General features: G+C 47.4%; 119 protein-coding genes and 6 pseudogenes (2 of these 125 only partly in view). 93 read left to right on the forward strand and 32 right to left on the reverse strand.

Annotated elements, in window-relative coordinates:
- The 16 genes from ON05_RS33960 to ON05_RS34035 form a co-directional block, all read left to right on the forward strand.
- On the forward strand, positions 1-653 hold the 3' portion of the coding sequence (locus ON05_RS33960; RefSeq protein WP_010468346.1) for a hypothetical protein. It extends 466 nt beyond the left edge of the window; only the last 653 of its 1119 coding nucleotides appear in the window; its start codon lies beyond the left edge, outside the window; it ends in the stop codon at positions 651-653.
- Entirely contained in the window at positions 646-1044 is a 399-nt protein-coding gene (locus tag ON05_RS33965) for a hypothetical protein (RefSeq protein ID WP_010468344.1), read from the forward strand. Before ON05_RS33960 ends, ON05_RS33965 begins: the two co-directional genes overlap by 8 nt.
- A gap of 145 nt (positions 1045-1189) precedes the next feature.
- Entirely contained in the window at positions 1190-1825 is a 636-nt protein-coding gene (locus tag ON05_RS33970; RefSeq protein WP_010468342.1) for a hypothetical protein, read from the forward strand.
- A 23-nt stretch (positions 1826-1848) separates the two neighbouring features.
- A complete protein-coding gene (locus tag ON05_RS33975; RefSeq protein ID WP_010468340.1) occupies positions 1849-2169 on the forward strand; it encodes a hypothetical protein in 321 nt (106 codons plus the stop codon).
- 62 nt (positions 2170-2231) lie between these two features.
- Positions 2232-2747 (forward strand): YlqD family protein, encoded by a 516-nt coding sequence (locus ON05_RS33980; protein ID WP_010468338.1) that lies wholly within the window; start codon positions 2232-2234, stop codon positions 2745-2747.
- 116 nt (positions 2748-2863) lie between these two features.
- Positions 2864-3289 (forward strand): hypothetical protein, encoded by a 426-nt coding sequence (locus ON05_RS33985; protein WP_010468336.1) that lies wholly within the window; start codon positions 2864-2866, stop codon positions 3287-3289.
- A 10-nt stretch (positions 3290-3299) separates the two neighbouring features.
- Positions 3300-3656: a hypothetical protein gene (locus ON05_RS33990; RefSeq protein WP_236618811.1), complete on the forward strand. Its 357-nt coding sequence runs from the start codon at positions 3300-3302 to the stop codon at positions 3654-3656.
- 92 nt (positions 3657-3748) lie between these two features.
- Positions 3749-4108: a hypothetical protein gene (locus ON05_RS33995; protein ID WP_010468332.1), complete on the forward strand. Its 360-nt coding sequence runs from the start codon at positions 3749-3751 to the stop codon at positions 4106-4108.
- A gap of 121 nt (positions 4109-4229) precedes the next feature.
- Entirely contained in the window at positions 4230-4412 is a 183-nt protein-coding gene (locus ON05_RS34000; RefSeq protein WP_010468330.1) for a hypothetical protein, read from the forward strand.
- A gap of 29 nt (positions 4413-4441) precedes the next feature.
- Entirely contained in the window at positions 4442-4819 is a 378-nt protein-coding gene (locus tag ON05_RS34005; protein WP_010468328.1) for a hypothetical protein, read from the forward strand.
- Between the two features lie 131 nt (positions 4820-4950).
- Entirely contained in the window at positions 4951-5466 is a 516-nt protein-coding gene (locus ON05_RS34010) for a hypothetical protein (protein ID WP_262562606.1), read from the forward strand.
- A gap of 165 nt (positions 5467-5631) precedes the next feature.
- Positions 5632-5850: a hypothetical protein gene (locus ON05_RS34015; protein WP_010468324.1), complete on the forward strand. Its 219-nt coding sequence runs from the start codon at positions 5632-5634 to the stop codon at positions 5848-5850.
- A gap of 2 nt (positions 5851-5852) precedes the next feature.
- Complete coding sequence (locus tag ON05_RS34020; RefSeq protein ID WP_029314939.1) at positions 5853-7043, forward strand: hypothetical protein; 1191 nt, start codon at positions 5853-5855, stop codon at positions 7041-7043.
- Between the two features lie 134 nt (positions 7044-7177).
- Positions 7178-9547 (forward strand): hypothetical protein, encoded by a 2370-nt coding sequence (locus tag ON05_RS34025; RefSeq protein WP_010468322.1) that lies wholly within the window; start codon positions 7178-7180, stop codon positions 9545-9547.
- Positions 9537-10166 (forward strand): pentapeptide repeat-containing protein, encoded by a 630-nt coding sequence (locus ON05_RS34030; protein ID WP_262562607.1) that lies wholly within the window; start codon positions 9537-9539, stop codon positions 10164-10166. The genes ON05_RS34025 and ON05_RS34030 overlap by 11 nt, the downstream gene beginning before the upstream one ends.
- 41 nt (positions 10167-10207) lie before the next feature.
- A complete protein-coding gene (locus ON05_RS34035; RefSeq protein ID WP_010481986.1) occupies positions 10208-10567 on the forward strand; it encodes a hypothetical protein in 360 nt (119 codons plus the stop codon).
- A gap of 268 nt (positions 10568-10835) precedes the next feature.
- Here the strand turns inward: ON05_RS34035 and ON05_RS34040 are convergent, their stop codons facing one another.
- Both ON05_RS34040 and ON05_RS34045 read right to left on the reverse strand, forming a co-directional pair.
- Positions 10836-11228 (reverse strand): AbrB family transcriptional regulator, encoded by a 393-nt coding sequence (locus tag ON05_RS34040; RefSeq protein WP_010481985.1) that lies wholly within the window; start codon positions 11226-11228, stop codon positions 10836-10838.
- A gap of 585 nt (positions 11229-11813) precedes the next feature.
- Positions 11814-11969: a hypothetical protein gene (locus ON05_RS34045; protein ID WP_175307312.1), complete on the reverse strand. Its 156-nt coding sequence runs from the start codon at positions 11967-11969 to the stop codon at positions 11814-11816.
- A gap of 270 nt (positions 11970-12239) precedes the next feature.
- On the opposite strand from ON05_RS34045, the gene ON05_RS34050 reads away from it, so the two are divergent.
- Positions 12240-12539 carry a hypothetical protein gene (locus ON05_RS34050; protein ID WP_029315875.1) on the forward strand — a complete coding sequence of 100 codons (300 nt, stop codon included), beginning with the start codon at positions 12240-12242 and terminating at the stop codon, positions 12537-12539.
- Positions 12523-12915, forward strand: a complete 393-nt coding sequence (locus tag ON05_RS34055; protein ID WP_236619201.1) for a VOC family protein — start codon at positions 12523-12525, stop codon at positions 12913-12915. Before ON05_RS34050 ends, ON05_RS34055 begins: the two co-directional genes overlap by 17 nt.
- A gap of 15 nt (positions 12916-12930) precedes the next feature.
- On the opposite strand, the gene ON05_RS34060 is transcribed toward ON05_RS34055, so the two are convergent.
- Complete coding sequence (locus ON05_RS34060; protein ID WP_262562608.1) at positions 12931-13239, reverse strand: helix-turn-helix transcriptional regulator; 309 nt, start codon at positions 13237-13239, stop codon at positions 12931-12933.
- 328 nt (positions 13240-13567) lie between these two features.
- On the opposite strand from ON05_RS34060, the gene ON05_RS34065 reads away from it, so the two are divergent.
- From ON05_RS34065 to ON05_RS34090, 6 genes are all read left to right on the forward strand, one after another.
- The gene (locus tag ON05_RS34065) at positions 13568-13861 is read left to right on the forward strand and encodes a hypothetical protein (RefSeq protein ID WP_010481974.1); all 294 of its coding nucleotides are present in this window, start codon (positions 13568-13570) and stop codon (positions 13859-13861) included.
- A gap of 64 nt (positions 13862-13925) precedes the next feature.
- Positions 13926-14270, forward strand: coding sequence for a DUF3768 domain-containing protein (locus tag ON05_RS34070; protein WP_010481972.1), 345 nt, complete (start codon positions 13926-13928; stop codon positions 14268-14270).
- Positions 14271-14355: 85 nt separating this feature from the next.
- The gene (locus ON05_RS34075; RefSeq protein WP_010481971.1) at positions 14356-14580 is read left to right on the forward strand and encodes a hypothetical protein; all 225 of its coding nucleotides are present in this window, start codon (positions 14356-14358) and stop codon (positions 14578-14580) included.
- Positions 14581-14814: 234 nt separating this feature from the next.
- Positions 14815-14970 carry a hypothetical protein gene (locus ON05_RS34080; protein ID WP_010481970.1) on the forward strand — a complete coding sequence of 52 codons (156 nt, stop codon included), beginning with the start codon at positions 14815-14817 and terminating at the stop codon, positions 14968-14970.
- Between the two features lie 42 nt (positions 14971-15012).
- Entirely contained in the window at positions 15013-15354 is a 342-nt protein-coding gene (locus ON05_RS34085; RefSeq protein WP_010481968.1) for a hypothetical protein, read from the forward strand.
- Positions 15355-15460: 106 nt separating this feature from the next.
- On the forward strand, positions 15461-15637 hold the full coding sequence (locus tag ON05_RS34090; RefSeq protein ID WP_262562655.1) for a hypothetical protein: 177 nt from the start codon (positions 15461-15463) through the stop codon (positions 15635-15637).
- A gap of 82 nt (positions 15638-15719) precedes the next feature.
- Here the strand turns inward: ON05_RS34090 and ON05_RS34095 are convergent, their stop codons facing one another.
- Positions 15720-16046 (reverse strand): hypothetical protein, encoded by a 327-nt coding sequence (locus ON05_RS34095; RefSeq protein ID WP_010481964.1) that lies wholly within the window; start codon positions 16044-16046, stop codon positions 15720-15722.
- A gap of 347 nt (positions 16047-16393) precedes the next feature.
- On the opposite strand from ON05_RS34095, the gene ON05_RS34100 reads away from it, so the two are divergent.
- Positions 16394-16633, forward strand: coding sequence for a hypothetical protein (locus ON05_RS34100; RefSeq protein WP_010481963.1), 240 nt, complete (start codon positions 16394-16396; stop codon positions 16631-16633).
- 157 nt (positions 16634-16790) lie between these two features.
- Here ON05_RS34100 and ON05_RS34105 read toward each other — a convergent pair.
- A pseudogene (locus ON05_RS34105) lies at positions 16791-17330 on the reverse strand (IS5 family transposase); the annotation flags it as partial.
- Between the two features lie 79 nt (positions 17331-17409).
- Here ON05_RS34105 and ON05_RS34110 point away from each other — a divergent pair.
- Together ON05_RS34110 and ON05_RS34115 are read left to right on the forward strand one after the other, a co-directional pair.
- Positions 17410-17916, forward strand: a complete 507-nt coding sequence (locus ON05_RS34110) for a transposase (protein ID WP_262561927.1) — start codon at positions 17410-17412, stop codon at positions 17914-17916.
- A 46-nt stretch (positions 17917-17962) separates the two neighbouring features.
- Positions 17963-18691 carry a transposase gene (locus tag ON05_RS34115; protein ID WP_262562609.1) on the forward strand — a complete coding sequence of 243 codons (729 nt, stop codon included), beginning with the start codon at positions 17963-17965 and terminating at the stop codon, positions 18689-18691.
- Positions 18692-18705: 14 nt separating this feature from the next.
- On the opposite strand, the pseudogene ON05_RS34120 reads toward ON05_RS34115, so the two are convergent.
- A pseudogene (locus ON05_RS34120) lies at positions 18706-19101 on the reverse strand (transposase); the annotation flags it as partial.
- Positions 19102-19162: 61 nt separating this feature from the next.
- Here ON05_RS34120 and ON05_RS34125 point away from each other — a divergent pair.
- From ON05_RS34125 to ON05_RS34180, 11 genes and pseudogenes are all read left to right on the forward strand, one after another.
- Positions 19163-19525 (forward strand): hypothetical protein, encoded by a 363-nt coding sequence (locus ON05_RS34125; RefSeq protein WP_010482665.1) that lies wholly within the window; start codon positions 19163-19165, stop codon positions 19523-19525.
- On the forward strand, positions 19522-19746 hold the full coding sequence (locus ON05_RS34130) for a hypothetical protein (RefSeq protein ID WP_010481903.1): 225 nt from the start codon (positions 19522-19524) through the stop codon (positions 19744-19746). Before ON05_RS34125 ends, ON05_RS34130 begins: the two co-directional genes overlap by 4 nt.
- Positions 19747-20412: 666 nt before the next feature.
- Positions 20413-20697 carry a hypothetical protein gene (locus tag ON05_RS34135; RefSeq protein ID WP_139026212.1) on the forward strand — a complete coding sequence of 95 codons (285 nt, stop codon included), beginning with the start codon at positions 20413-20415 and terminating at the stop codon, positions 20695-20697.
- A gap of 95 nt (positions 20698-20792) precedes the next feature.
- Positions 20793-21080 (forward strand): hypothetical protein, encoded by a 288-nt coding sequence (locus ON05_RS34140; protein WP_010481900.1) that lies wholly within the window; start codon positions 20793-20795, stop codon positions 21078-21080.
- A gap of 42 nt (positions 21081-21122) precedes the next feature.
- The gene (locus ON05_RS34145; protein ID WP_175307309.1) at positions 21123-21338 is read left to right on the forward strand and encodes a hypothetical protein; all 216 of its coding nucleotides are present in this window, start codon (positions 21123-21125) and stop codon (positions 21336-21338) included.
- Between the two features lie 11 nt (positions 21339-21349).
- On the forward strand, positions 21350-22183 hold the full coding sequence (locus ON05_RS38900) for a DNA cytosine methyltransferase (protein WP_010481898.1): 834 nt from the start codon (positions 21350-21352) through the stop codon (positions 22181-22183).
- Positions 22184-22191: 8 nt separating this feature from the next.
- A complete protein-coding gene (locus ON05_RS34155) occupies positions 22192-22722 on the forward strand; it encodes a hypothetical protein (RefSeq protein ID WP_010481896.1) in 531 nt (176 codons plus the stop codon).
- A 233-nt stretch (positions 22723-22955) separates the two neighbouring features.
- Positions 22956-23582 (forward strand): MT-A70 family methyltransferase, encoded by a 627-nt coding sequence (locus tag ON05_RS34160; protein ID WP_010481894.1) that lies wholly within the window; start codon positions 22956-22958, stop codon positions 23580-23582.
- Positions 23583-23631: 49 nt separating this feature from the next.
- Positions 23632-24507 (forward strand): annotated as a pseudogene (locus tag ON05_RS34165) (DUF5131 family protein).
- 15 nt (positions 24508-24522) lie between these two features.
- Positions 24523-24927 (forward strand): hypothetical protein, encoded by a 405-nt coding sequence (locus ON05_RS34175; protein ID WP_010481889.1) that lies wholly within the window; start codon positions 24523-24525, stop codon positions 24925-24927.
- A gap of 152 nt (positions 24928-25079) precedes the next feature.
- Complete coding sequence (locus ON05_RS34180; RefSeq protein ID WP_039782328.1) at positions 25080-25565, forward strand: hypothetical protein; 486 nt, start codon at positions 25080-25082, stop codon at positions 25563-25565.
- 25 nt (positions 25566-25590) lie between these two features.
- Here the strand turns inward: ON05_RS34180 and ON05_RS34185 are convergent, their stop codons facing one another.
- A complete protein-coding gene (locus tag ON05_RS34185) occupies positions 25591-26379 on the reverse strand; it encodes a PD-(D/E)XK nuclease family protein (RefSeq protein WP_010481884.1) in 789 nt (262 codons plus the stop codon).
- A 387-nt stretch (positions 26380-26766) separates the two neighbouring features.
- On the opposite strand from ON05_RS34185, the gene ON05_RS34190 reads away from it, so the two are divergent.
- The 4 genes from ON05_RS34190 to ON05_RS34205 all read left to right on the forward strand — a co-directional run bounded on the left by ON05_RS34190 (position 26767) and on the right by ON05_RS34205 (position 30069).
- Complete coding sequence (locus tag ON05_RS34190; protein WP_010474366.1) at positions 26767-27396, forward strand: Crp/Fnr family transcriptional regulator; 630 nt, start codon at positions 26767-26769, stop codon at positions 27394-27396.
- Between the two features lie 318 nt (positions 27397-27714).
- Complete coding sequence (locus ON05_RS34195; RefSeq protein WP_262562610.1) at positions 27715-28371, forward strand: hypothetical protein; 657 nt, start codon at positions 27715-27717, stop codon at positions 28369-28371.
- A gap of 173 nt (positions 28372-28544) precedes the next feature.
- Positions 28545-28949, forward strand: coding sequence for a hypothetical protein (locus ON05_RS34200; RefSeq protein WP_010478890.1), 405 nt, complete (start codon positions 28545-28547; stop codon positions 28947-28949).
- A gap of 604 nt (positions 28950-29553) precedes the next feature.
- The gene (locus ON05_RS34205) at positions 29554-30069 is read left to right on the forward strand and encodes an N-acetyltransferase (RefSeq protein WP_085945243.1); all 516 of its coding nucleotides are present in this window, start codon (positions 29554-29556) and stop codon (positions 30067-30069) included.
- 255 nt (positions 30070-30324) lie between these two features.
- Here the strand turns inward: ON05_RS34205 and ON05_RS34210 are convergent, their stop codons facing one another.
- The 4 genes from ON05_RS34210 to ON05_RS34225 all read right to left on the reverse strand — a co-directional run bounded on the left by ON05_RS34210 (position 30325) and on the right by ON05_RS34225 (position 36697).
- Complete coding sequence (locus ON05_RS34210; RefSeq protein WP_010478893.1) at positions 30325-31299, reverse strand: ParB/RepB/Spo0J family partition protein; 975 nt, start codon at positions 31297-31299, stop codon at positions 30325-30327.
- On the reverse strand, positions 31292-32065 hold the full coding sequence (locus ON05_RS34215; protein WP_010478895.1) for a ParA family protein: 774 nt from the start codon (positions 32063-32065) through the stop codon (positions 31292-31294). Before ON05_RS34215 ends, ON05_RS34210 begins: the two co-directional genes overlap by 8 nt.
- Before the next feature lie 165 nt (positions 32066-32230).
- Positions 32231-32362: a hypothetical protein gene (locus tag ON05_RS34220; RefSeq protein ID WP_262562611.1), complete on the reverse strand. Its 132-nt coding sequence runs from the start codon at positions 32360-32362 to the stop codon at positions 32231-32233.
- A gap of 114 nt (positions 32363-32476) precedes the next feature.
- The gene (locus ON05_RS34225) at positions 32477-36697 is read right to left on the reverse strand and encodes a DEAD/DEAH box helicase (RefSeq protein WP_010478897.1); all 4221 of its coding nucleotides are present in this window, start codon (positions 36695-36697) and stop codon (positions 32477-32479) included.
- 615 nt (positions 36698-37312) lie between these two features.
- Here ON05_RS34225 and ON05_RS34230 point away from each other — a divergent pair.
- Together ON05_RS34230 and ON05_RS34235 are read left to right on the forward strand one after the other, a co-directional pair.
- Positions 37313-39577: an FdhF/YdeP family oxidoreductase gene (locus ON05_RS34230; RefSeq protein WP_139026072.1), complete on the forward strand. Its 2265-nt coding sequence runs from the start codon at positions 37313-37315 to the stop codon at positions 39575-39577.
- An 11-nt stretch (positions 39578-39588) separates the two neighbouring features.
- Entirely contained in the window at positions 39589-40068 is a 480-nt protein-coding gene (locus tag ON05_RS34235; protein WP_010478900.1) for a mechanosensitive ion channel domain-containing protein, read from the forward strand.
- Here the strand turns inward: ON05_RS34235 and ON05_RS34240 are convergent.
- A pseudogene (locus ON05_RS34240) lies at positions 40036-40470 on the reverse strand (IS6 family transposase); the annotation flags it as partial. The gene ON05_RS34235 and the pseudogene ON05_RS34240 sit on opposite strands and share 33 nt — an antisense overlap.
- Before the next feature lie 777 nt (positions 40471-41247).
- Here ON05_RS34240 and psbU point away from each other — a divergent pair.
- From psbU to ON05_RS34270, 6 genes are all read left to right on the forward strand, one after another.
- Complete coding sequence (gene psbU, locus ON05_RS34245; RefSeq protein WP_010478903.1) at positions 41248-41670, forward strand: photosystem II complex extrinsic protein PsbU; 423 nt, start codon at positions 41248-41250, stop codon at positions 41668-41670.
- 146 nt (positions 41671-41816) lie between these two features.
- The gene (locus ON05_RS34250; RefSeq protein WP_010478904.1) at positions 41817-42911 is read left to right on the forward strand and encodes a rod shape-determining protein; all 1095 of its coding nucleotides are present in this window, start codon (positions 41817-41819) and stop codon (positions 42909-42911) included.
- 265 nt (positions 42912-43176) lie between these two features.
- The gene (locus ON05_RS34255) at positions 43177-44196 is read left to right on the forward strand and encodes a dihydroorotate dehydrogenase-like protein (protein WP_010478906.1); all 1020 of its coding nucleotides are present in this window, start codon (positions 43177-43179) and stop codon (positions 44194-44196) included.
- A gap of 126 nt (positions 44197-44322) precedes the next feature.
- A complete protein-coding gene (locus ON05_RS34260; RefSeq protein ID WP_010478910.1) occupies positions 44323-45480 on the forward strand; it encodes an ATP-dependent 6-phosphofructokinase in 1158 nt (385 codons plus the stop codon).
- Positions 45477-46583, forward strand: coding sequence for a hydrogenase formation protein HypD (gene hypD, locus ON05_RS34265; protein ID WP_010478912.1), 1107 nt, complete (start codon positions 45477-45479; stop codon positions 46581-46583). The genes ON05_RS34260 and hypD overlap by 4 nt, the downstream gene beginning before the upstream one ends.
- 179 nt (positions 46584-46762) lie before the next feature.
- Positions 46763-46951 carry a hypothetical protein gene (locus ON05_RS34270; protein ID WP_175307276.1) on the forward strand — a complete coding sequence of 63 codons (189 nt, stop codon included), beginning with the start codon at positions 46763-46765 and terminating at the stop codon, positions 46949-46951.
- Positions 46952-47186: 235 nt separating this feature from the next.
- Here ON05_RS34270 and ON05_RS34275 read toward each other — a convergent pair whose 3' ends face one another.
- On the reverse strand, positions 47187-47672 hold the full coding sequence (locus ON05_RS34275) for an Hsp20/alpha crystallin family protein (protein ID WP_010478916.1): 486 nt from the start codon (positions 47670-47672) through the stop codon (positions 47187-47189).
- A 194-nt stretch (positions 47673-47866) separates the two neighbouring features.
- On the opposite strand from ON05_RS34275, the gene ON05_RS34280 reads away from it, so the two are divergent.
- From ON05_RS34280 to ppsA, 8 genes are all read left to right on the forward strand, one after another.
- Positions 47867-48877, forward strand: coding sequence for a zinc-dependent alcohol dehydrogenase family protein (locus tag ON05_RS34280; protein ID WP_010478919.1), 1011 nt, complete (start codon positions 47867-47869; stop codon positions 48875-48877).
- Positions 48878-49101: 224 nt separating this feature from the next.
- The gene (locus ON05_RS34285; protein ID WP_085945244.1) at positions 49102-49818 is read left to right on the forward strand and encodes an ABC transporter ATP-binding protein; all 717 of its coding nucleotides are present in this window, start codon (positions 49102-49104) and stop codon (positions 49816-49818) included.
- Positions 49812-52175, forward strand: coding sequence for an ABC transporter permease (locus ON05_RS34290; protein ID WP_010478923.1), 2364 nt, complete (start codon positions 49812-49814; stop codon positions 52173-52175). The genes ON05_RS34285 and ON05_RS34290 overlap by 7 nt, the downstream gene beginning before the upstream one ends.
- 13 nt (positions 52176-52188) lie before the next feature.
- Positions 52189-53679, forward strand: coding sequence for an efflux RND transporter periplasmic adaptor subunit (locus ON05_RS34295; RefSeq protein WP_010478924.1), 1491 nt, complete (start codon positions 52189-52191; stop codon positions 53677-53679).
- A 106-nt stretch (positions 53680-53785) separates the two neighbouring features.
- Positions 53786-54175: a hypothetical protein gene (locus ON05_RS34300; RefSeq protein ID WP_010478926.1), complete on the forward strand. Its 390-nt coding sequence runs from the start codon at positions 53786-53788 to the stop codon at positions 54173-54175.
- Positions 54176-54200: 25 nt separating this feature from the next.
- Positions 54201-54641 carry a hypothetical protein gene (locus ON05_RS34305; protein WP_010478928.1) on the forward strand — a complete coding sequence of 147 codons (441 nt, stop codon included), beginning with the start codon at positions 54201-54203 and terminating at the stop codon, positions 54639-54641.
- A 29-nt stretch (positions 54642-54670) separates the two neighbouring features.
- Positions 54671-55759 carry a hydrogenase expression/formation protein HypE gene (hypE, locus tag ON05_RS34310; protein WP_010478930.1) on the forward strand — a complete coding sequence of 363 codons (1089 nt, stop codon included), beginning with the start codon at positions 54671-54673 and terminating at the stop codon, positions 55757-55759.
- 193 nt (positions 55760-55952) lie between these two features.
- Positions 55953-58466: a phosphoenolpyruvate synthase gene (ppsA, locus tag ON05_RS34315; protein ID WP_262562612.1), complete on the forward strand. Its 2514-nt coding sequence runs from the start codon at positions 55953-55955 to the stop codon at positions 58464-58466.
- Between the two features lie 66 nt (positions 58467-58532).
- Here the strand turns inward: ppsA and ON05_RS34320 are convergent.
- A pseudogene (locus ON05_RS34320) lies at positions 58533-60023 on the reverse strand (ISKra4 family transposase).
- 289 nt (positions 60024-60312) lie between these two features.
- Between ON05_RS34320 and atpD the strand changes: the two are divergent.
- The 10 genes from atpD to ON05_RS34370 all read left to right on the forward strand — a co-directional run bounded on the left by atpD (position 60313) and on the right by ON05_RS34370 (position 68473).
- Positions 60313-61761, forward strand: a complete 1449-nt coding sequence (gene atpD, locus ON05_RS34325) for a F0F1 ATP synthase subunit beta (RefSeq protein ID WP_010476600.1) — start codon at positions 60313-60315, stop codon at positions 61759-61761.
- The gene (locus ON05_RS34330) at positions 61751-62146 is read left to right on the forward strand and encodes a F0F1 ATP synthase subunit epsilon (RefSeq protein WP_010476598.1); all 396 of its coding nucleotides are present in this window, start codon (positions 61751-61753) and stop codon (positions 62144-62146) included. The genes atpD and ON05_RS34330 overlap by 11 nt, the downstream gene beginning before the upstream one ends.
- Before the next feature lie 14 nt (positions 62147-62160).
- On the forward strand, positions 62161-62475 hold the full coding sequence (locus ON05_RS34335; protein ID WP_262562613.1) for an AtpZ/AtpI family protein: 315 nt from the start codon (positions 62161-62163) through the stop codon (positions 62473-62475).
- Positions 62468-63697, forward strand: coding sequence for a cation:proton antiporter (locus ON05_RS34340; RefSeq protein WP_010476594.1), 1230 nt, complete (start codon positions 62468-62470; stop codon positions 63695-63697). Before ON05_RS34335 ends, ON05_RS34340 begins: the two co-directional genes overlap by 8 nt.
- Positions 63694-64029 carry an ATP synthase subunit I gene (locus ON05_RS34345; protein WP_010476593.1) on the forward strand — a complete coding sequence of 112 codons (336 nt, stop codon included), beginning with the start codon at positions 63694-63696 and terminating at the stop codon, positions 64027-64029. The genes ON05_RS34340 and ON05_RS34345 overlap by 4 nt, the downstream gene beginning before the upstream one ends.
- Positions 64030-64176: 147 nt before the next feature.
- Positions 64177-64881, forward strand: a complete 705-nt coding sequence (locus ON05_RS34350; protein WP_010476591.1) for a F0F1 ATP synthase subunit A — start codon at positions 64177-64179, stop codon at positions 64879-64881.
- Positions 64874-65161, forward strand: a complete 288-nt coding sequence (locus ON05_RS34355; protein ID WP_010476590.1) for a F0F1 ATP synthase subunit C — start codon at positions 64874-64876, stop codon at positions 65159-65161. The genes ON05_RS34350 and ON05_RS34355 overlap by 8 nt, the downstream gene beginning before the upstream one ends.
- 2 nt (positions 65162-65163) lie before the next feature.
- Positions 65164-65955: a F0F1 ATP synthase subunit B gene (locus ON05_RS34360; protein WP_010476589.1), complete on the forward strand. Its 792-nt coding sequence runs from the start codon at positions 65164-65166 to the stop codon at positions 65953-65955.
- Positions 65956-65958: 3 nt separating this feature from the next.
- The gene (locus ON05_RS34365) at positions 65959-67500 is read left to right on the forward strand and encodes an alternate F1F0 ATPase, F1 subunit alpha (RefSeq protein WP_010476588.1); all 1542 of its coding nucleotides are present in this window, start codon (positions 65959-65961) and stop codon (positions 67498-67500) included.
- A gap of 46 nt (positions 67501-67546) precedes the next feature.
- On the forward strand, positions 67547-68473 hold the full coding sequence (locus ON05_RS34370; RefSeq protein ID WP_010476587.1) for a F0F1 ATP synthase subunit gamma: 927 nt from the start codon (positions 67547-67549) through the stop codon (positions 68471-68473).
- On the opposite strand, the gene ON05_RS34375 is transcribed toward ON05_RS34370, so the two are convergent.
- The 3 genes and pseudogenes from ON05_RS34375 to ON05_RS34390 all read right to left on the reverse strand — a co-directional run bounded on the left by ON05_RS34375 (position 68470) and on the right by ON05_RS34390 (position 71125).
- The gene (locus ON05_RS34375) at positions 68470-69039 is read right to left on the reverse strand and encodes a DUF3122 domain-containing protein (protein WP_010476586.1); all 570 of its coding nucleotides are present in this window, start codon (positions 69037-69039) and stop codon (positions 68470-68472) included. The two genes, ON05_RS34370 and ON05_RS34375, sit on opposite strands and share 4 nt — an antisense overlap.
- Positions 69040-69267: 228 nt before the next feature.
- Positions 69268-70514: pseudogene (locus tag ON05_RS38905) on the reverse strand (ISAzo13 family transposase).
- A 164-nt stretch (positions 70515-70678) separates the two neighbouring features.
- Positions 70679-71125: a DUF4278 domain-containing protein gene (locus ON05_RS34390; RefSeq protein WP_010476581.1), complete on the reverse strand. Its 447-nt coding sequence runs from the start codon at positions 71123-71125 to the stop codon at positions 70679-70681.
- Positions 71126-71385: 260 nt separating this feature from the next.
- On the opposite strand from ON05_RS34390, the gene ON05_RS34395 reads away from it, so the two are divergent.
- Complete coding sequence (locus ON05_RS34395) at positions 71386-73764, forward strand: response regulator (RefSeq protein WP_029315399.1); 2379 nt, start codon at positions 71386-71388, stop codon at positions 73762-73764.
- A 172-nt stretch (positions 73765-73936) separates the two neighbouring features.
- Positions 73937-74848 (forward strand): polysaccharide deacetylase family protein, encoded by a 912-nt coding sequence (locus ON05_RS34400; protein ID WP_029315398.1) that lies wholly within the window; start codon positions 73937-73939, stop codon positions 74846-74848.
- Between the two features lie 78 nt (positions 74849-74926).
- Here ON05_RS34400 and ON05_RS34405 read toward each other — a convergent pair whose 3' ends face one another.
- Complete coding sequence (locus tag ON05_RS34405; RefSeq protein ID WP_010476578.1) at positions 74927-75445, reverse strand: universal stress protein; 519 nt, start codon at positions 75443-75445, stop codon at positions 74927-74929.
- Positions 75446-75823: 378 nt separating this feature from the next.
- On the opposite strand from ON05_RS34405, the gene ON05_RS34410 reads away from it, so the two are divergent.
- From ON05_RS34410 to ON05_RS34465, 12 genes are all read left to right on the forward strand, one after another.
- On the forward strand, positions 75824-76696 hold the full coding sequence (locus ON05_RS34410) for a nitroreductase family protein (protein WP_010476577.1): 873 nt from the start codon (positions 75824-75826) through the stop codon (positions 76694-76696).
- 261 nt (positions 76697-76957) lie between these two features.
- Positions 76958-78031: a universal stress protein gene (locus ON05_RS34415; RefSeq protein ID WP_010476575.1), complete on the forward strand. Its 1074-nt coding sequence runs from the start codon at positions 76958-76960 to the stop codon at positions 78029-78031.
- A gap of 47 nt (positions 78032-78078) precedes the next feature.
- A complete protein-coding gene (gene hoxE, locus ON05_RS34420) occupies positions 78079-78612 on the forward strand; it encodes a bidirectional hydrogenase complex protein HoxE (protein WP_010476573.1) in 534 nt (177 codons plus the stop codon).
- A complete protein-coding gene (gene nuoF / locus ON05_RS34425; protein ID WP_010476571.1) occupies positions 78613-80268 on the forward strand; it encodes an NADH-quinone oxidoreductase subunit NuoF in 1656 nt (551 codons plus the stop codon).
- Between the two features lie 130 nt (positions 80269-80398).
- Positions 80399-81358 (forward strand): amino acid ABC transporter substrate-binding protein, encoded by a 960-nt coding sequence (locus tag ON05_RS34430; RefSeq protein ID WP_010476569.1) that lies wholly within the window; start codon positions 80399-80401, stop codon positions 81356-81358.
- Between the two features lie 298 nt (positions 81359-81656).
- Positions 81657-81848: a hypothetical protein gene (locus tag ON05_RS34435; protein WP_010476568.1), complete on the forward strand. Its 192-nt coding sequence runs from the start codon at positions 81657-81659 to the stop codon at positions 81846-81848.
- Between the two features lie 40 nt (positions 81849-81888).
- Positions 81889-82608, forward strand: a complete 720-nt coding sequence (gene hoxU, locus ON05_RS34440) for a bidirectional hydrogenase complex protein HoxU (RefSeq protein ID WP_010476567.1) — start codon at positions 81889-81891, stop codon at positions 82606-82608.
- A 120-nt stretch (positions 82609-82728) separates the two neighbouring features.
- Positions 82729-83274: an oxidoreductase gene (locus ON05_RS34445; RefSeq protein ID WP_010476566.1), complete on the forward strand. Its 546-nt coding sequence runs from the start codon at positions 82729-82731 to the stop codon at positions 83272-83274.
- Between the two features lie 73 nt (positions 83275-83347).
- Complete coding sequence (locus ON05_RS34450) at positions 83348-83893, forward strand: CBS domain-containing protein (RefSeq protein ID WP_010476565.1); 546 nt, start codon at positions 83348-83350, stop codon at positions 83891-83893.
- Between the two features lie 46 nt (positions 83894-83939).
- Positions 83940-85367, forward strand: a complete 1428-nt coding sequence (locus tag ON05_RS34455; protein WP_236619052.1) for a polymer-forming cytoskeletal protein — start codon at positions 83940-83942, stop codon at positions 85365-85367.
- Positions 85368-85407: 40 nt separating this feature from the next.
- A complete protein-coding gene (locus ON05_RS34460) occupies positions 85408-86034 on the forward strand; it encodes a CP12 domain-containing protein (protein ID WP_012167699.1) in 627 nt (208 codons plus the stop codon).
- Between the two features lie 37 nt (positions 86035-86071).
- Entirely contained in the window at positions 86072-87556 is a 1485-nt protein-coding gene (locus ON05_RS34465; protein ID WP_010476561.1) for a Ni/Fe hydrogenase subunit alpha, read from the forward strand.
- 33 nt (positions 87557-87589) lie between these two features.
- Here ON05_RS34465 and ON05_RS34470 read toward each other — a convergent pair whose 3' ends face one another.
- The 8 genes from ON05_RS34470 to ON05_RS34505 all read right to left on the reverse strand — a co-directional run bounded on the left by ON05_RS34470 (position 87590) and on the right by ON05_RS34505 (position 93791).
- Positions 87590-87826, reverse strand: coding sequence for a HypC/HybG/HupF family hydrogenase formation chaperone (locus ON05_RS34470; protein WP_010476559.1), 237 nt, complete (start codon positions 87824-87826; stop codon positions 87590-87592).
- Positions 87817-90294 carry a carbamoyltransferase HypF gene (gene hypF, locus ON05_RS34475; protein WP_010476558.1) on the reverse strand — a complete coding sequence of 826 codons (2478 nt, stop codon included), beginning with the start codon at positions 90292-90294 and terminating at the stop codon, positions 87817-87819. Before hypF ends, ON05_RS34470 begins: the two co-directional genes overlap by 10 nt.
- Positions 90295-90345: 51 nt before the next feature.
- A complete protein-coding gene (locus ON05_RS34480) occupies positions 90346-90828 on the reverse strand; it encodes an adenosine-specific kinase (RefSeq protein WP_010476557.1) in 483 nt (160 codons plus the stop codon).
- Positions 90829-90859: 31 nt separating this feature from the next.
- A complete protein-coding gene (locus ON05_RS34485) occupies positions 90860-91528 on the reverse strand; it encodes a DUF1614 domain-containing protein (RefSeq protein WP_029315396.1) in 669 nt (222 codons plus the stop codon).
- A gap of 29 nt (positions 91529-91557) precedes the next feature.
- Positions 91558-92049 (reverse strand): host attachment protein, encoded by a 492-nt coding sequence (locus tag ON05_RS34490; RefSeq protein ID WP_010476555.1) that lies wholly within the window; start codon positions 92047-92049, stop codon positions 91558-91560.
- 75 nt (positions 92050-92124) lie between these two features.
- A complete protein-coding gene (hypB, locus tag ON05_RS34495) occupies positions 92125-92925 on the reverse strand; it encodes a hydrogenase nickel incorporation protein HypB (protein ID WP_010476554.1) in 801 nt (266 codons plus the stop codon).
- Between the two features lies 1 nt (position 92926).
- Complete coding sequence (hypA, locus tag ON05_RS34500) at positions 92927-93268, reverse strand: hydrogenase maturation nickel metallochaperone HypA (RefSeq protein WP_010476553.1); 342 nt, start codon at positions 93266-93268, stop codon at positions 92927-92929.
- A complete protein-coding gene (locus ON05_RS34505) occupies positions 93261-93791 on the reverse strand; it encodes a hydrogenase maturation protease (protein ID WP_010476551.1) in 531 nt (176 codons plus the stop codon). The genes hypA and ON05_RS34505 overlap by 8 nt, the downstream gene beginning before the upstream one ends.
- Positions 93792-94054: 263 nt before the next feature.
- Here ON05_RS34505 and ON05_RS34510 point away from each other — a divergent pair, with 263 nt between their 5' ends.
- Positions 94055-94630: a hypothetical protein gene (locus ON05_RS34510; protein WP_010476550.1), complete on the forward strand. Its 576-nt coding sequence runs from the start codon at positions 94055-94057 to the stop codon at positions 94628-94630.
- 62 nt (positions 94631-94692) lie between these two features.
- The gene (locus ON05_RS34515; protein ID WP_262562614.1) at positions 94693-95580 is read left to right on the forward strand and encodes a geranylgeranylglycerol-phosphate geranylgeranyltransferase; all 888 of its coding nucleotides are present in this window, start codon (positions 94693-94695) and stop codon (positions 95578-95580) included.
- Between the two features lie 12 nt (positions 95581-95592).
- On the opposite strand, the gene ON05_RS34520 is transcribed toward ON05_RS34515, so the two are convergent.
- Both ON05_RS34520 and ON05_RS34525 read right to left on the reverse strand, forming a co-directional pair.
- Positions 95593-96612, reverse strand: a complete 1020-nt coding sequence (locus ON05_RS34520) for an AIR synthase family protein (RefSeq protein ID WP_010476548.1) — start codon at positions 96610-96612, stop codon at positions 95593-95595.
- Positions 96613-96639: 27 nt separating this feature from the next.
- Positions 96640-101277 carry a PAS domain-containing protein gene (locus ON05_RS34525; RefSeq protein ID WP_236619050.1) on the reverse strand — a complete coding sequence of 1546 codons (4638 nt, stop codon included), beginning with the start codon at positions 101275-101277 and terminating at the stop codon, positions 96640-96642.
- A gap of 477 nt (positions 101278-101754) precedes the next feature.
- Between ON05_RS34525 and ON05_RS34530 the strand changes: the two genes are divergently transcribed.
- Positions 101755-104382, forward strand: coding sequence for a glycogen/starch/alpha-glucan phosphorylase (locus ON05_RS34530; protein ID WP_010476546.1), 2628 nt, complete (start codon positions 101755-101757; stop codon positions 104380-104382).
- A gap of 5 nt (positions 104383-104387) precedes the next feature.
- Here ON05_RS34530 and ON05_RS34535 read toward each other — a convergent pair whose 3' ends face one another.
- From ON05_RS34535 to ON05_RS34550, 4 genes are all read right to left on the reverse strand, one after another.
- The gene (locus ON05_RS34535; protein ID WP_010476545.1) at positions 104388-105287 is read right to left on the reverse strand and encodes a sigma-70 family RNA polymerase sigma factor; all 900 of its coding nucleotides are present in this window, start codon (positions 105285-105287) and stop codon (positions 104388-104390) included.
- 76 nt (positions 105288-105363) lie between these two features.
- Entirely contained in the window at positions 105364-105522 is a 159-nt protein-coding gene (locus ON05_RS34540; protein ID WP_010476543.1) for a hypothetical protein, read from the reverse strand.
- Positions 105523-105848: 326 nt separating this feature from the next.
- Positions 105849-106676, reverse strand: coding sequence for a DUF6544 family protein (locus ON05_RS34545; RefSeq protein ID WP_236619049.1), 828 nt, complete (start codon positions 106674-106676; stop codon positions 105849-105851).
- Positions 106677-106740: 64 nt separating this feature from the next.
- Positions 106741-107826 carry a medium chain dehydrogenase/reductase family protein gene (locus ON05_RS34550; RefSeq protein WP_010476540.1) on the reverse strand — a complete coding sequence of 362 codons (1086 nt, stop codon included), beginning with the start codon at positions 107824-107826 and terminating at the stop codon, positions 106741-106743.
- 403 nt (positions 107827-108229) lie between these two features.
- On the opposite strand from ON05_RS34550, the gene ON05_RS34555 reads away from it, so the two are divergent.
- The 8 genes from ON05_RS34555 to ON05_RS34590 form a co-directional block, all read left to right on the forward strand.
- A complete protein-coding gene (locus ON05_RS34555; RefSeq protein ID WP_010476539.1) occupies positions 108230-108994 on the forward strand; it encodes a PRC-barrel domain-containing protein in 765 nt (254 codons plus the stop codon).
- A 91-nt stretch (positions 108995-109085) separates the two neighbouring features.
- Complete coding sequence (gene groES, locus ON05_RS34560; RefSeq protein ID WP_010476538.1) at positions 109086-109397, forward strand: co-chaperone GroES; 312 nt, start codon at positions 109086-109088, stop codon at positions 109395-109397.
- Between the two features lie 28 nt (positions 109398-109425).
- Positions 109426-111036, forward strand: coding sequence for a chaperonin GroEL (gene groL, locus ON05_RS34565; RefSeq protein WP_010476537.1), 1611 nt, complete (start codon positions 109426-109428; stop codon positions 111034-111036).
- Between the two features lie 198 nt (positions 111037-111234).
- A complete protein-coding gene (locus tag ON05_RS34570) occupies positions 111235-111561 on the forward strand; it encodes a DUF1830 domain-containing protein (protein ID WP_236619048.1) in 327 nt (108 codons plus the stop codon).
- Between the two features lie 74 nt (positions 111562-111635).
- Complete coding sequence (locus tag ON05_RS34575; RefSeq protein WP_010476533.1) at positions 111636-111893, forward strand: DUF1816 domain-containing protein; 258 nt, start codon at positions 111636-111638, stop codon at positions 111891-111893.
- Between the two features lie 30 nt (positions 111894-111923).
- Positions 111924-113195: an MgtC/SapB family protein gene (locus ON05_RS34580; RefSeq protein WP_010476531.1), complete on the forward strand. Its 1272-nt coding sequence runs from the start codon at positions 111924-111926 to the stop codon at positions 113193-113195.
- A gap of 1251 nt (positions 113196-114446) precedes the next feature.
- Positions 114447-114701, forward strand: a complete 255-nt coding sequence (locus ON05_RS34585; RefSeq protein ID WP_010476529.1) for a hypothetical protein — start codon at positions 114447-114449, stop codon at positions 114699-114701.
- A 303-nt stretch (positions 114702-115004) separates the two neighbouring features.
- Positions 115005-115343 carry the 5' portion of a universal stress protein gene (locus tag ON05_RS34590; protein ID WP_012167677.1) on the forward strand. The gene runs 213 nt beyond the window's last position, so 339 of the gene's 552 nt are visible here — the first part of the coding sequence; its start codon is at positions 115005-115007; the stop codon falls past the right edge of the window.

The following is a 115343-nucleotide window of genomic DNA, read 5'->3' on the forward strand; positions in this document are numbered from 1 at the left end:
ATGTCTTGCCAGAGAGTGCGGGAATCGTCTCGTATGCCAAGGTCTACCCCTCGATTATTCTGATGTTTGGTCACAAGGACTTCACTTTGACGAAGGTCAAGGATGAGCATAGTGGCTTGGGCTATATCCAGACCTGGGCTGGACGAGGCTCATTGATGATTCAGCACCATATGAACTGGACACCATCGAATGAGCTGACGGGTGCCAAGCTGATTTTTTCCCAGGGGGTTGGTCAGAAAGGACTTGAGAAGACATTGGGTGAGAAAGCTGGCCCCATCGTGGCTTCCTTACGCCAAGCGAGGGATCTGTACTGGGTGAATCTCCAGCATCAATTGAGTAGTGACATTGATGTGGTGCAAGCCAAGCGCATCTATGTTGCAGGCGGGGGCGCGCCCGCCTGGTCTAAGCAGCTCAAGGAATTCTTTAGTGGCAAGATGGATTCCCTTGGCCCTGTGATTCGCACCATTGGTCAGGAATTCCCAGAATGGTCAAAGTCTCCGATGACCTACCGCCTGACGGATGCGTATCTGGTATGGCGTCAGAGTGCGGATCGTCCTGAAACGTTGCAAGCTCCCCCCACTCGTAAAAATTCCAAGACAACCAAGATTACTAAGTCAGCCAAGAGTGCAAAGGTGGAGGTGAGCAATGTCTAGAGTCATTTTCAGGATTGATACTCGTTGGCAGCTCACTTCTGAGCGAGGGGCGATCATCAATGCCGTTCGCAATCACTACGGACCCGGACCCAGTTTTACCCGGCTATGCCTAGGCATTATGTTTTCTGTGCTGAAGGTGTTGTCAGTCGCCATCCAAACTCGTAACCGAGCTGCGATTCAAGGGGCCATTGAAGTTTCTAGGGTCCAGGTTGAAGGCTATTACCAGATGGCTTTGGGGCTAGCTGAAGCTGAGGTGCCCCTGCCCGTCATGGTTGAACCAACACTGAGTATCCCTGGTGGCACATTACCAGCGGAAGCCGATGACCTTGATGACACACCCCCTTGGGATGAGTCGCAAGCGGAATTCGAGGAGTTCGTTATGGACGACTGACCGCAAAAAAATGAGGGGGCATATTCATATGTCCTCTCACCACCGATATCAAAACCCACGGTGGCATATTCATATGTCCCTTCTTTACTGCCATCAAAATCCACGGTGGCATATTCCATCAGCACAACATTTGGAGAATTAAACAATGACGAATGCAACTGACCTAACCCAAACACTGGGCATTGAGCAAAATGACCTCGACAAGCTACTACGGGCCTGCGGGATGAGCGAGGACTGCTATGACTTGGAGACCTTGCAGGGTGTCCTCCAACTCAAGGCCGAAAACATCGCTGACACCTACACTCATGGCTGGTGCATCTACACCGCTGACACCCATCAAGTTGACCTGAAACCCATCCACAAGGCCATCACTGCGGAGGGAATTGAGACGGGCGATGACCTGTACCACCCACTGTTTACCCTGGTCTGTGAGCGGGTCTCTGAGGAGAGCATAGACCCCGTTGATGCGGTCAAAGCTGAATTGCAGGGCACCGAAGAACCCGAGGAAGAAGTGACTATTGATGATGTGGAGGAAGTCGATGAGGGCATGAAGTTAGCTTTAAAAGCTGACTCACTGCGAACCTGCCGCCGAGTCGTCAAGAACGCTCGAAAGACTTCAGAGCGGGTTGTCCAAGCCGCGCATAAGTACCACATGCAGCAACTGAGTCGTGACTTGAAGAAAATGTTTGCCGAAGAATGGGCGAAGGAGGAAGCCCAAGAAGCCCTTGAGGGCGAAACGGTGCCGGGAAAGTGTTTAGAGGCAGAGGTCCGGGAAGTTTAGAGCGTCAAATCTTGTTGGAGCTGATGAACTCCCAGTACCAAGTCTGGGCGATGCAGTCGAAAGAGGCCCTCGCTGTCCGAGAGCGGGCAATGCTCCTCGCGGACCAGGAAGCCTTGCGTGAGGATGCCAAAAAGCGAAGGGAGCATGACTACCGCATGGCCGTGCTTGGCGATTTCAGCTATTGGGGTTGGCTGGTGGTGCTCGTCGCCCTTATCGCTGGGTTTGGGGGCTGGTGGCTGCGGGGGACCATCGCCCCATCATCGGCAAATAACAAGAGTGGCATATTACCCGTCACTACTCAGCCAAATTCGGAAGGTGGCACATTACCCGTCACCGCCAACTAGCAAATTAACGGTGGCATATTAATCCGTCACCTTCAAAACCATCAAATTAAGGAGCAATCATTATGCTTATTCAAGACCGTCCAGCCCAGCCCAAACCAGAACTTTGGGTTGAGTCTCCATCAAATAATCAGCTCTTACTCAATCGCCCGGTCCTCATCAAATCCATCGTCACCCCACTCTGGAAAGACGAAGCGCGTCAACAGCTCCAGTCCCAATCTGACCAATTAGATGAACAACTCACCCAACTGGATACCCAAGTCCAACAAATGGTCGGAGAGCTGAGTCAGCACACCATCCAAGTCATCGGAGCCGATAACAGCACGGTTACCGAAACCCAAAACCAGATCCAAGGTATCCAGGCCCAGGCCAATGAACGCAAAAACGAACTGCTCCAGCAAAAGAACCAAGTCTTGCGGCAACTGGAGCAAGTCGAAACCTTGGAGCTGGGCCAGGAAGTTGATCAAGGCCAGGTCGATAACTTCTTTTATGCCAAAGTAGGCGACCATTTGGTCCGCAAGATGCAAGTCGAGGTTGTCCTCCGTGATGGGGTCATTGAAGAAATTCGGGGCGAATTGTAATTCCAACCCGCCTGTTTTGAGGGAGGGGGCATATTACTTGCCCTTTCCCGACCCATCAATAGGGGTGGTGGCATATTCATCCGTCACCCACTCCACCAAAACTCAGGAGAAGACATATGTTAACTGAATTGCGTACAGGGACTGTCCCAAGACAACCCACGATTTTGGAAGAGTTAGGTTCCACGCTCAAGTTTGTTCTCGGTGCGATATCCGTGAGCTGTGCTGTGTTTGGCTTGCTCACGATTTCGCCTTATTTGATTGATGCTAAATGTTCTCAGCTAGGGTATACGCCCGTTACCCTAGCTCAGTGCTTGCCAGAGTCTGAAGTCAAATCCACGATTTGGGAGGCAAGAATCTCCACGCCAATGGGAAATGTCTATTTTGCTAAAGGCGAACCCATTGCCCAGGAAATTCCGCTGCTTTTTTCTTTGTGGATTTTATCTTTTCCGACTGTGGTAGCCGCCCACACTTTGGGACGTTTAGTTTTCATGAAGCTGGCATTATCTGCCGCTCAATCGCATGAATCACGAGAAAGCAAGTGAGGTAGAACCCATGACTAACATAGCTCCCATAGATAAGCCACTGAAAAAGGAAGTACTCTCGACCATTATTTCAGCCTTGCCAGTTATTGCCCTGCGCCTCGGTCTGGTGGGTTGGGGCTGCTGGCTCATGGCTGATGGTTTGGTCGGGCCAGATCCAATGACGGGTCATTTGCGACTTGAAGCGCTCCCTTTTCGCCCTGTTGTAGAAATATCCAAGTCAATCATCCATAACCCCGTTGCCAATGATTTCCTCCACTACGGTTCGCTGGTGTGCATCGTTGGTGGAGCGGGTGTCATTGGCCTCAGACGTGTCGCTTTCCTTTGGGACGCCTACAGAGGTAAGGACGGGAAAGACGACGGGGGGTGATACCGAAAACGCGATGACCGAAGGTCGGTCTTCGACCATCGCGTGACCAATACCAACGACAATTACCCAAATTTACTCATGAGGTGATACCCATGAAAGTTATCCGTACCGTCCAAGCAGGCGTCATCAACATCGGCTATTCAGTCGGCAAAGATTTGGTTGATGTGTACGAAGGGCTTCTGTATCGTCGATGTTCGGTGCTGGCGCTGTGCAAAAAGCTTTGTGTCGTGCTGTTCACTCAGCTCTTGATTCAGATGTTGGCGAGTGTTGCCATTTCTATTCTTTATCTAAGCTGGCACGCCTTGAGTGTCATCTCTAGCTCCATTCCGCTAGAGGTCTTCTATGCCAGGACTGAAACAGCACCCGATTTTCTGGGGCATCTCCTTGTCCTTTATATGCTCGTCTTTGATGTGTCGGCAATCTTGGTCTATCAGCAGCTTAGACCAGAGTAATTGGCGCAGTATCACATCCGCGATGGCCGAAGGCCGCTCTCCGAGCATCGCAAAACAATACCAACGACAATTACCCCCCTGCAGCCCGCTCATATCACACCTAATAAAAGGATTTCGCATCATGCCCAAGCCCCACAACCCATACCCCACCTCTCCTTTGCCCTGGTGCGACCCACCAAACCAGGAAGCGATGACCCAGGCAATTCTTGAAAACACCACCACTCAACTCCAGTTCTACCCATACCGCCCCGCCGAAGATTCAGACGGATGTGCTGAGGACAAAACAACTGAAGGATTCCGCTGATCAACTTATGAACAATTGAGGATATTCCCATGAAACTTTCCCTACCGTCCAAACAAACTCTCTGTGCCTTGGCCCGAGGTATCGTTGTCGGCTCCATCGGCGTGTCACTGGGGTTTTATCTGGTGATGATGCACCCCATCCCCAGAGCGGCCCGCCTCTTGTCCACGCATTTCTATCATCAGTATGAGAAAGCCAATATTGTCCTGCCTGAGATAACTGAGGATAGCAGTACCAAAGAGAAGCTGGAATATATGAAGCAGATGCATGAATGGTCAGGGCTGAAGACCAATATTATTGTTGCTGTTCTCGCAGAGGAACAGATTTACTGGAGTCTCGCATCTGGCCTGATTGCTTTTGCGCTGTGGTTCCCCGTGACCTGGTTGGGAAGGAAGTTTGAGACTCGATAGTTGTCCACCAATCCCTACCCCAGAACTTAGACCATAGGAGAAAAATCATGGATTGTGCTGCTACGCGAACCCCCGAGGAGAGGGAATTCCTGCGTCTGAAAAGTTTTGATATGGCCTTTGGCTACATCCAGATGGCCCGCCGCCGACCCCGCCCGGAGGAGATTGCTAATATGGCGCTTGCCGATTGGGGCCAGGGCAATATCTTCAATGGCGTCGTGGATCAACTGGGCCTCATCTGGGAGGACGTTGACGGCAAGATTATCTATCGTAAGAATCCCCAGCGAGAGGTGGAAAAAGAGGAAGCCCTTGGCCGCTATCGATGCGCCTCGAAGGAGCCACCTTTCAAACAGTATCCAGACCTTCTGGATATGTCGCTTGATACCCTGCTCAATGAACTGGAGAGTTGGCACAAGATCGGCGGGTTTGATGAGCGGTATGACGAAGACAGAGTAGAAGCCTTGGTCTGGATGCTGTGTTATCGCATTGCTTCAGTCATGGCAGAAGACCATTGCATCCTGCTTGAGATGGCGGCATACGCGATTGGCTATCAGCATAAGACCCACCCCACGGCCATCCCTGAATGGAAGGATTGGGGCATGGCGATGTGTGATCGGGTTCTGGGGTCAATCTATACGAAACCTGAGTAAGTTCCCAGATTTTCAGCTTCCAGATGGAATCTATGTTGCCTGGATGCCACCATCCAATACCACCTCTCAGACTTCACCCCCAACCACAATAAAACGACCTCCAGTTCTTCCAGCCCAAGAGGTCGCAAATAAATCCTTTCATTTAATTATAACGAGGTCACCCCAATGGAACGAACCTATTTTTTCGGCTTCATCGAGCAAGCCTGGATCGACCACCAGACTGACTACGGTCAGCACCCAGACCCATGCACAGGACTCCCATCAGACCAGATCCTAGACCGGGTTTCGTCCTGGCTGTCAGCGTTCAATCCACTGATACCCCCTGAGCCTCAGGTAGCTGAGAGCATCCGGGTGGGTATTGTCCAGAGATTTTACGGGTGGTAGTTATGGCTAAATCAACGTGGACAATTACGGTTGATCCAGAAACTAGGATTGACCCCAATCGCTGGTTTGATCTGAAGCCTTGCCATTCTGACGAGGAAGTTGAAAGCGTTCGCCAGAGCTTAGATGAACAAGCTGAGCATCCTGACTACTGCGACCCTGAAGGCGATTCAGTCATTATGGAGCTTTTGGCTGATGAATACTGGCGTCGTCGCATTCGCCCGGTCTATTTGCAGCAAGGGGAGCTGGGCTATTGCTCACTAGCTATCAGAGTAGAGCTACGACTAGGTGAATTTGGTGTGATCCATTGCGGCTCAAATATCTTCCAACACGAGTATATTCCCCAAGCCTTGCAATTTATTGATGCACTTGAAGGCCAGGATCTGGAGTACAGCGAATATTGGATGGCAATTGCTGAGCATTCTCAGCTACTACCGCCATCTCCAATGCTTGAAGACTTCTATCAGTATGTTCTGAAGCGATGCCAGCTAGCCATCGAGGATTATCACGAACTCCTTAGCTTCTTTGTCACGGATCGAAGTGGATACCTAGAGATTGTCCACGGGCGGAAGCCTAGGAGCCTTGAGGGCAAGCATGTCTATGCTCGATTTGAAGCTTCTGAATTTCCCGGTGACTGTAAGCGCTGCATCAAGCCACAGAAGGAAGGGTTTGAAACACCTGAAGAAGAGCAGCGAGGGATTGAGGACTATGCTCGTCAGGTTGCACGTCATCTATTTGATGGTTTTCAAGATATCCGGCGTCGTAGGGCTGATCGGGGTATGCATTCCCAGAGTGTTCAACCCCTCGCTGAACGCCAATCTACTGCTCCCGATCAGCCTGCTCAACCCCAGCAGAGAGTCGAGGAGCCCATTTTCGACCAGTTAGCGCAAATCATCGCTGCCTTTGGGAGTCCGATGGAAGATGCTGAGGGCGGCACCCTATATGACGATGGTCGCTACCTCTTTATGAAGGGCGAGTACGAGATCAATGTTGCTCGATGCGCCGATCATGATCTCCTGAATCACATCTATCGCAATGCAAGATTTTTCAGTCATCAGGACATCCGGGGTGTTGGACACAATTATTTCTTCGACCACACTACCGTTGAGGATCGGGCTTATTTCACTCGCTTAGCTGAATCCATTGCAGACAGGTCACAGAAAGATGCTGAGCCTGAGTTGAATCCTGCTGTTTAGTTTTTTGGTTTCTCTCTGGAATTTGTATTGCCTAGTTATTTCAATTTCCTTATGGAAACTGAAATAACTAACTAGATTCTCCACTCGATACCCATCACTTGCACTGAAAACACCCACCTAATGAGGTGAATCCCATGACTACTGCAACCGTCCTACAGCCGATACCCTTCAATACTGACAGGTCAATCATCTTCAATGTTGACCTTGAAGAAATCGACCTAGATCCATCCTTCCCTTATACGGGCTTCTTGTCCGTCACCCAACATTGGCATCATCCGCTTGAAGTGGAGCTATGGCCGCAACCTGAAGGGATGAGTGAACCTGAGCTTTTGTCTCAAGGCTTTTACCAGACCAGCGCTGTATTGAGTGGCGCAAGGCTCTATGTCCATCACACTCAAGTTGCTGAGTTTGTCGAAGCTCAAGACCTGTTTGACCACTCCCACCCTAACCCAGAGGCTAAGACCGTACACTACACAGCTCCCTTTGAGTTGCGGATATTGACGCCAGAGATATTCTTGTCATTTTTTGGCAACGAGAAGCCCAAGCCATCCAGCTCCAAGGCAATCCACCCGCTTCTGGTAGAGCCATCCAAGCAAATCCTAGAGAGAGTCGAAAGACTGGATCATTTGCGCGAGTCTGGTTTTCTCACCGAAGTCTTCAGACCTCACGAAGTTCTGAGGGTCTCTCTTTCCCACCTCGACCATACGCAGTTGCCGTGCTGCCTGGAGGGCGAGGCCAAGTCTCCGTCAAGAATTCTTATCTTTGGCAGTGAGCCATTTTTTCAGCTCAATGGCATCGAGACAACGATGGATATCCCGTGCCTATGGAATATCGTCAAAGGCTTACAGATGTGCTTTTGGGATTTTGACTACTTTGAATCATTTGGCAGCTTGGATGTCATCTATCTGCTTTGTCGATATTTCAATTGCACCCCGTTGTCTGGCCTTGCCAGTGGTTTTGATGCCCAGTTGGATTTGATGGATAACTGGGAATGGTCTAATCTGCCGGGTGCCGAATGGGATGTTTGTGCTTCCCTGATACCTGAAGAGGTGCGGGACGAAGTTGAGCGCATCTCGCAGGGTTGGAAGATTCGAGAGAAAGGGATTGAACAGGAAGTCAGCCTAGAAGTCGCTCCTGTAAGCGAGTCGGGTGAGGTGCAGCGATATTTGTACCTATCTGCTCAAGGCTGGGAAGAGCTGCATTCACCACACCCACTTGACTTGGAGGATTTACAGTTGCTGGTGGGTGTTCGGGGTCATCGGACGACTATCGAGTACTTGACTGATCGCATTTCAATGTCAGGTTTAGAAGTTGAGATTTTAATGGACGCCGAGGCCCGCACCAAAGGTCTAGAGCCTTATTGTCTGGACCCAAAAACCTTTGAAGCCTTGCCGGGGAATATTCTCATTGTCACTAGAGACGAAGGGCGTATAACTGGCTTTCCTAAAGAACGCATTGAGTGGTGCTTATCAGAGGTTTGCACCAGAGGGGATCTGCCTTATTACGGCACTCGAAAGACCACTAATTATTGCCGGGAAGAGGTTCTAGCAGCTTTCCAGGGTAGACCTCAATCGCGGCTCTCCCCGTCATCCGTCCAGGTTTACCACATCACACACAGATATCGGTATGACAAGCCATTGGATGCTTGCGTCAAGAGCGACCGCCCCCTGAAAGAACTGAAGGAAACCCTCTATTACTTGATTGAAATCGCGGCCATCATGCTTGAAGAGGATTTGTGCGGCCCACTTAAGTATGATGATTTATCCAGTGAATCTATCTGTTTTTTATTGCAGGAATACTATGATTTTGAGCTGTGCCCCTACCAAGATGGTGCAGTTGAGATAGACCTGTACTATCTCTGGGAGTTTGACGAGGATGTGCAACGGACCGATCCTGAAGGGGAACTGGAGTTGCATGAAAAGTATGGTCGATCTGGAGTGATTGATTGCATTGGGATGTTCATGAGGAATGAACTTGAATGTGATGGTAGTGGAAAAGTGGTTACAGAAAACCCGCCTGCTCTACCTCGTCGAAGTGATCAAGACACCCATGAGGTTGAATCCTATTTTCAGCGGTCTTGCACCAAGCTAGCTAGATGTTCTAGCAAGGCTGACAAAAAGATAATTTACCCCAAGCTGACCAATGCCACCCTCTACAGCATCCTGACCCCAGAGAACTTTTATCGATACCTCAAGGCACACGACCCTGACGAGTGCGCTGGCCTGTCGCAGTTTCTGCCGTCTCATCCCATCTCCTGTTTCCTCTCTGAGGCAATTAGAGACAGCTACGGGCAAGAGGGGAGTGTCGTCCTGTCCAAGCACTGGATCGGGTTTGATGAATTTCCACCCCTCATGCGCCGCTACACGATTTTGCTAATGCCTTGGGTCAAGCGGTTTAACAAACTCATTAATGCATTTAGTGGGGGCGAAGATGCTGAAGTGCCCGCTTACTATTGCCTCGAATCTCTAGCGATTGCGATAGGAGGTCCGCACCATGCAAACTAATCACACCAGCACCAGCACCCACCAGCTCCCACAGATAGACAAGGTACTGCTCCCCCACGAGGCCGCAGTGTTCCTGGGGCTGACCGAAGACAGCCTGATGAATGCAACCCTGCAAGGTAATTGCCCTGGTGCCTGCATCGATGGTCACTGGCGATTCAGCCAGCGAGGGCTAAGTAAGTACCTATTACAGCAGAAAAATCACGGGACGGGGATGCCGTGGCTAGATGAACATTACGGTCCTTATTGGCTGGATGACACTGTTGAAAGTAAGGCTAAGAAAATCATTGAGCGGTATCAGGCCGGGGAGCGATATTTCCCTTTGCTAGAAATTGAGGGTGGCAACTTCTCAGGGCTGGATCTGACGGGTATCGACTTTTGGGAGTCGAATCTGAAGGGGTCCAGCTTCAAGGGAGTAAATCTCAAGAATGCCATCTTTGTGGGCTGCAATTTAGAGTCAACCAGCTTTGCCGGGGCAGATCTGACGGATGCCGATTTCCGGTCTGCCTCGGTTAGGGGCAGCGACTTCAGGGGTGCAAACCTCAATCGCACGATATTCAGAGTTAGGAGTTGGCGAGGGGTGAACCTGGACGGAGCGCAGATCAGCCTTGCGAAGTTCTGAGGTGCAGAGAACCCACAACATCGAAACAAGGAAGAATCATCATGAACAGGCAAGAATTGATCCGTGAGCAATGGGAGTTTGACGGAGAGATAGGTAGTCTTGTTAACCAACCCAAGATCACCGCTCCTATTCCCCCATACTCCAGCCCCGAGATTCCAGACAATGCAATATTTTGGGCGGTTGAAATTGGCCTCAAATGCTGCAATAACCCAAAAACGAAATGGCTTTATTGCTGGACTCTCCCAGATGTCCATATTTTTGATCTGCTCGACGATATTGAGACTCAGACCATTAACGACAACGAAGAGATCAGGGAGTATATTTACCTCTCTCCAGAGGTGATCGAAGAAAACAAGGCTAAGTTGGCTATTGATGAGAAGGGCTGGCTTTTACCTGAATGATTCTGCGGACGAGAAAGCGCCTAAATCTCTACCTTAAACCAACCCATCCCTCCATCCACACTCCGCACAGTCCCAGTGAACTCGTGTCGGTGTTGCCTCCCTGATGGGCCTCTCACAGTTGGGTTTATTGGGGAATCTGGGGGATATCATTAGGTCTGAATATCACAGGTTGGAAATAACCCCCTCTGTTATTGCTATGTAGTGAGGTTACAAAAGTTTTTACGACTCCCTTGTAGAAGACCATACAGGGAGTCATTTGTATCAACGATTAATCCTCTTCAGCCATGAGTTTTAAATGAATATGCTTACGCCCCAATGCAATTTCAAGCTCATCTCCCGGTTGCAGTTCCATTTTCTTGGTGTAGGGACTTCCGATCATTAGATTGCCATTGGAATGTACGCTGGTACGAAAAGTGAGGTGACGTCCTCCCATCTTCTTGTTGCTCTTGCCATTTGCATCTAGGTCCATTCCTTCTGCGTCTAAGACGGCATTGAGGAAGGCCATGACGTTGATGCGTTCAGTGCCATCTTTAGCGACTTTAGAGTAGCCACAAGCTTTGGCTTTTTCTTCCCGAGTCAAATCGTTTAGGGTTTTCACTTTAGTCAATAGAGCTTGACCTGTTAAAGGCTTACTTTGTTTTTTAGTTTTCTTCGGCATCATTAAACCTCACTGCTTACTATTCCCTCAGATTGATTGTCAATTCCATAGATACTTTGTCCACACTAAGCTTAAGGTGTCGTGAAGGTGAGAACTGGCATGAAAAAATCAAGCAGTTCGCATGAAATGGTTGGATTAGAACAGATATCTCTTCTAAGAAAGAAACTAGCGATTATCCTTAGGTTTCATCATTATGAAGTTCTCCATAAACTTCCACTAGAAATTGCCACTAGAGCGATGACAAAAGCATGGGATGCTCCAATGTACCCGGAGAGAGTAGCGCTATATTGTAGCGAGGTTCCAACGACCATCATCCCCTCCCCCGAAGCGAGATTACAAGCCCATTTGAGAAAGTAAATACTTCTTGGAAGACTAGCGAGTATTGTCCTCTCTTCGAGATGAGGATGGCGTGACCAACTACCCAAATGTAAGCCTTGCGTCCTGCCAAGGTGAGGGGCATCATCAAAACAAACTGACAGTGTTATGGGTATCTGTCAGTTTGTTTTAGCGTTAGCATTGCGAATTGACAAGCCATACTATCCCAGTCTAACGAATTCCCCCAGTGCCTTGGACGCCCCTCTCAAGCCCTTACCTGGGAACATCTTGAGCCTGGGCTGTCATGGGGTGAGACTTTGGGGTGTCTGGGGTTTTTGCTGTTGTTGAGGTGATGGTTTGGTATTGTGGTTTGCGATCGCAATCTTGAGACCAAGACAACCTTCTGGCCTGGTCCTTGTTTGCTTGCATACTGATATCGAGTAGAAAAGCGTAGAATCCAGATGAAATAAAGGGCTGTTGACAAATCAGGCAATAAAAGCCCTTTCAGTTGACAAAAAAGGCTGTCAACCATAGTGATTTTGTCAACTATGACAGATCTGGCATCTGAGTTGGTTGCGTTCTTATCCTTGATACCAGGCTATGCTCCAGCCTCCTAACCTCGCTCCTTTCACTCTCAGACCGAGTGAGTGCATCGGTGGAAACACTTGAAACCCTTTTGTAGACTGAATTGCCATTTTTGTGGTTTTAGACTTCTATGCCCAAATACCGGAATTCTGGGGATTGATTACGACGAATCATCTTTGCGATCGCGCAAACGATACCACCACACCCAAGCTCTCTCGCACCTCCACCACCCGAATCACCATCAGGAGAACTGCGGGCCTACTGAAGCGCCAGAGGAGAACCCCAGAGTTTTCTAGGACAAGTCCGAGGGATGGGCTGGGGTTGTTGTTTGAGTTGAGTGATACGGGTTGTGGTGTCCTAGTATTCCATAAGTCGGAGTTGGTGACAGCAGTTATAGGTGAGAAGCTTGTTTGAGTATGTTGCTGAAGTCATGTATTTTGTCTCTGATCGTCATGCGGCAGCAGAATGGTATTCATGCTTGTTTGATATCGAGATTACCTGGTTGGAGAATTTGGAACACTTTTTTATAAGAGTTGGCGATCAAGAAGTATGGTTTCATCAATCAGATAGCAAAGTGCCATCAGGGGCAGCGGGACATGTTACCTATTGGCAGGTTACAGATTTTGATGTGGTACTTGAAAGAGCAATTCACTTGGGGGCAAAACTCTATCGAGGTCCATTGGATCGACAGGATGGGAATTATATGTGCCAAGTGATGGATCCTGACGGGAACTTGATTGGTCTAATTGGTCCAAGGTATGAAGACAATGGGGCCGGTGCAAGTATTTAGCGTCAGATCAGTTAATCAGACAATCTTATCTTGAGTTGATTTTGGTGATTCAGGGTCAGGGGTGTATTCGATTAAATCTCCTGGTGTAATTAACTCTTCTTCTTGGCGTAATTGATTGAGAGCATGGCAAAGCTTGTTTAATGTTTCTTCCGATAGCCTTGGCATACTTCTTTTACGAAGGTTGGAAACGGCAGTAGAACTGACCTTCATTGTTTCAGCCAGCTCTTTAGGACGAATACCGTGCCTAGCCATAATTTCGTTTAAACGCCACCGAATCAAAGTTTGAGCCACAGAACTGCCTGTCATGACTCTACAGCAAGTCATAGTCTTCATGATCTTTGGGCTTGAGGTTTAACAATCTAAGCTTAGCATAAATTTTTTTAATCTAGACCTTGATAATGTAAGCAAGAGATGCAATAATTTAAGTGTGAGTTAAAAACTCATTTCAACTAAATAAGTGAGTTCTACGAAGTGCTGGTTACACTGCTGAATGCCGCAGAGACAAAACCGAGGTAACGCTGGATTACGGTCTGATGCCCTCGGTGGATGAATTACACAATTTGAAAATTTTCCCTGAAAAGAGCCGCTGCCTTTCCCACCAAGAAAACTCAGCGGCTCTCCTTCTGCAAACCAATTACCAGAGGTAATACAGATGATTACTACATTAGCGCAACTTGAGAAACAGGTAGATGAGCAGATTACCGATCCTCTCTACCCTGAAGTGACCCTAGTCTGTGGTCAGGTCGAACATTGGCCCGGAGTCCGTGACGGTGGTGAACTTGAGGAAATCTATTTCATTGTCAAAAACCGAGTCGGTTCATTAGGTGATCGGCTCAGAGCTTGGGTGCTGTCCGAGTACGGTCCTAGCTCCAGGCTCGCAGACTGGCGAACGGTGCCAACATCCCGCCAGCTAAGAGCTGAGGCTGAATACGAAGACGAATTCTAACCCACCCACTACAGGGGCACCTCTTGCCCCTGCCCCGTCTCAGGTAAGTTCAGAGGACAATCTTATGACCACTACAGAAGCAACCCAAGCCCCCACTATCGCCCAACTCAATGACCGCTTTCGTCAAGGTGACCATACCCTAGGCCAGGTCTTCACCACTCAGCTTGTCCAGGCTCTCTCGTCAGTCGATCAACAGGAACTCTTTCGACTGGTCCGCACGTTCGATGACTTCACCCCAGAAAATGACCCTTATGGAGAGCATGACTTTGGCAGTGTGGAGTTTCAAGACGAAAAGTACTTTTTCAAGATTGATTATTACGACAAATCCTTGAAATACGGGTCAGAAGCTCCCCGTGATCCCAAGGTCACCACTAGGGTTCTGACGCTGATGCATTCAAGCGAATATTAGCCTCGCATTCCTCCGCACCCTGGCTTACGGGGTGAAGTGCTTTTCGTTTCTGATTGATACAATGATATTAACCAAGGAGCTTGCAATGACAGCATCTGAACCTGATCGACTTGACCGCATAGAAAGTACTCTAGAGACTGTTCTAGAGACAATTCAAAAGCTTGATGCAGATCTTCGCTCCACTAATGAGCAAGTCAAGAAATGGGATGGTCGGCTCTGGGGTCTGACCCTAGCCCTGATCAGCACTGCTTGGGCTGGCATCATTGGTGCAACCGCTGTGGTGATTACCCGTTCCTTGACTGGTAGCTAACCCTTATATCCCTCATCTCTTTATTTCAATATCTGCTGAGGACCCCGGCTGCTCCTGTCCGGGGTTTTTCCTGCTGAAATATTGGCGGGATATGTCCAAGCCTTGCAACCCAGTCAACACCCCCTCCCTCCCAAACCTTTCTCTTTCTTCTCTTTCTTTCCTCTTCTCCCCACGCCAACAGGCCCCTTGGTATCCCCGTCAAGGGCCTTCTTTAGGATTTCCGGAGGTATCCTTATGAAAATCCACGCTGCCAAAATCGAGGTCTGGAATGGCCGCTCCTTCCAGTTGATTGATTTCCAACAGGCCCAAACCCAGGAAAGCCTGGGGTCGGTCATCAGGGAGTACGTGGCTGCGATGGGGTTGCGGCTGGTGTATTGGAGTAAGGTTTGAGGCTGAGGTTGAGATACAGCGGATATTCCAGGAGAATTCTGTATGGATGTTTTAATCCTAGAAATACTCTCCATTCATCTCAAGGTTGGCGATGTCTTAGAGTTAGCTTTGATTGACAAGAAGTTCGCAACGGAGCAAATGATCGAAATCCCTATTGCTTGCAAGCTGGTAAAAAAGGATGCAATCGTTGTTCACTTCTACCACCATGAATTGGACTTAGACTTCAATACGGTAGACATACACTCCAAAAATGACCATCGGTATCTGACCATTCATAGTCTGAAGATTGTTGATCCTGAGAAAGGATATCTAGTCATTAATGAAGAGGGTGGAGCTGTTCGCTATCAAGTGGCATGGAAGAAAATATCGACTACTTACGAATAGAGTGAGCATCATATCCTTTCCCACCCCTCCTCCCCCAAACCTTCTCTTTTATTTCTTATCTTTTTTAATGCAGCCCCCTGGTATCCCCCACCAAGGGGCCCTTTTCATGATGCCCAGAGGCAATCCCATAAAGATGTACGTCGCCAAAATCGAAGTCTGGAATGGCCGCTCTTTCCAGTTGATTGATTTCCAGCAAGCCCAAACCCAGGAAAGCCTTGGGACGGTCATCAGAGAGTACGTTGCTGCGATGGGGTTGAGGTTGGTTTATTGGTGTAGGGTTTGAAGCGGAGATTATTAATGAGGCCGAGATTGCTACTCACCTGTCTTCAATCATCCGTAATCTGCAAAATGTTTTATACCGGGTGCTAAGTCATTTTCAAAAGAATGCCGAGAGCTTCTTCAAAAGAATGTCGAGCGTGAACATCATATTCACTCAATCGCTGCCCGAGTTCGTAGCAAGAACAGGTAGTCATTGCAAAGACTCTGCCATTTGCTGTTGTCTTGAAGCATTGCAGCGAATCGGTCACAAATCTTTGACCATTGACAAAATTAGGATGATTATTGATAACCCCAGAGATGACAACTGTGTTGCCAATTTTTAATTCAATCCAATCATCTAGCTTGAGTATTTGACCACCTTGCTGTGTCTGTAGGCTTTTGGGTTGATGAGATAAGCCTGTGACATCTTCCATGGTTTCGTTTACCCCGGATTGATACACACTTTTACTCTAGCTAGAGCAATAGAAGTTCGTCTTGCGTAATCTCACGGTATTTTCCTAAAGGGAAAAAAGAAACATTTCTCATCTGTCAAAAGCTTATTTCCAGCATCTGAGACCATCCTTGCTCAGGTCCGATAGTCTTCTGTTCCTGGAGACCACCCGATTCTGGCGGATGCGATCACTGGCGGTTCATTTGCAATCGCATCCACCTACAAGCTAGCTCAAATCATTTCCCTTACTTCACACCTATTAATTGATTTCACACCTATTAATTCCCCTGGCTGATTCGCTGGGGGTTTCGCATATCTGGAGAAAAACCTATGACCACTACTACCCTACCGACTTTGCCTCCTGTACCAGCTCCCCATCCAGAGAATGCCTGGTGTCAATTATCGATTGATCAAGCAATTGCATTTGCCAGTGCTGGACAACTGGACCCGGCAATCTTGATCTGGGGGTTCTCTCCCCAAGTGTTATCGGTGATTCCTCCTGATCTGCTGGCTGCTGCCAATGAGAGCTTGCCAGGGCTGATGGACGTATTAGAAGGAGCAGAGCAATGACACAAATACTAACTGCTAAGGTCAAATTTCCCGCTAAAGAATGGGATACCCAGCATGGGCCAAGACTCAATGCAAAAATCACACTCCCTGATGGAGAAGATAGGCTTTGTTGCATGAATCGCGTAAAGGCTAGATGAATTGCCTCTGCTCGTTATTCTTAAGCTTCAACCCAAACAGTCTCGGGTTTGGCGATCTGAATCATTCGATTGAGTGCCGCACACTGCAGGAGTAACTCAGTGGCTTGATTATCAAAGTTACGGGAACGTACCTGACCCCCAAAGATAGTTTTGAAGCGAAACATCGTCGTTTCAGCTAGAGACCGCCGGTGATAGCGGGCTTGTTTTTTCCACCTCTTTCGTCCCTGTGTTCGGATGGCTCTGAGATTTTGATCTCGTGGATGGGGTGGAGCATTGCAGTTTCCATGTTGCCAAATTTTGGCATTCTTCCTTGGGGGAATTGCAGCTGTGGCATTGCGCTCAATGAGGACATCATAGCAATGACTTTGGTCATAGGCTCCATCCGCAGAGACCTGTTCAATCTCATCGTCGATGCCTTCAAGGAGATCTTCAAACACTTCACCATCCTGAACGTCATTGGTTGTCACGACACCCGTGAGAATTTCTCCAGTGGACTCATCAACACTCAAGTGAAGTTTACGCCACGTCCGACGTTTGCTCACACCATGTTGCCTGGTTTTCCGTTAGTGTCCTGATTTATTCGCCATGGGCTGAGATAGCTGAAATGCTTTGATAATAGAGAATTCAGAGCACTCCTTTATGAACATTGCCCAACGCGAGCAGCAGATTATCCGCATCCAATCTCAAAGTTCCTATGCTTCTATTAACGAAGCCCTAGAATCAACCCTTCGTCTTGAAGCTAACCGAGTCACCCAGATTGCAGTAGAGTCAGCTCTAGACGAAGAAGTTCAAGCTTATCTATCAGAGATTCAAGGGGATCGACCTCGACGTTCAGGCTACTATCAACGGATCCTTGATACCCAGTACGGCAGGATTACTCAGCTGTCCGTTCCCAAACTACGGAAAGGGAATGCAGGCCGAGAGTGGCAGATTTTAGAGCGTTACCAACGAGCCCTTGGCAGCCTGCTAGAGTTTTGCCTAGGCCTGTATGTCATGGGCTTATCGCTTCGAGATCTGCAAGAAGCTCTCTATGAGATCCTGGGTGCAGTCTTATCCGTGAATGCCATTAACCGGATTACACTTAAAGCCCAGAAGCAGATGCTCCAAAGTCGTCAGACTCGTCTTGAGAAAACCCCTTTTATTTGATTGTTGATGGGGTTTGGGCGAGTGTTCAATGTGCGTCTGAAGACTTTTGGAAGACCAAGCTGGGCATATTCGGAAACTACGCCGTGCGGAAGACAGAGTCATCTTAGTGGCCATGGCGATATGGCCAAATGGGACACAAACTGTTCTCCATTATGAAATTGCTGTCCAAGAATCTGAGGCAGCTTGGCTACTGTTCTTTGAGCACCTACGGCAACGAGGATTGCAAACCCATTTGGTGAAGCTGATTGTGAGTGATGGCACCACTGGGCTACCTAAGGTAATTCGCGCTCTGTTTCCCCTCGCGCAACATCAACGGTGCATTACCCATAAGGTTCGAGCGATGCTCCGGCATTTGGGCTATGAGCAATTGCCACACCTGGATGCTCAAGGACAAGAACTGTCCCACTCTGAAGCCAAGAAGCTGCGGTATTCACAAATTAAACACGATGCCTATGCTATCTATAAAGCGCCAGACTGGGAAGAAGCTATTGTTGCGTTGCTCGTGTTTGCACAGAAATGGACAGACCTTGAACCCGATGCGGTCAGAACCTTTACCAAAGATTTTGCCCTGACCTTGAGTTTCTATGATTATGATGAGTCCATTCATTCGCTGATTCGTACTTCCAATGCGCTAGAACGGTTGTTCCGAGAATTCCGAACCAAAGCTGATGAGATTGGTGCTTTCCCCAATGAGGAGAGCTGTTTAGCGATTTTCTTCCTCGTCTCACGCAGAGATCATGCCAAGCATGATCGTCTCAATAACCATGGCGAATAAATCGGGACACTAACGGTTTTCCACTCTCCTTCACCATAGACTTTGACCCCTGTGCTATCGATAACGACGTGAATGGCACCTTGCTTAGGTATAACGGGCAATGAAATCGATAGCTGACCTTTGCGTCGAGAGACGGTGCTGTGGTCACAAACGGGAAGCTCAATTCCCATCAACTCAAACAATGAATTTAGAAATCCTTCGGTTTGACGCCCTGCTAACCCATAGATACATTTGACGGTCTCGAAGGTGGAGATTGCTGTATCGCTATAGGTCAGAGAGGCCCCCCGCTTTTGACTCGGTGTGGTTTCTAGCCAATGAACGATAGCTGATTGTTCGAGCCAGAAGGTTATACTTCCCCGCTGTTTGAGACCAGCGTTATACTCGGACCAGTTGCGGATTCGGTAACTCATGGGCTAGCGGTTTTTGGTGGTACATAAACTCTAGCCCACGCCTGATCCGCAACACCTATTCATGCAACAACGCCGAGAAGATATAAAGATTTGGGGTAATCCCGATGATGCAGCCTTGAAAGCTCTCCGCAAAGGTCAACCTGTTCAGGTCGCTAAGGATGCCAAAGGCAAGTACAGCCTGGTCGAGCAAGCCCCGGCTCCAGGTCAGTCCCCAGTGGTCGAGGCACCTCCTCTGGATACTGGGGAGTTGGAAGGAGAAGTGAAAAGTGCGATCGCAAGTTACATCACGAGTCGGGCTGATCTTTATGCGTTCTGTTTCAAACAGGCATCCAGAGCGCTAGGGGAGTCTGGAGTGAGTGAAGAAACGCTCAAATGTGCGGCTAGCACCTTGTTCATCTCTGCTCAGAAAAAGTTTGGAATATGAATCCGACCATCGACTGGCAAGCACTGAAAACCCTGACGGAATATTGCCGGGAGGATATCAAGGGCTTCTGCGAGGATGAGGGATTCTCGGTTTACCCTGGTCGCCTTCATCCTTTCCAAGCTCTGTTTCTCCGCAATCTCCTGTTGTGCAACTGGTCGGTACGCGAGGGGTATTTTGCTTATTACTGGCAGGCTCAGCAAGCTTTCGAATCTACCGGATGATGTCAGTGATTGCCAGTTGGCGAAATCTTGGATGGCCTGGTGTGAGGGGAGCTTGAAATAAAAAACAGCTTCGGTAAGGAGAAGCTGTCGAGATCCACTTTTTTGGTGAAGCGATGGAATTATCTATTCTCACCCTTCTATTAGTGAGGATGCCCCAATTGAAGCAAAGGATGACAAATTGGCATGGGAAAGGGCGACCTGGAGTATATTAGATCGCCCTCAAATGATTGCTGTTCATACAATCCCCAAGAAATCTAACATAGCCTGAAGTCTTCAAGCATCTTCAATAAAAAAAGGTAGCTAATCCAGAAAGCTACCTTTAGATAACTGATGAAATATAGTGCCCTTAGTATTCCCACTCTGAAAGCATTCCCGACATCCCAAGTCATAGAGCTACTGAGATATTTCTTGAAAAAAGGCGACTCTCATGCCTGAAAACCGCCTTTGACTATGAAATTCAGATGTTTCTCTCTCAAGGAACAACATAGCATGGTGCGCTCCCCTGGCCTGCCACGGCGATGTCATTAAGTCTTTTCTGGAGTGGAAGCACGAAGAAGCTTGCAGCTAGGGCTGTCTTGAATCAATTGAATTAATAAAGAGGCGATTCCAGCTAGTAAGAATCGCCTCAGTCGAAGTTAGAAATTTTCTATCTAGGAGAAATCTATCATGTTTACCCGTAATGTGCGGCGACTCTATCAGCCGTCCGTTAAACGATGCTGCGATTGTCACGAGTATAAAGTGGCGATTGCCTACCAAATCATTCCCTTGCATCGTACTGGTGGCAACCACATCTGGTGGCTATGCCGGGACTGTGGGGCATCACGAGGAATCCTTCCCACCCCAGAGTTGACTAGGAGATTGCAGCGACTGGAAGAAAAGGAACGCTCCGAGCAACGAGCAAAAGTTGTAACCCTTACCCCTCGCACTGCCGCTCTCTCCTCAAGGGCGTAAGACGTGGTTGTCTAGGCCGATGTCAGCCCAAGACTCACTTTGGAACAACTATCGAAGCTCTCAAAAAATCGCATCACTCAAACAGGAGATAAATCATGCCATGCCTTGAACCATTGACACCCATGATCGAGGTTCATGAGTTGAGGGAAGTGGGCCGTGATTGGATCGGTGGCTTGCAAGGATGCTATGCCCTCGGTCATTTTGATCCAGTTTCGTTTGCTCAGACCGTCAATCCCGATTGTCCTGCTGAAGCTCATCAGGTTCGCCATGAGTACTGGATGGAGTACTTCCTAGAACCAGACGGAGATTGCATCTGCTTTAGGAAGTGCAATGCAGATATTGAGGGTGCATTTGCCGTTACCTATCTCGAAATTGAAGGGTAACCACAACCCAAATTAGCTAATTGAATATTGGAGGAAAATCCCATGCGCGATTTAGTGTACTCGCCTCAGCATCATCTGGTGTACTTCCTCGGAACACTCAGGAGACAAAACGGCACCCGTCTCAAGGTGTTCTCAACAGTCTCCAGACAACACGTTCTGATGATATCCAAGGACAAATCCGGGAAGTGGAGTAAGAACTTCACCACAGTCAAAATCACGGATTTACGTCCTGCTGTCCGACTCAAATTGTGCTGTTAGGGGGTGAGGATATGAATGATTTGTTTATTCAAAACGGGGATGGCCTCTACCTCCCCCAGCAATCCACCTATCATCAACGACAGTCTGGGCTATTGCTCCCCAAACGTGACTATGACACTCCAATTACCATTGACCTATTTTGTGGCTGTGGCGGTTTCAGTCTGGGGATGATCGAGGGTGGCTTTCAAGTGGTGGCCGCAGTTGAAAAGGATGCCAATGCAGCACTAACTTATCTTGCCAATCTGGGGGCTTATCCCTTGGATATGAATTTTGTGGCAGACAAAGATGAGGCCAAATTCACGAAGCTACTTGAGCAAATCATGCAGGTTGATAAGGACGGTGGTATTGCTCAATGTTTCCTATCGGGCCAGCATCGGCCCCCAGAGCGTACCGGTGTGGAGCATTTTTGGCTGGGTGACATTCGGCAGCTTTCAGGAAAGCAAATCCTAGATGCCATTGGCGTGGAAGTTGGTGAAGTCGATTGTGTCTTTGGTGGCCCACCTTGCCAAGGCTTTTCAATCGCAGGTAAGCGACAGGTCCTCGATCCACGCAATAGCCTGATCTTTGAATTCGCCCGCATGATTTTGGAGATTCGACCCAAGACCTTTGTGATGGAGAACGTACCAGGAATTCTCAGTATGGTGACTCCTGAAGGCGTCCCGGTGATAGATGCCTTTTGCCGGGTCATCGCGGATGGGGGATTCTCAACCTACGATGCTCTTCGTAAATCCTTGCATCAGCAAGCAGAAGCATTTGGGGGTATTCATCAAACGAGTCCAGCGAAAAAGCCCAAAAGAAAGAATCCCGAATCAGATCCTCAACCACAATTGTCGTTATTTGAGTGAGGTTGATCATGATTGCTGTCCAAACAGCCCTACCTCTTAAACTTCCGCAAACTGGCCAAGCCAAGACGACTGAACAACGCCAGTCCTTTGAACGGATTCTCGTTGATCTTCGCCAGGAAGCAGCGGAGATACTTGCAATTGCAAATCAGATATTCCAGCAATCCTGGCAGCGTTTACAGGAAGTGCCCACACCACAAATGGGATCTGCGGTGAAGGCATACCACCGGGCAAAAGGTATCGTCATTCCCCAAACCATTCACTCTGGCCCAACCTCCAGCAAACCCAGTCGCCCCTATCAACCTTGGCCCCTGGAGCGGAAGCACCGAGAACGCATTCGACGAATGCGGGTACGGGCACAGAAAAAATACTCCATCTTCAGTTTGCAATTTGATTTCATCCAATCCGAGCTTGTGAGATTACCTCATTATTTCGGTGTTTGTCCGCTTCCTGGTGAAGTGAGTTGCACCTTGAATCTCCAAGATTTACTGCCGAATTCTGCAATTGAGCGAGAAAAACAGCTTCGAGCGCAAGAGGGGTAAACCAGTTCTGGTTAGCCCTCAGCACAGAATACTCAACGCCCATCCTCTTTGCCTGGAATTCCTATCAGATTCACATTTTTAAGACCACAAATCATTTCAGTTTCTAGCTGGAATTTGAAAATTTAGGAGGCAATTATGGATGCCTACACCCTTGTCTGGTGGCTGCTCTGGCAGTCTCTCTATTTCGGAATGTTCCTATACTTCTTCCTCAGTGATGCCTTGAGGAGTCATCCATGAAAACTAAGTACGCACCAACCGATAAGCGTGGTCAGCAGAAGCTTGCCATCACGCTCAATCTTATTCCGAATACCCCACCCCTCCCCGTGGGTGCATTCTCCCTGATTGTGGTTGATCCGCCTTGGAGCTACCATCTCCGGGAATCCGACAAAACCCACCGTGGACGGTGCCCTTATCCCTCGATGACGGATGAGGAGATTGTAGCGATGCCTGTAAGTTCGATTGCGGCTCCTGATTCTTATCTGCTGTTGTGGACAACAAACAACCATCTACCATTAGCCTTCAAAGTCATGGAGTCCTGGGGATTTGAGTACAAAGCCATACATACGTGGGTTAAGACGACATTGGACAGGTCCAAGATTCGTTACGGCGTAGGACATTACGGTCGAAATGCAACTGAACACGTTCTCATAGGCCGCAAAGGCAAGGCTAAAACCTTTACGGCTCTTGGATTGACTAATATTCCCACCGCATTCCAGGCTCCCCTTGGTCAGCACTCTCAAAAGCCTGAAGAGTTTTACCAGATGGCGGATCGGCTAGGTGATGCCTTGGGCGGTCAGCGGATTGAGTTGTTCTCTCGGTGTCCTCGTCCGGGTTGGGAGAGCTGGGGAGCGGAGGCATAGGGATGACAGGGATGAAGCAAGCCTGATAAAAATTTTTGGAGAAACAGAGATGACTACTATCGAATGGACCGATCACACTATCAACTGCTTAGTGGGTTGCACAAAGGTTAGAGCCAAAGGTGCAAAAAGCAGCGGTTGTGAACATTGCTATGCGGCCAGGGCTTCCAAGTCAGGACGACTGCAACAGTTCCCCCAGTACCATGGTGTTGTCGATGAGAAGGGCAACTGGACAGGTCAGGTGAATTTTGTCCCAGAGCAGTTGGAGAAACTGTTCAAGTTCCGCAAGCCGACCAAGGTATTTATGCCATCGATGTCAGACCCGTTTCACTCAGCCGTAAAAGACGAGTGGCTGGATCAGATTTTTGCTGCAATCGCACTCAATCCCAAGGTCACAATTCAGATGCTGACCAAGCGGCCAAAACGAATGCGGGACTATCTCAGGAGTGCCAAAAACAGAATCCGCATTGCCGCTGTCGATAAGGGTCGATCCGCCAATATCAACCACAAGGTATTAGCCGACCTTGAATCGTGTCAGTGGGATTGGCCGCTCCCCAATCTCTGGTTAGGTGTATCAGTTGAGAACCAAAAAGCAGCAGACGAGCGGATTCCTTTGCTCGGGCAAACGCCAGCCGCTATCCGTTTTTTGAGTTGTGAGCCGTTGTTGGAAGCAGTAAACCTCAATCTAACAGAATCACCCCTGAGCTAGTGCATCACCGGAGGTGAGTCTGGCCCTGGCGCTCGGCCTTGTGATGTGGCTTGGATTCGCTCAATCCGAGACCAGTGCAAATCAGCAGATGTCCCAGTGTTCATCAAGCAGCTTGGCAGCAAGCCTGTAGGAGTTCCCAAGCTCCGTTCTGCGAAGGGTGGGGATGCCGAAGAATGGCCGGGGGATCTTCGAGTGCGGGAGTTTCCTGAGTTCGGTTGATGTAGGTGACAGTGGATGAAGAGAGAATACATTCAAGGTTGGCGAGTTGGCATTACGGAGCATCCTGGCAGGCAAGAGCTGGAGATTCAGGGGCCAGGGGAGCTGCATATTGTGATTCGGAAGTTCAAACCTTCTAACTTTTACCAAGAGAACTACATCGGCTATATGGAAGATGGGGGTTTTGATGAAGTCTTGATCTGCACCTATATATGTCCAGGAGGAACCAGTCTCTATCAAGAAGATGCCTGGCAGCAAAATAGTGATATCAACCTTGAAATTTTTTATCTGAGTGAACCCCCACATGCCTACTTGTACATTGGCTGTGCCCACTGGTTTATTCCGGTGGCGTTTACAGAGAAACTTTTCAGCGTATTCCAGACAGGCGAGGTCAATGCTTGTCCAGGTTGGACAGCGGGTTAGCAAAGTTCTTCACTTGCCTCTATCTGGCGTCTTATGAGAAATGATTCAGCATCTGCGCTCCCTCAATGCTCAAATCCAAAACATTGTTCAAAATAGAAGAAAGGATATCAATTCAGGCTAATGTATCTTCCCAAGATTTAGAGGAGAGAGCCATGAGCGAGTATGGCGATTTTAATAATCATATTCCTACACCCCAGCTTGACCCTCTGCGTGTGGGAGAAGTCATGGGTTCGGATGCATTCTCCGTGGGAGATTGGGCGTTACTCAGGACTTGGGAGAATAAGCCTGTTAAGGTGACGAGTCTTCATCAAGACCTTATTTTCGTAGATCGAGGGAGAGGAGAGAGTCTTGAGGGAACCCTCGCAAATCATTATCCATCAGAGCTGGGCTACCCCTTGGATCATCGGTTTTGGAGTCTACATCAGAAGAAAAGTTATCTACGATGTCATTTTGACCGTAGGCTTCTCAAACGATGGGAGAAAACTTCTAAAGTCTTCGATCACATATCTGATGTCCTCAAAGCTTTCCTTGTAGGAGCAATGGTTAGTATATTTGCTCTGATGATTTTTGGGTTTTGGTCGTATAACAAGATTTCCGGTCGGCTCAATAATGTATTCAATAATTCATCAAGCCAATAATTCCAAACTTAAATGCAGTTAGAATTTAAATCCCCAACACTAATTGAACCTGCCGCGCTTCCTTCGTCCCCTCTGGCAATGGCTCTGGCTTCATGGACTTCGCAGGACAGTACTTCTGATACCCACAGTGGTTGCAGTGTTTACCAGCTTCCGGTTTCCACTCATCATCTGCTCTGAGCTTTACCGCGATATCCCCGATCAACTCTCGTACCTGCTGGTGATGGTCAGGCGTCACATCAAATGAAACTTTCTGACCTTGCCGTAGATAAATCAGACTCAGCGTTTCCAGTGCCTCTGGGTAGATCTGCTCCAGAATCAAAAAGTACAGTCCTAGCTGTAGATCTATTCCATCAGATGGGCCAATAGTCTTGCTCGTTTTGTAGTCAATCAGCTCCAGACCCTTATCGGTATAGTCTAAGCGGTCATAACGACCTGTGATGGAAAACTCAATATTGTTCACCTGGAAGCTGGCCTTGATCTTCCCCTCGACGCCAAGCGGCTTGCGGATCTGAGGAAGTGGGGCAACATATTTCTCGTAATAGATCTGCAATGCCATCCACCCCTCATGAACCTGGGTGGGTTTCAGCTCTCCAGTATGTGCCTGCCAGCAAACGGCGAACCAGTCGAGGGAAGGGAGGGGGTAATCGTAGTTCCAGTCTTTGTAGATATCTGCGAGGGTTTTGTGAAGGGCAATACCAAAGGCAGGCGATCCAAAAGCAGAGGGTGAAGAGAGTCCCCGCTCATATCTGAAGTTGTAGGCTTTGGGGCACTGCTGGTAGGTGATGAGTTTAGTGGCTGAGAGGGGATAAGCCATCTGGGGCACCTGGAAAGGCTAGCTTCATCATAGATCGAGCCTTATTCCGCCTCGACAATAACGTAATCAGAGTATCGATATTTTTGTCCCAGTCTTGGCCTGTAATGTATGACTGGGTGGTTGAAAATAAGTAAATCTCAATGAATTTAGTTGAAGATCATATTGATAATTTTCTCAACTGTGAATATGAAATGAAAACCTGACAACTTTACGACAGAATTGCTAGCATACGTAAAATATGAATTTCAGCGGATATAGTTTGACGTTGAATTGATATTAGGATGACTCTGCAGGGATTAGTTGTAACTCTATTGAGAATGACTCTTAACTCAGGTTTAACCCCAACATTGAGATTTGAGTGTAAAGGCTACATCAGAGGACTCACCCATGCCACCAACCCAGATTTTACCTACTTTATCCCCCAACAATGGGTCTCAGTTACTCGAAGAGGTCTATCAGGGACGCCAAACCTACGAATTTAAGCGGGGTATCACGATTCCGTTGCATTCCCAAGAACTTTGGGTGGTTTGCCGGGGAATCCTTCAACTACGGACTTTCGATAGTGAGGGGAATGAGGCGATCCTGGGATTGGCTTATCCAGAGATGCCCTTTGGTTTGCCCTTCACCCAGATTGACCCTTATGAAGTGATTGCGTTATCTGATGTAGTGCTGATGCGGATCACTCAGATAGAACTGGAGCGATCGTCTGTACTGGCACAAGGAATTCTGTCTCAACTCAATCGGCGTTTACAGCAGGCAGAAGACTTGCTAGCCTTGGTTCATCTCCATCCTGTGAGCGCTCGCTGTCGGGAGTTGCTGTTGTTGCTTAGCAAAGAAATAGGGGAACAGACCCCAGAAGGTATTCGAATTAGGGTTCGATTAACTCATCAACAAATTGCAGATCTGGCGGGGGTCACTCGTGTGACGGCCACTCGCGTTCTTGGTGAACTGCGAAAGGAAGGATGGCTATCTATCGACAGAACTCGTCATTTAGTTGTCCACAGCTCTAGGTTTTAGAATCCTCACCACCTGCACACTAATCATTAGCTCTGCCTAGTATCCTCCCTCCACCGATCAGAAACTCTAATCCCCCAATCCTTGTAGCACCAAGCTATCCACGCTACCCTAGTCACTAGGCAGTGGGACAGTCCCACCCAAAGTTTTTTCACCAAATCCACCTCACCACGACTCTCCATCGAGTCTGATTTTTGCTGAGGGTATATTCCCCAAGAGGCAAAGACCTCCCTTTGCATTTTCTCAATATCCACATGGCCGACTCGGTTGCACATGCCAGTCGTGCTTTATCCACTATTCATTAATTCAAAGGACACCGCTATGAAATTGATAACAAGCGTCAAAATCCAGCAAGCCGAGCACACCGAAGTCATCGACACCGCCGCTACCCAAGTGGGCCTGGCCGCAAACAAAGCCTTCCTGTTCGTCATCCGAAAGGAAATCCAAGGATGGAAAAACTTCACTGCCCTCTGCTCCTGGGGCCTGTCCAAAGTGAGCCAGAAGCATGGCCCCATCTTTGAGGAGGTCAAGGAACGAACTGTGGCGGTCTATCGCAAAGGGTGTCAGCAAGAGACGGTATTAGTCCAAGCGCTCATCAAACCCAGCTCACGGATCGGATTGATGCCCCACTGGAAGCTGCACGATAAAGCTATCGACTGGTTCAAGGTCCAGACCCAGGCATTCCTGGCCGACAGCCCGGTCGAGGATACTTCTGAGGTCGAGGCTGAGGATCTGGCTCCTGACATTTCGGAAGACCTGGAGGAGATTGCAAACGTGGCTGAGGTGGGGGAATCCATGACCATCTTGGATGAGTCCCCTGTCCTTGATCCGCCTGTTGATCCTGACCCACTGGATGATGAGTTGGCCGTTCCTCAAGACCCGACTCCTGTTGAGGCTAGTGGTAGTGGGAAGCGTCGGACTGGAACCAAGAGGGTGACCCTAGCTGATGTGATGAAGCAAGAAGCTGCCAAATCCTAGGCAGACCATAGACCTGGCCTCTGAGGGGACTTGGGGGCTGGGTGGTTTTGATAGGATGACAGTGGCTTAAGATTGGGTGGTGATTGAGCTAAATCGAACAAGCAAGCAGTGACCTTATGAGTATTTCAGCGTACTTTGTAAGGCTGTTAGATGATTCTGCGTGAGGTGAGTCCATGATCAGCATCCCATCCTTAACTCAGACTCAATTGGCACTTCTGAGAGCAGCCAAAAAGTATTCTGGGAAAACCGTGCGGCTTTGCTATGAAACCCCGATCACCAATCCCAGAAAGCCTCCGATAAAGCATCCTCCATTCATCCAGAAACTCGTTGATTTCGGCTTGATAGAAGTTGAATCAAGGCAAGTTCTCAGCGGCCCCTCGCTCCTTGAGAAAGATAGCTGGAATGAATACTGTGCAGATTTGGAGTTACCGTCAATTCGGGCTTGGGAATTATGGCGTGAGGAATTCATTGCCAAGCAAAAAGAGGCTCCCCATATCCTTATTCCTGGGGAGAGTTTTGAGGAATTTAGCGATGTCTGGATACAAGAAATCAATTTTCATGCAACTCAATCGCCTTAGTGGAACATTCATAAGTAGACCTCTTGCAATATTCGTTTCATGATGTGCTACTTACGCAAAAAATGTCGTGATCTGACTCGAATTTTAAGTCTTCTACCATATCGTTAGTTGAATTATGCAAGAGGTTTAGTAAAGGCAGGTAGCGGTGCAAATGCCTGGTTTTGTGAAGGTAACCTTGCCGATCTGGGGTACGCTACACTCTTACTCTTTCCGGGGTGCCTACCCTCGCATCATCTCAGGCTAATCCTCGATCCAACACCAGCCCCGGAACATGGCCTAGCGACAAGCGGTTTTCTATCCTTACCATCCACACCGACAGTCCCGCATAGCTATTTTCAAAAGCTTACAAGACTTTCTGCGAACCTAACCTTCAGCAAAAACTGGGCAACTCAAACCTGGCATTGCACCAGATTAGTCTGAATAAGTTGTTTTGCATCAGATCCGTCGGGCGCAAAGCCTTCTTCTTTTACGATGCGATTTCAAGGCTGATCTCGGACCGGGCATGAAATAAACTATCGAATAGTAATTGCTCAGGTGTGGGGTAGACGCCTCTGTTGGGTAGCCAACCGCTTAGTGATAAGAATTCTGTCCTGTATTTGAAGCAATGATGGTGTCCATCGAGCCTATTACTCCAGCATCAACAGTAACTTTTCGGGAAGTGAGGCTGTCTGCATTACGAGAGTCCCCCTCAGCTTTTGGGTCAACGTATGCTGAAGAATTGAAGCTGTCAGATGTTGAATGGCAGCAGCGCGCAGAACGATGCTCTGGTGACAATTCTGTTGGCTACCTAGCGATTGATAGTGGTCAGCCATGTGGCATTGTGGCCTGTTTCCTTCATCCAGAGGATTTGACATCAGCTCACTTAGCTTCAATGTGGGTTACCCCGAATTATCGTAGCAAAGGTGTGGGGCAACTTCTTGTTCGCACTGTTTTTAAGTGGATAGAAGCCCATCATGTCATAACATTGATCCTAACGGTGACTTCGAGCAACGATAGAGCTATTCGCTTTTATGAGCGCCTTGGGTTTGTGAAGACTGGAAATATCGAGCCATACCCAAATGACCCCGCGCTCTTTGAATACGAGATGGTCCGCTTCTTCAAGGATATCCAGGAGTGTTGAAATCGTTACTACCATCTCCCTTGAGCAGATAGCTCTGATAACAGTAGAACGAGGGATAGCTGTCTGGGATCGGGCCTTTACTATCGATGCATAGGATTTGCCCGCTAGGAACTCAGCCGCGAATAAGTCTGCAAGTTGGGCTTGCTGCGACATCGGGTTTAGTTAAGAGAACTACTTTTTGATGCGATGTGACGATTTAAACAGGTATGACGGGTAAGAGCAAGCGATTATAGAAATCTTGAAGAATGAGTGCTTTTACTCACACTCTGAAATAAGGGATTCAAGTTGATTAGTTAGTGATTCAACTTTTTTGCGAATCTTTTTGTCCTTTAATAATTTTGGACTTGTAGCTCTTTTTAATACAGCTCTAGCTCGATCGCGCAGAATAATTTCTTCGCTACTATTTGTCTTGCTTGAGACAGTAGTAATGAGACTCTGAAGTTGTTTAACAGTAAGCTCTTCTGCAACAACACGTTTTAGTAATTCTTCTCGAATGTCTTCGTCTTTAACTCTAGCTATGCGGATTGCTTTCGTATATGAGACTTTTCCTGATTCAAGAAATGTAACTACATCAGTAGGTAGATTGATGAGTTGCAGTTTGTTAGCAACGAAAGACTTCCAGTTTAGTCCCATCTCTTCAAAGACAGAAAGAATAAATCTTTTTTGCTCATCGTTGATAATAACGTTATTATCGCTACGACGGTTTTCTGCGTTAAAGAGTGAAGTCAAGATCTGAGCAACTTCGTCGTTACTCATTTGAAGGCCAGTTGATAGAAGTTGGATGATTCCACGAGTACGTTCAAAAGGATTAATGTCTGACCGTGCTTCATTCTCGATAATTGCTATTTTTAGTGCAATGAGATCATCAACTTCATCAACTTTTGCTGGCACCATCCGATGGCCTAACTCTTCAGCGGCAAGTCTACGTTGCGAACCTGCAATTAGCTCAAAATACTTACCTTTGCCAGGTATCGGTCTTAATAATAGCGGCTCTCTAATACCAACAGATTGAATCGTAGCCTTGATTTGTTCGATTTTCTCTCGATCGTAATAAAGCCTAAGCTGAAATTCAGGGAGAATAATTTTATCAAGCTTTATTTCCACAATTGGAGACTTACTCCAAGCAGGCTGGCCTTTGGAATTAAGAAGATCATCGTTAAGTACAAAGCTCTCTAAAGCAGCTTCAGTATCTTTTCCCTTCCTGAGAGTAAGCGAACGACGGCTAGCCATTAATGATCCTCGTGATTTCTTCAAAAAGTTCACAATACTCGTTTCGAGCCATTTCTATAGGAGTGAAGTTTTTGGTTTTCTTTTTTAACTTTCTCTTTCTGCGATTTTCTTCTAGGCGTTGTACTTCTCTAATCGCTGTAGTTCTCTGGCCTGGAGTATCCATTATGCATGTTCTTTGATGGATGACTGTATCAAGAGGGAACACATGCTTCCTGGTATTTTCATCTTTGTCTGCCGCTTCAAGAGCTTCCCGTAATAAGATGGTGCCTTCCTCAGCACGATTAAAGAATAGAACGGCTTTAGGTAAGCCCCCTCTAATGTCTTGTGCAACTTCGACCATTTCAATAGTTTCATCGTTGCTATCCAGATCTAGTTGTGAGGTTTGACATGGAATGACAACAATATCGCAACGGCTCAAAATTGCTCTGGATACATCTTCCATACTTCCAGGAGCATCTACGATGACATAATCAAATTGTTCTTTTACGTTTGGCAGCTCTCTCAGAAGCGTTCTTGCTTCACCCATGACTGTATATTCTATTTCTGGACTGATTGCTGAGAGCCATTTTGAACTGCTTCTTTGGGCATCTGCATCTATAAATCCTACAGAGCCAAATTGCTCAAACCAATCACGAGCATGTGTGGCTGTGGTGGTTTTGCCAACTCCACCTTTCTGGCTGAGAAAAGCAATAATTACGGGTTTAGTGGGGGGTATAAACTTCTTTTTCTTAGTGCTCAATTGCTTATCTCTTGTAGCTGTGATCATTAATATGCCTCTAAATGAGCCAAAAATATTCACAAAACCTGAAAGGATAATAACGTTATTATCAGATTTGTCAAGATGTGAGATGTATTATGAAAATGTCAGAGATGTTCAAGTATACGAGAGTTCTATCTCTCACTTCTCCGAAAGTTCCACGGCATAACTGGATCACTCTGGCTCTAAATATTGAGCTTTTTCTTTCAACAATGCCTTCACCGTGCGAACAGTATTAATCGCTGCTCCAGTCCGCTCACCTGCTTTGAATAAGGACAAAACTTCGTTCAATGTCTGCGAGTCCATTCCTATTCGATCATTTTTGTTGAGCAACTCGTTTAGTGTCAATTTAATATCCACCCTAAACCAGTTATATGTAGATAGTGAACTGGTTGTTCATATTTGCCTAGGATCTTATGATCAGTTTTGCTTCATGAGCCTTAGCAGTTCATCAGTGCTTACCTTGCCACTCATGTCGGCCCCTTCTAAGAGACTATCTGCCAAGTCTCGCTTTTGGTTGTGCAGTTCAACAATTTTTTCTTCAATCGTACCCTTTGCTACAAGTCGATAAATTGTAACGGGACGCTGTTGACCAATCCGATGAGCCCGATCTGAAGCTTGGTCTTCCACGGCAGGGTTCCACCAAGGATCCATATGAATGACATAGTCTGCAGCCGTAAGATTTAACCCAGTGCCTCCTGCTTTAAGGCTAATCAAGAAAATCTCACCCTCTCCGGCTTGGAAAGCATCCACTCGTTTATGTCGGTCTTTCGCTGGGGTACTGCCGTCTAGATATTGATATGGGACTTGTTGTTCATCTAAGAAACGGCGAATTATTTCGAGATGATCTACAAACTGGCTAAAGACTAGTGCCTTATGATTGTTATCGAGCAATTCATTGAGTACCTCTGCAAAGAGCTGCAACTTAGCACTAGGTAAATCCGTCTCTGGAAGGACCAAGCGAGGATTACAACAAGCCCTTCTCAAGCGCATCAATTCAGCAAGAACCTGGATATGTTTCGGACCATCAGCAGCGTCACTCTCGTTGAGTTTAGCCAATGCGTCCTGTCGTAAAGCCTCATAAAAGGCAAACTCTTCTGGGCTTAAATCGACTTGTAGAACAATTTCAGTTCGAGAGGGCAATTCCTCTAAGACTTGGCTTTTCGTTCGCCTAAGAATGAATGGCTGGATTAACTTCTTCAAGTAATTCCGAGCAGCTTTATCTTGGTACCGTTCAATCGGTATGGCAAAACGTTGATTAAAGCTATCTAAAGATCCCAACAATCCAGGATTGATGAAACGAAACAGGTTCCATAATTCACCCAAATGATTTTCAATCGGGGTGCCCGTCGTAATAATCTTCAATTCACCCTGGAGTTTCATAGCGGCTTGAGATCGTTTCGTTGAAAAATTCTTAATCGCTTGGGCCTCATCTAGAACAATTGTTTGCCACCTCACCTGAGCTAACATCTCAGCCACTTCCGCTTGCTGCAAGAGCCCGTAGCTACAAATAAGCATGTCAAAGGGCTTGAGATGCTCTAATAACTGTTGCCGATTACTATTGTCAAATTGCAGTGGTGTGAGAGTGGGAGCATATCTTTTGGCCTCCTTGTTCCAATTCATGCCAACAGAGGTGGGAGCCACAATCAGAGTTGGACCATGAGGGGCACGGGTAAGAATCACAGCGAGTGCCTGCAGAGTTTTTCCAAGACCCATGTCGTCTGCAAGACAAGCTCCAACTCCCCAATGGGAAAGTTTAGCCAACCAGCGAAATCCTTCAATTTGATAGTCTCGCAATTGGACTTGCAATGTTGAAGGAATCTCAGGTTCAAAATTTTTTAACTGTTGTAGCCTTTGTTTTTGGTCACGCCAGTGTTTATCCGCTTGCAGGTCTCCTACATCTTCAACCAGATCCTCTAGGGCTACTGAGGCTAGAGGGTGAAACCTTAAACCCTTCCCATGCACTTCAGACAAAGCCTGCAATTCCGCCAGCCGTTTGCGAAAAGACTGGGTTAGGGCCAGAAACTGACCTTCTCCCAGTTTGATAAACCGCCCAGAGGTCTCATCGAGCAAAGCCAATAGCTTTTGCAGGTCTAGGACAAGACTGTTATCAACATTCACCTCACCTTGGATCGCAAACCAATCCTTTTGTTGCTGGATCTTCAATCTAAAATGCTCTAAGTCTGCTCGATGTGATATCCGAAATTTTTCACCTTCGGGCCATTCCACGATGATTTGGTCAGAGATGGATTGTAGATCGTAGAGGAGTTCTAAACAGTCTTCTGGCTCCGTGATAAGCCACTCCCCATGTTCATCTCCATATTGGTTCAGGGTGGGGCATGAATTGATGGTCTTCTGTGCCAACTGATCCTCTTTCTCTAAATCACGATTGGTTTGCAACCGCCTACCTTCAATTTCAGCAATCACCGTGCTGCCCCCAGATCCAGGTGGGAAATAAGAACCACAGTTCCCAAAAGGCCGAACCCTAATCATGGCTTTGAGTCCATCTCCTGCAGGTAGAAGATGAATATGGGGGATCGAATGGGCAGCCACTAGCTCAGTGTTTTCAGTACCACCACCGATATCCGATTGAACTGTAACAAGTCCAGATATTGAGCTGATAGCTGAAAGAACTTGCTCTTTAGCCGTCTTGGGTACATTGAGGCAATTGTACGTCCCCAGGATCTTGGCAATGCGACGGTGACTTTCATTGATTTCAATCACTTTCAGGCGGGTGGGGGTTTCCTGTATGACTAGAATGTCTTTCGCTCTGGGTATTTGAGGATGTAGTTCTAAAGTGAGCTTTCCCTGATCTCGTTCTTTGACCAATAGTTCCGGTTCACCTTTAAGGATATCGATGCGGGTGGAGGGTAGACCCGCCCAAAAAACTGCGGGGTGACCCACCAAATGAGTTATGGCTTGTTCCTTGAATTGATATTCCGTTTTATGGTAGCCAAAATAGTAACTCACTTCGTCTTCAATCTCAGCACAAGTTTTCAAGTCTTGGGTTGTGAGATAGCCCAGGGTTTTAGGTTGATTGAACAGACGGCTCAGGGCAATCTTGCGCCCCTTGCTCCATCCTCCCTTGGCATTTCGTTTCTGTTCTTTGGGTTCGAGTGTGACATTCCCCGATTCGATAGACACAAACCAAGCCAGCCGAGAAATGGCTCCTGTTTTGTCAGTTAACAGGAATTCGGAATTTAACTGTTCTAAGGCTTTTAAACTGAGCTGCCAATCCTCCTGGGCAGTGATTAAGCTAGCTAGTGGAAACTGAGGTAACGGTAGGTCAGGCAACTTTGGTTTAGAAGCAGGTTGTTCAGAAGTCAGTTGTTCGATTAAAGCTTTTGTTTCAGAAGCCAGCCAACCATATCCAGAGCTATTTGCTTGATGACAATATGGATCAAGGACTTTGACTAGGGTTGTTTTTACTGGGCTTGGATCAACCCAATGGACACATAACGCACTGATCAGGGTTTGTAAGCTTTGACCAGATTGGTAGGGCAGCACAGAGGTATTGATTACTGAGTTTTGGTAGGATAAGTCACCTTGTTGAACCAATAGGACTTTTTTGAGCAGGGAATAAATCTCAGAGAGCCAATGGTCTTCGGATTCATGAATCAAGTTGATATAGCTCATCGCTGAACTAAGTGATGCCCTGGATCCTTCATGGAGGAGTGTTAATACATAGAAAATGCCGCTGATGGACTCAAAATAAACTTTGCGTTTGCTAGTGAGTTTCCTTAGTGCTTTTAATGCCTCCTCATAAGCAGCCATCGCGGCATCAAAATTACCCTCCAAACAGGCCAACCATCCTTGGATAGCCAGTGCATCATGTTTATAGTCTGCTGGGATATCAACGAGACAGGCTTTAGCTTCTTCAAGCCGTCCTCTTAATATCAGTTGTTCGGCTAGGACAATACTGAGATAGTTTCCACCCACGTCCTCACAAATTTCAATGAGAACCTCTAACTTGTCTTCAGCAGGGAACAGCAGGAGGGAATCGGTGAGTAACCCATTAACCAGAAATAGATCAGCTAGTTCCATGGGAATGGTCCAAAACCAGTACTGATCAAAGGGATTATTACAAACGAGGTCAAGAACCTCATCTAACGCAATCTTGTCACTCCTGTAGCCGTAGGCATAGTAATCTTGGCAATACTCAGCAATGGCTTCAAAATCTTTCTGATAAAAGCCCATGCGAAAAGCACGGATAAATTCCTGGTAATCATTAAAGCCCCGTCCTTTACCATTCCATCCTGGCTTAAATGGAATAATGGATTCTACCGCTTCAACCATTGCCTTGAACTTACCTTTGGTCACGGCATCTCTGGTGGCAATCTCAATGATTAAGGGGTGAACTCGGAGCTTATTATTCTCCATCAATAGAACTTCTAAGTTGAGGAGATTTTCCATGTAAGGCCGGATGGTTGAGCTGGTCAGCTTTTTTTGCTTTGGGCTAAGGGTTCCTATCTTTGCCAAGCAAGATAACAAAGCCGTGCGGCTTGTGGCTGTGAAAATAACTGAAACAGCTTGAATAATTTCTCGTTCTAGATCAGAAAGCTGTTCATACTTTTTGACTAGGCTGGCTCTAACGGCGGATAGATCTTCCTGGATCAAGGGGGGATTCGTGGATAAGGTCACGTCGGCAAAGGAGTGGCTAGTATCTTAACCAGTTTAGACTGGGTCTCCATTACTCATTGATCTGGAACAACTTATTTAAGTTGTCTTCACCGAATCCATTGACTCCCTCCCTGGCATCAAGGTGAGAGGATAGAGAAATTTGGCTTAGTGTTCGTCAACGGCTGTTTCCATACCCATAGAAACATGCACCGAAAAATATTCACCAAATCAGTCAGTAGCTACAGCACTGGTTCCCTCAAACCAATGCAGGAGTAAGGAAACATGGCAAAATTTACATGTGGTATTAGGCTTACAAGCTAATATTTCAGGTTATTTTAGATAAAAACCCGAAATCACTAGACTGATACTCATGCACTTCGGTTATGAGATACTGCATGGATAGTGAGGAGTTTTAATATCAGTAGGTTCTGATTGTGCAACTTAGCTGGTAGAGATTTTAACCCAACCAGTTGAATTGATTAAGAAGGAAAGACAAATCCAACTGTCGTCTCAGTAAACCTTGGGAATCTCAAGGAGCAGCAGAATATGGCAGAGCGAAAAATGTCCGGCAGTCAAAGCTTCAAAACCTCAGAGAGAGTAACTGAGCTAAATACCTCCTCAACCCAAATTCCGAAAATGGGCGGTGGGATGCCCCTCGTCAGGTATTGGGTTGATAAGATGGCATCCCCCAAGGGTGTTCAAATTTGGAAAAAACTGATGCACAAGAGTGCATGTCTATCTTGTGCCTGGGGCACAGGTGGGCAAAAAGGCGCTTTCATGAACGAGCTTGAGGAGCCCTTACAACGATGTGTGAAAAGCTTGGAGGCCATCGCCTCGGAACTCCAACCGGGGGTGAAACCCCACTTCTTTGAAGAATACCCTCTATACCATCTGCAGACACTCACCTCAATGGAGTGTGACCGCTTGGGTCGGCTGAGTTTTCCAGTGATTTATCGAGCCGGAAAGTCACACTTTGAACCTATCTCATGGGATGAGATTTATCAGATCGCTGAGACAGCCTTTAGACAACCACCGCATCGGGTTGCGTCCTATAGCTCTGGTCGCTCCTCTAATGAAGCTGCCTATCTGTTGCAATTAATGATCCGAGCATTAGGGTCAAATAACCTCGCGGACTGCTCTGACTTATGCCATGCCCCTTCATCCGTCAGCCTAAGCACTGTCTTTGGGACAGGTACCTCCCTGGTGAGTTTGGAGAGTTTGCAGCAAGCTGATGGCATTGTTTTAGTGGGGTCTAATGCTCCTGCAAACCATCCCCGGTTAATGAATGAGTTGATCAAGCTAAATGAGCGCGGGGGGACCGTGATTGTAATCAATCCCCTACGAGAAGTGGGTTTAATGAAATTTGGCTCTCCCGCCTTTCCGCTATCATCTCTCGTCCAAGGGTCAAAGATTTCCTCCTTATTCCTACAGCCCATTCCTGGTAGTGATTTAGCGCTATTCATGGGCATTCAGAAAGTACTTCTAGAGCGAGAATGGATTCAATTCGACTTTCTCCAGTCTCATACAGATAATTGGCAAGAAGTTGTTGAGCGAGTCAAGGCAACGGATTGGGCTACCCTGACCAACATCTGTGGCATTTCCAAAGAAGAAATGGAAACAGCTACTGAGATGATCCATCAGTGTGATCGCGTCGTCTTTGCCTGGGCTATGGGCGTCACCCAACATACCAACAGTGTTGATACCATTTTCAGTATTGCCAACACCGCTTTGATGACGGGGAATGTGGGCAAGTTAGGGGCTGGATTGATGCCCATTCGTGGTCATTCCAATGTCCAGGGGTTTGGGTCGATGGGTGTGACCGTTCGTTTGAAAACGGAAATTCGGGAAGCCTTAGAGAAACTATTGGAGCGTTCTCTCAAACGAGAACCCGGCTATGATGCCCGCGCTCTGATTGAAGCTGCAGCAGTAGGCCAAGTGGATACCCTGCTGTGTTTAGGTGGAAATCTATATGCCGCGAACCCTGATTTAGTTCAAGCCAAACGGGCCTTGAGCCAAATTGATACCATTATCTATTTGGCCACTAAGCCCAATCTGGGTCATTTTCACGGTCTTGCCGCCAAGAATACCCTAATTATTCCGGTCTATGCCCGATTTGAGAATCCTCACAAAACCACCACCGAATCAGGAAATAACTTCGTCAGACTCAACGATGAAGGTAGGACACATCTAAAGAATGCTGACCTCACTTCAGAAGTCGAATTTTTAACAGAGCTGGCTCATCGGTTGCATGGCAGCTCTCCCGTGGATTGGCGAAGGCTACAAGAGACCCGCTATGTTCGGCAACTGATCGCCCAAACCATTCCCGGATACGAAAAAATAGGTGAGATTGATCAGACCCAAGAAGAATTCACCATTTCAGGACGTATTTTCCTAGAACCCAAATTTCCCACTCGAACTGGCAAGGCTCAAATGCAGGTAACGCCTTTACCAACCTTGTCACTACCAACCAGGCAAGAGTTTGGAATAGCACATAACACACCATCGATTGTTGTGGCCTTGATGACTGGACGTAGCTATTCTCAACACAATACGGTGGTCTACAAAGAGGGTGATCGATACAGAGGCGTCCCGCATCGTTACTGTATTTTAATGAATCTCTTAGATGTGCAGCAACGGGGTTGGGTAGAACATCAACGAGTTAACGTGCGCGGAGATGCGGGCCAGCTAAACAATATTGAAATTATCATCGGTGATGTTCGGGAAGGGGCAGCATTGATGTTTTATCCTGAAGCCAACCTCCTTATGAAAGCAAGTATTGAGCCACGCTCGGGTACGCCTGCTTATAAAAGAGTACCAGTTGTAGTTTTTTCTGAAATGAGTTCCGGTTATTCCGATGATCCCCTAGCATCACAGGAGCACTCTGATGGATCTTCTGATTGATATCTAGACGTATGAAAAAAATTACAGAATTTCTTGAACCCCTCCAGCAAGTGCTGGCTAATCCCGTAATCGCCAGTATCTTGGAGGTCGTTCTAGGTGTCATTGTCATTGCAATAGTTTTCCGCATCGCCAGTGCTTCATTACCGCGTTATGTTCGAGACTCAGATCGGCGCTATCGGATTCGTAAATCATTCAATTTCATCAGCTATATTTTGATGTTATTGTTTGCCGCGAGTGTGCTGAGTGATAGCCTAGGCCAACTCACGGTAATCTTAGGGGTCACGGGTGCGGGGATTGCCTTTGCTCTCCAAGAAGTAATTGCGAGTCTTGTGGGTTGGGCAGCGATTTCATTGGGCCAATTCTATAAGCCAGGGGACCGGGTTCAGCTTGGCGGTATCGTCGGTGACGTGATTGACATCAGCATTCTACGAACGACGCTAATGGAATGCGGAGTCTGGTTCTCCTTCAGGGATACGTTCTTCTTCCTTTAACCGCTCAACAGCAGGGGGATACGCTGGATTTTTATCCACATTGATCACCCGAGGTTCATGGGTATGAACCGCATTGAGTGCTTTGGCCAGAAAGCGCTTTGCAGCCTTTGCATCCCGCTTTGCTGTGAGTAAAAAGTCGAGCGTGTAGCCATCAGAATCAACCGCTCAATTAAGGTATCGCCACTTTTTGCGGATTTTGATGTAAAATTCATCGACTCTCCAGGAGCCATTGGTAGGCTTGAGATGTCTGCGACAGCACTTGTCCAGCTCAGGGGAATATTTGAGAACCCACCGATTGATGCTGCTGTGATCAACCTCTAATCCTCGCTCAAACATCATCTCTTCTAAATCTCGATAGCTGAGGGGAAAACGGCAATACAAGCGGACATTAAGCAGGATGATCTCAGATTGGGATTGGTATTGACGCTATTTAAATTGGTCAGCAGTTTTCATCGATAGGAGAGAAAAGAAGTACAGCCTACTAGATTACGATTGGTTCTCAGCTCAGACTCTATTTTTGCGACACAACTGCTTGATGAGTGTCTTAATGCGCTTTCGTAGTGCTATATCGCAATATCCTTTGTTTTCGAATAAAGAAGTGAGGTGTTCTCACCAAACTTCCAAAAAGTGAAAAAGAAAAAGTGAATAGGTCAATCATTAAACACTTTTCTTGAGAACTTAGTTTTACTTGAAACGTAAATTAACTATCCTGCTTAAGCCTCCGGTTTAACCGGAGGACTCGTAAGGTTTAACCTTTACCGCGGTCATAGCCTCATCCAAAAATTTGGGTGTTGCAAACCCAACAAGCTTTAGCCTTACAGTACGACTTCAGTGTGACAGCAGCGTGTTATGGAGATGTGCTGCCGTCAATATCAAAAGTGAGAGTTTATGACCAGTGATTAAAATCCCCTTTAAGGGGTTCTTCCAACCCTCCGGTTTTACCGGAGGTGTTTGACTATCCACTTTTTCAAGTAAAGAATATTTTTCTGAATAATCATTTACTTATACCTCCTCATAAAGTTCTCACAATATTTCCACACTATTAAGTAGCAAGTCAAAGAAGTTCGAGCATGAAGGCTCTTCACAGATTCCCTCAAGCTTAGAGGACTAATAAAACATACAAAACTGTATTCGCTAAATATCTGCTATCTCTATACATCAGATAAAGGAGCAAGGATTATGAAGCACTTTCGTAAACAGTTGTTAGTTTTTGGTCTAGTGATACTGACATGTATGGGAATGACATTTAGTTTTCAAGTACCTGTTTACGCAGGAGAAATATTAGAACAGCCGATTAATTCTGTTCAAGTCTCAGACCCACAGTCAATACCAAGCAAAGAATCCTGTATACCCATTGGTGAAAAAATTGATTTAAACAACGCAAACGCATTAGCCTTTAAGGATTGCCCAGGCTATTATCCAACGCTTGCTAAAAAGATAATTAACAATGGACCCTTTGAGACTGTTGACGAAGTCCTCAATATCCGAGGTTTAAATTTAAAGCAGAAACAACTCCTTGAAGATAAGCTGGACTTTTTTACCGTATCTGAACCTAAAACTGATCTCGCTACTCGAATGCCACCTCGTCCTATGATGCGTTAGCTGACTTGTAAGCAGGGTAGTTAAGAACAAGGACATGAAGGCGTAAAAACTGACGTCATTGAATTGTTCTAGCTAAATATCTTAAACATTCTGAGAACTACCCATTTCGATTTCTGACGATAACAATCACAACTCAATCTTTTCCTATGAACTATGCACTATCTCCCCCAGATAAATGGTTCACGACCACCCCCCAACCACTTTTTGACTCCTGGTGGAAAACTCTTAAAGCTTTACGTCCTCTGAATAACGCTCTTGGGATAGATCTGGGAACTTCCAATACTTTGATTTATAGCCACATCGAAGGGGTTGTACTCAATGAAGCCTCAATTATTGCCATCAATCAATTGACTCAAACTCCAGTTTCTGTGGGCAATACTGCTAGACAGTTGTTAGGACGTACTAGCACACCAGTAGCAGTATTACGTCCCGTCAGAAATGGGGTTATAGCAGACCTCAAACTGACCCAGATCATGTTGCAATCCTTCATTCGCAAAGCTCAACAGGGAACCCGAATCTTTCGCCCTCGCCTCGTCCTTGGCTGTTCTTGTGGTGCAACAAGTGTAGAGCGCGAAGCTTTGACTGAAGCAGCTTTGGAAGCAGGCGCAAGAGACGTTGTTCTGATTGATGAACCCATTGCTGCAGCTTTGGGGATAGGACTGCCAATTACGAAACCAAAAGGTAACCTCATCATTGATATTGGTGGTGGTACTACAGAGATGGCGGTTATATGCTCTTCTCATGTCATTGATAGTCAAGTCATTTCCATAGCAGGAGATAGTTTTAATCAAGCCATCGTTGACTATCTCAGACAAACCTTCCAGGTCCATATTGGGGAATTGACAGCCGAAAGTCTCAAAATTCAATTTGGTTCTGCTTCGGACTCGGCCTGTAATGATACGCCAATGGAAATTTTAGGGGTTAATGTGGGGTCGGGATTACCCCAACGACTAGAAATCAATAGTGGTGAATTGCGGGATGCCATATCCATTCCGTTGCATAAGATATCGGTAGCTCTACTCAACTTTCTGGAAAGGACCCATCCTGAGTTAGTTAGCGATATTGCTGAGCGAGGAATCATGGTAACGGGAGGTGGGGCTTTACTCTCCGGCATTGATACGTTTTTTCAAGATTTGACCCATCTACCTGTTCATATCTCCCCCAATCCATTAAACAGCGTTGTTTTGGGAACAGGCAAGATTCTTGAATATGAGCATCAATCCAGCTACAGCTTCGCTTAAGCAGATTGAATCAAGCTATTTGATAGGGGTTATATCCCAATACAGTTGAACTATTTGAATTAAGGACTGATTGCTAACTCAGGTCATCTTCAGTCTTATCAATCGTCCACAACATGCACAGCTTTATGGAGTGCTCTTTATACCAATGGGTGATGGGATTTCTTCATACTATCCTCAAACTCAATGCTTAGTTTATGGAGCGGTTTATCCTGCATCGATATCGCTGGTAACCGTTAGATCGTTCCACCTTGCAGGAGGCTAACAGATGGATTTAAGTACGACGTATTTAGGGATGAGACTCCGTTCTCCCCTTGTGGTTGGGGCCTGTGCGCCATTATCAGAAAAGATTGATCATCTACGTCATATGGAAGATGCAGGCGCTGCCGCTATCGTTTTGCACTCACTGTTTGAAGAACAATTACGTCAAGATCGGCTTGGGTTTCATCATCATCTCACCCACGGCACCGAAAGTTTTGCAGAAGCCCTCTCCTATTGTCCAGAACCTGACGTCTTTCATGTGGGGCCAGAGCAGTATCTTGAGCATATCCATCAAGCCAAAACCATCGTTGATACTCCCATCATTGCTAGTCTGAATGGGGCTACGATTGGGGGATGGACAGACTACGCTAAAAAAATAGAGGAAGCTGGTGCCGATGCCCTGGAATTAAATATTTACACCGTCCCCACTGAGATGGCGATTGCAGGGGCAGAAATCGAGCAAAGCTATATTGATATCGTTCATACCGTTACTTCCACAGTTAATATTCCAGTAGCTATTAAGCTCAGCCCTTTCTTTAGCAATCTAGCTTATATGGCAAAACGGTTAACGGATGCAGGGGTGAATGGCCTTGTCCTTTTTAATCGTTTTTATCAGCCAGATATCGATATAGAAACCCTAGAAGTCAGGCCCAATCTACTGCTCAGTACACCACAGGATATAAGATTACCGCTACGTTGGATCGCCATTCTCTACGGAACGCTGCCTGTGGACTTTGCAGCTACGAGCTGTATTCATACAGCAGCGGATGTCTTGAAAATGATGATGGTTGGAGCCAACGCCACGATGCTGGTGAGCGTCTTAATCCGGCACGGCATCGATCATCTTCGCACGCTTGAGCATGCCCTATGCCAGTGGCTAGAGGAGCATGAGTATGAGTCGATTCAGCAACTTCAGGGGAGTATGAGCCAGGTTAATTGTCCAGACCCTAGCGCATTTGAACGTGTTCAATATATAGAAGCTTTGCAAACTTATCATCCCTTAGGATTGATGCCGATGAGGGTCTAAAGCTTTCAAAGAAACACTCAAGCTAAACGATCTAAATCTTGATTGAGACGGTCAACTGACCCTTCAAAATTCATCCCTTTCTGATCAGTCTGTTCTTGTTTTGAAGCCATTGTTTCATCCATTTCTATGCACCAAGCTAAACGGATCGGTATCCTCACCAGCGGTGGTGACTGCCCTGGGCTTAATGCCATTATTCGGGCAGTTATTAAATGTGCGACTCACAAAGGGTGGGAGGTGTTTGGCATTCCCTATGGCACCCAAGGCTTTATTAATCTTGAATTAGGACACTGTACTCCTGAGGACCTGAGGTTAAAAGAGCATGGATATGATGTCCCAGGATTGTTAGGGGGATTAGATATTTTGCAATTCCTCAGTGGCAGTATCTTGGGGGCATTAAACAAAGGGAATCCGAGTGATCCTGCGATCGCACAAGAAATTTTGCAGGGTTTTCAACGCTTGAATCTTGACGCACTGATTGCCATTGGTGGGGATGGGAGTTTGGATATTATTGACGACCTTGCCCAGAAAGGGCAGTGGCGGTGGGTGGCAATACCAAAAACCATCGATAATGACGTGCCCTTTACGGAAATTTCATTGGGGTTTGATACTGCCATTAATACCGTTACGAGATCACTCTACGATCTCACATTCACGGCAGCGAGCCATGATCGAATCATGGTCGTTCAGGTGATGGGACGTGATGCCGGACATTTGGCACTCCATTCAGGTATTGCGGGGGGCGCAGATGTAATTTTAATTCCAGAGTTAACCCCATGCTTGAACCCGTCCGTGATTGATCAAGTGTGTCGTCAAATTGCCGTGCTTCGACAAGGCGGCCGCCGTTTTGCTTTAGTCGTGATTGCTGAAGGGGTGCGCAGACCAGATGGTCTAAAAGTCGCAAGCATTTGTGACTTTTTAGCTCAACAGATTCAGGTTCAAAGTCAGACGTTATGTTCGTCCGGTAATCCTAAGTTCTGTAGTCTTCAAGAAGTGGATTCTCGGGCAATCATTTTGGGGCATATCCAGCGAAGCGGGGTGCCTACAGCCTTTGATCGTTTATTGGCAGCTCGCTTTGGCAGGGAAGCCGTTGATCTTATCTCTCAACATCATTACAACCGTCTCGTGGTTTGGGAGAACGGCGAAGTTGCGAGTAAACCCTTAACGGAAGTTATCCCCAAAATCAAGGATTGTCATCGAGAGAAAAAATGTCCAGATCCAGTTGATCCACAAGGGGGATTGGTGCAGACGGCTAAGGAATTAGGGATTTATGTTGGAACATCATGAAGTTTGTCGATGAGTATCGAGATCCTGACTTGATCAAGTATTGGGTACGCGAGATTGATCATCTGGTAACACAGCCTTGGACCATTATGGAAATTTGTGGTGGGCAAACTCATACGATTGTGAAGCATGGAATTGATCAACTTTTACCAAAAGCGATCACCTTGATTCATGGGCCAGGATGTCCCGTCTGCGTGACACCAGTAGCATTAATTGATGATGCAATTACACTAGCCAAAACCCCTGGAGTGATGCTCTGTTCTTTTGGGGATATGTTGCGAGTACCCGGAACTAAGGGGGATCTGTTATCTGCAAAGGCACAAGGCGGAGTGGTACGGATAGTGTATTCATCCTTAGATGCCCTGAAGTTAGCTCAAGCCAATCCAGACCAACAAATTATGTTCTTTGCGGTGGGGTTTGAGACAACGGTACCAGCAACAGCGATGGCGGTATATCAAGCCCATCAGCTAAGGATATCTAATTTTTCAGTCCTCGTAGCCCACGTCTTGGTCCCACCAGCGATGGAAGCAATTTTGTCTGCACCAAACTGTTTAGTACAGGGATTTCTAGCAGCTGGGCATGTGTGTACGGTGATGGGGTATACAGCCTATGAGGCGATCGCAACTCAATATCACACCCCAATTGTAGTGACGGGATTTGAGCCCGTTGACATTCTGCAAGGTATCTACCGCTGCATCCATCAACTGGAAGTCGGCAAAGCAGTGGTGGAGAATCAATATTCTCGTGTGGTTCAATCCAACGGAAATTCTGAAGCGCAACAACTGATGGCAGAGGTATTTGTGCCTAGTGATCGTCAATGGCGAGGTCTAACCACCATTCCCAATAGTGGTCTAAAGTTCCGTCCCAGGTATGCCCATCTGGATGCCCAGGCACTTTTACCCACAAATTCCAATACTTCAGATGGTGTTGCTCCTGCCCCTGAGATCAATTGCATCAGCGGCAAGATTCTTCAAGGGGTTCTAAAGCCACCCGATTGCTCTGCCTTTGGACACCAATGCACACCAGAGCACCCGCTTGGTGCACCTATGGTTTCCTCCGAAGGTGCTTGTGCGGCCTACTATCGATATCGTCAATTCAGGGTTTAAGGCAGTAAACTTCACTGCATCACTTGGCTCATAAGATCTTCAGCATTGCTTCATATTCTGAAGTTAGAGAGAATCTCAGCTTTATAGATTGTAGTTGAGACCTCATTTTAAAGGTTGAAGGATGTTGTTACTTGAAATCAAGGGAGGACACATACCCTCAACTGCAGGAGGTGTTGATAATGATGCCGACAAAGAAGCCATCCAATTCCAAACGGGCAAACGCTAAATCCAAGAAATCGAAGCATCGACGACGTAAAGAAATATACCGACAAAAGGTAGTCAGTCTTGGCGTACCTCAAAAGCCATTGCAATCTCGTTTACCAGAATCCACTCATGAAAAATTGAGTGATTGGGAAGCAGCATCTTAAAGAGTGACTTACCAAAATCTTTGGTCACTCAGGCTATTCAAGAGATATTTCCTGCATCTTCGGGTACCTAGTACTCATTCTATTGTTCGAGGCTGATGGGAAGCTGGCCTGCATCTGAAACATGAATTTACGGGAGTGGCAACAGTTCCCGTGGGTAATCGGTAGAAAATAGCACTGTGATCGTATCTCGAGAAAGGAGATACGATCACAGCCTCACGAAACAGCAATAGATTGTCTAGCTAACTTCCACTTTTACAGACTTTTTCATATCCTCTTCAGACTTCGATAAGGTGAGACTCAAGACCCCATTGTTGTATTCTGCTTGAACGTTATCGGTCTTAATAGGACTAGGCATGGGGATAACGCGTTCAAATTTTCCATAGTGGAATTCAGATCGAACGGTCCCTTCTGACTCTGCTTCAATTTCAGTCTTGCGTTCTCCTCGGATATAAACGGCATCTTTGGTGACTTCAATATCAAGATCCTTAGCATCAAGACCAGGAAGTTCAAATTTGAGATGGATTTCTTGATCAGTTTCGTCCATTTCTGCGGATGGCATAAAGGTAAGACTCTTTTCTCCATCGCTCTTAGAAATTGGCATTAACCGTCCAAACATCCGATCCATCTCTCGTCGCCAGCTTTCTAGTTCCTGGAAAGGTTCCCAACCTAATGGATACATGCGCTCAAAACTACGGAACGGATCACGAAGGACAATAGACATCATTACGCCTCCTCGCTATTACGACTGTTTTGGGGGCTCCCCACAGAAGTTTTATAAAGCACCGTTATGTTTGAAACGATTGGGGAGTCATCTCCTTCTACTTTGAATTTAAAAAATAAACTTGATGAATTTGTGAAGGTTTCCCTGCACCAACAGTATTGAGAGATATACATCTAGCCATAGAGGAATCAGCAATGCGAGCAATGCAACTAGATGCCCCTGGTCAACTTCTCAGGTTGGTAGAACGCCCCATCCCCATCCCTAATCCTCACCAACTTCTATTGCGGATTCATATTTGTGGGGTTTGTCGAACCGATTTACATATTGTTGATGGCGAGCTACCAGACCCAAAACTACCGCTTATTTTGGGACATCAGATTGTGGGTACTGTGATTGAATTGGGTGAACAAGTGACAGGATTCAAACAAGGCGATCGCATTGGTGTTCCCTGGTTGGGACGAACCTGTAACTGCTGCCGATACTGCCTTTCAGGCCGGGAGAATCTTTGCGATCAAGCCCGGTTTATGGGCTATAACCTAGACGGTGGTTTTGCTGAATATGCAGTGGCCGATGCCCAGTTCTGCTTTCCCATTCCTGAAGAGTATCCTGATCAACAGGCAGCCCCACTACTCTGCGCAGGTCTCATTGGCTATCGATCCTATCGCATGGTGGGCAAGGCCGAACGGATTGGTTTCTATGGCTTTGGCGCAGCGGCCCATATCTTAATTCAGGTGGCCAATTATCAAGGACGTCAGATCTATGCTTTTACCCGACCTGGGGATATACAAGCACAGCAGTTTGCCCGTGAACTTGGGGCGGTATGGTCCGGGGGATCTGATGAAAGTCCACCCCAAAGCCTAGATGCTGCGATTATTTTTGCCCCTGTCGGGTCTTTGGTGCCAGCGGCCTTGACGGCTGTCACTAAAGCAGGGGTGGTGGTTTGTGCCGGTATTCATATGAGTGATATTCCTAGCTTTCCTTACAAAAGTTTGTGGGAGGAACGTTCTATTCGCTCAGTGGCCAATCTCACGCGCCAAGATGGGGAAGAATTTCTGACTTTAGCCCCTCAAATTCCCATTCAAACGCAAGTCCAGGCTTTTCCGCTGAGTACTGCCAATGAGGCACTGTCGGCATTGAGGAATGGAAAGGTGACTGGAGCCGTAGCTTTAGTAATGACTGATGAGTCAGGTCAAAAGGACTTTTAACGTTTGAGGCTTCCTCACGTCCGAGAACGCTAATCCTTTGAGAAAGTTGTGAGTGTCCTTGCTACTTCACAACTTTCTCAAGCTTGAAATCTAAGTTCAAACTAATGTGCCAAAGAGTTTTTACATGCCGAGCCAGGGATATTACGGAAATAAGTCTTGTCGTGACGATGGTTTTAGCCATGTCTCAACTTTCACAAATCTCTAACAACAAAAGCAGCTCCTTGATGTCTCTTGCCAGTACAAGTCTTTTTAAGGTGAGGGGGGTGACTAAAACCTATGTCATGGGTGAGGTGACGGTTGAGGCCCTCAGATCGGTGGATTTAGAACTTTTTGCAGGTGAATTCATCGTTTTACTCGGTCCTTCCGGTAGTGGGAAATCTACTCTACTCAATATTCTGGGGGGACTAGATGTGCCTTCCAGTGGTCAGGTGATATTTCAGGGGCAAGACTTAACCGCCGCTAATGATCGCACCCTCACCCGCTTTCGTCGCCAAAGTGTGGGCTTTGTTTTTCAGTTCTATAACCTTATTCCTAGTCTCACTGCTCGGGAGAATGTCGCTCTCGTTACCGAGATAGCCCCCCAGCCCATGCATCCTCGCGAAGCATTAGAACTGGTTCATCTCGGTGATCGTGTCAATCACTTTCCAGCTCAACTATCCGGGGGAGAACAGCAGCGGGTTGCGATCGCACGAGCGATTGCCAAACGCCCCCAAGTGCTGCTCTGTGATGAACCCACGGGAGCTTTGGACTTTCAAACCGGTAAGCTCGTCCTGGAAGCCCTCGCCCAAGTCAATCGGGAGTTAGGGACAACGACAGCCGTCATTACCCACAATGCTGGGATTGCCGCCATGGCCGATCGGGTGATTACCATGCGGAGTGGCGAGATAGTGGCTGTTCGAGAGAATGAACACAAAGTGAAACCGGGAGAGTTGGAGTGGTAGCCCTTGACCAAAAACTCCTTCGAGATCTCCGTCATCTCCGAGGACAGGTGATTGCGATTGCCTTAATCGTCGCCTGTGGAATTGCTTGTTTGGTGACCATGCTGAGCGCCTACGACTCCTTGCAGCTCTCACAACAGACCTACTATGATCGCTATCAATTTGCGGATGTATTTGCTCAGCTGAAGCGGGCACCGGATTCCCTTATAGAGCGAATTGCGGAACTACCAGGTGTGCAGCAGGTGCAGACGCGGGTGGTCGTGGATGTGAATTTGGATGTGCCTTCCTTACCGGAACCTGCAACTGGACGGTTGATTGCCATTCCTGAGCAGCAGACCCCGATGTTAAATGATCTGTTCATTCGTCAAGGCCAATATATTGAACCCGGACGACGAGATCAGGTTTTAGTCAGTGAGGTGTTTGCCCAAGCGAATCATTTAGAGCTGGGGGATACCTTGGGCGCCGTGATCAATGAACGGTGGCAGCAATTGCGGATTGTCGGGATTGCCTTATCACCAGAATATGTTTATGAAATTAGGGGAGTGGAGCTGTTCCCAGACAATCAGCGCTTTGGGGTGATCTGGATGGGGCGCGAGGCGTTGGGCACAGCCTTTGATATGGATGGAGCGTTTAATGATGTCGCCCTATCCTTGATGCCAAGCGCTAATCCGGCCAGTGTTATTTTCCGGCTTGATCAGTTATTGAAACCCTACGGAGGGCTGGGGGCTTACGAACGGGCTGATCAGATTTCCCATCAGTTTATCAACAGCGAAATCGAGAGCTTGGCAGCCACCGCAGTCATGGTGCCCTTTGTGTTTTTGGGGATTGCTGCGTTCTTGCTGAATCTGGTTCTTGCTCGGCTAGTAAGCACCCAGCGAGATCAAATTGCCGTTTTGAAAGCCTTTGGCTACGACAATCTCGCTGTGGGTTGGCATTACCTAAAGCTCGTCTTGGTGATTACGCTGCTTGGAGCCGGGTTAGGGACAATTGTTGGTATTGGTTTGGGGGCCGTTATTACTGAGAACTATGCCCGCTTCTATCACTTTCCGGTGCTGCGGTATCGAGCGGGCCTACAGATCATGGTCACTGCCATTGTCGTGAGTGGGGGGGCAGCTGTCCTGGGGACATTCACAGCAGTGAAACAGGCTGTTTCTTTACCCCCCGCAGAGGCTATGCGGCCCGAGCCTCCAGCATCTTTTCGACGGACCATTATAGAGCGCATGGGAATGCAAAAGTTTATCCCTCCAGTGGGGCAAATTATTCTGCGGAATCTAGAACGGCGATCGCTGCAGGCGAGTCTTTCCATTCTGGGGATTGCTGCTGCAGTGGCCATCCTCGTCATTGGTCGCTATTTCGAGGATGCCACCAACTACATGATCGAAGCCCAGTTTCGGCAGGTGCAGCGAGAAGATGTAACCCTGGTATTTAATGAACCGCTGTCCAGTCGCGCCCGTTATGAATTAACCCATTTACCGGGAGTAATGCAAGCTGAGCCCTTCCGGGCCGTTCCAGCTCGTCTACGATTTCAGCATCAAACCCACCTGAGTGGCTTGACAGGATTGGAGCCTCAAGGAGAATTACGGCGTCTATTAGACCAAGACTTCTACCCCGTACCTCTCCCTGATCAGGGGGTGGTCTTAACCACAAAGTTGGCTGAAATCTTAGGCGTAACGCCCGGTGATCCACTGACAGTGGAAGTTTTAGAGGGAGAACGCCCTACCCGGACAGTGCCAGTGGTGGGATTCGTCGATGAATTGATTGGTTTGGGGGCTTATATGGATATTCATGCCCTCAATCGATTAATGCGAGAAGGGCCAACCCTATCAGGAGCCTACCTGACCGTGGATGCTCATAACTTGGAGCAGCTCTATACCCAACTAAAACAAACCCCTGCTGTGGCTAGCGTGGCCTTGCGGGAGCGGGTGATTACTGAGTTTGAAAAGACCATTGGTGGCAGTTTTGCGATTTTCACGACCGTGTTGGTTATTTTTTCAAGTGTGATTGCCTTTGGGGTAGTCTATAACGTTGCCCGGATTGCGCTTTCAGAGCGCGACCGTGAACTCGCAACCTTGCGTATTATTGGGTTTACCCAAGGAGAAATTGCCGTCATCTTGCTCGGTGAGCAAGCCATCGTCACCGTTGTGGCGATTCCCTTTGGCTTTGCCTTGGGATTTGGCTTAGCGGCTCTGATTACTCGGGCCTACGATTGGGAATTGTTTCGATTCCCCTTAATTGTCACGCCCGCTAGCTACGCCTTTGCCTTTGTGATTATTTTTCTAGCAGCTCTGGGTTCTGGAGGATTAATTCGTCGTCAGCTCAACCATTTGGATTTAATTGCCGTGCTCAAAACTCGCGAATGAGGAGGAAGTTCCGATGCAACACAAACAACATCGCCCTTTAATCCCGTGGTTGCGCAGGCCGCAACAGAAGCCCACGGTGCCCTCCTCCCCTTACCCGCCAGGCGAAGGGTATTCTCCCCCTTCAACTCAACTTAAACCCCAAACCCCAAACCCCAAAACGCGCCTACCTCCCTGGAAGCGCCTCCCCCGTCGTCTTCCCTATTGGCTGTTAGGATTGGGCGTTGCGACCCTCGTGGCCCTTGCTTTTCGACCCACGCCAATTGCAGTGGACTTAGGCCAAGTTCAACGCGGTCCGCTCCAAGTCACCGTTGATGCTGAGGGTAAAACGAGGGTGCGAAATCGCTTTACGATTGCAGCCCCAGTGGCAGGACGTCTGGCCCGCATTGACTTGGATCCAGGCGATCCGGTTCAATCAGGAGCCGTCGTGGCTCGGATAGATCCCCTTCCTCTGACAACCAAGGTCCAAGAAGCCCAAGCTCGGTTGCAAGAACTGCGCGCCCAACTGGCAGGAGTGGAAACCCAGCGTCCTAAATCCGCAGCCTTGGCTCAAGCCCAAGCTCAGATTCGAGTGGCGATCGCCGCTAAACAACAGGCAGAGGCTCGGCTAGCGGATGCTAAAGCGGCCTTGGCTCAGGCCACTCGAGATCGCAAACGTGCCCAGGATTTGGAAGTGGCAGGAGCCCAGACTCGAAAGGTCCGTGAGGATGCTGAGTTAGCGGCAACCCAACGACAGCAAGAATTGGAAGTGGCTCAAAAACAGGTCCAAGGTGCGATCTCAACTGTCGCTGCCGCCCAAAAAGCGTTTTCTGTCCTCAAGGCCGAACAGCAAGATCCCGACTATTTATTAGAGGTCTATCGAGCCCAAATTTCCAGTACAGAATCCACCTTGGTTAATCTTGCGGATGAAGCACGTCGAACCGTTGTTCGAGCCCCCGTTGGAGGCAAAGTCTTTCGAGTACTGCAAGAAAGTGCGCGCTTTATACCAGCTGGTGAACCTCTCCTAGAGTTGGGAGATGCCAGACAATTGGAACTGGTAATTGACGTCCTCTCAACGGATGCCGTTAAGGTCAAACCCGGTGCTTTTATTCAAGTTGACCATTGGGGTGGCCCTCACACCCTCCAAGCCCAAGTGCGCTATGTTGAGCCCTCAGCCTTTACAGAAGTGTCCGCTTTGGGAGTAGAAGAACAGCGCGTCAACATTATTGCTGACTTTATTCCCCCTCCTCGATCCTTGGGAGATGGCTATCGGGTCGAAGCGCGTATTGTTGTCTGGGAGGACAAGGATGCACTCAAGGTACCCGTGAGTGCATTATTCAGATGTGAGAATCAGAAATGGTGTGCCTTTGTGGCAGAGCAGGGAAAGGCCCAGCGACGTCAAGTGATCATCAGCCAACGCAGTCAGCGAGAAGCAGCGGTGAAGAAAGGACTAGAAGTCGGTGAAAAAGTCATTCTTCATCCCACGGAGCAGATCAAGGCGAACCAACGCATTCACAGTAGAAGCTAGCGTTGCCCTCACGAATTCCTCAAGGGAATTTCATACCTTTGAAATAGAGAGCTTCAGCGTTGGGTTCAACCCTGAAGAGCTGCATTGTCTAGAAATCAATGAAGTCATGGAATATCTCTACTTCTTTGATAACGCCAGTCTTACGATCCGGGTGATCGAGTATCTACAGCAATGCAGAGGATTGTCGTTAGACCTGGTAACCGTTATTTATTTGTCTGGTGGATGGTTGATGCGGATTAAGTTCAAAGAATGGCTCGCCCCCAAAACAGCAACGAACGTTCGGGCCGTCATGGATGAGTTTGGATATGCTTGTATGCCTTCCCCAGCGATGATGGCCGCGTTGAAAAGTCTTGTGGATGGGCAATCGCCAGCAGCTGTGATGCAGCGCTTTCGGATTGCCGTCGTTACCCATGGCCCACCGAGTCGAGAAGAGATTGAAGCCTTTCAACAGCAGTTTATCCTACAGTCAGGCGCTTATCCCAAAAGTCTGCGGTAGGGACCATGAGGGAGGTAACAGTGTGATGATGAATATTAAGCTCAACCAACACCCAGAACCATTCCAGCCAGTGACGGATCCTTGGCAGGGTACCCTGGTGCAATCGATTCCCCAGCACCCATCTGAGACTCCGACCGTTCCATGGAACTTACAGGCGATACTGAGTCCGACTGGCATCCCTGATGCACCGGCTTTATCGGCTGGCGTTCGTGAGAAAAGCCCTACGGTACAATTTTTACTTCGATGGGGTTTGAAACTTTCCCCCACCGATCATTCGGTCGCAGGACTCAGAGATGCCTTGGCCCTTCTCCTGTGGCAGGCATCCATCTGCCAACTCTCTCAAATACTGATTGAAGAGGAGTTGAGACTCAACGTGTTTGGCCAGGATAAACTCAAGACCCAAATCGAAAAGGCACTAGCTCTCCTCTTCTGGCTGGGACAAGGTGATGAGATGATGCCCGCCTAAACTGTTCCTGCAATTATTGGACATCGCCCATGCCCATCGATTCTATCTCTTGCCCTATCCCCATCGAGCAATATCCCCAGGTTTTGTTAGCTCATGGTGGAGGGGGTAAGCTGATGCATCAGCTGATTGAGCAGATGTTCGGGCGTCTATTCCAATCGGAAGATCGTCACCACCATGATGCTGCGGTCCTTGATGTCCCACCGGGACGACTCGCGTTGACGACCGACTCCTATGTGGTCCATCCCCTATTTTTCCCAGGAGGGGATATTGGTTCGCTAGCTGTCTACGGCACTGTGAATGATCTGGCGATGGCAGGGGCTCGTCCCCTTTACCTCAGCACCAGCTTTATTCTGGAAGAGGGACTCTCTATGACTACCCTTTGGCAAGTTGTGCAATCCATGCAACAGGCCGCCCACCAAGCTGATGTTCAGATCGTCACGGGTGATACAAAAGTGGTGGAACGAGGAAAAGGGGATGGTGTGTTCATTAATACGGCAGGTGTGGGGATAATTGAACATCACCAGACCATCCATCCTCAATCGATCCAGCCAGGTGATCTGGTCATCCTTAATGGTGACCTAGGCCGTCATGGTATGGCTGTTTTGGCGGAACGGGAAGGGTTGGAATTTGAGAGTGAAATCAAGAGCGATTCAGCTCCTCTGAATCATGTGGTGTTAGATCTGTTCGCCCATGGTGTCGAGCTGCACTGTATGCGGGATTTAACACGGGGAGGATTAGCGAGTGCCTTAAATGAGATCGCTTTGGCAACTGGGGTTGCGATCTCACTGGATGAAACCTGTATTCCTATCCGAGAGGACGTCCAGGGTGCCTGTGAAATTCTAGGATTTGATCCCTTGTATGTAGCTAATGAAGGCCGTTTCATCGCCTTTGTTCCACCACAATCTGTAGACTTAGCCCTTGCCAGACTGAATGCCCCACTGACCTTCCCCTTATCTGGGCAGAGCGATACCCATCCTCAAATGAGACATCAGCATCCGGCACAGGTGATTGGTCAAGTCACAACCACCACATCCCCTCGGGTTACCCTAACCAACCGACTTGGTGTGGAGAGAATCGTTGATTTCTTAAGTGGGGAGCAACTCCCTCGAATTTGCTAAGTGATTGAGTCTCGTCAACGTAAATATACGAGTAGGACAATGCCCTGTTTCTGGTACTTGGATGCTCAGAAAATCCTCACAATTGAAGCGCTAACTATAGTTAGCGCCTTAAAAATTCTGATGTAAGTGATAGAGCGCCTTTAATTCACGCATTTATCTCAAACCAAATTCGAGATTCCTGGAGCTTAAATTCATGATTCACACAGAACCCCGCCTTTTCTCGGAAACCAGCCGTAAGCAAGCATTGATATTAGGTTTCGATGAGGTGGGCATTGCCGATATTCCCCTAGTTGGCGGCAAAAATGCCTCCCTAGGTGAAATGATTCAGCACCTGGTTCCTCTAGGCGTGAACGTCCCCAATGGCTTTGCCACTACCGCCTATGCCTATCGATATTTTATTCAGCAAGCAGGGATTGAAGCTCAACTCCGGCAGATTTTTACCGATTTAGATATCGAAGATGTCGATAATTTACGTCAGCGAGGACGACAGGCGCGCTCTCTGATTCTCCACACCCCCTTTCCCAAAGATCTGGAGCTAGCGATTTCCACCTCCTATTGCCAACTATGTGAACAGTATGGCGTGGGCAATGCCGCTGAGAGTCGAGACTCCAAAACCCAAGAACGCCTGCAAGCCTACCATTACAACGTTGATGTCGCTGTCCGCTCTAGTGCTACAGCCGAAGACCTACCCGATGCGAGCTTTGCTGGACAACAGGAAACCTACCTGAATGTTCATGGTGTTAAGCAGGTTTTAGAATCCTGCCATAAATGCTTTGCTTCCATCTTCACAGATCGGGCGATTTCCTATCGCACCCTCAAAGGCTTTGATCATTTCCAGGTGGCCCTATCTGTGGGAGTGCAAAAGATGGTGCGCTCGGATCTAGCGTCTTCAGGGGTAATGTTCTCCATCGATACCGAAACTGGATTTAAGAATGCTGCATTAGTCACCTCTGCCTATGGTCTAGGTGAGAATGTGGTCCAAGGTGCCGTCAACCCTGATGAATTTTTGGGTTTCAAACCTACCCTCCAGGAAGGCTTAAGCCCCATTCTGAGCAAGCGATTGGGCAGTAAAGAAATCAAAATGGTCTATGACCTGGGGGGAAGTAAACTCACCAAAAATATTGCTGTCCCTCAATCTGACCGTGCTGAATTCTCGGCTAATGATGCGGAAATTCTCACCTTGGCACGTTGGGCTTGCATTATTGAAGATCACTATTCCCAGGTTCGGGGTATGGATACCCCCATGGATATTGAATGGGCCAAAGATGGCCAAACAGGGGAGTTATTTATTGTTCAGGCTCGTCCAGAAACGGTGCAGTCTCAAAAGGTTGCTAATCGCCTATCATCTTATCGGATGACAGTGGATACTCGACCCGCTGCCCTGATTGAAGGTCGAGCCGTAGGCGATCGCATTGGCCAAGGTACAGCCCGAGTGATTGCTTCTGTCCAAGGCATTTCCGAATTTCAGGCTGGAGAGGTCTTGGTGACCAACCGCACCGATCCCGACTGGGAGCCAATTATGAAAAAGGCAAGTGCCATTGTTACAAACCAGGGGGGCAGGACCTGCCATGCAGCCATTATTGCCCGTGAAATGGGTATTCCGGCTATTGTCGGTTGCGGTACGGCTACAGAGGTTCTCCAAACAGGACAGGACGTCACGATCTCCTGTGCTGAAGGTGAAGCGGGACAAGTTTATCCGGGGCTCCTTCCCTTTGTCGTTGAGGAAACAGCTTTGGATGAACTCCCTCCGACCCGGACGCAAATCTTGATGAATGTGGGCAATCCTGATGAAGCCTTTGGATTGGCGGCGATTCCCTGTGATGGGGTTGGATTAGCTCGGTTGGAGTTTATTATTGCGAACCAGATCAAGATCCATCCCTTAGCACTTTTGAGGTATGACGAGTTGACTGACGTCGATGCCAAACTGATCATCGCCCAATTGACGTCCCACTATGATCATAAACCTGACTACTTTGTGGATAAACTGGCCCAAGGGGTGGGAATGATTGCAGCCGCTTTTTATCCCAATCCAGTGATTGTTCGCATGTCCGACTTTAAGAGTAATGAATATGCCAACTTAATCGGCGGACGACAGTTTGAACCCACGGAAGAAAACCCAATGATTGGTTGGCGGGGGGCTTCTCGCTATTACGACCCGAATTACCGTCAAGCCTATTCCTTAGAATGTCAGGCTCTGAAGCGTGTTCGTGATGAGATGGGACTGCGGAACGTGATTCCCATGATTCCCTTCTGCCGTACTCCTGAAGAAGGCCAGCAGGTCTTGAAGGAAATGGCCCAGCATGGTCTGCAACGGGGTGAAAACGGTCTTCAGGTGTATGTGATGTGCGAAGTACCCAGCAATGTGGTGCTGGCAGAGGAATTTGCAGAGGTGTTTGATGGCTTCTCCATCGGCTCCAATGACTTAACCCAACTGACCCTAGGACTAGACCGAGACTCTGCCCTCGTCGCCCATATCTTTGATGAACGTAATGCCGCTGTGAAGAATCTGGTACGCCAGGTGATCTCCGTTGCCAAGGCAAAAGGCCGCAAAATTGGCATCTGTGGGCAGGCTCCCAGTGACTATCCTGAGTTTGCCCAGTTCTTGGTGGAGGAAGGGATTGATTCCATTAGCCTTAACCCAGATACGGTGCTTAAAACTCGGCTGGCCATTGCCCAAGTTGAAGCCCAAACGACAACTACCCACTGACCTTAAATGCGGGCTAGCACCAGACAGTCAGAAGGTGATGGGTGCGGCTCTTTTAGAGCGACACTTTTAAGTAGACAAGACAATATCTGGGTCGAGAAACTTACTAGTATGATTGCGAGTAAACTCCTTGAGTTTATGGAAGGGCCAGTACTCAGCAAAATCACCACTACTTCTAAGGGCACGAATCTGAAGAACAGCTTCAGCTCGGTCTAGTCGCCATCGTGCACCGGTAATATCCATGCGATCCTTGACCAAGTGCCGACAGGCTCCCTCAATGACGCCTGAGGCAATGGGATAGCCTTGGTCCAAGTACTGGTCATATAGAAGATACTTTCGATATTTGAGCAAATAGTCTGCACATTTATCGACATTTTCTCGGGCGGCCTTGGATAGATTTGCAGGGTAGCACTACGTCGAATCCCAGCTGCAACATTACTAGCTTTTCCTTCGAGAAGGCGTAAGGCTCTTCCATGACCCAAGGCTCCACTTCTGGAGTTCCAGGAGTAAAGAAGCAATGGGCCGCTTTCCAAAGGTATTCCAGTACATGAATGAAATCCAGAACGATCGTGATAGATACTTTGTTCTTTCTAGCGGCAGCTTGATAGCTTCGAGTTGGTTGAGTTCGCCATCGACCAAGACCACCCACTCTCGTTGGTGCTGTGGGTCGCGATGAGTGGCTTCCTCGAAAGCAGAGTTAATCACCTGCTTAGCATCTTCTCTGACACTGGCCCAAACTCGTTTATTACTAATGGTAGGACGCTCTGGTTTTTCCAGAGTATCTCCAATAATTGCTCGGGCTGTCGCTCAAACCTGGGGTACTGTATACAGAGGCAACAGTGGCCATCCGTTTGCGTTGGCGTTTCTCTCCTGGACTTAAGCGTACTTTACTTTTTGGGTAGCCCGCTCTGCTGCTTTGGCTGTAGCGGGTCGTAAATCCTCCTGATGCATCACAATTCCTTTGCCATCTGTTGTCAGCACGAGGAGGTCTGTGGTTATTTCTGGACTCTTCTGAGTCCGTTGGGCATAGAAGTCGTTAAAGTCTTGGGCAACTTTGACCGTAATTTCTTCACACTGTCGTTTGCCAACTTGAGCTCCTGTGGTTTCTGCAATGGTAGTCACAGTCTCCGTAAACGATACCTTGGAGGCTTCTTGAGCCACACGCTGTCTTAAGCCATCCGAGTACTTATCCATGGCTAGGTTTAGGATTCCATCTGAGGGGTATAGGGTACTCACCCCTGATGTCTTATTGCTATAACCAGACCGTGTCACTACCACTTCTCCAAACAGCGTTTCTAACTGCCGCTGAGTATCTTTACGATGATGGCGACGAGTATAGTCGTCTGAACCTCTCACAATGTGGTGCTGGGTTTCATTCACCGCTCGTAGGTCTAGATGTCCTTGGAATATACGTCGTAGAAGTTCAGTGCCGGCTTGATGGATAAACGATTCTACCTCGCCGTGTTCTAACGCTTGATAGTCAGCGGAGCAGATGGTCTGTACCAATACTTCGTACTGTTCATTGGCCAACTCCAACACCTTCTGTTCGATAGTACTCAAGGAGGGAATTTCATAGGGGTGAGGGCCATTCAGTCTACTCCCTAACTTATCTCCTCAAAAATATATATGTGCAATCTTTCAGCAGTTAATAGACAAGATTGTTTACTAAACACCTACTAATTCGTTATATTTCGTTACGTGGAAAGAGCCGCACCCGAAGGTGATGGCATGCGGTGTCATGGAGCGTTGATTCATTCCGGATGCCCTCACACTTTCCTCAAGATTCAGCACTAAAACTCGAATCAACGGTATCTACATCTTCTATGGGACACATTGCAGTTAGCAGATTATGCTTCAGTCTCCAGCGATATCTGTAGCGACATCCTATTCTCCTTGTCAGGGAAAGGTTGTCGCGATTAGGGGTAGCGTGGTTGATGTACACTTCTCCGATGAAGTGCCACCCCTCCGCCATTTATTGAGAGCAGGTCCCCAGGCTCAGATTGCAATAGAAGGACTCACTTACTTAAGCGCCAATCTCATAAGAGGGATTGCCCTCACGCCTACCCAGGGATTAGCAAGGGGGGCACGAGTGATTGATACGGGACAGCCACTCCAGGTGCCCATCGGAGAGCATTTGTTGGGTCGTGCGTTTAACGTCTTTGGAGACCCCATCGATGGCCTGGGTCCTTTAAAGGGCATGAAGCGATCGCTTCATGGGCAGGCCGTCCCGCTGCATCAACGCACCACGGGGACCGATATTTTGGTTACTGGGATAAAAGCAATTGATCTGCTGGCACCATTGGAACGAGGGAGTAAAGCAGGGTTGTTTGGTGGGGCAGGTGTGGGCAAAACCGTCTTGATTACTGAAATGATTCATAACATTGTGAGTCGCTATGACGGGGTCAGTATTTTTTGTGGGATTGGTGAACGTTCCCGAGAAGGAGAAGAACTTTACCGCGAGATGAAAGCTGCTGGCGTGCTCAACAACACAGTGATGGTGTTCGGCCAAATGAATGAACCTCCAGGGTCTCGCTTCCGGGTTGGCCATGCAGCTCTGACCATGGCCGAGTACTTTCGAGACCAAGCCCATCGGGATGTTCTCCTGATGATTGATAATGTCTTCCGGTTCATCCAAGCAGGTTCAGAAGTGTCTGGATTGATGGGACAGTTACCCTCTCGAGTCGGTTACCAACCCACCCTCGCGACTGAACTAGCAGAATTAGAAGAACGAATCTGCAGCACGGCTCATGGGGCTATTACCTCTGTACAGGCTGTATATATTCCTGCTGATGACCTAACAGATCCCGCTGCCGTCCATACGTTTTCTCATCTATCGGCATCTATCGTTCTCTCTCGCAAGCGAACGAGTGAGGGATTGTATCCAGCAGTCGATCCGCTACAGTCAGGGTCCAAAATGTTGACGCCAAGTGTTGTCGGTCAACGCCATTATCAAGTTGCACAAGCGGTGCGTAAGACCTTGGCAGAATATGAAGACCTCAAAGACATTATTGCCATGCTGGGCTTGGAGGAACTGGCCCAAAACGAACGCCAAACTGTTTATCGGGCGAGACGGTTAGAGAGATTTCTAACCCAGCCATTTTTCACAACGGAGCAATTTTCTGGCATTCCAGGGAAAATGGTCAGCCTGGATCAGACTTTAACGGGGTGTGAAGCCATTTTGGATGATAAATGTTCTGGCTTATCCGAACAAGCGCTGTACATGATTGGTGCTGTCGATGAGGCAGAGCTAGAGCACCAAGAGAGAGAAGCACAGGAGGTGGAGGAAATTGGCCAATAGTGGACGCCTGCACATCAGGATTTTTTTACCCCATGCCATCCTAATGGAGCAGCCAGTGATAAAGGTGACGGCCGAGTCTAAGCAGGGTGTATTTTGTCTATTACCCCATCACATCGACTGCTTAGCAATCCTAGTCCCTGGAATTGTCTCCTTAATTACGGAGCAGGGGAATGAATGTTTTGTGGCTGTGGATGAAGGCATTCTAGTGAAGTGTGGCCCAGAGGTGAGGATTTCGACTCGCAATGCTATCCAGGGAACCGATTTAGGCAGTCTAAAACAACAAGTTGATCAGCAATTCCGTCAAATTGATGAGAAGGAACGCCTCACGCGATCTGCCCTCGCTCAGCTAGAAGCAAGCTTGGCGCGTTACTTCAGTAGATTGTAAAGGCGGAGTTGCGGATGGAAAATGCACGACTAGCGAAGGGCATCAACCAAGTGGACAAGCATGGTTTTCCAAAGCAAGTTAAGGATAAAGTCAACCGCAAACTAAAGGCTCGACACGAAAAAAAGAGCGTTTGGTTTGGTCTCGGTCTGTTCGGGTTAGTGGGGTGGTCAGTGGCTATTCCAACACTATTGGGGATTGCCATCGGGAGTTGGCTCGACAACCATGTCCCCAGCCGCTATTCGTGGACCTTAACCATGCTGGTGGTGGGGGTGGGCTTAGGGTGTCTTAACGCCTGGTATTGGATCAAAAAGGAAAGTCACCATGAGTGAAACGATCCTCCTTTATTTAGTTTTACTCGTAGGGACAACAATTGTTCTTGCCATCCTTTTTAAAGCAGGGGCCGAGCGGCTAGGCATCCCTCCTTTAGTTGGATATTTATTGCTAGGTTTTGTTTTACAACTTCTGGATTTTCGAGGCTTTCTAGCTTCCGAAGTGGTGTTGGAGGCCTATAGTTTTTTAGCTGAATTAGGGATTATTTCTCTACTGTTCCGTGTGGGATTAGAATGCAATCTCACAGGATTATTGCGTCAGTTACCTCGAGCTTGCTTGCTCCTCGTCGGTGATGTGATTTGTAGTGGTTCACTAGGTTTTATCACGGCCTATTTCCTTTTGAATTTATCTCTGGTTGCCAGCCTATTTATTGGCATTGCCTTGGTCGCAACCAGTGTTGGGATTTCAATTAGCGTTTGGCAAGATTCCCAGGCCCTTAATTCCGAAAATGGAGAGTTGTTACTAGATATTGCGGAAATGGATGATATTGCGGCCATCATCCTGATGTCTTTATTGTTCTCCCTTGCGCCTTCTTGGCAGCAGGGAACCACAATTAATTTTCTGCCGCTTTTGGAAACCATTATTGGGCCTTTTTGCTTAAAGGTGATAATTTTTAGCACCTTCTGCTTGATCTTTTTTCGCTATATTGAGCAGCCCTTAACTCAATTTTTTGAGCGCATAGAACCGGCCCCCGATCCGATGCTGATGGTTGCCGGAACAGGCTTTGTTATTGCTGCAATAGCAGGGCTTTTAGGTTTCTCAGTTGCGGTTGGGGCCTTCTTTGCCGGACTGGCATTTAGCCGAGATCCTCACGCGGTTAGAATCGATGCGTCTTTTGGCACACTCTACGAATTTTTTGTGCCGTTTTTCTTTATCAATATTGGTCTACAAATTCAATTTACAGGCCTAGCAACCACAGTTGGTATCAGCTTAGTCCTGCTCAGTGCTGCCCTGATTGGCAAACTCATGGGAGTCGGAGGATTGCTGCTCCTGACTCAAGGTGACCTTTCGAGTGCAACGTTACTCGGAATCAGTATGATGCCTCGCGCCGAAATTACGATGGTGATCCTGCAACGAGGACGTGACTTGGGCACTTGGGCCGTCTCTGCCCAGATATTTGCGGGTATGACCTTGGTTGCGATCGCAACCTGTATTATCGCGCCGATGCTGTTATATCCATTACTTAAGCAATGGCCCCAACTTCAGGAGGTTGAAGCATGAATAGTCATTCCCCTGCCCTATTCACCTCCTTAATTTTGGGGAGTAGCTTAGGACTCCTTTACTTCGGTGGACTATGGATCACGATTCTCCGGTTTAACCGCACCACTCAACCCATCCTGTTGATGTGGAGTAGTTTTCTACTCCGTCTTGGCGCAGTTTTAGGGGTGTTTCACCTCATCCTTCAGAACGGTATGAGCGATCATCTGCTGGCCCCTCTACTGTTGACATTTCTGGGATTTCTGGGGGCTCGAAATTTCTTAATTTCCAGAATTATTCCTCTGCCTAAAAAGATCAAGAAGAGGAGAAAAGACGTTGTGAATTATGACTTATAAGTTCTGTATTAATGAGTTTTTCTCAATACTCTGTATCGCAAAGAAGTTTGACCGAAAGGCTCAAACATAGCTTTCTCGACACTGCAAAACCCAGAATTTATTGTTGTTATCACTTTTTAAAGTTTCTTGGTATGGAGCCCAAATGTAATGCATCTAACACCAGATCAAACCATTTTTTGGCAATGGGGGATGTTCTCTCTCAACGCCACGCTGATCTTCACTTGGCTCGTTATGGGGGTGTTGGTGGTTGGCTCATGGCTCGTGACCCGACACCTCTCTGCCTCGACCCAGATCTCCCGGGGACAAAACTTGTTGGAGGTCATTGTGTTGGGCATTAGAGATCAGATTCAAGAAATCATTGACCAACCCGCAGACCCATACTTACCGTTTATCGGTACCTTATTTATCTTTATTGCCTTATCGAATCTGCTGAGTGTTATCCCCGGTTACCAACCGCCGACGGGGTCCTTGTCCACCACAACGGCTCTGGCACTTTGTGTCTTTTTCGCAGTTCCCCTCTATGGCGTTCAGAAGAAGGGTGTGCGGGGTTACTTACAGCAGTACTTGCAGCCTAACCCCATCATGCTGCCATTCAATATCATTGGGGATTTCTCCAGAATTGTGGCCCTAGCTGTCCGCCTGTTTGGCAATGTCATGAGTGGAACGATGATCGTCGGCATCCTACTGTCGGTCGCTCCCTTGTTTTTCCCAGTCATGATGCAGGTCTTGGGGCTCTTAACGGGCGTGATTCAAGCCTATATTTTCGCCATTTTAGCCATGGTTTTCATTGCAGCGGCGAGTCAAGTGGATCAGCACAACTATCAAACAGACAGTGAGGTCTCCCATGGATAATATTGCCCTTGTGGGCATGGCTTCGATTGTGATCTCTGGACTCACCATTGCCATTGGTTCCATCGGTCCAGCGTTGGGGGAAGGTCGTGCCTTATCCCAGGCACTAAGCGCCCTGGCACAACAACCCGATGAAGCCAATACCATCACCAGAGTGCTGTTTGTGGGGATGGCATTGGTCGAATCAACGGCCATTTACTGCTTTGTGATTACATTAATTCTGATTTTTGCCAATCCATTTTGGACCTATGTGGTGGAGCAGGCCAGCACCAATGGAGGATAACCATGTTGATTGATCCACTTACTGTGGTGGCCCAAATCATTAATTTCCTGATTCTAGTGGCCTTACTCAGACGGTTTCTCTACACCCCGATCACTCAAGTGATGAAAAAGCGAGAACGGCTGATTGCTCAACAATTACAGGACGCTGCTCATCAGCAAGAAGTCGCTCAGCAAGAAGCTGAACGGTGGCGTCAGTTGCAGCAATCCTTAGAACATCGCCAAGCCTCGTTATTAACCCAAGCGCAAGACGCAGCAGACGAACATCGACATCAGTTGTTGCAGCAAATTCGGGACGAAGTTGATAGTACCCAAACTCAATGGAGAGAGGCCGTCAAGCGTGAGCGCCGCGTGTTTCTAAGTGTCCTACAGCAGCGGGCAGGACAGCAGCTAGCTGCAACCCTTCGATGTATTCTTCAAGATTTGGCAAGCGCCAATTTAGAGCAACAAATCGCGGAGGCTTTTATTACTCGCCTCAACCATTTACCTTTCTCAGAGCAAGAGGTGCTGGAAACATCCTTATCCAATGCAAGGGGACAGGAACTCGTTATTTCCAGTACATTTCCAATGCCGGAAGACCGCAAAGCCCAAATTCTTGCGGTCCTCCATCAGCACGCTCCTGCGATGGAATCGAGTGTTTACCAGTTTGTAACCATTCCAGACTTGATTTGTGGGATTGAACTCAAGATTCCAGGATATAAGCTGGCTTGGACGATCGAGCAATATCTTGAGCAGTTGGAGGTGAAGTTAAATCAGGTATGGGATGGCATGGAAAAATCATGGGTTGAGCAGGGGTAGACCATGGAGGCTCCCAAACTCGATATTTTGAAACCTGTACTCCAACACATCTTTGCGGCCTTTGATCAGGTGGAAGGTCAGTATCCATTCGAGTTGCAGAGTCAGGAAATTGGCATTGTGACTTCTTTAGGTCATGGTATTGCCCGAGCGACTGGCCTGTTGCAGGTGCAATCGGAGGAGTTAGTCAAATTTCCCGGCGATCGGATGGGGCTAGCCTTCAACTTAGATCCAGATGAGGTGGGTTTGATTTTGTTGGATGATGGACATTCCCTGAAGGCAGGGTGTGAGGTCCAGCGCACAGGCCGGGTTTTGGATGTCCCTGTAGGAGAGGGTTTACTGGGTCGAGTCGTGGATGCAACCGGTCGTCCGTTGGATCAACGAGGATTAGTGACTGCGCAAGAACGACGCCCCGTTGAACGGGAGGCTCCTGCCATCATGGACCGGGCTCCTGTAACCGTGCCCCTTCAGACAGGCATTAAGGCCATTGATGCTCTTATTCCTATTGGTCGGGGACAGCGGGAACTGATTGTTGGTGATCGGCAAACGGGAAAAACTGCGATTGCCGTCGATACGATTCTCAACCAAAAAGATCAGGATGTGATTTGTGTGTATTGCGCCATTGGTCAGCGCAGTTCTGCCGTGGCCAAGCTAATTGCTGAGCTTCGCAATCGTGGGGCGATGGACTACTGCATTGTCGTGGTAGCGGAGGGGGAAGCCTCACCCGGCCTGCAATATATCACCCCCTATGCTGCGACCACGATGGCAGAGTACTTTATGGAACAAGGGCAAGATGTGTTGATTGTTTATGACGATCTGATTCAACATGCCCGAGCCTATCGTGAGCTATCACTTCTATTGCGCCGCCCGCCGGGACGAGAAGCCTTTCCAGGTGATATTTTTTATATTCATGCTCGGCTGCTGGAGCGGGCGACGTGCCTGCGGCCTGAGTTAGGGGGAGGCTCTCTAACGGCGTTGCCCATTGTCGAGACGGAAGCCCAAAATCTATCGGCCTATATCCCCACGAACTTAGTCTCAATTACAGATGGACAAATCTATCTCACCCCTGATTTGTTTCAAAAGGGAATATTCCCTGCCGTTGATGTGGGCAAATCGGTTTCCCGAGTCGGAGGCAAAGCCCAGCTTCCTGCTTACCGAGATGTTGCGGGCGATTTACGACTGTCCTACACGCAGTTTGAAGAATTGGAATCTTTTGCTCGGTTTGGAACCCGTTTAGAAGAATCCACTCGGCAATCTTTAGAGCGAGGTCGTCGGGTGCGTGAAGTGCTGCAACAACCTCAATTTCAGCCTTTACCCGTTGCAGAGCAAATTGCTGTAATGCTAGCGGTTACCCAAGGACAGTTTGATCTCGTGCCCATTGAGCAAGTGTCCCAAGCCCAACAGCTTATAGGAGAAGCGATACGACGGGAGCTACCGAATATTTGCGATCGCATCCAGAATGCAGGGCAGTTAAGTGAAACGGATCGGGAGACGTTGCTGAACTGGATCGCCAACCACATATTAAAGGACTCAGACAATGAGTTGTAATGACTAAATCTAAAGGCCTGCTCTATGCCCTGAAGCCCATCCATTGATGATGTCTGCAATAACCAGTCAACATTCATACCCGGCCATTAACATCATGCAAACCCTAGAAACCCTTAAGCGAAAAATTGCCAGCACTCAGGAGTTGCAGACCGTTGCTAAAACGATGAAAGCTCTAGCCGCCGCCAATATCCGTCAGTATGAACAGGCTGCCAATGCCCTTCAGCACTACCGCCAGACCTTGGCGATGGCGATACAAATTCTCCGAATAAATTATCCGGATACGTTAACTCACCTGAGACCCCGTGCGCACCCTCGTTTGGGAATAGTGATTTTCGGTTCGGATCAGGGGATGTGTGGTCGCTTCAATGAGCAGTTGTCAGAGATGGTGATTCAGCACCTAGAGCAGCACTCTTCTCAGGGTGGGCAACCCCTTCTGTTAGGGATGGGAGCCCGAATTTGCGATAGCATCATTGATCAAGGTTACGCCATTGAGCGATATCTTTCGGTTCCAGCCTCAGTTGACGGCATCACATCTAAGGTCCAAACGATCGTTGTCCAGCTTGAACAATGGCGTAACCAATGTCAGGTAGACCAAATTTGGGTGTTCCATAATCAACCCATCCGTGGTCATACCAGTACCCCCCACCGACAACAGCTCTTTCCCCTTGAATCTGACCGTGATCGCTCCTCCTCCTGGTCGACTCGCTGTCGTCCAATGGTCTTTCTGAGTCGGGAGAGATTGTTCTCAGCCATATTTCGGCAGCATTTTTTTGTTGCCCTATACCAAGCCTGCGCTGAGTCCCTAGCCAGTGAAAATGCCAGTCGCTTGACCTCAATGCAGTTAGCGCAAACCAATATTGCTGAACATTTGATGGAGCTACAAGCTGCTTTTCAACAGCAACGCCAAACAAAAATCACGGAAGAGTTGCTGGATATCGTGTCAGGCTTTGAGGCCCTTAACCAATCCCACTAGTGGCTCAAGGCAGGGGCCGCGAGCGGTTCACAAAGGATATCTGCACAAGTTGCCACCGTTTGCCACTCTTGCACCACTTGAGTGGGGACTTCAACTTTAATGAACTTCATCCCTTTTGTCGGAATCAACAGGTAAAGAGCAGCGTCTAACTTAGGCACAACGGGTTGGAGATTATACTGGGCAACATTGGGGCCAGGGAGGAGTTCAGTATACAAAGACTCTGGGAGATTCTTCACTTTTACAGTTTTTCCTTGAGACGTGACCAGGGTAAGAGGCAGAGAATGATCGATATCTACAAAGCCAGGGCAGCCAGCTAGCATCAGGTCAATCTTAGGGGGGCTAGCAATGCCCACATGCTTGGATGCGACGACTAACCAATCATTCCCTTGTTGATCGAGTAGATGTTGTCGAGATTGATAGAGCATCTGACCTTGTGCTTCTCTTGTCATGCTCACGTCTGCGATCGCAGATGAACTGATCCCATTGCCCATATTGGTCAAGAGCAGCAGCACTAAGGTACTGATCATTAACAACAACAATAGATTTCTACGAATCCAAACTCTCATTTGTCTATTCCTCAATTTATATGGATGTAGAGGGTTATGAATGAGGTTGATAGTGGACCTTAGAAAATCTCACAAGAGTATTGCCAGCAACGCTCTAACAACATACGCTGCTGTTCAATTTCACATTTCCTGACATAGCAACGTTCCAACAGCTCTCTGTCATAAGTGTGGGAAAACATCATGGGATTTAGGATGGATTTAGGCTTAAGGCGGCTTCCATGAAACTTACTACCCTAAGATCGGTTGGATAAGGATATCCCATTTAGGCAAAAGTGGATTGCGTTTTAAGCGATCTTCAATGGATCGCATTGCTTTTTTTGTGAGTGAGATACCTTTTTCATAAGTCCTAAGACTTAACTTAACGACAGGAGATAAGCCTTTCCAGGTCATACTTCGAGCCCATAGCAGCATCGTGAGTACATCGGTAAGCTTGGCTCCATTCCAGTGCTTTTCGAGAATTCCCCAACAGCGCTCAATGGGATTGTACTTGCTGTGATAAGGCGGATAGTAGAGCAGATGAATAGGGATGCCAATCTCGTCTGAGAACGCTACCATTCGCTTGAGGAACTGAGTCCGAACCCCGCTACTTTCAGGGCCATTATCGATTTTGAGCTGGATTTTGTGAGTCTGCTGTTGCTGCTGAGGGGTGAGTTCTTTCCACCACTCTTGGAGCGTATCAACAATGAAGTCACTAGTTTTATAGGAATTACCGAAAATCAAGTACAACTGGGCACTATCCTCATCGACAATTCCACAGGGAATGTAATGCTCTTCCGTAAAATCATGATCACTGGCTTGGTTGTCACCTCGGGTTTGCCCTCCGCGCGCGAAATCACCAATATTCACGGTGGCTTTACAATCCATGCTCAGGCGTTTGACGCCTGCTCCTTGCTGGTCGTTGGCTTGGATGTTGTCAAAAATGGCATCTGTTTCTGGGATTTTTTTTTAGGTTTGGCTTTAACCACAGGACGCAGACGATAGCCCATCCGGTTCAAAATAAGGGCCATTGTGCTCGGAGCAGGGATTTGTTCTTCAGGATATCCCTGCTCTTTGAGTTGCTCGATGGCTGCTGCTGCTGTTAAGCGAGTATAAGCAATCGTTGTCAGAAAACTGGGGTCCTGTTGGGCATGGATCTCGGCGATTTCATGCAAGGCTTCTGCCGCATTTGGAAAGCGCTCTTCCCAACGCTTTGTGCCACCGAAACCGGCTTGGGCTCCAATACAAGTCATTCCGGTCCGTTTCTCTTCCAGTCCTAAGGCAACATTATTTCGTCCCCAGCCAAAGACCCTCTCAGTACATCGGGGACTCCCCCCGCAGTATTTCAGAGCCATCTCTGCCTGAAAACTACGTCGTTTTGCTCCCAGGAGAATGGAGGATGCCAGTCGCAAATCCTCGATTTGGGATGCACTGAGTTGAGGTTCCGGTGGGCACAGATCCAAGTCTTTGTTCCTTACTTTGTGAGTACATGAGTACATCTTACGTGAAGGTAATAAGTTTCATGGAAGCCGCCTAAATAGAGGCTGATTCAGGTAGAGCCAAACCATCATCACCAACCTCGTGAAGGAATGCTTTGGTTTCATCGGCTTACGACCTCCAATGTTTCATTGTGCTGAATGAAGCCAAATGAGCTTCAGAATCCTTAACTCATAGCAGCATGGCTGCGCTCATAAGTCACTCGAAAGCTCGGGTGGACTTTTCCTTGAATATGATTCCAGTATTTTGAGGGATCTACCTTAAGGTGAATCTCTGATGTCGCCCGACCGAGCATACTTTGCTGGCGGTGCTTAATAATCCGATGATGATCCATCATTAACCACCGGGCTTCTTCAGCGACCGACACCCAATCATCTCCAACTGTCTCAGTTTGGTTTACCCTTTGTGATTGAGGCATATCAGTCGGTGATTCACCAGCATGATACGCCACACCACGGTAGGTGAGATCAGCACTGATTGGGGGGACAGGGGGCTCCTGCAGCTCTCGGCGTCGGTAACTTAATCCACGATATTTCCCTACGCCAGCACTGTGGCCATAGTTAACCACTGGAGGACGATAGTCGTAATCAATGCCTCTATAGGTCAGTTTCATGGTCTTTTCTCCTTTAAGAAGTTCCCGATACCTCTTACTTAAAATCTATTGCGAGGGTCTGAGGAGCTTGTGAAGAATGGTTGACAACTCAATCTTCACAAGCTCCTCAAATTCGGAGAGCTGGATCAATCGGATGGATAAAGGGGTTGGGCAAATACCCTTCAATAAGTGTTGTTCTCCGAACGGTGGCTAGTCCGATTTACCGTTACCCTGAAGAATAAGGACTGAATCCGTCACCTCAGCTCCCTAGGAGGATTACAGTGAGAATCCTAGTTGTGGAAGATGATGAGTTAGTTGCTGAAGCGCTGCAAACTTTACTCGTCGATTTGAATTATGCCGTTGAGCTGGCAACAGATGGCCAGACCGCGGCAGAATTGGTCGAAGCATTCGAATACGATCTCATCCTTTCAGATGTAATGTTGCCTAGACTGGATGGGGTTGGTCTTTGCCAACAGTTGCGATCCCAAGGCTATCAAATTCCGATCTTGCTACTCACAGGCAAAGATAGCAGCCATGATCGTGCGATTGGACTTGACGCTGGGGCAGATGACTACGTCGTTAAACCGTTTGATCCAGAAGAATTAGCGGCTCGGGTAAGGGCCTTACTTCGCAGAGGGGAAGCCATCAAACCCCCAATCTTAAAATGGGAAAACTTACAGCTAGACCCCAGAGCATGTGAGGTCAAATATCAAGATGTTCTCCTCAAACTCACTCCCAAAGAGTATGCCCTCGTAGAGTTATTGATGCGGAATACCCGCCGTGTATTTAGTTGCGGCATGATTTTAGAACATGTATGGACCTATGAGGATACACCTGGCGAAGAAGCAGTCAGAACCCATATCAAGGGTCTCCGCCAAAAATTAAAAAAATCGGGGGCACCCACGGACTTGATTGAAACGGTGTATGGCATTGGGTATCGCCTGAAACCTTTATCAGAACTTCATAACAATCAAGGGACGTCTGCTCAACCCCCAGAAGTCAAAATTAAGCAGCAAACCATGAATGCGATTGCTGATATTTGGATTAAGTTTCAGCCCCGCATCCAGGAACAGATCAATCTATTAAACCAGGCTGCAGCAGCAGTGACTGAGGGTTGCTTGAATGATGAATTGAAGCAATCGGCTCAACAAGAAGCCCATACCTTAGCCGGTGGATTAGGGACCTTTGGTTTATCGAAAGGGTCCCAGTTAGCGCGTGAGATTGAACATCTGTTGCGATCTCATTCAACCCTCGATTCCGAACAATCTCTGCAGTTTCAGCAGGATGTTGAGGCACTAAGGCGGGAAATAAATTATGCTAGCCAACCTGCCACTCAAGTGACCTCGGACCGTCAAGATGAATTGGGGCAATGGGTTGTTCTAGTGATAGATGCTGATACCCTTTCCCGAGATGCTCTAGCGACGGAGGCTCGTCAGCATCAGATCCGATATCTAACGGCAGAGAGCATTGACCTGGCACGAGACCTCATTCAGGAACAGTCCCCACATCTCATCCTCTTTGATCCAGCAGGCCAGTCTCCAATCCAAAGCCTAACCTTTTTAGAGGCTTTACTGTATCTTCCACTAGCCATTCCAGTCTTGATCTGGACAGCGGATGAGGAACGGTATCAAGAGATGGCTAAAACCTATTCTAGCGGCCAACAACCGATCTCAAAATCTATCCCCCTTCAACAAGTGTGGGATCGGGTTGAACATACCCTGCAAAGTAAGGGCGGGAAAGAAGCCCGGATCCTGATTGTGGATGATGACCCACAAATATTGGAGACCGTTGCAGCCCTATGTAAGCCCTGGGGGCTGGAGGTGATTGGACTTGACGAGCCGACTCAGTTTTGGGAAACGCTGACCAATTCTCCACCGGATCTGCTGTTGCTTGATGTAGAGATGCCCCAAATTGGCGGGATAGATCTGTGCAGGGTTGTTCGCAATGATATCCAATGGGAGCAGTTGCCCATCATTTTCTTAACTGCCCATACGGAGGCTGATGTGGTCAACCAAGTTTATGCTGCTGGGGCAGATGATTTCATCAGCAAGCCCATTGTTGGACCAGAATTGGTAGTTCGTATTCTCAATCGTCTAGAACGGACTCGATTACAACGCCGTCTTTCCACCATTGATCCTTTGGCCAGAGTGCTCAGTCGCCACGAGACGACCCATGCCCTGGAATTACTGTTGAGTGAAATGGCGCATCAGCCGAGAAATATGTGTCTTGTCATTCTGGAAATAGAGCGTCTACAGCAGATTAATGATTGCTTTGGTTATGCAGTAGGCGACAGTATCCTGAGACAGTTTGCACAAGCGTTATTAGGATTGGCATCTGCAGAAGATGTGATTGCCCGTAGGGGGGGGAACCAATTCTTAGTGGGGTTGTTAGGAGCCACCAAAAATGAGGGAGGCCAAAGGGTTCAAGACTTCTTGAATGTTGTCCACAAGACCCCCTATTCAATACCTGATGGCACCAACATTCAGATTACCTGTAGTGCTAGCCTGGTTCATTGTCCTGAAGATAGTCAAGATTTTCAAGACCTATGCATTTTGGCAGAAGAAACGTTGACCGAAGCTAGAGCATTAGGGTGGGGGCAAGTTCGCATAGCCAATCAGTCCCTATCCCTCCCAGCCAAACTGCATGCCGAGAAAGGCTAGCTAGAATAGAGATAAAGGAGTCTGCTAGGTGTCTGGCCGTGACAATGGGTTCCGCGTAATTTGACAAACAAAATGATCCACACTTGTTGAACGTCACAGACTGTTCTGATCCCACTGAAAATTTCAGAGACTCTAGTTGCCCGTTCTTGGATGAGTAACTATTGCGCTAGAAATGTTTAGGCAAAATCTACGAGTCGATACCTTCGAACGCCAGCTTGCTGCAATAGTTGGGGTAAGTTTACTCATGGCAGCTTATTCCTTCGGACGTCCGGTCAATTTAACCACTCCAAGGGGGGAAAACCTTTCTGTAGAGAAGATTACTGTATCGCTGGATGAGCGTTCTTCTAGTATTCATGATGCTCAGACCCTCAAGCTAGCCTCAAATGAGCCCCCTTCAACTTGTTACCAATTCCCGACTCAATTTCAAGGACAAACCATTTACGGGGTGCAGCTTCCCCGCCATCAAAAAGCGATCGCCCTCACGTTTGATGATGGTCCCTGGCCTCATAACACATCAACTGTATTGACTATTCTCCAGCAACACCAAGTCAAAGCCACTTTTTTTGTATTGGGTCGTAATGTAGCTCAATATCCCCACTTAATCCAACAGATTGCGACGGCAGGACATGCGATTGGCAATCACTCTTGGAGCCATGGCTATCAAGATCACAGCCTTGAAATGGCACAGGCTGAGATTCAGCAAACGACTGATATTGTTAAACAGCACACTGGACATAAGACGGCTCTATTTCGTCCCCCTGGAGGGTTTCTGGACAATGGTTTAGTAGCCCAAGCGAGTTCTCAAAAGATGGTTACTGTCTTGTGGACGATTGACGATACCTATGAAGGGTCTGTGGATTTAGCCGTGCAAAACGTCATTCAAAATGCAACACCTGGAGGCATCGTACTGATGCATGATGGCGGGGGTAATCGCGAATTAATGATTAAGGCTCTGCCTTTAGTGATCTCCGAACTAAAACAACAAGGCTACCAACTCGTTACAATCCCACAACTGTTAAATTTGGCAGACACTCAGGTCAGGTCGGAGGATGCCATTGATTGCATGTCGTCCGACCTGACCTGAGGATACTGACTCCCTTTTGGGTGAAGAAGAGCGTGAATGTGCGATCAAGTTGTGATCGCAGGTATCCGTTCAGTCTATTCAAATGGAGTCTTCTGAAACAACCGTTTCTCCTTGAATCACCAAGACAGAACAAGGGGCATGGTGGACGATATGGTTGCTGACACTCCCAAGAAAAAGTTCCTTGAGTCCCGTGCGACCATGGCGTCCCACGACAATCAGATCAGCGTGCCAGTCTTTAGCCCGTTCACAAATCTGAGGCCCTGGATTACCTAATTCAGTCTCAAAGATTGTCTTTATACCTTGATGCTCTGCTTTTAGGCAAAATTCTTGCAACCATAGTTTGGATTCCGCAATTTGTGCGTCCCAGGCTTGCCTTGCCAACTCGTAATCCACAGCAGATGGAGAAAGGTAACCTGATTCTAAAGGAGTCCCTACCGGTGAGATCGTTGAATTACCCAAGGGATTAATTTCTGCCTCTACACTATGAAACAGCTTTACCTCAGCTGCATGTAATTTTGCTTCTACCAATGCCTGTTCATAAACTGCAGGTTGAAGGAAGGAAGTATCTAGTGCAACCAAAATGCGATGATATCTCATCAGGATTCCTCCATAGAAATAACAACCGTCTTGACAGTTCCCATCCCCCCCTATATCTCCATGGTAGAGCTTTATTTTCACAAGCAGCGATAAAAGATTTTGCCGCAGAGCTGGCAAGTAATTGGAAATATGGCTTTATTCTTGTCTCCAGCGGAGGGGTTTCGTCAACGCTCATCGATTAGGCGAGGGGGGACGGGGATAGACAATTGGCACCCACACAAATTGCTCATTTAGTATGCCTAGGCTCAAAGATAGAGATGGCAATATCAGTCAAAGTTAGTCCTATAGCAGGGGGGGACTTCACCTGTGATGTGAGGACATCCTGGTGTCAGAAGCGAAACATCAGCCAGCATGTGCAAAGGCTAAGGAGTCAGCATTATGGCGACTATCCAGATTGATGCTGAACGCTGTCAGAAATGTGGAAAATGTGTGCAGATTTGTCCAACGATCTTTGCACAACATACCAAAGGGGCAATTCCTCACTTGCTAGACACTACTCGATGTATCGAATGTGGGCATTGCGTCGCCATTTGTCCCAGCGAGGCGATTTCTCATTCGAGTTTTCCGTCTGGCACCATCGCTCCAATCCAGCCAGAACAACTGCCCGATACGGCACAATTCATGGAACTATTGCGATCGCGCCGTTCCGTTCGTGAATTCAGCAAGAGGCAAGTTGATCGGGCACTGATTGAACAAATTATTGAGGCAGCCTGCTTTGCGCCCAGTTCCCACAATGTCCAAAGTACAGAGTACATCGTCGTCCAAGACCCCGCCATGCGCCAGCAAATTGTTGAACTGACCATCGCTCAATACCGACAGTGGCGCAAACTACTCGGCAATCCAATCGCACGAACCCTGACACGGCTGGTGAGAGGCTCAACCGGGCAAGCCACGTTAGACGAACTACGCGAAGCCTTTACAAACCTAATCAACCAGTACGGTCAGGGAAGCGACCCCATTCTGCGAGAGGCTCCTACCCTGCTGATCTTCCATGGCGATCGTCACATCGGTTTCGCTGGGGTTAACGCCAACCTTGCCTTGCAAAATGCCAGTTTAGTGTGTGAAACCTTGAAGTTGGGTGCTTTTTATACTGGCTATGTCGTTGCTGGCAGTAATTTCAATCCTCGGCTGGCCAGACTACTGAAACTCCCACCAAATCACAAAATCTATGCTGGTTTAGCAATCGGTCATCCTAGATTTCACTATAAAAATTGGATTGAGCGCAAACCTGCTCAGATTCAATGGTTTTAAGACCTGAAATCGCCAGAGAGTTCTGATTCTTCGGAATAACTCAAGCTTGTGAAGCATACTGAACGGTTAGTGTAACCCCGGTTGAAATTTTCACTAGCCATAAGCGGCTAAAGCTCATGTTTTCCTCATTATGTTGCTCTATAACCCTAAGCAGAAAAGCCAAGAATAGATGTTTGAGTCAGTCTTCCCTTCTGGAAGTTCGACGGAAATAGAAATCATCAGTAAAAGCTTGACTAGAGCGGAATACTTTAGGAGGTTGTCATGTTGAAAAAAATTCTGGTGGCTCTAGATCATTCAGCCTTTAGCCAGAAAACCTTTATGCAATCTCTGGTTTTAGCCAAGGCAACCCATGCAAAGCTGATGCTGTTTCATGTCATCTCATCGACTGAGGAAGGATATCCTCCTTATCCCTTGATGCCAGGTGTGTTGGAGGAGTTTGACCTGTCATATGCTGGAGTCGCAAACTCTTATCTCAATGACTTAGATGTCTTCAAAGCCAGCAGTCTTGAGTTACTCAGATCTCGAGCCAATCAGGCTAAAGAAAAGGGTCTTACCGTTCTCTACCAACAATCCATGGGAGATCCAGGCAGAGAGATTTGCGACATAGCCCGACAGTGGAAAGCGGATACGATCATCATCGGACGCCGCAGTCGAAATCTTCTTAGCAAAATTCTATTGGGCAGTGTTAGCAACTACGTCACACACCATGCTCCTTGTTCAGTGTTAATTGTCCACCACCAGGATGTGCCGGAGTTCATCCCCAAACAATCTATAAATACTTTAGATGCGAATCAGCCGTCTTTCGAAGAATGGCGCGGAAAGTTGTCTTACCGCAGTATCTTAGTGGCCTTGGATGGGGGTGACATTAACCAGCCTATCTTTAATAGGGCAATAAATCTTGCCAAGAGAATGTCCACGGCTCGGTTGATGATGCTGCATGTCTTGCCCCCTGATGTGGCCAAAGTTCACATTTCTAGTACTCCTCCAACCGCTATTGCTCAGCAACGGCTGGATAACTATCCTAGTTTGCGTGATGACATCCTCTACAGCCAACAACAACAATGGAATGCCTATGATAGTGATTGCTTACCCCAATTGCGATCCTATACTGCGATCGCAAGGGAAGCAGGTATTCCGACTGAATTTATTCAACAACCCGGATCTCCCGGTGAAGTCATTTGTGAATTTGCTAAGAACAGATCATCAGACTTAATTCTAGTGGGTAATCGAGGTCGTTCTGGACTTAGTGAATTGCTTCTTGGCAGTGTGGGGAAATATGTTGCGAACCATGCGTCCTGTTCCGTGATGGTCGTTCGTCCTCAACAACCGGCATGAAGACAAAAGATGTGCTCTTAGAACATCGCAGAGCGATCCAATAACTGTTGAGTGAAGGGAGTCAAACTATTGTGGATGGCAAACCTCATCCCAGTGGAGATCAGCGTTTTAGGGTGCTAGAGGCAACGATGAAACGTCATCAATATCAGCCCAATTCACTGATTGAAGTTTTGCATAAGGCTCAGGAATTGTTCGGATATTTAGAACGCGACATCCTATTACACATTGCCCACAGTTTAAAGTTACCCCCTAGTCAAGTCTATGGTGTAGCCACCTTCTATCACTTTTTCTCGCTAACACCTTCTGGACGCCATACCTGTGTGGTTTGTATGGGAACGGCATGTTTTGTCAAAGGGGCTGCATCACTCCTGTCAACAGTGGAACAGATCGCTCACATTCAAGCTGGGGAAACTACTCAAGATGGAGGCTTGTCACTCAGCACTGCTCGTTGCTTGGGGGCCTGTGGGAGTGCTCCTGCTGTGGTGTTGGATGGTCAAGTGGTTGGCTATCAAACCTCAGAAAACTTAGGTCAGCAAGTCACGCAAATGATGGACCATCCTCAATCTAAGGTCGCAACATAAATGGATTTACAAGAGCTACAAACCCTTGCTGAGCGAGAACAAGAGATTCTCGATGCGCCTTGCATCCGCTGCTGTACGGTGGGGGGCTGTTTATCTGCTAATGCCTTGGCAGTAAAAGAACAAATTGAAGTTGAGATCGCAACTCAAGACCTCAACCCTCCTATGCAAGTTCGGGGGGTGGGCTGCATGGGACTGTGTAGCCGAGGTCCCCTAGTCCGACTAGACCCCGCAGGCATTCTCTACGATCAAGTAACCCCCGAAGACGCCCCTGAACTGGTCCACGCCTGCCATAAAACCCTCCAACCCCATCTGCCTAAAGCCTTATCAAATAGTTCTCCGCTCCAACCCTCCACTTATCAGCCCCGACATCACCCTTTCTTCACCCTGCAACACCCCATCGTCCTCGAAAACAGTGGTCATATTGACCCTAAGGAAATCAAGGATTATATGGCCCAAAAAGGCTATCTAGCCCTTTACCAAGCCCTTTACGATATGACCCCCAGTGATGTAATTGATCAGATTACTCAAAGTGGTCTTCGAGGGCGAGGCGGCGGCGGATACCCCACAGGCTTGAAATGGTCAACAGTCGCCAAAATGCCCCCTGGACAAAAGTATGTGATTTGCAATGGTGATGAAGGTGACCCGGGTGCCTTTATGGATCGCAGTGTCTTAGAAAGTGATCCCCATCGGGTGTTAGAGGGGATGGCAATTGCAGCCTACGCTGTCGGTGCCAACCAAGGCTACATCTATATTCGAGGTGAGTATCCCCTCGCCATCAATCACCTCGAAACGGCCCTGCGTCAAGCTCGCAAGCAAGGTTTACTCGGCAGTCAAATTTTTGAGTCTCCCTTTGACTTTCGGATCGATATCCGTATTGGGGCGGGGGCCTTTGTTTGTGGCGAGGAAACAGCCCTAATGGCCTCCATCGAAGGGAAGCGTGGATTACCTCACCCTCGACCACCTTACCCTGCTGAATCTGGACTCTGGGGTTGTCCAACATTGATTAATAATGTGGAAACTTTTGCCAATATCGCTCCGATTATTCGCAATGGGGCTGAATGGTTTGTTGGGATTGGTACAGACAAGAGCAAAGGAACCAAAGTGTTTTCCTTAGCGGGCAAGATCCAAAATACCGGATTGATTGAAGTCCCCATGGGTACCTCCCTGCGCCAAATTGTTGAACAGATGGGCGGGGGTGTCCTTGATGGATCGGCTAAAGCAGTGCAAACGGGTGGCCCCTCAGGGGGATGTATTCCTGCCCATGCCTTTGATACACCCGTAGATTATGAATCTCTGACCCGTTTGGGGTCCATTATGGGGTCCGGTGGCATGATTGTCATGGATCAGGCCACCAATATGGTGGATGTCGCTCGTTTCTTTATGGAATTTTGCATGGAAGAGTCCTGTGGTAAGTGTGTTCCCTGTAGAGCAGGAACGGTTCAGCTTTACCAGTTACTCACAAAAATCTGTGATGGGAAAGCAAGAAAAGAGGATTTAGAGTCTTTAAACCAACTTTGCGAAATGGTCAAGGATACTAGCCTATGTGGCCTTGGAAAATCTGCCCCCAATCCTATTCTTAGTACCCTACGTTTTTTCAAAGATGAGTACTTAACGCTGATGCATAATGAGGGTTCTGGCGATTATCACCCCCCATAAGATAGCGTCAGACTTGGGTTTAAGACTGTTGAGTTTTGTTAGTTCAGAAACGATTTAACTTAACATTACAGAACTCAAAAAATGTCCTACTTTTTCTATAAACTTAGTCCGAATAATTCTGAAGATGAGCATGCAAAATCCTGTTGAACCAAGCCGCTTCCCTCATCCCCCAGTAAAGGTATGGGGGCGAGGCGTTAGGCTGACTTTGCTGACCACTCTTTGTAGTCTCTTCACCCTAGCTAACCCTCAGCTTGTTTCCGCAGAAACGGTCCTTGAAAAAATAGAACGTACCGGCACAGTAACCGCTGGAACGAACAAGAATACCCTTCCCTTTGCCTTCCAAGATGAGCAAGGGCAATTCCAGGGGTACTCGATTGAAATGCTGAAACAGATACAGGCCCAATTATCGAAAAAACTTGGTAAAGAGATTAATCTCGAACTTGTTGCGCTGACCCCCAACGAACGAATTCCTAAATTAGTCGCAGGGGAAGTAGACATTGTCTGTGATGCGAGCAGCTATACCTGGGAGCGGGACAAGGATATAGACTTTTCCGTCAGCTATGGTTTGACAGGCACTCGCTTGTTGATTAAGCAAGGGGAAAAGGCATGGGAACCTGAGATGTTGGTGAATCAGAAAATAGCTGCTGTGGCGGGCACAACGAATGAGATTGCGATTCGTCGAGCGCAGCCCCAAGCCCAAATCATCGTTCTCCCAGATCATACTCAGGGTTACAAAGCGCTGGAGCAGGGAACAGTTGATGCATTTGCAGCAGACGGCATTTTACTCGAAGGTTGGCTACAAACCAGCCAGAACCCTGAAGACTTCACTGTTGTCGGGTATTTCTCAAGAGAAGGTATTGCCTGCATGGTGCCTGAGAATAATTCTAAATTTGTTGATCAAGTGAATTACTCACTCGTGCGTTTTATGGAGGGTTACTTAAAGGGTAAAGAACCCTATGTCAAAACGTTTGATCGTTGGTTTGGCCCTGAGGCTAAAGTCCCTCTCACTCAAGACCTGAGATCTTTAGTCCTAGAAACCATGCAGCTAGTGATTGATTTCAAAGAAGAAATTCCTGAAAGCGATCTTTAAGATAACCAATCATGAACTGTTTATTTCAAGCCGTCCTCTGATGAAGCTAAAGTCGAGCACTAACCCAATCAGTCGGATTCGATAGGGGATGGATTACGGTAGAACAAGACTTGCAAACTGCGGTGAGATAAGGTTTGCAATGTGCCTGTTTCACCTTACCTTGACCAGCTATCACTCACGTTTTCCTCATATTGTCTATATAGCCTCAAATTAAGAGGTCAGATGTCACATTCTCTGAGAACTGACACCTTTTCCTCAACTTTGACTGCAAACAGTTTAGTTGTGAGGGCATTCGATCATGGCAACATTCAAGGATAAATCTCTATCCATCCAATCCTTAAGCAAAACGGTTCGACGCTTCCTGAACTATATCGCTCAACCGATTCTCCGTATCTTTAGTCCCTCCCATGATGACTATCCAAAGGTGGGCGTCCAACCCTTTGAAGGTGATCCAGCTGATCCAAATCTAAACCAGGAAGGATCTTGGTAAGGACTGGATACACAGCAGAAGGAAAAGGCTGGTATGGGCTATGGCTGTAAAGACCCTCAAGATTGACGATCAATTGATCAGTGCTCGGGGAGATGAAACAATCCTTGAGGCCGCCGCCGCATCAGGGATTCATATTCCGACGCTATGCAACTTGCAGGGTGTTTCCTTGTGGGGAGCCTGTCGACTCTGTCTAGTCGAGGTTAGTGGAAGTTCGAAGCTAGTGGCCGCCTGTGTCACACCAGTAGCAGAGGGGATGGTCGTTCAAACCCAAACCAAACGGCTTAAACATTATCGGCGCATGATCGTGGAGCTGCTCTTTGCGGAAGGAAATCATATCTGTTCAGTATGTGTTTCCAATCACCACTGCGAATTGCAGGATCTTGCTATTGAGATGGGGATTGATCATGTGCGCTTTACCTATCAATTCCCAGATCGCTCTGTTGATATTTCCCATCCTCAATTTGGCGTTGATCATAATCGCTGTGTTTTATGTACTCGTTGTATTCGAGTTTGTGATGAGATTGAAGGGGCTCATACCTGGGATATGGCAGGTCGAGGTCGGAATTCCCGAGTGATCACAGATTTGAACCAGCCTTGGGGGGAAGCCGAGAGCTGTACCGCTTGTGGAAAGTGTGTCAATGCCTGTCCCACAGGAGCCATCTTTCGTCGTGGTTCAACGGTTGCGGAGATGGAGCACGATCGGAGCCAACTTGAATTTATTTCTACTGCGAGAACGAGGCGAGAATGGGTGCAAAAGTGAGGGATAAATTCCAGACAGTGCAAGGAAATCAGTTTTGAGGTTGGAATAGTGAGTTTGAATGCATCTCGTGAAGGTGTTCGAACTTAGAAGTGCACAACTATTTTGGGTTACGGAGGTAGGATGGCAAAACTGAAGTTAGCGACTGTTTGGCTAGGCGGATGCTCAGGATGCCATATGTCTTTCCTAGACCTTGACGAGTGGTTATTTGAGTTGGCCCACCAAGTCGATCTGGTCTACAGCCCTTTTATGGATGCCAAGCAGTATCCACAAGAAGTGGATGTGGCACTCGTCGAAGGCGCAATAGCCAATACCGATCATTGGGAGATGATTCATCAGGTTCGTGATTGCACTCAATACCTGATTGCCTTTGGGGATTGTGCTGTTACGGGGAATGTCACCGCCTTACGTAATATTTTGGGTACTGCGGAGGGGGTACTTGAGCGGTCTTACATAAACTTGGCTGATCTGGTGCCTCAGATTCCTGCAGAGGAAGCGATTGTCCCCCCTTTATTGGATTGGGTTAAACCCGTACATACCGTTGTTCCCGTCGATCTCTATTTACCGGGTTGCCCACCATCACCTTCTCGAATCAAATTTGTATTAGAAGCGCTACTACAGGGGAAGAGGCCTCAACTCGAGGGTCGAGATCAAATTAAATTCGGGTGACAAAGCCTCAAACCAATGGTCAAGGGCCTCTGCTCAGTTCCTATCAATCGTGGACGTATCAAGGAGTACCAAGATGCTTAAAGTTAGAGACATTATGACCCAAGAGGTGATTGCGATTCAGGATACTGCAACAGTGGCACAAGCCATTGCTCTGATGCAATACCATAAAGTCCGCTCCCTCATTATCGAGCACCCTGAAGGTCAAACCGCTTACGGGATCATCACTGAGCGAGATATTGTTTACCGAGTCATGGCTGTTGGCAAAGATCCCCATGAAATTGGCGTTCAAGAGCTTGTCCGCGAACCCTGTATTACAGCCCATCCTGATCTCACTGTGGAAGAAATGGCTCAATTGTTTGCAGCAGCAGGCATTCAGAGAGCGCCAGTAATTGATGGACAGCAGCTTTTAGGCATCATTTCCGTCACTGACTTAGTGATGAAAACGGATGGAAAGCAGAACTATCAAGCCGATTGGCTCGCGTTGCAAGTTGAAAATGCGTTAAAGCATGCCCGGATTATTTGTGGTGATCCGCAAACCCAGATTTCAAAAGAATGCTCTGTAGCCTGGGATGTGGTTGAAGCTTTTGAAGACCAAGCTGCCTTAAACGGAGCTATTTAGTCCTTCAGAACAGGCTACTTTATCACTTTCAGTGTAGGTACCTCAGATGCACACTAAATCATCGAGACAATATTTTAGACAAGTGCTGTTGTTTCTAATGGCCTTGGTCATTGCCCCATTGCTATTAGCGGTTTCTGCGGTTGGAGCCCCCAATTTCGTGACGCAAGATCAGATCACCGTGGGGGCTACAGAGGTCATTCAAGGTAACTATTATGCAACTGGGGACCGTATAACGGTTGACGGGACCTTAAAAGATAATCTGTTTGCAGCAGGAGACACCATTCAACTATCGGGCACCGTTGAGAAGGATGTTTACTTAGCGGGTGATGAAATAACGATTGATGGCACTGTTAAAGGCGATGCTATTCTGGCCGGCGCTTTGGTTGCCCTCAATGGGTCTGTTGAAGGCGATTTAATCGCCGCAGGGCAAGCCGTGGTGGTGAACGGAACGGTTCAAGACGACGTGCGGATAGCAGGAGAGGCACTGCTTCTCAAAAATCAGGCTCGGGTGAAAGATGACATGATCGCCGCAGGGCTGAGCCTGGAAAGTCAACCCCAAACGTCCATCGGTGGCACTCTCACGGTTGCGAGTGGTCAAGCACTACTGGCAGGAACGGTTGATCAGGATGTTGTGGGGGGTATGGGAGGACTAACCTTAGAGGGGACAGTGGGTCAAGATGTGGCCGTTACCGTCGGTGATAACCAGACTTGGAAACCTATATTCGGACCTAGCCCTCGCCTTAAGATTCCTGATGTGCCGGCAGGATTAACCCTCACAGATTCGGCCCAAGTCAAAGGTCGGTTGACCTACAAATCACCAACTACTGCCTCCCTAAAAGATGGATCACAAGTGACAGGTAAAATCACGCATCAACCGATTCCAGAATGGGAACCGACGCCAGTCAAGCCGACGAATATCGTGCTAGATCAACTGCAGCGCTTGCTGACGATTGGGTTAGTGGGATGTGCCATGCTTTGGGCATTTCCAAAGTGGACAGAAGGATTAACGCAGAATATTCAGACTCGACCGTTGAGAACGTTGGGTTGGGGCATTGTGACCAGTGTGTTGGTGGGAGTAGCAAGTGTTGTGATCGCAGTTCTGACCATCCTTGCATTTATTGTGCTTATCTTGACCCTCCAAGGATTAGCCTGGCCCATTCTGGGGGTCGGAACCCTCGCTAATCTGGCCCTATGGGTCGGTATTGGCAGCTTCGTGAGTTTGATTGCCCCCGTATTAATCAGCAACCTAGGTGGACGCTGGCTCTGCAGCCAATTCAATTTGAATAAGACCGCGAACCGATTTATCCCATTCCTGATGGGGGTAGTGGTTCTGATGTTGATTACCGCTATTCCCCTGATCGGCGGAATCATCAGCATTGTCATTATTTTCTTGAGCTTAGGTGCTCTCTGGAATTGGGGAAGGTCACGGTGGGTTAAGCCCCCCTTGCAAGCTCAGGAGGCACTAGTGGGTTGAGTGGAGATAGGTTCTGGCATAACCGATGGGAGAAATCGCAATGATGAAAGTTGCAGACATTATGACGACAGAAGTCATCAAAATTCGGAATTCGGCGAAGGTTGCTGAGGCCGTCCGATTGATGCGACGACATGGAATTCATGCCCTCATTGTTGATCGGAACCATGAGCAAGATGCTTACGGAATTGTGACCGCCTTCGATATCGTTGCGAAGGTAACGGCTTTTGGTCGTGATCCACGGCAGGTGAGAGTCTATGAAATTATGACGAAACCTTGTTTGGTACTCAATCCGGAACTCGGGGTCGAATATGCCGCAAGATTATTGACCACTACCGGTATACATGCCGCACCCATTATCCAGTGGAGTCTGCTGGGTATTCTCTCAATCTCTGACATTCTCGATCAAGGGGATTTCTTGGAGAATCCCTTGGAGGTGGAGCTTGCTCAAAAAACACAGCAATTAATTGCGGACGCTCATGCAATTTGTAAGCAAAAGGGCACTAACTCCAAAGCCTGTAGACAAGCTTGGCAAGACGTTGATGCAGTCCAAGCGGAAGCGGCTCATCAACGGGCCGAAAAGCTCGAAAAAACAGCTTTTGAAGCGTTTTGTGAGGAGTACCCAGAAGCCTTCAAAGATCGAGAGTATGATGCCTGGTGTAGTGGATAGCTAGCTCATGTTTATCCTAAAAAACAGATAACTTACAATGCCTCAGAGAATCATCATTGATCCAGTCACTCGGATTGAAGGCCATGCCAAAATCTCGATTTACTTGGATGACGCAGGTGAAGTTACGGATGCTCGATTTCATGTGACGGAGTTTCGTGGATTTGAGAAGTTTTGCGAAGGCCGACCCTTTTGGGAGATGCCGGGGATTACCCCGCGCATCTGTGGGATTTGTCCAGTCAGCCACCTACTCGCGTCAGCGAAAGCTGGAGACCAGATTCTTGCCGTTCACATTCCTCCAGCGGCTGAGAAATTGCGCCGCTTAATGAACTTAGGACAGATTATTCAGTCCCATGCCTTGAGTTTTTTCCATCTGAGTAGTCCCGATCTACTGTTGGGGTGGGAGAGCGATCCAGCCCAGCGAAATGTGTTTGGTCTGATGGCTGCAGAGCCGGATCTGGCCCGCAGCGGTATTAGGTTGCGCCAGTTTGGTCAGGAAGTGATTCAGCATTTAGGTGGGCAGAAAATTCACCCGGCTTGGGCTGTCCCCGGAGGCGTCCGATCGGCTCTAACCGACCAGGGACGTGAACAAATCCGAGCGGGGTTGCTAGAGGTACGATCAACGGCCCTTACAACGCTGAGTCGGTTCAAAGACTTGTTAGAAGACCATGCCAGTGAGGCTCGAATATTTGGGAATTTCCCCAGCTTATTTATGGGGTTAATCAACCCAAATGGACTCTGGGAACATTACCAGGGCTGTTTACGGTTTGTGGATAGTGTCGGTAATATCATTGCGGATCATCTTGATCCGAGCCAATTCCAGTCCTTTATTGGCGAAGCGGTTCAGACTGATTCTTATTTGAAGTCTCCCTACTATCGTCCCTTGGGCTATCCTGATCAGTCTCCAGGACTGTGCCGTTTACAAAATGGCATGTATCGGGTGGGGCCTTTAGCCCGACTCAACGTTTGCGATCGCATGGGCACGCCCTTAGCCGACCAGGAATTACAAGAATTCCGCCAGCGGGGCAATGGGACCGTTACCTCTTCCTTCTTTTACCATTACGCTCGCTTAATTGAGATTTTGGCTTGTATAGAACGCATTGAGCAGAAATTAGAAGATCCAGAACTCTGCCAACCTCCCCTCAGAGCCCAGGCCGATGTCAATCAATTAGAGGGGGTTGGGGTGAGTGAAGCACCACGGGGGACGCTGTTTCATCACTATCAAGTGGATACAACGGGGTTACTCCAATCCGTAAATCTGATCATCGCCACGGGACAAAATAATCTGGCCATGAACCGCACCGTTGCTCAGATTGCTCGTCACTACCTCCATGGACCCGATATTCCTGAGTCGATGCTCAATCGAGTCGAAGCCGGCATTAGGGCCTTTGATCCTTGTTTAAGTTGCTCGACTCATGCGGCAGGCCAGATGCCACTTCATATCCAGTGCAAATCAGTAAACAGTGGTCAAGTCCTTAGTGAGGTATGGAGAACATCAACGGGAGAATTTCAAGTTAAAGGTTGAGACTATCAGTGCTTTTGTCAATGATTGTTTCCCTCAGGCAGGCGGGCTGATATTGTCCAAAAGTTGTAAGGTCCGCTCAGCTTCTTCAACATCAATAACGTTCAAAGCAAACCCCACATGGACAATGACATAGTCACCCACATCCGCATGGGGAACATAAGCAAGACTGACCTCCTTTAGAACGCCTGCAAAACTCACTTTCCCCATCCGTAACAGCGGGTCATCATGATCCAAGATGTTGATAATCTGGCCGGGTACCGCTAAGCACATGGTGAATCTGCCTCGACAAAGGGCTGTTGTCTGTTAAACGTCTCATTGACCTTGGGAAAGCGTCCAGCATAGTGGCGATGGGCAGCCATGATTTGTCCAAGGGCAATCCCTCCATCATTGGTAGGGACTTGCTGATGCCAGTAGGGGCGGAACTGGCTTTCCTGCAATCTGTGGATGGCTCTTTCACTCAGATATTGATTTTGAAAACATCCGCCCGTGAGCACGATATATGGCTCGCCGATTTGATAGGCGATTTGGACAATGATTTCAACCAAAGTATTGTGAAACTTAGTGGAGATCCAGCTAGTATCAACGCCCTGATCAATATCGGCCAGAATGGCCATCAACATCGGTTCCCAATCCACCACGAAGGGCAATGAAGCCGAGAGATGGAAAGGATAGTCGTCTTCTGTTGCAGCCCTACCCAAGATAGACTCTAAGGCCATCGCTGCTTGCCCCTCAAAATGGGTGTTTTGCATCAGGTTCGTGAGGGATGCGATCGCATCAAAGAATCGCCCCACACTTGAAGTTAGAGGGGTATTCAGAGACCGATCCAGCATTGCCTGCAATACCTGGGCAGACGGCTGGGAAAAAGCCTTCAAGGGCGCTAAGCCTTCCCACTCAAAAATCTTGCCCCCAAAGCAGGTATAGAGCAGCCCCATCGCCGTTCGTCTGGGCTCACGAGCGGCTTGGTCACCACCGGGTAAGAAAAAGGGACGCCAGTAGCCGACCCGCTCAAACCCAGATGAAGTGATTCGCAGAAATTCTCCGCCCCAGACGGTCCCATCCAATCCATAACCCGCTCCATCCCAAGCAATTCCCAGAACAGGAGCTTCTAAATGATGTTCTGCCATGCAGGCCAACACATGAGCATAGTGATGTTGCACAGATAATAAGGGAACTTGCCATTGCTGAGCCAAAGCTTGGGCAGCTTGGGTGGAAGCATAATCTGGATGAGCATCACAGGCGACCAGGTTAGGTTGGCACTCGTAGAGCTGAAGTAACGCCTGAAGGGTTTGCTGAAAACGGTCGATGGAGGGCACGGTGTCCAGATCCCCCAGATGTTGACTCATAAAAACGTGATCGTCTAAGGAGAGGGCAATGGTGTTCTTTAGATGAGAACCCACCGCGAGGATCGTAGGGCGTTTTGGGGGTCGGGCAGATTGTGGCGTTGCCGATAAGCCTTTGGGGCTGGAATGATGAGACGGAAAAGTGACGGATAGGGGGAGCGGCGCATATCCTCGGGCACGGCGGCGGAGTTGAGTTTGCCCATTGATAACTTGGACAACTGAGTCATCTATAGGGTGCAAAATAGGACGATTATGGATCAGAAACAGATCGGCGATAGATTTGAGGTCATCCAAGGCTTTTTCCACATTGAAGCTGATGGGTGCACCGTTGAGATTGCCACTGGTAGCAACGATGGGGAAGTCGAGGTCGGCCATCAGGAGATGGTGAATCGGAGTGTAAGGTAGCAGTACGCCCAGGTGAGAGCAACCTGGGGCGACTTCATCGGCAATTGGGTCTGCCAGTGAGAGGTGTCTTCGCTGAAGTAAAACAATGGGGGCCTTGGGCGATTGCAGCAGCTCCGCCTCCAGTTCAGATACTTCGCAGGTGTGTTTGACCCGTTCCAAAGATGGGTACATCAAGGCGAAGGGTTTATTGGGGCGCTTCTTGCGCGTTCTTAGCCGCTTTACTGCATCCGAATTGCGAGCATCGACTAACAAATGGAAGCCCCCCACTCCTTTTACCGCGACGATCAGACCCTGACGAAGGGCTACAGCAGCTAACCCGATAGCCCCAAGTCCCTCCGTCTTTTCCGCTATCCCCTCCTGGTTTTGTTGAACGGCCTGTCCCTGAAGCTGATTGCTAACCCAACGTTCCTTCTGCCAATGCCATACTTCAACGATGGGGCCACAGGTAGGACAGGCAATCGGTTGAGCATGAAATCGGCGAGATAAGGGATTCTGATACTCTGACAAGCAATTGGGACACATGTGAAAACTCGCCATTGCGGTATTACCGCGATCGTAGGGTAAGGCTCGAATAATGCTATACCTCGGCCCACAGTGCGTACAGTTGATAAACGGGTAGCGGTATCTGCGATCGCTAGGGTTGAACAGCTCACGGAGACAATCGGCACACGTAGCGACATCCGGCAGCAAGAGGGTGGTTTTAGGGCCGTTTTGGCTGGGACGAATCGTAAAGGTGTGCTCACCCAAAGGTGGAATATACTTTTGCTTGATAGTCTCAATTTCAGCGAGAACAGGGGGATTGGCTTGGAGTTGAGCGAGAAACTGGTTCAACCGTTCAGGGCCACCTTCCACTTCAATCACCACCCCCTGGGTATCATTCGACACCCAACCCCTGAGTTTCAATCGGGTCGCTAAACGGAAGATAAATGGCCGAAACCCAACGCCTTGAACGGCTCCTTGAATCGTTAGTTGGAGGCGCTGATGGGTCATCATCAAATATCCATTCCTCGATCATTCATAACCAGGCTGCTTTGATTGAGGAGGCTAAAATTTATAGCCAATTTGGCGAAGAAAATCTTGACGCTCCAATATGTCTTCTTCTCCTTCCACTCCTTTGGGAGCGAAGCCATCGATTACACCTAATACCCCAGCGCCTTGGTCCGTCTTGGCCAGGATAACTTCTACAGGATTAGCCGTCGCACAGTAAATGGTGCAGACTTCTGGGGACTGCTGAATCGCATTCAAAACGCTAATGGGAAAAGCATCTTGCATCAATAGAATAAAACTATGACCCGCGGCGATTTTCTTAGCATTACTGACAGCGATATCTTGGAGTGAAGGGTCGTTGCCCGCAAACCGGATCAGACAAGGCCCTGATGCTTCGCAGAACGCTAGACCAAATTTTGCCTGAGGGCAAGTTCCGACCATAATTTCATATAAATCCTCCACTGTCTTGATGAAATGGCTTTGGCCCAAGATTAAATTTGTATGTTCAGGGACATCCAGGACAACGGTGGTCACTTCCATAGTGCTTCGCCTCACAAAAACCGTCATATCTTTAAGTCAGTAAAAGGGCCAACAAACCACAAAGGGCAATTCCGTCAAAAACCCCGGCGCCGCCAATACTGAGGACACCGCCGCTCATAGCTGTTATATCCCTTAGATGTAATAAATCTGCACCGATTAAGGTTCCTATGATACCTCCAGCAAAAGCCGTCGCTGGAGCATGATTTATTCCCAATAACATTGCCGTTAATGCCGCAGTCAAAGGGGCGAGTAATGGGTTCATCGTAATCCCAATTCCAGGGACGATATGGGCGGCATAGAAACAAACAACGGTCACGATAGATGTAATCAGCAAGATGGCTGCTGGATTAGCCTGTCTAAATTGGTAAATGGCCAGAATAATGGGAATTAAGCCACCCCCCACATTCAGGGCTACGACCTTTGTTTGTCTCATTTTGAGCAATGGAATCCCCCAGAATTGACGTTGGTAGTACATCAAAAAGTCATCCATCGCGTACACAGGTGAGTCCATGCGATAAAGAGGGATATTGATCGTACTACCCAAAATGACTAAGACCAAGAGTATGAGGGCCACATGAGGCGTAAATCCTAACTTTGCAGCAGCTAGCTGAACGACATCAATCGTCAATACCAACCAGACGAAGGGTAGGAACAGTACAAATAAGAGAAATAGCAGTAGAGAAACGGGTAAATAGATCATATGAATCATCCTTACCGTTTTAAACAGTCCTAACTGGCCTGTTTAGCTAGCCTGGGTAACAACTGTTGGTCGAGTAGGTATTTGTAGATCTCTGAAACAGATAAATTACAGAGATCCTTCGCAACCTCCACAGGGAGAAGGGCTTTCGGTAACGTTGCCATTAGAATGGGTCGTAAATGTCCCAGAATCTGTGGTTCAGCCACTAGCAGAATATGTTGGATGGGGTACGTATGAATGAAGTGGGTAATCCCAGCATTGATCGTATGGGCAAACCGTCGATCAAATTCCTTGAGGTGGCTTTGACGGTGGTCGTCATACCCATGGCTTTGGCGGGTTGTCCCCCGATTGCCTCCGCTTTTGCTACTCGTCCATAATTCTCGACCCGCCTGGCTCTGGATGGGATTGAGCAGTGCCTGATGTTCCACTAGACTAGGGCCAGAATGTTCAAGGGGTGGGGGATTGCTTAAGGTGAAAAAACGAGCGTTAGTTTTATTGATAATCGTCACAAGATATTGGCTCATCTGATCGCTCCTTAAGCAATTACAGAATGGCAAGATGGATAAATCAGTTCCCTCTGGGGTTAGTTTGAGGATAGTCTACTGAGTCTGTAAAACTTGTGAGTTTTGAGAGCGAGGTAATAGTCTGTTAAGGTCTTGGCGACACTGGTCCAAATAGGTATACCAGGCATCCATACCTGCTCCCGTTCGAGCTGATACCTCAAAGAGGGTCGCTTGAGGAGCGATTTGTTGGAGCGTTGAAATCGCAAGGTCTCGTTGCCATCCCACAGCCTCCGCAATATCCGTTTTATTGATCAAAACGACCTGAGCCGACGTGAACATTGCTGGATATTTTTGGGGCTTATCTTCGCCCTCGGTTACAGAGAGGATGACGACTCTGATTTGTTCTCCTAAATCAAACGCAGCGGGACAAACGAGGTTGCCAACATTTTCAATCACGAGAAGATCCCAAGATTTGGGCGGGAGTTTGGATAAAGCGTGGCTCACCATGCTGGCTTCTAAGTGGCATGCTGTCCCCGTTGTAATTTGGACCGCTGATACCCCAGCATGGCCTAATCGATTGGCATCATTCACCGTCGCTAAATCGCCAACAATGGCTCCAATTTGCCAATCATTCCGTTTATCTTGGGCGAGTCGCTCAATCAAAGCTGTTTTCCCCGAACCCGGCGAAGATAGCATATTCACCGCTAACCAGCCCTGGTGCTGAAACAGGACTCTATTTTGATTAGCAATGCGATCATTGTGTTCCAGAATCTTGGCATGAAGGTCAAGGTGGCGAACGCTGGGAGCCTCTATGCTTGTTCCTGCTTGGTTCAATTGAGGGTCATGGCCTTGATGAATCTGGACAGATCCAGCACTACAGCCGCAATCTTCACACATCCTACGAGACCTCCATTGCTGTTAGCTCCAGTTCTCTGCCCTGACGCAAATCGGTAGTGAACTGATGACAAGTGGGACAAACATACACCCAGCTAGTGGGCTGAAAATCCAGATCACAAGCTGAACAGTGGCACATCACGGGCACCGTTTCTACTTCAAGTCGAGCATTCGCAGCCATCGTGCCAGCCGTAACGATTTCAAAGGCGAGAGTGAGGGCTTCAGGAATCACACCCGACAATTCCCCGACCCGCAGCTTAATCCAGTGGATATGCTGAGCACCTTGTTGAGCTGCATGGTCGAAGGCGATGTCTAAGGTGGTTTGCATTAAACTCACTTCATGCATGAGGCTTGATTGAACTAGAAACAGAATCCAGCTGTAACTGGATAAGTTCTTGAATGGCGTCCAGTGCTTCTGCAATGCCTTCCTCTGCCGTGGTGGACAGATGCTCACCCACAGCAAATTCGATGGCTTTGACTTCTACCCACCAGGCTTGGGGATGATGCCCATAGACTGAGTGGGTTAAAGCGAGTAATGAGCGCGGATCACAGGTATGCCCCATAGAAGGGACCGTGCTACCAGCGGTTTCCATTCCCCTAGGGGAAATTTGCGTGACTCTGACCGCCTGATCGGGGTCCATACGGCAGGCATCAATAAAGATTACGGTTTCTGTGTTCGCCAGTTCTGCAGCTAGTTCAGGTGTGAGTTGTTGAACGGTTAACGGTCTTACCTGAGGAAGACGCCAAATCGCGACCTCATCTGCAATCCGAGGGCCAATGGCATCATCACAAAGAAGCTGGTTTCCATAACCAATCACTAAGATTGAATGGGGTTTAGTGGGTTGGGGAACGGCTGGTGAAGCGTTCATGAAGATGCATCCTTATACTCATCACCTTGACGATAGGGCTTAAAGTTGAAGAGCTTATGAGGGCTGCCAGGGCTTCAACCACTTCCCTTTTGACTCAATAAACGGATCAATATTGAGGAACTTGTGAGGATGGAAGTTCAAACTGGCCGATCAACCGGCTAAACCAGCAAACTCAATCGTCATAGCGTCTTCAAGTTTATGGCATAGGCTAAAAATGTAACTAAAGCTGCATTGCTCATCCCAATCATTGTGGAGGTGAGAGGATGTTTGCAATAACCCTGCTCCAGATATTGGCGATGATGGGCATCCCTTTAATCGTCACGACTGTTTCATCCCCTATGAATGTCACTGAGCATCCGTCTGTTCCAACCCTGGCCACTTCTCAAACCTGGCGACTGGAATTACTGGCGGATGGGAACTATCAAGTTTGTAGTCTGCCCGAACCTAAAGATGGGCGGGATGGTAATGGGGTTTGCTTTACCTTTGCTAAGCGGGGCGAATACGTGGATGGATATTACGGTTTCCCCCATTCTGGAACCTATATCTGTGTTCAAGGTAAAGCAGAACAGAACCGGGTGAGAGGGCAGGGGTTGGCATTGTCTTGGCCAGGTCACCCTTGGCCTCCAATCACAACGTCACAATACACCTGGCGATTAGATCAGCACTTAACCCTGCAAAATGGCTATGTTGTTCGCAGCGTCAGAGAACAGTCCGGAAGAGTCAATTGGCTTCGATTTGATGAAGTGAAGTTGGATATGGACGGATTCCATCAATATCCAACCGTGAAAATGCGTTCTCCTACTCAACTCTGTGATTGGCAGACACCAACAGAGTTCTGAGCCGAAAGACTTACACCCACCAAGACATACCTAGAGAACGTCAACGCTAAATTCGGAGGTGAATGATGGTTACCCTTCCCTCCTCTCCCAAACAATTTAATTTTCCTAACCTGGTTCAGGGGGTCGCTCAACTCTGCCGTCCCACACTCAGTGTTCTAGCGGCTATGGCGAGCTGTCTCTCAGTATTTGTGCTACAACCTCAGACATCAGTTTGGGTCTATCTACAGACAGCCACAGTATTGATATGTATGACGGCTGGAGCCTTTGCCATCAATGATTTCGATGATATTGAAAAAGATCGTATCAACCATCCTGAACGCCCCCTTCCCTCTGGCACTCTGCTACCTCATCATGCGTGGTGGATTGCAGTGATGCTATTCTGTATTGCTTTAGGCGCAGCAATCCCTCTTGGTCTATCGTGCTGGATTGTAGTGGCTATCAGTGCTCTGCTGCTTTGGAATTATGCCCCTATATTGAATATCAGCGGAATTCTAGGCAACGGTGTTGTATCAATGATTGTTGCGGCTTTAATCTTCTTCGCTAGCCTAGTTGCGGAACGCCCTTGGGCAATGCTCTATCCGAGTATCTTTTTGTTTTTCTATATTTTGGCTAAAGAAATTGTTTGGGATATTCACGATGCAGAGGGAGATCAACAACGGGGGGTAAATACCATTGCAAATCTATGGGGACTAACACCGGCATTTTCAATCGCTTGGGGATTAATAGGGCTACTGCTCATTTCGATTCCCCTAGCCATCGCACGACTCACCATGGCCCATCCGGCCTTGTTTGGATGTTGTGCCATTTTGATGTTGTTAAGCTATGCCCTCGCGCTCTGGCGGTATCAGATCATTCAGACTTCCCAGACCTATACAAACCTAATTGTGCTGGGACGCATAGGAATGATTCTTGGCTTATTCGGGCTATTTGGAACGGCCCCCTCTCTCTAGAAGTACAAGAGCTTAAGGACTGATCACTGTTGCGATCGCATCTCGACTAGGACAAGGTAGCGGTTCCTTCTCCAAGGCTGTTCTAGACCATACGGTGGCATTGCCGGATTGAACATCACCAATCTCGCAACAGGGAATACCAGATGTGTTTAAGGTCCGGCAAATTGATGGTGCATCCCGTTGGGGAGCTGTGAGTAAAAGCGCTCCAGAAGCAATCGCAGCCAATGGATCAATCTTGAAAACACGGCAAATATGGGCCGAGAGGTCTGATATTGGCACTTTCTCAAGGTCGATTACCAATTGACAGTTACTGGCCTGGGCTAGCTCCCAAAGAGCTGCTAGCAACCCCCCTTCAGTCGGGTCATGCATCGCCGAGACTAGTCCAGCTTGGTTTGCAAGTTGGGCATCACGGAGCACACTAATACCAGGCTTATAGAGATAACCCCTCGCCTGAGTCAGCTCATCGGAAGTTAACGCCTGACTGATTTGTTCAGAATATTCGCGAGCTAAGATTGCCGTAGCTTCAATGGGTACACTTTTAGTCAACAAAATGCGATCACCAGGCTTAGCACCGCGAGGAGTAATAAGGCAATCTCGCGCCACTTCACCAATCAGTGTTCCGACAACGATGGGTCGGTCTAGGCCATAGGTGATTTCAGTATGCCCCCCAATTAAAGAGACATTGATCTCCTGACAAGCCGTGTAAATTTGCTGATGAATGCGTTCAGCCAAAGTTGCAGTGGTCCTCTGCTCGGGGAGAAGAATAGTGGCCATCAACCAGCGGGGAGTAGCTCCTGTTGTGGCAATATCATTAGCATTAATCTGGACGACATACCAGCCAATGTCATCTGTAACAAAGGTAATGGGATCAGATTTAATGACCCATAACTTTGCTCCTCCATCGACGACAGCACAATCATGCCCAATGCCTGGCCCCAATAAGACTTGAGGATCATGAATGGGAGTTTGAGAGAGAAGGTGGGCCAATAGATGTGAGGGTAATTTACCAACCGGCAGAGGATCCTGTGTCACCTTAACCTCCTCATCTAAAAATATCTTCTAGTCACTTTTATTAGCAGAAGCTTCGGTCTCTGTATCCTGTGATTTTTCTTGCAGGATATTCTGTAACATTCTGAGCAAGGCATCCGAAGAAAAAGGTTTCTGAAGAAAGGCTTTAACACACTGTCCAAGGGATAAAGCAAATGTCTCATCAACTAAGAGGCCACTGGTCACGATGACTTTAAGCTGAGGATTGATTTTTCGCAGTGTTTGAATGGTCGTTTCTCCACTGAGTGTTGGCATCTGCATATCCATCAATACAACATCAATCTCTGTATGATGTTGAGCATACTGAGCAATGGCATCAATACCATCATCTGCGACCATGACCTGATAGTTGTGCTTTACCAACATACTCTGGGCCACTTCTCGAATCGGAGCTTCATCATCAACGACTAAAACAACCTCGCCCTGACCGTTAGGACACTCTAATTGTTCTTCCTCTACACTGCTGACTGATTCAATAGCAGGGAGGTAGACTTTGAATTGAGTCCCTTGACCAACTTCACTGTAGACGGTGATATATCCATAATGGCTTTGAATAATCTTGTTGACCGTCGAGAGCCCCAATCCGGTTCCTCCCGCAGGCTCCTTGGTAGTAAAGAAGGGCTCGAAAATCTGTTCCTGTAGTTCAGGAGGAATTCCAATTCCAGTATCTGTAACGGTGATCAAAATGTACGGTCCAGCTTGGGCGTTGAGAAAATCTGCTGCAAGGGCTTCATCTAGGGGAAAGTTCATTGCATGGATGGACAAAGAACCGCCCTCTGGCATAGCATCACGAGCATTGACGAGTAGATTCATAAAGACTTGATGTACCTGGGTCGCATCGGCATGAATCGACCAAAGATCGTCAGGGATATGCGTAGATACTTCAATCGATTTAGGAAATGTTTTTAGGGTAAAGTCTCTCAGCTCACTCAGTAAGGGTTTGATGTAAAGAATTGCGCGTTCACCATCTGCGCCCCTAGAAAATGAGAGCACCTGGGTAATCAGTTTTGACCCCCGTTGTGCACAGGTTTGTAAAATCTCAAACTGGTGCTGAATTTGTTCACTGGCATTGGGAAGTTGCAAAGGTAAAAGCTGGGCTACTCCATAGATAGGCGTCAGAATGTTATTAAGGTCATGAGCAATTCCGCTAGCAAGTGCCCCAATACTCTCCAATCGTTGAGCCCGTAAAAATTGTTTTTCGAGTTTTTTAGCTTGAGTGACATCGGTATTGACAATGAGTATGGCTTTGGGATTCCCTAAACTATCTTTGACCAACGTCCATCGGCTCATCACCGTGATCGCATCCCCTGATTTAGTCACCTGTTGCTGTTCGCCTTGCCACTTTCCATGTTGCCTCACATATTGTTCAATTTCTGCTGCTTTCTCGTCGGTTACTTCTAGTAACTGGCCAACTTCTTGACTAAGCGCTTCCTCCTGAGTCCAGCCATAAAGAGCAGATGCACCTTTGCTCCAGTATTGAATCCGACCATCAGGTCCCTGGACCAGAATGGCATCGGTGGCGACATTCAATAGCGCTGCTAGTTCTGAAATTTGTTCTTGTGATTGCTTGCGTTCTGTAATATCTGTCGCCACGCCATCCAATCGCAGGACTCTCTCTTCGGCATCTTTGATCACCCTGCCCCGATCTAATAGCCACCGAATCGACCCATCCGGCCGGACAATGCGATATTCTACTTCTTGGCTACCCGTCTCCAGGATACGTTCAGAAAAACCGCTAACTTTTGCCCGATCATCGGGATGCATAGCTTGTAACCAGAGTTGTGAATTATCTATAAATGCTGAAATAGGGCGTCCATATATCTCTTCAGCGGCTGGACTAAGGTACAACAACTCAAATGAATCTGCCTTTACGGACCAAACGATATCTTGCAGGGATTCTAGAATATTGTTGAGACGCTGTTGACTTTCTTGGTGTGCAACTTCGGCCAGCTTACCTTCAGTGACATCAAAAATTACGCCATCTATATGGAGAGGTTGACCATTTTGAGCCGGAATAGGTTGTCCTTTTTCCCAAAAGTACCGAATTTGATCCTGTTTATCCTGTATTCGATACTCCACTTGAAATGGCATCAGAGAAGAGACAGCCTCCTGTACGGTTGTAACCACTTGGGGCCGATCTTCTGGCACAATCATCGGATCAATGGAGCAAACTTCTCCGACTGAAAGGTCGATGGAATCATTACCTGTTAATGTTTTGCACTGATCATTCAGAAACACCATTCTATTGTGATCTTCAGGAAAGACCCGATAAACGATCCCTGGTAGATTTTCTGCCAATGTTCGATATTCTTGTTCGCTTTGTCTCAAAGTTTGATCGATTTGGTGCCGATCTAAGGCTTGCGCTAACAAATTGGCCACTGACTGGAGAAAGTCAATATCATTCTCATTAAATAGACGATGGTGGCCGGTATGAGCACCGATTACCCCGTACGTTTGATGTTGCCCTTGAAGAATGACACTCATCCCACTAACGACCTTATGATCCAGTAACAATGGCGGACCGCTAAATCGAGTTTCTGTCTCCAAGTTGTCAACAATGACTGGCCTAGAACTCCGCAATGTATAACCAGCTTGGGACTCTTGCTCAGTCCCAATGATGGCCTGACCCACCAGTCCAGGTTGCCAACCCACCCCGGCCTTCAGCAATAACGATTCACCATCGGGACGTAACTGAAGTACTTTGCAATATTCCACCTCCAAAGTCTGAGAGACGACTCTGACAATTTCATTCATCAAACCATCGATATCTCGACTTGCTAAGGCTAATGCCCCTAATTGAGCCACTGAAGTCTGTTGTCTGGCTCTCAAGGCTAAGGTCTGCTCGATTATTTTTTGCTTAGTGATATCACTGGCGCTTGCATAAATCTGTTGCTGCTGAAGGTATGGTGTGGCGGACCAGAGAAACCAGCGGTAGGAGCCATCATGGCAGCGATATCGATTCTCAAAGGCAATAGTATTAGTGCCCATTGCCAACTGCTCTAATTCTCTGACAGTGGCATCCCGATCCTCGGGGTGAACAAAGTTAAGGAAAGGCTGAGCCAAGAGTTCTTTGATTGAATAGCCTAAAGTGCTAATAAAAGCAGGATTGACGGTTTTAAAGTAACCGTCAAAGCCCGCAATACAGTGCAGGTCCAAAGAAACTGAAAGGAACCGATTACGGTCAGTTTCTGCGGTTTGGCGCTCAAGCTCTGCTGTGGTTTTCTGGGCCAGAATCGTCAGCACCTCTTCTATAAACGCCAGATCGTCAAGGGGCTGTCGGCATAAAACAACAATTAATCCCACTACTTGCTTAGCACTAGAGATGAGGGGAATCCCCAAATACCCTTCTATGCTTAAGTCCCTGAGCATCTGATCATGAGGAAAAACCGCTTGGACGCCCTGATGATACATACAGGATTGTTGTTCAATGACTTCCTCACAGGGAGTCCCAGCTAGAGCATATTCAAAGTTGGATTGGAGCTGTCCTGCCTTTGCCACCGCAAGGGTGCGAATCGTTGCTTGGCCCTCTATATTGACAAGCTGACCAATATGAGCGAAATCTGCAGGGAGTACTTGATTCAGATGTGTCACAAGGGATTGGAAGAAATCCTCACCAGTAGATGTTGCCAGACCTTTAGCCAGATGGTGTCGCATAAGATCTCGGCGCTCTAATTTCGATGTTCGATCTTGCACCAGCTGCTCCAGTTCTTGGTTGCGTTTTTGGAGTAGTTGATGATTTTGGGTCTCCAGTTGCGTGATTTGCTGCTGGAGTAGTTCCACGACCTCATAAATTTCAGCAGGGTCTACGGGTAGCAAGTTCCTCTGGGTGACAATGCCCCGCAAGGTTCCATGTCCATCAGCGACGACTAATCGACGGACTTTTTGCTGCTGCATTTTCTGATGGACGGTCCACAGGGAATCATCTGGAGTAACGAGGGAAAGAGGGGTACTCATCACCTCTTGTGCTTGAGTCTGGGCGAAATCCAGCTCCAATCGCTGAAATTGGACAATATCTCTTTCTGTAATAATCCCGATTGGGCAGTGATTTTCTGTGAGATCATCGGCAGGTTCAACCATAACGATACAGCTCACTCCCTGCAGATTCATGCACTGGGTAATCTGCAACAGTGAGTTAGTAGGTAAAGCTTGAACCACATCTGGGGTCATTACCTCCCTTACCCGACGAATTTTAAGTAAATCAGACGGTTGCAGCAGATTCCGAATTCGGCGAGGGGTCAGTAGTCCTTTCACCTGTCCTTGTTGATCCAGCACAGGTAAATGACGAATGTGCTGTCGATTCATCCGCTCTAATGCGGTGAATACAGTTGAATGCCCATCATCAACCAACGTTACGACGGGTTGGGACATCACTGCTGCAGCGGTGAGTTCACCCAACGAGCGATTCTCAGCAATTAAGCGAACAATGTCGCGTTCAGTGAGAATACCAACCAGTTGAGTATCTTCCTCAAACAGTACACAACCCGTTTGTTCGATTCCCAATTGGGGGAGAGTGGGCTGGTTAACCTCATCTGCCATCAAATGGCAATGAAGGGCGGACCGACTCGTAAGACCAATGACTTCTGTTAATGGAGTATCAGGCGCAGCTATGAGGGGTTGCAAATCTAGGGCTGCTTCAAGTGGGAACGTCATGAATTGCTGCATCATCGAACCCACTTGCCCACAATTACTTTCATTTGATTGTAAATGCAGCTCGATTTTATTTTGCAAAAGAAGCATAAAACTCAATCAATGAGCGGTCTAACGTATCGTATTGCCCCATATTTGCGGGAGGCGGAATGACTCAATCTTGAGGGATTGAATATATTCTCGTCACAATTTCTTCAACTTTCTCACTTATTGTTTTGGCATTCTTAGCCGTGTGAAAACAACAGATTCCAACGTCCCGCCCGTTCAATTATTTTTAGGTGGAGTGTGGAGAGAATCGTGTATTGCTGTCTACGAACAAACCTACGATTGCAATCTATTTCGGTATCTATACTTTGGCACGCAAGGTTCATGGGCATCGTTTTACTCAAGGTATTGTCTTGTCTAGATATTGAAGGAATCCATTAGCCCAGACCAGTCTGTACCAAAGAAGTTTTATTGTCGTTATGCCGTCAATTGTTCATGAATAAACCATCTGAGCAACGCTCGCTTAATAGAGCGCAGAACTCCTTTCGTCTTTCGGAACTCTCTCCAGAGCATATTACTGAAATTTATGATTCATTTCATATTGAGGACGACCGAACGGGATTGAGTTCTGAAACGCTACAGCGTGCGATCGCAGATAATCTCTATTACATCCAGGGTAAATTCCCAGAAATTGCCACCCTATATGACTACTACATGGCTGTCGCCTATACGGTGCGAGATCGATTACTGCATCGCTGGATCAACACCGTCAAAACCTACCGTGAACAGGATGTCAAGGTGGTTTGTTATCTCTCTGCTGAATATTTACCAGGCCCTCACTTAGAAAATAACCTGGTTAATCTCGGTATCTATGATCAAGTCCAACAAGCGGTGGAATCCTCGGGATTAGATCTGAGATCCATTTTGGCGCAAGAAGAAGAACCGGGATTGGGGAATGGGGGACTCGGTCGTTTAGCCGCCTGCTATATGGACTCCCTAGCTTCCCTGGAAATTCCAGCGATTGGCTATGGCATTCGGTATGAGTACGGAATCTTTGACCAGGAAATCCGAGAGGGTTGGCAGGTTGAAATTACGGATAAATGGTTACGTCTGGGGAACCCCTGGGAAATACCTCGTCCAGAGAACGCTGTAGAGGTCAAGTGTGGGGGCTATACAGAACCCTATACCGATGATCAAGGCGACTACCGAGTACGCTGGATACCTCACCAAGTGGTGAATGGAATACCCTATGACACCCCTATTTCCGGTTATCGCGTAAACACCACGAGCACGATGCGGCTTTGGAAGGCAGAAGCTCCAGAGTCTTTCGATTTTCAAGCCTTTAACGTCGGGGACTATTACGGAGCCGTCGATGCCAAAATTATTTCCGAAAATCTGACCAAAGTTCTCTATCCCAATGATGAACCCATCCAAGGGAAGCAACTGCGTCTTGAACAACAATACTTCTTCGTTTCTTGTTCCCTCCAAAATCTACTAAAAATTCATCTGTTGCGGGGTGACCCGATCGAGACCTTTCATGAGAAATTTGTGATTCAACTCAACGATACACACCCCGCGATCGGGGTTGCGGAACTCATGCGGTTGTTGGTAGATGAGTATCTGCTTCATTGGCAGAAGGCTTGGGACATAACCCAACAAGCCTTCGCTTACACCAATCACACCCTCCTGCCTGAAGCGTTGGAGACCTGGCCTTTGAATCTGTTTGGCAGTCTCTTACCTCGACATTTAGAAATTATTTATGAAATTAATCAGCGTTTTCTCGATCAGGTGCGGCTGAAATACCTAGGTAACCCAGATAAACTCGCCCGCTTATCCCTTATTGAAGAAGGCGGGAGCAAACGAATTCGCATGGCTCATCTGGCCTGTGTGGGGAGTCACGCCATTAATGGGGTGGCCGCTTTGCATACAGAACTCTTAAAAAAAGGGGTCCTGAAAGACTTCTATGACTTGTGGCCCCATAAGTTCACCAATATAACCAACGGGGTAACTCCGCGACGGTGGATGGTCTTAATTAATCAGAGGCTAACCCAATTGATTACCCGCGAGATTGGTGAAACTTGGATCACACAACTTGAGGATCTCAAACGGTTAGAATCTTTAGCCGAGGATCCAGCGTTCCGCCAAGAATGGCGACGGGTCAAACGAGCCGTGAAACAGGATCTAGCAGACTATATTCAAGCTCACCAAGGACTGACTCTTAATCCCGATTCGATTTTTGATATCCAGGCCAAGCGCATTCATGAATATAAGCGCCAACATCTCAATGTGCTTCATATCATTACGCTCTATAACCGTATCAAACACAATCCCCGACTCGCGGTTCCACCTCGCACTTTTATCTTTGGAGGCAAAGCTGCCCCTGGCTATCAGATGGCCAAGCTGATCATTAAGCTGATCACGTCGGTGGGAGAAGTCGTAAATCATGATCCTGACATCTGCGATCTCATCAAAGTAGTCTTCCTACCTGACTTCAATGTCACCAACAGTCAGCGAATTTATCCCGCCGCTGATTTATCGGAGCAGATTTCCACGGCAGGGAAGGAAGCCTCCGGCACGGGCAATATGAAGTTCTCAATGAATGGCGCTTTAACCATTGGCACCCTCGACGGTGCCAATATTGAAATTCGTGAGGCAGTGGAGGCTGACAACTTTTTCCTATTTGGGCATACCAGTGAAGATATTGTTGACCTTAAGGCACAAGGGTACGTCCCAAAGACCTTCTATAATACCAATCCAGCCCTGAAAGAAGCGATCGACCTCATTGCCTCAGGATATTTTTCCCATGGGAATCGGGCGCTATTTCAACCCCTAGTGGATCAACTTCTGCAAGCAGATCCCTATTGCTTACTGGCAGACTATCAGTCATATATTGACTGCCAAGATCAGGTGGGACAGGCATTTCAAGATCAAGACACCTGGACCAAAACGGCCATTCTCAATGTTGCTCGGATTGGGCGGTTCTCTTCAGATCGAGCCATTCGGGAATATTGCCGAGAGATTTGGCGGGTTATTCCGGTCTCCATTCATTTGGAGGAATATCAGCAGGCCGAAGCCAGTTTGGCAGGAGAACACTGTCTGGATGCAGATGCATGTCCCTTTTAAGTTCTCTATGCCGCCATAAAGTCCTGTAGATTACCCGATTGGAGTAACTTCGATTTTGCAGTCTGTTCGAGTTTTCTCACCCATTCCCGACTGATGCCCATTTGTTGACTGACTCGGTAGAGAGAGCGTTCTCGCCCATCTTCCAGACCATAGCGGAGGATAAGAACAGTGCGCTCATTGTCATTGAGCTGAGCTAGAGCCGACCATAAAGCATTTCGCAAGAAATCTTGTTCCACCACTTCATTAGGACTGGGCATTTGCAAATCTTCTAACAAATCACCTAACTCCATCTCTTGATCCTTCCCTACTCGGATATTCAGGGATTCAGGATTGGATATCCGGGCGGCTTGTAAGGTCTTCTGCAGCTGTTCCAATGTGATGCCTAATTCGGCAACCATTTCCTGGTGAGTGGGGGTGCGTCCAAGGGTTTGGGATAGCTCTCGACGCACTCGTTTGATGCGGTTGAGCTTTTCCGTCATATGCACAGGGATGCGAATGGTATGGGACTGCATTGCGATCGCACGAGTGATAGATTGGCGAATCCACCAGTATGCATAGGTGCTAAATCGATATCCCTTAGCAGGATCAAACTTCTCTACCGCTCGCTCTAGCCCCAAACTCCCTTCTTGGATGAGATCAATTAAATCCATTCCCCGTTTTTGATATTTCTTCGCGATCGTGACCACTAATCGCAGATTGCCGCAAATCATCCTGTGTTTTGCCCGCTGCCCCCGTTTCTGTATCTGGTCTAATTCAGCTTGGGAAATCCCTTTCGGTGGGTTTAGAGCTGATTGGATTTGTTGCCCTAATGACACTTCTTCTGCATGGGTCAACAGCGAGTATCCACCCATACGGGTCAAATAAGCCCCAAGAGCGTCTTTATTCGATCTCATGGTTGTAAACATATCGATCACCTGTTCGCGTTACTGACTTAAGCTGACTTGAAAGCGTCGGATTCCACGATCGAGCGTCCGCCCATGACTAATGTGGATCTAGGAAGTCTGATTCTGACTCACTTCGACCAAGCATTATGGCAAAGCTCAACAATAAGAACAACGCCATCAATAACCAGCTCAATACCGTGACCCATTCTGGATAGTCAGGGTGAAAAAACAGTTTTAAATCGGAGGGGATTCGCATATATCACACTCCTTTTCTTCAACTAAAACCCGATAAACTGGCAAAAAAGATTGCCTCATAGCGAGATTCGCCGTTTATCCTCATTTCTACAGTAGAAAATAGTCTTGATATTCTTGTGAGGTCGATAATCCAATCTCTGACTCACCTTCAGGCCACTACAGAGGTTCTATACATCAGTAAAAGGCAGATCCCTCAGCCCATCTAAACTAAAGATTGCGAATAGCTGGCTGAAGTATCTGCCATGCCACATCTAAACCTTGGCAAGTACTTCAACCAAGGTTCAAGGCTGAACAAAGATCGGCTCAAACTTCAGCTTGGAACAGTGATTAATTGCCTGGATCCGTCTCAAGATGGGTAATGCGTCCCCGCCAATAGGTAAAGGGTCCATCTTCCAATTGCCAGCTCACCTGACCAAAGGTCGGCATATCGTACCCACCCAATGTCCTATACTCGGACACCACACAACTCCAGGGGGTTTCAACGGCTTGTCCTGCAACCATTCTGGGTCGATTCGGTGCAGTGATACTAACGAGGTCACCATTAGGATCAAAATTGTAATGGACTCCTACGTCTGGTTCACTTGTAACCTTTACGGTGAACTCATTCAGTTTGTGCCAATGTAACGCTGAATTATTCAGAAACGCAGCTGGGAAAAAGATCAATTCTGCCAGGTACCGCATTAGCTCCCCTTTATCTGTACTCGGTCCTGCCACCCTTAAAAAGGGAATCGAACCCAACAGCCTTCCTTCCAGCCTCCCTTTACCTTGGACATAGCTGTCCACTACTTCGATATGAATAAAGGGGGCAAGTCGAAAAATGGCTCGCCACACAAACCCCGGTTGTCGAATCGCAAAGTCTTGGGTGGCCGTAAACGGTAGCCACCTTCCCTGCTCGGATAAACGCATTTCACCCGTTTGGTGAATCTGAATAGTGGTGGGACTATCCTGAGATGGCCCTTGGTCTGAGTCTGAACGATGCGATCTCATTGCCAATGCACAAATCAACCTGGGGGGTTGAAGGACCTGTTCATCATTGGTCAGCATTCTCAGAGCCTGGACTTGTTGCTCAATTGAGCGATGAAACTGCCAAGTGGATCCAAAATGCAGAATGAACAAGAGGGCTAGAGCCAATAAAATTGCGAGCCTAAGGGGCACAACAACCTCCCAAACCATAAAAAATAATCATGTTCAGAGGTTCTAAACCATCGGAAAACCGACTTTAACCTCGAGCAGATGGGTGATCAACAGGCGAGGATTTCCTCTCTGGCTTGGATGAATTCGCCCGGAAAGTTTCATCACACAGTAAGACTAACTGACCTCTCACTGCAGCGTGATCCAGTAAGTTATGGGCCACCGCTGCATCTGCTAAGGGTAGGCGATCGGCAATGATAGGTTGAATAGAGCCATCCGCCAGTAGATCCAGAAGGCTCGTTAAATCGTCTCGGAACCAATTGGGTTGACGCCGCTTCAAATCAGTAATGTTGTAAAAAACAGCGCTACGACGATCCGGCCAGATGTTCAACAGAGTCAGAAGGCCCATACTCCCCCCGACTTTCAACAGCCTGCCCCAATGTGCTGATAGCGCTGAGGAAAATCCATAGCTAATGAGTTGTCCCCCAGGCGCTAAAGTTTGGTATGACCCCAGTAAATGACGCCCCCCAATGGCATCAAAGACCACATCCATTCCATTGGGCGTGAGACGACGAATCTGCTGTTGGAAGTCTTGCTGCTGATAATCAATCGGAGTGGCACCCAAATTGGCAATGAGATCATGTTTCGATGCGGAGTCCGTACCATACATCTTTAAGCCCGCGAGGTGACCTAACTCCAGGAACGCAGTTCCAACACCGCCCGCAGCACCGTGAATCAAGATGTGATCGCCGGATTGAACCTTAGCAATTCGGTGCAGTAACTGATAGGCTGTCACATACTGCAAAACTAGACCGACGGCCTCGGCAACATCCACCTCAGGTGGTACCAGAACACATTCATGGGCGGGTAAACAAACGTACTCACTATATCCCCCCACCACAGTCAGGGCCGCAATCCGCTGACCGATATCCAGCCCCGCGACCCCAGAACCGAGCTGATCAACAATCCCAACTATTTCATAGCCTGGGGTAAAGGGCACTTTGGGTAATCCCAGATAGAGTCCCTCGCGGATCAAAACGTCTGTAAAAGCCACACCAGTTGCTAATACCCGTACTCCCACTTCTCCCGCCCGAGGTTCAGGTCGTTCATCCATAACTATCTCTAAAACATCCGGTCCGCCGTGGCGGGAAATAATCACATGTCGGTAGCGCATACTAACACCTATGTTTGAGGGCTAAATGCTTTACAGTTGAGGGCATCTAGCCTCCAATCTAGAGTGGGATATTGTGAAAATTGTGAGGGCTGTAAGCACCCAATAGCGACGATCTAATCCCCTCACATTGTCTTCAACTTTTCGCTTTAGTCTCATGGCTAGAGAGGATCTGAATTGCCCCTCAAGATTAATCCTTCCCCCTCTTCCTGAGCACATGACGCTTGACTTCAAGCGTTTTCTCGCCATTAAGTTATGGGAATGAAGGATATCTTGATTGATAAAGAATCTTCTCACAGGCTTCCAACAGGGAAAGCGGTCAGAGATGTTAATAATTACCATCGAACGAGCACAACATCGCTGAAACATTACAGTTGCTCATTACTGAACGGTCGTGGAGACACCCATGTTCAATATCATCCGTTACAGTCAAATGGTCGGATTAACTGCAATTGGGAACACCACTAATTCCCACCTAGGAAACGTGGAAGAGATCTGGCTTGACGAGTCTGGATATGTCACATATCTATCCAGTCGCCAGCGGTATTGGTCTCTTCGTCAAGTTGCGAGTGTGGGCAAAGAGACCGTGTCGGTTGATCGTCCCCTCATAGTGTCAACCCCACCCCATCTCCATCATGGATATCAACTCCCAGTCCGATCTAGGGTCGGAGAAACGTTGGGCTGGGTAGAAGATTTTCTGTTCGATTGGCATACAGGGGAAATCGTCGCTTATATCTTGGCAGGAGAGATTGCCAGTTACCTAGGAGAACGCGCAATCCTCTTCCCTGGGGATATCGAGAAATACACACCTGAAGCCCTCCTGATTCCAGAAGGAGCAAAAAATCTACTCAAACCGGAGTCAGAAGGGTCAAAGGATTTTATTTGCGAAAAATCTACCGAGGTTAAATTTGTTATCCAGGAGATGACGGATCGCTTACAGCGTTTATTCAACCTAAATGACGGACCATACGAGATTCAGATCAAGATTCAGCAAGTTAGCGAAGCTCTTGCTTCCACGAATAAGTATGATCAGCGCCATTTGGCTGAAGCTACTGAGTTTCTTCAAGGTCAATGGGCTAGTTTGCAGCATGGAATTAGTCGTAACCTCAATCTAGCCCAAACTGCTCTAGAAAAAGCTTGGCAAGAAATTGTGAGTCAGAACAAGCTTTAAAGGTTGATCACGATCTGGATGCCTATCTATTTTTGGTGTGCTGCTCACCCACCCAAATGAACTGACCCCTTTAATTTATGGAGGATTGGATATGTCCACTCTAACCCTCAACGTTTCTACTGTTAGCCCTCTCGGCGACCGTGTCTTTCTGAAGGTAAATAGGGCTGAAGAAAAAACCGCAGGTGGCATCTTAATGCCCGATACGGCTCAAGAGAAATCTCAAGTGGGAGAGGTGGTTAGTGTTGGGCCTGGTTTGAGGTCTGGGAATGGCTCCTATGCCCCCATCGACGTTCAAGTCGGCGATCAGGTGCTATATGCCAAATACAGTGGAACGGATATCAAACTGGGTAATGAAGATTATGTGCTGACCAAAGCTCAAGATATTCTCGCGATTGTCACATAGGGAATCAACGTGTTGGAGGTAAGGAATGATGGCTAAGTCAATTCAATACGATACAGCAGCTCGCCATGCCTTAGAGCAAGGGATCGATCTGCTAACTGAAGCAGTGGCAGTGACCTTAGGACCAAGGGGTCGCAATGTCGTCCTTGAGCAGAAATTTGGTCCCCCGCAAATTGTGAATGATGGCATCACCATTGCCAAGGAAATTGAACTAGACAACCCTTTAGCCAATACAGGCGTAGCCTTGTTGCGCCAAGTTGCAGCCAAAACCAATGATGCGGCAGGGGATGGCACCACCACAGCCGTTGTTTTAAGCCATGCAATGGTAAAGGAAGGGTTGCGCAATATCGCAGCGGGAGCCAATCCAATGGCAATACGACGGGGCATCGACCAGGCCACCCAATTTTTGTTGGATCAGATTGCTGAACATGCACTACCTGTGAAAGATTCCAATGCGATCTCACAGGTTGGGACCATTGCTGCGGGCAATGATGAAACTGTGGGGCAAATGATTGCTGCTGCCATGGCAAAGGTGGGTCAGCAAGGGGTGATTTCTTTGGAAGAAGGCCAATCAATGCAGACCGAAGTCGAAGTCACGGAAGGGATGCGGTTTGACAAGGGGTATATTTCACCTTACTTCGTAACGGATGCCGAGCGAATGGTGACGACTCTGGATGATGCCTACCTATTACTAACGGATAAAAAGATCACCTTAGTGAATGCCTTACTGCCCATTCTGGAGAACGTTACACAAACGGGTAAACCTCTTGTGATAATTGCTGAAGATATTGAAAAAGAAGCCTTAGCAACCCTTGTCCTAAATCAATTACGAGGTACTGTCAGGGTGGCTGGGGTTAAGGCACCTGGATTTGGCGATCGCCGCAAGGATCTGTTAGCTGATATAGCAGTACTCACTGGAGGACAAGTCATCAGCGAAGATACTGGGCTGACCTTAGAAAACGACACCCTAGAAATGATGGGCCGTGCTCGCCAAGTGGTCATCACTAAGGACCATACCACCCTCATCTCGGAAAGCAATGAAGCTGCTGTCAAAGCGCGTTGTGAGCAAATTCATCGCCTGATAGATGAGACAGACTCATCCTTTGAAAAGGAAAAACTGCATGAGCGTCTAGCTCAGCTTTCTGGTGGGGTAGCTGTAATCAAGGTTGGGGCCGCCACTGAAACGGAAATGAAGGACCGTAAGTTAAAACTAGAAGACGCGATTAACGCAACTCAAGCCGCTGTTGAGGAAGGCATTGTTCCAGGTGGTGGTACAACCCTCGTGCATCTTGCCCCTCAACTTGAGGACTGGTCTGCTGAACATTTGGTTGGTGATGAACTGATCGGAGCCATGATTCTAGTCCGTTCCCTCTCTGCTCCATTGAGACAGATTGTTGAGAACGCGGGTCTGAATGGTGGGGTGGTTGTAGAGCAGGTTAAGACTTTACCGTTCAACACGGGCTATGATGCCTTGAACAACCAGTATGTGGATATGTTTACTGCCGGGATTGTCGATCCAGCTAAGGTGACTAGTGCTGGGTTGCGAAATGCCGCTTCCATTGCGGGTATGGTTCTGACCACAGAGTGCATTATTGCGGAGCAATCTCAGGCCACAACAAAGGATTTAGCGAATGCTGGTTGAGAAAGGAAAGGGTCCGGTGACTGATTCTTTAATCTGATGTTACGACATTAGGATTCCCTTCAATGTCCGATTTGGCCTGTATTCGTTGGCTGATCTTCATGGTTTTCACATAATTATTCCTTAATCTTTGGAATATTGGTAATCATCCATGAGATGGAACGGAAGGAAAAAGTGCCCACATAGATGGAGTGAGTCATCATGTCATCCGCATCAACTGGCGTACTAGATAGGTGTCCTGATATTACAGAACTGCCTGAGAAAGTGAGGTGTTGTTATGTCAATGAGATGCAGCGAACCCAAATTATCCGAATTGTCAATATTCCCCACGACTTCCTCGAGCGGACTGTATTACCAGGTGATCACTTAGTTTTTGAAACCTATCCCGACGCTGAGTTGGAGGTTCATACTTATGAAATGGCCAGTGCTACTTTGACGGCGAAGATTATATGCGATCGCTTGGCCATTCCAACAGTATCGGAAACAACTAGGATGTGTGCTTTATATAAAGAGTTGAATGGGGGATAAAAGGTCCCCTCAGCCCCTTAAGCACAAATGATTCTTGTTCCCACTCTGATAGCCTTTGCCACTTAGAACTAGGTATGCTTTGGATCTATTCCCAAAAACAGGCCCCCTTTTGGTGGATTGAAGTTGTGGCGCTAGAACCACAAAGCACACTCTACTATGGCCCTTTCAGAACTTCGACAGAAGCCGCAAATTATCAAGCTAACGTTACTAAAGACATGAAGGCAGAGCCTCAAAAAATTACTGTCACAATCCGCACATGTCAACCAGAAATCTTAGCCATTACTAGTATTGAAGCCCCGAATAGAGAACCCCCTTTTCTACCCGAACGATAGCTCCAAAACGACAATACTTCAACGAGAAGTATGGATACTCAACATCTAAAATTCATCCCTCAGAGCAACGTTTTTAAGCTGCTATGGGTCTTATTCTTATCTTTTCTAATTGGATTGGAGCGAGAAGGACATCATACTCAAACAGGTCGCTATGCTTTTGGTGGAGTTCGTACCTACCCAATGATTGGATTAGTAGGGTACTGCATCGCCTTTTTGACGAACGGTCAAAGTATCGCATTGGGAATGGGTTTTCTAGCCATTGCTGGTCTGATGGCTCTTTCGTATTGGCATAAGTTGCAAACAGTAGAAAATGCAGGGGTAACTTCAGAAATTGCTTGCTTAGCAACCTATTTGGTGGGTGCTCTTGTCTACTTTGGTCACTACTGGGAAGCCGCAACCTTAGCGATTACCAGTTTATTTTTATTGGAATTAAAGTCTGTTTTAGAAAAGTTGGCTACCCAATTTTCTTCAGAAGATATTCTTACATTAACCAAGTTTTTACTACTGACATTTGTGATCTTGCCAGTTCTGCCCAATCAAGCCTATGGCGAGTTTCAACTCAATCCCTTTAAGACTTGGTTAGTCGTCATTGCTGTAAGCGGCATCTCCTATGCCAGCTATCTGTTGCAGCGTGCATTTCAGGGGAGAGGGACTCTGATTATTATTGCGTTGATTGGTGGAGCTTATTCTTCAACCGTTACAACCGTGGCCCTTGCCAAACAATCCACCTCAGATCCTCTGCCAAGAAGGTATGCAGGAGCAATTCTCATAGCCTCAGGGATGATGTATTGCCGCTTGATCGTTTTAACGGGTATCTTCAATAAGTCTCTTGCAGCCCTCCTATGGGGACCTATGAGTCTCGTGGCAAGCATCGCTATTTTAGGAGGTGGAATATGGTTAATATTTACAGGTCGCTCAGCTAAGGTTTACTCAGTCCGAGCAACATCTCAAAATCCACTTGAGCTGAGATTTGCATTACTCTTTGCAGGGGTATTTGTGATGTTGCTAGTTTTGACACACTACGCAATTGAGGTTTTGGGTCAAGCGGGCATCTACACCCTAGCTGGTATTTTGGGGTTCGCGGATGTAGATCCTTTCGTCATGGGTATCACCCAATCTGCTGGTCAGTCTACTGCGCTAAACATTAGTGCGATCGCTATTTTAATAGCCGCAGCTAGTAATAGTATCGCGAAAGGTATATACACATTGGGTATTGGTGATTGGAAAGTAGGGAAATCAAGCCTTATTTTACAAAGTATTCTAGCTTTGATCAGCTTACTTCCTATTTTATATTTGAGGTAGAAAATGCGAGGTTACTAAAACTATTAACGCCACTATTTTGATTGAAAGTCTTGACAGTTTAGTGCATCGCTTGTTAGGACCCTTCCTGGGTGAACAGCACAGCTAAGGTATGCATTTCGATTGTAAAACTTACACTTTAGACAATGATTACAACTATCTTTTCGCAAATATACTAAAGATCTGCGAAAGAGCTTAATAAAGTTTGGGGAACAGCAAATCAAGATCACCACTAAAATCGCTATTACTATTCCTAAATTAATAGAAGAACTGACATGATTATCAGATACTTCTCTAGGATTAGGAATATCAAGCTGGTTCACTAAAATAATTTTCCTAGATATTTGCTCTTGTTCAACCAGTATTTTAATCAAATCTATTGTGTATACCATGATTACATCCTGCTATTTACTTAGAGAAATTATCTTTTCAGTAACTAGTATTCTTCTGAAATAGTTAACAATAACTTTCTTGCGTCCTCGGCATAAACCAGACAGTTACGATAAGCATCACTTTCTGCCTGTTATAAGTTAGACATTGATAATAAAAATATATTTGTAAAATTTGAAGTATTTGTGAGAAAGCAAGAATGAAGTGAGCACTGATAAAGATATAGATAGTGCGTCTCTTGGCTGATGATTTATAGCTATAGGAATAAAAGGAACTTTAGCTTTCTTCTCGAATTATTAGATGACACCGATATATTTCTCATCAATATTTGGAGGATTAAATACCATATTTAATTTTAATAAATATAATTATACTGTTGAATAATATTTTTAGTGGCGGCAGATTTCTACTATGTCTCACAAAACCTCCAAGTTCTTAGAATAGACTAGGTACTAATCAATTCAAAGATTATGTGTAATTAGCTAAGCACGTCTAACCGAAAAGAATTGTTTAGGGATTCAGAGTTATGAATACTAATGATCTTGCATAGGATCCTTAGCCCAAAATAATAGTTATCCTCCGTTAAAGAGATAAAATTCTTTCTTGACATGTGTTCGTTGGTTTTTTTCTTCCTCCTATTTCTATGTTTCAACTTATTCTCCATGGCACCTTTTGAGCCTATATAAGAATTGGAATTCAAGCTTTACTTAACCAAGGGATAAGCAAAAAAATATCCTATGCATCTATGACAAATACCTAGGTTATATGTATATTTCTATAATTCAATACTATTGGAAATTAAGAAATATTTTCTGGATATCTAAAAGCAGATGATGGTCTTTTTTAAAGAAACAATCACTAGCCATGAAAGAAACCAACCAAAATCATCTAATATCAGCCAGCACTGAGCAAAAGATGCTAAGTAATCAAAGAAAGATTTCCTTTGGCACTTCAGTCGAAATCCTGAAAGGACCTTTGCGTGGATGTAAAGGTAAAATCATAGGAAGTACTAATGATGGTGTGTTTTTTATCTTAAAAGATTTTGACTCAGTTCAAAAAGACAACAGCCAGTTTGTAGAGGGTCCTTACTTAGGATGTGAACTTAAGATTTTGAGTTAAATGAATAGTTAAACTATCAGCAGGTAATTTCATAAACACTTTGACATTCACCGATCAATCAACGGCAGGTGAATAATCAGTTCCGCAATTTGTTAGTCTTTTTCCAAGCGTATAAATTAAAATTGAAGCCTACCAAAATTAAAAGTTACTTAGGAATGAAACTTAAGTCAATAGCTCTACAGAATTTGAGCCAGTAGGATCATTTCACTCACAAGATCTTCAAACTATATCAGTAATTTGAAGGTGAGGTAAAAAGGTAATACTATCTTCTACCTTCCACCACTTAAACAGATGGAGGTAATGATGAATAAGAGAATCTTGATCGCCATGGATGATTCTGATTCCAGTGAGTTTGTATTCGAACAAGCATTTCTCATCGCACAAGAACATAAGTCTAGTCTCAAACTACTCCATGTTCTAAATTCTCAAGATCAAAATTTACCTTCCAACAAGACACTTAGTGACCAATTACAATCTACTCAGAAAAATTCAAATGTAATGCCTGTTCAAAAGTCTAATTTCCCTAAATCCAATTCTGAGGGGAGGATTTTAAGGCGTCTAGTTGGTTGTGTAGAGAGAGCCAAGGCTGCCCGTATAGATGCGGACTATATCTGCATAATTGGAGAACCGGGACAATTAATT

Origin of the sequence: Acaryochloris sp. CCMEE 5410, assembly GCF_000238775.2 — a bacterium.
Lineage (GTDB): Bacteria > Cyanobacteriota > Cyanobacteriia > Thermosynechococcales > Thermosynechococcaceae > Acaryochloris.

Bases quoted from the DNA above. Each gene is read 5' to 3' on its own strand.
- ON05_RS34415 (WP_010476575.1), top strand. From the start codon at position 76,958: ATGTTGAAAAAAATTCTGGTGGCTCTAGATCATTCAGCCTTTAGCCAG.
- ON05_RS34075 (WP_010481971.1), top strand. From the start codon at position 14,356: ATGACAGCATCTGAACCTGATCGACTTGACCGCATAGAAAGTACTCTA.
- ON05_RS33985 (WP_010468336.1), top strand. From the start codon at position 2,864: ATGTTAACTGAATTGCGTACAGGGACTGTCCCAAGACAACCCACGATT.
- ON05_RS34335 (WP_262562613.1), top strand. From the start codon at position 62,161: ATGGAAAATGCACGACTAGCGAAGGGCATCAACCAAGTGGACAAGCAT.
- hypB (WP_010476554.1), bottom strand. From the start codon at position 92,925: ATGTGTGAAGATTGCGGCTGTAGTGCTGGATCTGTCCAGATTCATCAA.
- ON05_RS34300 (WP_010478926.1), top strand. From the start codon at position 53,786: ATGGAATATCTCTACTTCTTTGATAACGCCAGTCTTACGATCCGGGTG.
- ON05_RS34070 (WP_010481972.1), top strand. From the start codon at position 13,926: ATGACCACTACAGAAGCAACCCAAGCCCCCACTATCGCCCAACTCAAT.
- ON05_RS34010 (WP_262562606.1), top strand. From the start codon at position 4,951: ATGGCCCGCCGCCGACCCCGCCCGGAGGAGATTGCTAATATGGCGCTT.
- ON05_RS34040 (WP_010481985.1), bottom strand. From the start codon at position 11,228: ATGATGCCGAAGAAAACTAAAAAACAAAGTAAGCCTTTAACAGGTCAA.
- ON05_RS34480 (WP_010476557.1), bottom strand. From the start codon at position 90,828: ATGGAAGTGACCACCGTTGTCCTGGATGTCCCTGAACATACAAATTTA.
- hypD (WP_010478912.1), top strand. From the start codon at position 45,477: ATGAAGTTTGTCGATGAGTATCGAGATCCTGACTTGATCAAGTATTGG.
- ON05_RS34180 (WP_039782328.1), top strand. From the start codon at position 25,080: ATGAGCGAGTATGGCGATTTTAATAATCATATTCCTACACCCCAGCTT.
- ON05_RS34185 (WP_010481884.1), bottom strand. From the start codon at position 26,379: ATGGCTTATCCCCTCTCAGCCACTAAACTCATCACCTACCAGCAGTGC.
- ON05_RS34525 (WP_236619050.1), bottom strand. From the start codon at position 101,277: ATGACGTTCCCACTTGAAGCAGCCCTAGATTTGCAACCCCTCATAGCT.
- ON05_RS34175 (WP_010481889.1), top strand. From the start codon at position 24,523: ATGAAGAGAGAATACATTCAAGGTTGGCGAGTTGGCATTACGGAGCAT.
- ON05_RS34215 (WP_010478895.1), bottom strand. From the start codon at position 32,065: ATGATCACAGCTACAAGAGATAAGCAATTGAGCACTAAGAAAAAGAAG.
- ON05_RS34340 (WP_010476594.1), top strand. From the start codon at position 62,468: ATGAGTGAAACGATCCTCCTTTATTTAGTTTTACTCGTAGGGACAACA.
- hypF (WP_010476558.1), bottom strand. From the start codon at position 90,294: ATGATGACCCATCAGCGCCTCCAACTAACGATTCAAGGAGCCGTTCAA.
- ON05_RS34285 (WP_085945244.1), top strand. From the start codon at position 49,102: ATGTCTCTTGCCAGTACAAGTCTTTTTAAGGTGAGGGGGGTGACTAAA.
- ON05_RS34540 (WP_010476543.1), bottom strand. From the start codon at position 105,522: ATGCGAATCCCCTCCGATTTAAAACTGTTTTTTCACCCTGACTATCCA.
- ON05_RS34220 (WP_262562611.1), bottom strand. From the start codon at position 32,362: ATGGACTCGCAGACATTGAACGAAGTTTTGTCCTTATTCAAAGCAGGT.
- ON05_RS34275 (WP_010478916.1), bottom strand. From the start codon at position 47,672: ATGTCTATTGTCCTTCGTGATCCGTTCCGTAGTTTTGAGCGCATGTAT.
- ON05_RS34160 (WP_010481894.1), top strand. From the start codon at position 22,956: ATGAAAACTAAGTACGCACCAACCGATAAGCGTGGTCAGCAGAAGCTT.
- ON05_RS34080 (WP_010481970.1), top strand. From the start codon at position 14,815: ATGAAAATCCACGCTGCCAAAATCGAGGTCTGGAATGGCCGCTCCTTC.
- ON05_RS33975 (WP_010468340.1), top strand. From the start codon at position 1,849: ATGAACTCCCAGTACCAAGTCTGGGCGATGCAGTCGAAAGAGGCCCTC.
- ON05_RS33965 (WP_010468344.1), top strand. From the start codon at position 646: ATGTCTAGAGTCATTTTCAGGATTGATACTCGTTGGCAGCTCACTTCT.
- ON05_RS34505 (WP_010476551.1), bottom strand. From the start codon at position 93,791: ATGAACGCTTCACCAGCCGTTCCCCAACCCACTAAACCCCATTCAATC.
- ON05_RS34375 (WP_010476586.1), bottom strand. From the start codon at position 69,039: ATGAGAGTTTGGATTCGTAGAAATCTATTGTTGTTGTTAATGATCAGT.
- ON05_RS34060 (WP_262562608.1), bottom strand. From the start codon at position 13,239: ATGACTTGCTGTAGAGTCATGACAGGCAGTTCTGTGGCTCAAACTTTG.
- ON05_RS34250 (WP_010478904.1), top strand. From the start codon at position 41,817: ATGAACTATGCACTATCTCCCCCAGATAAATGGTTCACGACCACCCCC.
- ON05_RS34390 (WP_010476581.1), bottom strand. From the start codon at position 71,125: ATGAAACTGACCTATAGAGGCATTGATTACGACTATCGTCCTCCAGTG.
- ON05_RS34585 (WP_010476529.1), top strand. From the start codon at position 114,447: ATGAAAGAAACCAACCAAAATCATCTAATATCAGCCAGCACTGAGCAA.
- ON05_RS34020 (WP_029314939.1), top strand. From the start codon at position 5,853: ATGGCTAAATCAACGTGGACAATTACGGTTGATCCAGAAACTAGGATT.
- ON05_RS34470 (WP_010476559.1), bottom strand. From the start codon at position 87,826: ATGTGCTTAGCGGTACCCGGCCAGATTATCAACATCTTGGATCATGAT.
- ON05_RS34035 (WP_010481986.1), top strand. From the start codon at position 10,208: ATGAACAGGCAAGAATTGATCCGTGAGCAATGGGAGTTTGACGGAGAG.
- ON05_RS34430 (WP_010476569.1), top strand. From the start codon at position 80,399: ATGCAAAATCCTGTTGAACCAAGCCGCTTCCCTCATCCCCCAGTAAAG.
- ON05_RS34360 (WP_010476589.1), top strand. From the start codon at position 65,164: ATGTTGATTGATCCACTTACTGTGGTGGCCCAAATCATTAATTTCCTG.
- ON05_RS34465 (WP_010476561.1), top strand. From the start codon at position 86,072: ATGCCTCAGAGAATCATCATTGATCCAGTCACTCGGATTGAAGGCCAT.
- ON05_RS38900 (WP_010481898.1), top strand. From the start codon at position 21,350: ATGAATGATTTGTTTATTCAAAACGGGGATGGCCTCTACCTCCCCCAG.
- ON05_RS34455 (WP_236619052.1), top strand. From the start codon at position 83,940: ATGCACACTAAATCATCGAGACAATATTTTAGACAAGTGCTGTTGTTT.
- ON05_RS34445 (WP_010476566.1), top strand. From the start codon at position 82,729: ATGGCAAAACTGAAGTTAGCGACTGTTTGGCTAGGCGGATGCTCAGGA.
- ON05_RS34365 (WP_010476588.1), top strand. From the start codon at position 65,959: ATGGAGGCTCCCAAACTCGATATTTTGAAACCTGTACTCCAACACATC.
- ON05_RS34570 (WP_236619048.1), top strand. From the start codon at position 111,235: ATGTCATCCGCATCAACTGGCGTACTAGATAGGTGTCCTGATATTACA.
- ON05_RS34145 (WP_175307309.1), top strand. From the start codon at position 21,123: ATGCGCGATTTAGTGTACTCGCCTCAGCATCATCTGGTGTACTTCCTC.
- ON05_RS34210 (WP_010478893.1), bottom strand. From the start codon at position 31,299: ATGGCTAGCCGTCGTTCGCTTACTCTCAGGAAGGGAAAAGATACTGAA.
- ON05_RS34435 (WP_010476568.1), top strand. From the start codon at position 81,657: ATGGCAACATTCAAGGATAAATCTCTATCCATCCAATCCTTAAGCAAA.
- ON05_RS34485 (WP_029315396.1), bottom strand. From the start codon at position 91,528: ATGATCTATTTACCCGTTTCTCTACTGCTATTTCTCTTATTTGTACTG.
- ON05_RS34195 (WP_262562610.1), top strand. From the start codon at position 27,715: ATGAAATTGATAACAAGCGTCAAAATCCAGCAAGCCGAGCACACCGAA.
- ON05_RS34090 (WP_262562655.1), top strand. From the start codon at position 15,461: ATGATGCCCAGAGGCAATCCCATAAAGATGTACGTCGCCAAAATCGAA.
- ON05_RS34205 (WP_085945243.1), top strand. From the start codon at position 29,554: ATGATGGTGTCCATCGAGCCTATTACTCCAGCATCAACAGTAACTTTT.
- ON05_RS34345 (WP_010476593.1), top strand. From the start codon at position 63,694: ATGAATAGTCATTCCCCTGCCCTATTCACCTCCTTAATTTTGGGGAGT.
- ON05_RS34260 (WP_010478910.1), top strand. From the start codon at position 44,323: ATGCACCAAGCTAAACGGATCGGTATCCTCACCAGCGGTGGTGACTGC.
- ON05_RS34515 (WP_262562614.1), top strand. From the start codon at position 94,693: ATGATGGTTACCCTTCCCTCCTCTCCCAAACAATTTAATTTTCCTAAC.
- ON05_RS34030 (WP_262562607.1), top strand. From the start codon at position 9,537: ATGCAAACTAATCACACCAGCACCAGCACCCACCAGCTCCCACAGATA.
- ON05_RS34110 (WP_262561927.1), top strand. From the start codon at position 17,410: ATGAACATTGCCCAACGCGAGCAGCAGATTATCCGCATCCAATCTCAA.
- ON05_RS34410 (WP_010476577.1), top strand. From the start codon at position 75,824: ATGGCGACTATCCAGATTGATGCTGAACGCTGTCAGAAATGTGGAAAA.
- ON05_RS34405 (WP_010476578.1), bottom strand. From the start codon at position 75,445: ATGAGATATCATCGCATTTTGGTTGCACTAGATACTTCCTTCCTTCAA.
- ON05_RS33995 (WP_010468332.1), top strand. From the start codon at position 3,749: ATGAAAGTTATCCGTACCGTCCAAGCAGGCGTCATCAACATCGGCTAT.
- ON05_RS34000 (WP_010468330.1), top strand. From the start codon at position 4,230: ATGCCCAAGCCCCACAACCCATACCCCACCTCTCCTTTGCCCTGGTGC.
- ON05_RS34400 (WP_029315398.1), top strand. From the start codon at position 73,937: ATGTTTAGGCAAAATCTACGAGTCGATACCTTCGAACGCCAGCTTGCT.
- ON05_RS33980 (WP_010468338.1), top strand. From the start codon at position 2,232: ATGCTTATTCAAGACCGTCCAGCCCAGCCCAAACCAGAACTTTGGGTT.
- ON05_RS34045 (WP_175307312.1), bottom strand. From the start codon at position 11,969: ATGCAAGCAAACAAGGACCAGGCCAGAAGGTTGTCTTGGTCTCAAGAT.
- ON05_RS33990 (WP_236618811.1), top strand. From the start codon at position 3,300: ATGACTAACATAGCTCCCATAGATAAGCCACTGAAAAAGGAAGTACTC.
- ON05_RS34490 (WP_010476555.1), bottom strand. From the start codon at position 92,049: ATGAGCCAATATCTTGTGACGATTATCAATAAAACTAACGCTCGTTTT.
- nuoF (WP_010476571.1), top strand. From the start codon at position 78,613: ATGGATTTACAAGAGCTACAAACCCTTGCTGAGCGAGAACAAGAGATT.
- ON05_RS34025 (WP_010468322.1), top strand. From the start codon at position 7,178: ATGACTACTGCAACCGTCCTACAGCCGATACCCTTCAATACTGACAGG.
- groL (WP_010476537.1), top strand. From the start codon at position 109,426: ATGGCTAAGTCAATTCAATACGATACAGCAGCTCGCCATGCCTTAGAG.
- ON05_RS34535 (WP_010476545.1), bottom strand. From the start codon at position 105,287: ATGTTTACAACCATGAGATCGAATAAAGACGCTCTTGGGGCTTATTTG.
- ON05_RS34235 (WP_010478900.1), top strand. From the start codon at position 39,589: ATGAAAAAAATTACAGAATTTCTTGAACCCCTCCAGCAAGTGCTGGCT.
- ON05_RS34140 (WP_010481900.1), top strand. From the start codon at position 20,793: ATGCCATGCCTTGAACCATTGACACCCATGATCGAGGTTCATGAGTTG.
- ON05_RS34530 (WP_010476546.1), top strand. From the start codon at position 101,755: ATGAATAAACCATCTGAGCAACGCTCGCTTAATAGAGCGCAGAACTCC.
- ON05_RS34280 (WP_010478919.1), top strand. From the start codon at position 47,867: ATGCGAGCAATGCAACTAGATGCCCCTGGTCAACTTCTCAGGTTGGTA.
- ON05_RS34305 (WP_010478928.1), top strand. From the start codon at position 54,201: ATGATGAATATTAAGCTCAACCAACACCCAGAACCATTCCAGCCAGTG.
- ON05_RS34155 (WP_010481896.1), top strand. From the start codon at position 22,192: ATGATTGCTGTCCAAACAGCCCTACCTCTTAAACTTCCGCAAACTGGC.
- ON05_RS34130 (WP_010481903.1), top strand. From the start codon at position 19,522: ATGAATCCGACCATCGACTGGCAAGCACTGAAAACCCTGACGGAATAT.
- ON05_RS34065 (WP_010481974.1), top strand. From the start codon at position 13,568: ATGATTACTACATTAGCGCAACTTGAGAAACAGGTAGATGAGCAGATT.
- ON05_RS34135 (WP_139026212.1), top strand. From the start codon at position 20,413: ATGTTTACCCGTAATGTGCGGCGACTCTATCAGCCGTCCGTTAAACGA.
- hypE (WP_010478930.1), top strand. From the start codon at position 54,671: ATGCCCATCGATTCTATCTCTTGCCCTATCCCCATCGAGCAATATCCC.
- ON05_RS34355 (WP_010476590.1), top strand. From the start codon at position 64,874: ATGGATAATATTGCCCTTGTGGGCATGGCTTCGATTGTGATCTCTGGA.
- ON05_RS34095 (WP_010481964.1), bottom strand. From the start codon at position 16,046: ATGGAAGATGTCACAGGCTTATCTCATCAACCCAAAAGCCTACAGACA.
- ON05_RS34255 (WP_010478906.1), top strand. From the start codon at position 43,177: ATGGATTTAAGTACGACGTATTTAGGGATGAGACTCCGTTCTCCCCTT.
- ON05_RS34370 (WP_010476587.1), top strand. From the start codon at position 67,547: ATGATGTCTGCAATAACCAGTCAACATTCATACCCGGCCATTAACATC.
- ppsA (WP_262562612.1), top strand. From the start codon at position 55,953: ATGATTCACACAGAACCCCGCCTTTTCTCGGAAACCAGCCGTAAGCAA.
- ON05_RS34015 (WP_010468324.1), top strand. From the start codon at position 5,632: ATGGAACGAACCTATTTTTTCGGCTTCATCGAGCAAGCCTGGATCGAC.
- ON05_RS34100 (WP_010481963.1), top strand. From the start codon at position 16,394: ATGACCACTACTACCCTACCGACTTTGCCTCCTGTACCAGCTCCCCAT.
- atpD (WP_010476600.1), top strand. From the start codon at position 60,313: ATGCTTCAGTCTCCAGCGATATCTGTAGCGACATCCTATTCTCCTTGT.
- hypA (WP_010476553.1), bottom strand. From the start codon at position 93,268: ATGCATGAAGTGAGTTTAATGCAAACCACCTTAGACATCGCCTTCGAC.
- ON05_RS34125 (WP_010482665.1), top strand. From the start codon at position 19,163: ATGCAACAACGCCGAGAAGATATAAAGATTTGGGGTAATCCCGATGAT.
- ON05_RS34295 (WP_010478924.1), top strand. From the start codon at position 52,189: ATGCAACACAAACAACATCGCCCTTTAATCCCGTGGTTGCGCAGGCCG.
- psbU (WP_010478903.1), top strand. From the start codon at position 41,248: ATGAAGCACTTTCGTAAACAGTTGTTAGTTTTTGGTCTAGTGATACTG.
- ON05_RS34575 (WP_010476533.1), top strand. From the start codon at position 111,636: ATGCTTTGGATCTATTCCCAAAAACAGGCCCCCTTTTGGTGGATTGAA.
- ON05_RS34270 (WP_175307276.1), top strand. From the start codon at position 46,763: ATGATGCCGACAAAGAAGCCATCCAATTCCAAACGGGCAAACGCTAAA.
- ON05_RS34200 (WP_010478890.1), top strand. From the start codon at position 28,545: ATGATCAGCATCCCATCCTTAACTCAGACTCAATTGGCACTTCTGAGA.
- ON05_RS34555 (WP_010476539.1), top strand. From the start codon at position 108,230: ATGTTCAATATCATCCGTTACAGTCAAATGGTCGGATTAACTGCAATT.
- ON05_RS34550 (WP_010476540.1), bottom strand. From the start codon at position 107,826: ATGCGCTACCGACATGTGATTATTTCCCGCCACGGCGGACCGGATGTT.
- ON05_RS34510 (WP_010476550.1), top strand. From the start codon at position 94,055: ATGTTTGCAATAACCCTGCTCCAGATATTGGCGATGATGGGCATCCCT.
- ON05_RS34230 (WP_139026072.1), top strand. From the start codon at position 37,313: ATGGGCGGTGGGATGCCCCTCGTCAGGTATTGGGTTGATAAGATGGCA.
- groES (WP_010476538.1), top strand. From the start codon at position 109,086: ATGTCCACTCTAACCCTCAACGTTTCTACTGTTAGCCCTCTCGGCGAC.
- ON05_RS34460 (WP_012167699.1), top strand. From the start codon at position 85,408: ATGATGAAAGTTGCAGACATTATGACGACAGAAGTCATCAAAATTCGG.
- ON05_RS34450 (WP_010476565.1), top strand. From the start codon at position 83,348: ATGCTTAAAGTTAGAGACATTATGACCCAAGAGGTGATTGCGATTCAG.
- ON05_RS34005 (WP_010468328.1), top strand. From the start codon at position 4,442: ATGAAACTTTCCCTACCGTCCAAACAAACTCTCTGTGCCTTGGCCCGA.
- hoxU (WP_010476567.1), top strand. From the start codon at position 81,889: ATGGCTGTAAAGACCCTCAAGATTGACGATCAATTGATCAGTGCTCGG.
- ON05_RS34085 (WP_010481968.1), top strand. From the start codon at position 15,013: ATGGATGTTTTAATCCTAGAAATACTCTCCATTCATCTCAAGGTTGGC.
- ON05_RS34190 (WP_010474366.1), top strand. From the start codon at position 26,767: ATGCCACCAACCCAGATTTTACCTACTTTATCCCCCAACAATGGGTCT.
- ON05_RS34350 (WP_010476591.1), top strand. From the start codon at position 64,177: ATGCATCTAACACCAGATCAAACCATTTTTTGGCAATGGGGGATGTTC.
- ON05_RS34580 (WP_010476531.1), top strand. From the start codon at position 111,924: ATGGATACTCAACATCTAAAATTCATCCCTCAGAGCAACGTTTTTAAG.
- ON05_RS33970 (WP_010468342.1), top strand. From the start codon at position 1,190: ATGACGAATGCAACTGACCTAACCCAAACACTGGGCATTGAGCAAAAT.